At 67.3% G+C, this 115,343-nt stretch carries 100 protein-coding genes, 3 tRNA genes and 15 pseudogenes (1 of these 118 running past the window's edge); 59 read left to right on the top strand and 59 right to left on the bottom strand.

Going from position 1 to position 115,343, the window contains the following annotated elements; translation table 11 throughout:
* The 12 genes and pseudogenes from dnaA to BW737_RS02945 form a co-directional block, all read left to right on the top strand.
* Positions 1-572 (top strand): annotated as a pseudogene (gene dnaA, locus BW737_RS02995) (chromosomal replication initiator protein DnaA); it begins 918 nt to the left of the window's first position.
* Between the two features lie 426 nt (positions 573-998).
* Positions 999-2,132 (top strand): DNA polymerase III subunit beta, encoded by a 1,134-nt coding sequence (dnaN, locus tag BW737_RS02990; protein ID WP_086614551.1) that lies wholly within the window; start codon positions 999-1,001, stop codon positions 2,130-2,132.
* Positions 2,133-2,255: 123 nt separating this feature from the next.
* The gene (gene recF / locus BW737_RS02985; RefSeq protein ID WP_086614552.1) at positions 2,256-3,473 is read left to right on the top strand and encodes a DNA replication/repair protein RecF; all 1,218 of its coding nucleotides are present in this window, start codon (positions 2,256-2,258) and stop codon (positions 3,471-3,473) included.
* Positions 3,470-4,108, top strand: a complete 639-nt coding sequence (locus tag BW737_RS02980) for a DciA family protein (RefSeq protein WP_257210412.1) — start codon at positions 3,470-3,472, stop codon at positions 4,106-4,108. Before recF ends, BW737_RS02980 begins: the two co-directional genes overlap by 4 nt.
* Positions 4,109-4,449: 341 nt before the next feature.
* Positions 4,450-6,430, top strand: a pseudogene (gene gyrB / locus BW737_RS02975) (DNA topoisomerase (ATP-hydrolyzing) subunit B).
* 121 nt (positions 6,431-6,551) lie between these two features.
* Positions 6,552-9,188: pseudogene (gyrA, locus tag BW737_RS02970) on the top strand (DNA gyrase subunit A).
* Positions 9,185-9,686, top strand: a pseudogene (locus BW737_RS02965) (DUF3566 domain-containing protein). The pseudogenes gyrA and BW737_RS02965 overlap by 4 nt, the downstream one beginning before the upstream one ends.
* 50 nt (positions 9,687-9,736) lie before the next feature.
* Positions 9,737-9,810 (top strand) — tRNA-Ile (locus tag BW737_RS02960).
* Positions 9,811-9,839: 29 nt separating this feature from the next.
* Complete coding sequence (locus BW737_RS16625) at positions 9,840-9,974, top strand: DLW-39 family protein (RefSeq protein ID WP_218961759.1); 135 nt, start codon at positions 9,840-9,842, stop codon at positions 9,972-9,974.
* 3 nt (positions 9,975-9,977) lie between these two features.
* Positions 9,978-10,050, top strand: a tRNA-Ala gene (locus tag BW737_RS02955).
* Positions 10,051-10,169: 119 nt separating this feature from the next.
* Positions 10,170-10,550 carry a DUF4342 domain-containing protein gene (locus tag BW737_RS02950; RefSeq protein WP_180272026.1) on the top strand — a complete coding sequence of 127 codons (381 nt, stop codon included), beginning with the start codon at positions 10,170-10,172 and terminating at the stop codon, positions 10,548-10,550.
* A gap of 34 nt (positions 10,551-10,584) precedes the next feature.
* Entirely contained in the window at positions 10,585-10,914 is a 330-nt protein-coding gene (locus BW737_RS02945) for a nucleotidyltransferase family protein (protein ID WP_086614554.1), read from the top strand.
* 520 nt (positions 10,915-11,434) lie between these two features.
* On the opposite strand, the gene BW737_RS02940 is transcribed toward BW737_RS02945, so the two are convergent.
* From BW737_RS02940 to BW737_RS02935, 3 genes are all read right to left on the bottom strand, one after another.
* Positions 11,435-12,001 (bottom strand): rhomboid family intramembrane serine protease, encoded by a 567-nt coding sequence (locus BW737_RS02940; protein WP_338063842.1) that lies wholly within the window; start codon positions 11,999-12,001, stop codon positions 11,435-11,437.
* On the bottom strand, positions 11,998-12,156 hold the full coding sequence (locus BW737_RS19335; protein WP_338063841.1) for a hypothetical protein: 159 nt from the start codon (positions 12,154-12,156) through the stop codon (positions 11,998-12,000). The genes BW737_RS02940 and BW737_RS19335 overlap by 4 nt, the downstream gene beginning before the upstream one ends.
* A gap of 147 nt (positions 12,157-12,303) precedes the next feature.
* Positions 12,304-12,825: a peptidylprolyl isomerase gene (locus BW737_RS02935; RefSeq protein WP_086614611.1), complete on the bottom strand. Its 522-nt coding sequence runs from the start codon at positions 12,823-12,825 to the stop codon at positions 12,304-12,306.
* Between the two features lie 159 nt (positions 12,826-12,984).
* Here BW737_RS02935 and BW737_RS02930 point away from each other — a divergent pair, with 159 nt between their 5' ends.
* From BW737_RS02930 to BW737_RS15945, 6 genes and pseudogenes are all read left to right on the top strand, one after another.
* Positions 12,985-13,488 carry a hypothetical protein gene (locus BW737_RS02930; protein ID WP_257210411.1) on the top strand — a complete coding sequence of 168 codons (504 nt, stop codon included), beginning with the start codon at positions 12,985-12,987 and terminating at the stop codon, positions 13,486-13,488.
* Entirely contained in the window at positions 13,460-13,591 is a 132-nt protein-coding gene (locus BW737_RS17545; protein ID WP_257210410.1) for a hypothetical protein, read from the top strand. The genes BW737_RS02930 and BW737_RS17545 overlap by 29 nt, the downstream gene beginning before the upstream one ends.
* Before the next feature lie 205 nt (positions 13,592-13,796).
* Positions 13,797-14,657 carry an aldo/keto reductase gene (locus tag BW737_RS02925; RefSeq protein WP_086614555.1) on the top strand — a complete coding sequence of 287 codons (861 nt, stop codon included), beginning with the start codon at positions 13,797-13,799 and terminating at the stop codon, positions 14,655-14,657.
* 134 nt (positions 14,658-14,791) lie between these two features.
* Positions 14,792-15,256 (top strand): cell division protein CrgA, encoded by a 465-nt coding sequence (locus tag BW737_RS17540; RefSeq protein WP_257210409.1) that lies wholly within the window; start codon positions 14,792-14,794, stop codon positions 15,254-15,256.
* A pseudogene (locus tag BW737_RS02915) lies at positions 15,253-16,009 on the top strand (class E sortase). The gene BW737_RS17540 and the pseudogene BW737_RS02915 overlap by 4 nt, the downstream one beginning before the upstream one ends.
* Positions 16,009-16,164, top strand: a complete 156-nt coding sequence (locus BW737_RS15945) for a hypothetical protein (protein WP_180272024.1) — start codon at positions 16,009-16,011, stop codon at positions 16,162-16,164. The pseudogene BW737_RS02915 and the gene BW737_RS15945 overlap by 1 nt, the downstream one beginning before the upstream one ends.
* Before the next feature lie 85 nt (positions 16,165-16,249).
* On the opposite strand, the gene pknB is transcribed toward BW737_RS15945, so the two are convergent.
* From pknB to BW737_RS02880, 7 genes and pseudogenes are all read right to left on the bottom strand, one after another.
* On the bottom strand, positions 16,250-18,076 hold the full coding sequence (gene pknB / locus BW737_RS02910; protein ID WP_086614556.1) for a Stk1 family PASTA domain-containing Ser/Thr kinase: 1,827 nt from the start codon (positions 18,074-18,076) through the stop codon (positions 16,250-16,252).
* Entirely contained in the window at positions 18,073-19,344 is a 1,272-nt protein-coding gene (locus BW737_RS02905) for a serine/threonine-protein kinase (RefSeq protein WP_086614557.1), read from the bottom strand. The genes pknB and BW737_RS02905 overlap by 4 nt, the downstream gene beginning before the upstream one ends.
* On the bottom strand, positions 19,341-20,834 hold the full coding sequence (locus BW737_RS19330) for a peptidoglycan D,D-transpeptidase FtsI family protein (protein WP_086614612.1): 1,494 nt from the start codon (positions 20,832-20,834) through the stop codon (positions 19,341-19,343). Before BW737_RS19330 ends, BW737_RS02905 begins: the two co-directional genes overlap by 4 nt.
* A 255-nt stretch (positions 20,835-21,089) precedes the next feature.
* Positions 21,090-22,082 (bottom strand): annotated as a pseudogene (locus tag BW737_RS19325) (FtsW/RodA/SpoVE family cell cycle protein); the annotation flags it as partial.
* A 284-nt stretch (positions 22,083-22,366) separates the two neighbouring features.
* Positions 22,367-23,802 (bottom strand): annotated as a pseudogene (locus tag BW737_RS02890) (PP2C family protein-serine/threonine phosphatase).
* Positions 23,799-24,260 carry an FHA domain-containing protein FhaB/FipA gene (locus BW737_RS02885; protein ID WP_086614558.1) on the bottom strand — a complete coding sequence of 154 codons (462 nt, stop codon included), beginning with the start codon at positions 24,258-24,260 and terminating at the stop codon, positions 23,799-23,801. The pseudogene BW737_RS02890 and the gene BW737_RS02885 overlap by 4 nt, the downstream one beginning before the upstream one ends.
* A pseudogene (locus tag BW737_RS02880) lies at positions 24,257-24,963 on the bottom strand (FhaA domain-containing protein). Before BW737_RS02880 ends, BW737_RS02885 begins: the two are co-directional and overlap by 4 nt.
* A gap of 350 nt (positions 24,964-25,313) precedes the next feature.
* On the opposite strand from BW737_RS02880, the gene BW737_RS02875 reads away from it, so the two are divergent.
* Positions 25,314-25,400 (top strand) — tRNA-Leu (locus BW737_RS02875).
* 675 nt (positions 25,401-26,075) lie between these two features.
* On the opposite strand, the gene BW737_RS19320 is transcribed toward BW737_RS02875, so the two are convergent.
* Positions 26,076-26,297: a hypothetical protein gene (locus BW737_RS19320; protein ID WP_338063840.1), complete on the bottom strand. Its 222-nt coding sequence runs from the start codon at positions 26,295-26,297 to the stop codon at positions 26,076-26,078.
* Between the two features lie 202 nt (positions 26,298-26,499).
* Positions 26,500-27,126 carry a phosphoribosyltransferase gene (locus BW737_RS02865; protein ID WP_086614559.1) on the bottom strand — a complete coding sequence of 209 codons (627 nt, stop codon included), beginning with the start codon at positions 27,124-27,126 and terminating at the stop codon, positions 26,500-26,502.
* A gap of 253 nt (positions 27,127-27,379) precedes the next feature.
* Between BW737_RS02865 and BW737_RS16620 the strand changes: the two genes are divergently transcribed.
* Genes BW737_RS16620 through BW737_RS19795 form a run of 3 tightly spaced genes read left to right on the top strand, consistent with a single transcriptional unit; the run spans position 27,380 to position 29,492 of the window.
* Positions 27,380-27,661, top strand: a complete 282-nt coding sequence (locus BW737_RS16620) for a beta/alpha barrel domain-containing protein (RefSeq protein ID WP_218961758.1) — start codon at positions 27,380-27,382, stop codon at positions 27,659-27,661.
* On the top strand, positions 27,658-28,131 hold the full coding sequence (locus BW737_RS16615) for an oxidoreductase (RefSeq protein WP_338063839.1): 474 nt from the start codon (positions 27,658-27,660) through the stop codon (positions 28,129-28,131). Before BW737_RS16620 ends, BW737_RS16615 begins: the two co-directional genes overlap by 4 nt.
* Complete coding sequence (locus tag BW737_RS19795) at positions 28,077-29,492, top strand: hypothetical protein (protein ID WP_420835696.1); 1,416 nt, start codon at positions 28,077-28,079, stop codon at positions 29,490-29,492. Before BW737_RS16615 ends, BW737_RS19795 begins: the two co-directional genes overlap by 55 nt.
* Here the strand turns inward: BW737_RS19795 and BW737_RS02855 are convergent.
* The 6 genes from BW737_RS02855 to BW737_RS16605 all read right to left on the bottom strand — a co-directional run bounded on the left by BW737_RS02855 (position 29,427) and on the right by BW737_RS16605 (position 36,395).
* Entirely contained in the window at positions 29,427-30,119 is a 693-nt protein-coding gene (locus tag BW737_RS02855) for an aspartate/glutamate racemase family protein (protein WP_086614560.1), read from the bottom strand. The genes BW737_RS19795 and BW737_RS02855 overlap by 66 nt on opposite strands.
* 987 nt (positions 30,120-31,106) lie before the next feature.
* Positions 31,107-32,000 carry a carbohydrate ABC transporter permease gene (locus BW737_RS02850; protein ID WP_086614561.1) on the bottom strand — a complete coding sequence of 298 codons (894 nt, stop codon included), beginning with the start codon at positions 31,998-32,000 and terminating at the stop codon, positions 31,107-31,109.
* Positions 31,997-33,148, bottom strand: a complete 1,152-nt coding sequence (locus BW737_RS02845; protein WP_257210408.1) for a carbohydrate ABC transporter permease — start codon at positions 33,146-33,148, stop codon at positions 31,997-31,999. Before BW737_RS02845 ends, BW737_RS02850 begins: the two co-directional genes overlap by 4 nt.
* Positions 33,145-34,392, bottom strand: a complete 1,248-nt coding sequence (locus BW737_RS02840; protein WP_086614562.1) for a sugar ABC transporter substrate-binding protein — start codon at positions 34,390-34,392, stop codon at positions 33,145-33,147. The genes BW737_RS02845 and BW737_RS02840 overlap by 4 nt, the downstream gene beginning before the upstream one ends.
* Entirely contained in the window at positions 34,301-35,413 is a 1,113-nt protein-coding gene (locus BW737_RS16610; RefSeq protein ID WP_218961757.1) for an amylo-alpha-1,6-glucosidase, read from the bottom strand. The genes BW737_RS02840 and BW737_RS16610 overlap by 92 nt, the downstream gene beginning before the upstream one ends.
* Complete coding sequence (locus tag BW737_RS16605; RefSeq protein ID WP_218961756.1) at positions 35,406-36,395, bottom strand: glycogen debranching N-terminal domain-containing protein; 990 nt, start codon at positions 36,393-36,395, stop codon at positions 35,406-35,408. Before BW737_RS16605 ends, BW737_RS16610 begins: the two co-directional genes overlap by 8 nt.
* A 135-nt stretch (positions 36,396-36,530) precedes the next feature.
* On the opposite strand from BW737_RS16605, the gene BW737_RS02830 reads away from it, so the two are divergent.
* Positions 36,531-37,184 (top strand): LacI family DNA-binding transcriptional regulator, encoded by a 654-nt coding sequence (locus BW737_RS02830; RefSeq protein ID WP_086614563.1) that lies wholly within the window; start codon positions 36,531-36,533, stop codon positions 37,182-37,184.
* Positions 37,166-37,561, top strand: a complete 396-nt coding sequence (locus BW737_RS02825) for a substrate-binding domain-containing protein (protein ID WP_180272023.1) — start codon at positions 37,166-37,168, stop codon at positions 37,559-37,561. The genes BW737_RS02830 and BW737_RS02825 overlap by 19 nt, the downstream gene beginning before the upstream one ends.
* Before the next feature lie 15 nt (positions 37,562-37,576).
* On the opposite strand, the gene BW737_RS02820 is transcribed toward BW737_RS02825, so the two are convergent.
* Both BW737_RS02820 and BW737_RS02815 read right to left on the bottom strand, forming a co-directional pair.
* Positions 37,577-37,840: a YbdD/YjiX family protein gene (locus BW737_RS02820; protein ID WP_086614565.1), complete on the bottom strand. Its 264-nt coding sequence runs from the start codon at positions 37,838-37,840 to the stop codon at positions 37,577-37,579.
* Positions 37,824-40,208 carry a carbon starvation CstA family protein gene (locus BW737_RS02815; RefSeq protein WP_086614566.1) on the bottom strand — a complete coding sequence of 795 codons (2,385 nt, stop codon included), beginning with the start codon at positions 40,206-40,208 and terminating at the stop codon, positions 37,824-37,826. Before BW737_RS02815 ends, BW737_RS02820 begins: the two co-directional genes overlap by 17 nt.
* A 162-nt stretch (positions 40,209-40,370) precedes the next feature.
* On the opposite strand from BW737_RS02815, the gene BW737_RS02810 reads away from it, so the two are divergent.
* Positions 40,371-41,957: an aspartate:alanine exchanger family transporter gene (locus BW737_RS02810; protein ID WP_086614567.1), complete on the top strand. Its 1,587-nt coding sequence runs from the start codon at positions 40,371-40,373 to the stop codon at positions 41,955-41,957.
* Positions 41,958-41,974: 17 nt separating this feature from the next.
* On the opposite strand, the gene mtnN is transcribed toward BW737_RS02810, so the two are convergent.
* The 3 genes from mtnN to BW737_RS02790 all read right to left on the bottom strand — a co-directional run bounded on the left by mtnN (position 41,975) and on the right by BW737_RS02790 (position 44,451).
* Positions 41,975-42,739: a 5'-methylthioadenosine/S-adenosylhomocysteine nucleosidase gene (gene mtnN / locus BW737_RS02805; protein ID WP_257210407.1), complete on the bottom strand. Its 765-nt coding sequence runs from the start codon at positions 42,737-42,739 to the stop codon at positions 41,975-41,977.
* A gap of 9 nt (positions 42,740-42,748) precedes the next feature.
* A complete protein-coding gene (locus BW737_RS02800; protein ID WP_143233240.1) occupies positions 42,749-43,336 on the bottom strand; it encodes a PDDEXK family nuclease in 588 nt (195 codons plus the stop codon).
* A gap of 647 nt (positions 43,337-43,983) precedes the next feature.
* On the bottom strand, positions 43,984-44,451 hold the full coding sequence (locus BW737_RS02790) for an S-ribosylhomocysteine lyase (protein WP_086614570.1): 468 nt from the start codon (positions 44,449-44,451) through the stop codon (positions 43,984-43,986).
* Positions 44,452-44,489: 38 nt separating this feature from the next.
* Between BW737_RS02790 and BW737_RS02785 the strand changes: the two genes are divergently transcribed.
* From BW737_RS02785 to BW737_RS02760, 7 genes and pseudogenes are all read left to right on the top strand, one after another.
* Positions 44,490-45,314: an alpha/beta fold hydrolase gene (locus BW737_RS02785; protein ID WP_086614571.1), complete on the top strand. Its 825-nt coding sequence runs from the start codon at positions 44,490-44,492 to the stop codon at positions 45,312-45,314.
* A 164-nt stretch (positions 45,315-45,478) separates the two neighbouring features.
* Positions 45,479-46,917 (top strand): annotated as a pseudogene (locus BW737_RS19790) (SLC13 family permease).
* Complete coding sequence (locus BW737_RS15940) at positions 46,914-47,180, top strand: hypothetical protein (protein ID WP_180272022.1); 267 nt, start codon at positions 46,914-46,916, stop codon at positions 47,178-47,180. The pseudogene BW737_RS19790 and the gene BW737_RS15940 overlap by 4 nt, the downstream one beginning before the upstream one ends.
* Positions 47,066-47,503, top strand: coding sequence for a hypothetical protein (locus BW737_RS15935; RefSeq protein ID WP_086614572.1), 438 nt, complete (start codon positions 47,066-47,068; stop codon positions 47,501-47,503). Before BW737_RS15940 ends, BW737_RS15935 begins: the two co-directional genes overlap by 115 nt.
* A gap of 50 nt (positions 47,504-47,553) precedes the next feature.
* A complete protein-coding gene (locus tag BW737_RS02770; RefSeq protein WP_086614573.1) occupies positions 47,554-48,987 on the top strand; it encodes an ATP-binding protein in 1,434 nt (477 codons plus the stop codon).
* Positions 48,988-49,072: 85 nt separating this feature from the next.
* Positions 49,073-49,543: a response regulator gene (locus tag BW737_RS02765; protein WP_086614574.1), complete on the top strand. Its 471-nt coding sequence runs from the start codon at positions 49,073-49,075 to the stop codon at positions 49,541-49,543.
* A gap of 102 nt (positions 49,544-49,645) precedes the next feature.
* A complete protein-coding gene (locus BW737_RS02760) occupies positions 49,646-50,824 on the top strand; it encodes an AI-2E family transporter (protein ID WP_086614575.1) in 1,179 nt (392 codons plus the stop codon).
* A 1,078-nt stretch (positions 50,825-51,902) separates the two neighbouring features.
* Here BW737_RS02760 and BW737_RS02755 read toward each other — a convergent pair.
* The 11 genes from BW737_RS02755 to BW737_RS02705 all read right to left on the bottom strand — a co-directional run bounded on the left by BW737_RS02755 (position 51,903) and on the right by BW737_RS02705 (position 62,973).
* Complete coding sequence (locus BW737_RS02755; RefSeq protein WP_180272021.1) at positions 51,903-52,475, bottom strand: class I SAM-dependent methyltransferase; 573 nt, start codon at positions 52,473-52,475, stop codon at positions 51,903-51,905.
* Between the two features lie 24 nt (positions 52,476-52,499).
* Positions 52,500-53,225, bottom strand: coding sequence for an IclR family transcriptional regulator (locus BW737_RS02750; protein WP_180272020.1), 726 nt, complete (start codon positions 53,223-53,225; stop codon positions 52,500-52,502).
* Positions 53,226-53,462: 237 nt separating this feature from the next.
* Positions 53,463-54,260 carry a gluconate 5-dehydrogenase gene (locus BW737_RS02745; protein WP_257210404.1) on the bottom strand — a complete coding sequence of 266 codons (798 nt, stop codon included), beginning with the start codon at positions 54,258-54,260 and terminating at the stop codon, positions 53,463-53,465.
* 29 nt (positions 54,261-54,289) lie between these two features.
* Entirely contained in the window at positions 54,290-55,126 is an 837-nt protein-coding gene (gene kduI, locus BW737_RS02740) for a 5-dehydro-4-deoxy-D-glucuronate isomerase (protein ID WP_086614578.1), read from the bottom strand.
* Between the two features lie 55 nt (positions 55,127-55,181).
* The gene (gene bglB, locus BW737_RS02735; protein ID WP_086614579.1) at positions 55,182-56,330 is read right to left on the bottom strand and encodes a beta-galactosidase BglB; all 1,149 of its coding nucleotides are present in this window, start codon (positions 56,328-56,330) and stop codon (positions 55,182-55,184) included.
* Between the two features lie 120 nt (positions 56,331-56,450).
* The gene (locus BW737_RS02730; RefSeq protein WP_218961755.1) at positions 56,451-57,722 is read right to left on the bottom strand and encodes an MFS transporter; all 1,272 of its coding nucleotides are present in this window, start codon (positions 57,720-57,722) and stop codon (positions 56,451-56,453) included.
* A 201-nt stretch (positions 57,723-57,923) separates the two neighbouring features.
* Positions 57,924-58,853 carry a siderophore-interacting protein gene (locus BW737_RS02725; RefSeq protein ID WP_086614580.1) on the bottom strand — a complete coding sequence of 310 codons (930 nt, stop codon included), beginning with the start codon at positions 58,851-58,853 and terminating at the stop codon, positions 57,924-57,926.
* Positions 58,850-59,704: an ABC transporter ATP-binding protein gene (locus BW737_RS02720; protein ID WP_257210403.1), complete on the bottom strand. Its 855-nt coding sequence runs from the start codon at positions 59,702-59,704 to the stop codon at positions 58,850-58,852. The genes BW737_RS02725 and BW737_RS02720 overlap by 4 nt, the downstream gene beginning before the upstream one ends.
* The gene (locus tag BW737_RS02715; protein WP_257210402.1) at positions 59,701-60,789 is read right to left on the bottom strand and encodes a FecCD family ABC transporter permease; all 1,089 of its coding nucleotides are present in this window, start codon (positions 60,787-60,789) and stop codon (positions 59,701-59,703) included. The genes BW737_RS02720 and BW737_RS02715 overlap by 4 nt, the downstream gene beginning before the upstream one ends.
* Complete coding sequence (locus BW737_RS02710) at positions 60,786-61,886, bottom strand: FecCD family ABC transporter permease (protein ID WP_180272019.1); 1,101 nt, start codon at positions 61,884-61,886, stop codon at positions 60,786-60,788. Before BW737_RS02710 ends, BW737_RS02715 begins: the two co-directional genes overlap by 4 nt.
* Positions 61,887-61,896: 10 nt before the next feature.
* Positions 61,897-62,973: an ABC transporter substrate-binding protein gene (locus BW737_RS02705; protein WP_086614618.1), complete on the bottom strand. Its 1,077-nt coding sequence runs from the start codon at positions 62,971-62,973 to the stop codon at positions 61,897-61,899.
* Positions 62,974-63,172: 199 nt separating this feature from the next.
* Between BW737_RS02705 and BW737_RS02700 the strand changes: the two genes are divergently transcribed.
* Positions 63,173-63,868: a sugar O-acetyltransferase gene (locus BW737_RS02700; protein WP_086614582.1), complete on the top strand. Its 696-nt coding sequence runs from the start codon at positions 63,173-63,175 to the stop codon at positions 63,866-63,868.
* Positions 63,869-64,777: 909 nt separating this feature from the next.
* Here the strand turns inward: BW737_RS02700 and BW737_RS02695 are convergent.
* From BW737_RS02695 to BW737_RS02640, 16 genes and pseudogenes are all read right to left on the bottom strand, one after another.
* Positions 64,778-65,722, bottom strand: a complete 945-nt coding sequence (locus BW737_RS02695) for an ROK family glucokinase (RefSeq protein ID WP_086614583.1) — start codon at positions 65,720-65,722, stop codon at positions 64,778-64,780.
* Positions 65,723-65,957: 235 nt separating this feature from the next.
* A pseudogene (locus BW737_RS19315) lies at positions 65,958-66,439 on the bottom strand (DsbA family protein).
* Between the two features lie 459 nt (positions 66,440-66,898).
* A complete protein-coding gene (locus BW737_RS17515) occupies positions 66,899-67,213 on the bottom strand; it encodes a flotillin domain-containing protein (RefSeq protein ID WP_257210401.1) in 315 nt (104 codons plus the stop codon).
* Positions 67,197-67,691: a flotillin family protein gene (locus tag BW737_RS17510; protein WP_257210400.1), complete on the bottom strand. Its 495-nt coding sequence runs from the start codon at positions 67,689-67,691 to the stop codon at positions 67,197-67,199. The genes BW737_RS17515 and BW737_RS17510 overlap by 17 nt, the downstream gene beginning before the upstream one ends.
* The gene (locus BW737_RS17505) at positions 67,607-67,879 is read right to left on the bottom strand and encodes a flotillin family protein (RefSeq protein ID WP_257210399.1); all 273 of its coding nucleotides are present in this window, start codon (positions 67,877-67,879) and stop codon (positions 67,607-67,609) included. Before BW737_RS17505 ends, BW737_RS17510 begins: the two co-directional genes overlap by 85 nt.
* Before the next feature lie 29 nt (positions 67,880-67,908).
* Positions 67,909-68,289 (bottom strand): SPFH domain-containing protein, encoded by a 381-nt coding sequence (locus BW737_RS17500; protein WP_257210398.1) that lies wholly within the window; start codon positions 68,287-68,289, stop codon positions 67,909-67,911.
* A gap of 48 nt (positions 68,290-68,337) precedes the next feature.
* Complete coding sequence (locus BW737_RS02680; protein WP_086614584.1) at positions 68,338-68,883, bottom strand: nodulation protein NfeD; 546 nt, start codon at positions 68,881-68,883, stop codon at positions 68,338-68,340.
* A 148-nt stretch (positions 68,884-69,031) separates the two neighbouring features.
* Positions 69,032-70,558 carry a DUF2079 domain-containing protein gene (locus BW737_RS02675; RefSeq protein ID WP_086614585.1) on the bottom strand — a complete coding sequence of 509 codons (1,527 nt, stop codon included), beginning with the start codon at positions 70,556-70,558 and terminating at the stop codon, positions 69,032-69,034.
* 356 nt (positions 70,559-70,914) lie between these two features.
* The gene (locus BW737_RS02670) at positions 70,915-71,616 is read right to left on the bottom strand and encodes a response regulator transcription factor (protein ID WP_086614586.1); all 702 of its coding nucleotides are present in this window, start codon (positions 71,614-71,616) and stop codon (positions 70,915-70,917) included.
* Positions 71,613-72,344 (bottom strand): sensor histidine kinase, encoded by a 732-nt coding sequence (locus BW737_RS17495; protein WP_257210397.1) that lies wholly within the window; start codon positions 72,342-72,344, stop codon positions 71,613-71,615. Before BW737_RS17495 ends, BW737_RS02670 begins: the two co-directional genes overlap by 4 nt.
* The gene (locus BW737_RS17490; protein ID WP_257210396.1) at positions 72,344-72,847 is read right to left on the bottom strand and encodes a hypothetical protein; all 504 of its coding nucleotides are present in this window, start codon (positions 72,845-72,847) and stop codon (positions 72,344-72,346) included. The genes BW737_RS17495 and BW737_RS17490 overlap by 1 nt, the downstream gene beginning before the upstream one ends.
* A gap of 184 nt (positions 72,848-73,031) precedes the next feature.
* Positions 73,032-73,220, bottom strand: coding sequence for a hypothetical protein (locus BW737_RS02660; RefSeq protein ID WP_086614587.1), 189 nt, complete (start codon positions 73,218-73,220; stop codon positions 73,032-73,034).
* Between the two features lie 128 nt (positions 73,221-73,348).
* On the bottom strand, positions 73,349-73,747 hold the full coding sequence (locus BW737_RS02655; RefSeq protein WP_086614588.1) for a hypothetical protein: 399 nt from the start codon (positions 73,745-73,747) through the stop codon (positions 73,349-73,351).
* Positions 73,748-73,849: 102 nt separating this feature from the next.
* Positions 73,850-76,562: pseudogene (locus tag BW737_RS02650) on the bottom strand (lysylphosphatidylglycerol synthase domain-containing protein).
* Between the two features lie 551 nt (positions 76,563-77,113).
* Positions 77,114-78,457: a substrate-binding domain-containing protein gene (locus BW737_RS02645; protein ID WP_086614589.1), complete on the bottom strand. Its 1,344-nt coding sequence runs from the start codon at positions 78,455-78,457 to the stop codon at positions 77,114-77,116.
* Positions 78,454-80,292 carry a heparinase II/III domain-containing protein gene (locus BW737_RS02640; RefSeq protein ID WP_180272018.1) on the bottom strand — a complete coding sequence of 613 codons (1,839 nt, stop codon included), beginning with the start codon at positions 80,290-80,292 and terminating at the stop codon, positions 78,454-78,456. The genes BW737_RS02645 and BW737_RS02640 overlap by 4 nt, the downstream gene beginning before the upstream one ends.
* Positions 80,293-80,570: 278 nt before the next feature.
* On the opposite strand from BW737_RS02640, the gene BW737_RS16600 reads away from it, so the two are divergent.
* The 6 genes from BW737_RS16600 to BW737_RS02615 all read left to right on the top strand — a co-directional run bounded on the left by BW737_RS16600 (position 80,571) and on the right by BW737_RS02615 (position 87,009).
* A complete protein-coding gene (locus tag BW737_RS16600) occupies positions 80,571-81,794 on the top strand; it encodes a DUF2264 domain-containing protein (protein WP_218961754.1) in 1,224 nt (407 codons plus the stop codon).
* Positions 81,795-82,009: 215 nt separating this feature from the next.
* Entirely contained in the window at positions 82,010-82,609 is a 600-nt protein-coding gene (locus tag BW737_RS16595; protein ID WP_218961753.1) for a hypothetical protein, read from the top strand.
* Positions 82,610-82,950: 341 nt separating this feature from the next.
* On the top strand, positions 82,951-84,267 hold the full coding sequence (locus BW737_RS02630) for an ABC transporter substrate-binding protein (protein ID WP_086614591.1): 1,317 nt from the start codon (positions 82,951-82,953) through the stop codon (positions 84,265-84,267).
* Between the two features lie 89 nt (positions 84,268-84,356).
* Positions 84,357-85,292 carry a carbohydrate ABC transporter permease gene (locus tag BW737_RS02625; protein WP_086614592.1) on the top strand — a complete coding sequence of 312 codons (936 nt, stop codon included), beginning with the start codon at positions 84,357-84,359 and terminating at the stop codon, positions 85,290-85,292.
* 3 nt (positions 85,293-85,295) lie between these two features.
* Positions 85,296-86,198 carry a carbohydrate ABC transporter permease gene (locus tag BW737_RS02620; protein ID WP_257210395.1) on the top strand — a complete coding sequence of 301 codons (903 nt, stop codon included), beginning with the start codon at positions 85,296-85,298 and terminating at the stop codon, positions 86,196-86,198.
* A gap of 454 nt (positions 86,199-86,652) precedes the next feature.
* On the top strand, positions 86,653-87,009 hold the full coding sequence (locus BW737_RS02615) for a hypothetical protein (RefSeq protein ID WP_143233239.1): 357 nt from the start codon (positions 86,653-86,655) through the stop codon (positions 87,007-87,009).
* A gap of 30 nt (positions 87,010-87,039) precedes the next feature.
* On the opposite strand, the gene BW737_RS02610 is transcribed toward BW737_RS02615, so the two are convergent.
* A complete protein-coding gene (locus BW737_RS02610) occupies positions 87,040-88,047 on the bottom strand; it encodes a hydroxyacid dehydrogenase (protein WP_086614594.1) in 1,008 nt (335 codons plus the stop codon).
* A 168-nt stretch (positions 88,048-88,215) separates the two neighbouring features.
* Here BW737_RS02610 and BW737_RS02605 point away from each other — a divergent pair, with 168 nt between their 5' ends.
* The 8 genes from BW737_RS02605 to BW737_RS02575 all read left to right on the top strand — a co-directional run bounded on the left by BW737_RS02605 (position 88,216) and on the right by BW737_RS02575 (position 96,141).
* Positions 88,216-88,917, top strand: a complete 702-nt coding sequence (locus BW737_RS02605) for a ThuA domain-containing protein (protein ID WP_086614595.1) — start codon at positions 88,216-88,218, stop codon at positions 88,915-88,917.
* Between the two features lie 149 nt (positions 88,918-89,066).
* A complete protein-coding gene (locus BW737_RS02600; protein ID WP_218961752.1) occupies positions 89,067-90,389 on the top strand; it encodes an ABC transporter substrate-binding protein in 1,323 nt (440 codons plus the stop codon).
* Between the two features lie 51 nt (positions 90,390-90,440).
* Positions 90,441-90,911 (top strand): carbohydrate ABC transporter permease, encoded by a 471-nt coding sequence (locus BW737_RS17485; RefSeq protein ID WP_257210394.1) that lies wholly within the window; start codon positions 90,441-90,443, stop codon positions 90,909-90,911.
* Positions 90,872-91,375: a carbohydrate ABC transporter permease gene (locus BW737_RS17480; RefSeq protein ID WP_257210393.1), complete on the top strand. Its 504-nt coding sequence runs from the start codon at positions 90,872-90,874 to the stop codon at positions 91,373-91,375. The genes BW737_RS17485 and BW737_RS17480 overlap by 40 nt, the downstream gene beginning before the upstream one ends.
* 134 nt (positions 91,376-91,509) lie before the next feature.
* Entirely contained in the window at positions 91,510-92,292 is a 783-nt protein-coding gene (locus tag BW737_RS02590) for a carbohydrate ABC transporter permease (protein WP_218961751.1), read from the top strand.
* Between the two features lie 163 nt (positions 92,293-92,455).
* The gene (locus tag BW737_RS02585) at positions 92,456-94,060 is read left to right on the top strand and encodes a hypothetical protein (RefSeq protein WP_086614597.1); all 1,605 of its coding nucleotides are present in this window, start codon (positions 92,456-92,458) and stop codon (positions 94,058-94,060) included.
* Between the two features lie 12 nt (positions 94,061-94,072).
* Positions 94,073-94,981 carry a DUF6807 family protein gene (locus BW737_RS02580; protein ID WP_086614621.1) on the top strand — a complete coding sequence of 303 codons (909 nt, stop codon included), beginning with the start codon at positions 94,073-94,075 and terminating at the stop codon, positions 94,979-94,981.
* Positions 94,978-96,141 carry a Gfo/Idh/MocA family protein gene (locus tag BW737_RS02575; RefSeq protein ID WP_180272017.1) on the top strand — a complete coding sequence of 388 codons (1,164 nt, stop codon included), beginning with the start codon at positions 94,978-94,980 and terminating at the stop codon, positions 96,139-96,141. Before BW737_RS02580 ends, BW737_RS02575 begins: the two co-directional genes overlap by 4 nt.
* On the opposite strand, the gene BW737_RS02570 is transcribed toward BW737_RS02575, so the two are convergent.
* On the bottom strand, positions 96,134-97,033 hold the full coding sequence (locus BW737_RS02570; RefSeq protein ID WP_218961750.1) for a sugar phosphate isomerase/epimerase family protein: 900 nt from the start codon (positions 97,031-97,033) through the stop codon (positions 96,134-96,136). The genes BW737_RS02575 and BW737_RS02570 overlap by 8 nt on opposite strands.
* A gap of 155 nt (positions 97,034-97,188) precedes the next feature.
* Between BW737_RS02570 and BW737_RS02565 the strand changes: the two genes are divergently transcribed.
* Genes BW737_RS02565 through BW737_RS16585 form a run of 3 tightly spaced genes read left to right on the top strand, consistent with a single transcriptional unit; the run spans position 97,189 to position 100,075 of the window.
* Positions 97,189-98,037, top strand: coding sequence for a 3-ketoacyl-ACP reductase (locus BW737_RS02565; RefSeq protein WP_086614599.1), 849 nt, complete (start codon positions 97,189-97,191; stop codon positions 98,035-98,037).
* A gap of 14 nt (positions 98,038-98,051) precedes the next feature.
* Positions 98,052-99,200 (top strand): FAD-dependent oxidoreductase, encoded by a 1,149-nt coding sequence (locus BW737_RS16590; protein ID WP_218961749.1) that lies wholly within the window; start codon positions 98,052-98,054, stop codon positions 99,198-99,200.
* Positions 99,197-100,075: an L-aspartate oxidase gene (locus BW737_RS16585; RefSeq protein WP_218961748.1), complete on the top strand. Its 879-nt coding sequence runs from the start codon at positions 99,197-99,199 to the stop codon at positions 100,073-100,075. The genes BW737_RS16590 and BW737_RS16585 overlap by 4 nt, the downstream gene beginning before the upstream one ends.
* Before the next feature lie 99 nt (positions 100,076-100,174).
* On the opposite strand, the gene BW737_RS02555 is transcribed toward BW737_RS16585, so the two are convergent.
* The 4 genes and pseudogenes from BW737_RS02555 to BW737_RS02540 form a co-directional block, all read right to left on the bottom strand.
* Positions 100,175-101,338, bottom strand: coding sequence for a Gfo/Idh/MocA family protein (locus tag BW737_RS02555; RefSeq protein ID WP_086614600.1), 1,164 nt, complete (start codon positions 101,336-101,338; stop codon positions 100,175-100,177).
* 133 nt (positions 101,339-101,471) lie between these two features.
* Positions 101,472-103,903, bottom strand: a pseudogene (locus tag BW737_RS02550) (heavy metal translocating P-type ATPase).
* Between the two features lie 126 nt (positions 103,904-104,029).
* On the bottom strand, positions 104,030-104,293 hold the full coding sequence (locus BW737_RS02545) for a heavy-metal-associated domain-containing protein (RefSeq protein ID WP_086614601.1): 264 nt from the start codon (positions 104,291-104,293) through the stop codon (positions 104,030-104,032).
* An 88-nt stretch (positions 104,294-104,381) separates the two neighbouring features.
* Positions 104,382-104,662 (bottom strand): annotated as a pseudogene (locus BW737_RS02540) (metal-sensitive transcriptional regulator).
* Positions 104,663-105,350: 688 nt separating this feature from the next.
* Between BW737_RS02540 and BW737_RS15530 the strand changes: the two are divergent.
* Entirely contained in the window at positions 105,351-106,031 is a 681-nt protein-coding gene (locus BW737_RS15530; RefSeq protein WP_143233238.1) for a hypothetical protein, read from the top strand.
* 72 nt (positions 106,032-106,103) lie between these two features.
* Here the strand turns inward: BW737_RS15530 and purB are convergent.
* A pseudogene (purB, locus tag BW737_RS02525) lies at positions 106,104-107,527 on the bottom strand (adenylosuccinate lyase).
* A 335-nt stretch (positions 107,528-107,862) separates the two neighbouring features.
* On the opposite strand from purB, the gene BW737_RS19785 reads away from it, so the two are divergent.
* The 6 genes from BW737_RS19785 to BW737_RS02500 all read left to right on the top strand — a co-directional run bounded on the left by BW737_RS19785 (position 107,863) and on the right by BW737_RS02500 (position 111,377).
* Positions 107,863-107,988: a GNAT family N-acetyltransferase gene (locus tag BW737_RS19785; RefSeq protein WP_420835695.1), complete on the top strand. Its 126-nt coding sequence runs from the start codon at positions 107,863-107,865 to the stop codon at positions 107,986-107,988.
* Between the two features lie 63 nt (positions 107,989-108,051).
* Positions 108,052-108,201: a hypothetical protein gene (locus BW737_RS02520; RefSeq protein ID WP_257210392.1), complete on the top strand. Its 150-nt coding sequence runs from the start codon at positions 108,052-108,054 to the stop codon at positions 108,199-108,201.
* A 28-nt stretch (positions 108,202-108,229) separates the two neighbouring features.
* Complete coding sequence (locus BW737_RS02515; protein ID WP_086614603.1) at positions 108,230-108,925, top strand: hypothetical protein; 696 nt, start codon at positions 108,230-108,232, stop codon at positions 108,923-108,925.
* Positions 108,926-109,111: 186 nt separating this feature from the next.
* Positions 109,112-109,336: a hypothetical protein gene (locus BW737_RS02510; protein ID WP_086614604.1), complete on the top strand. Its 225-nt coding sequence runs from the start codon at positions 109,112-109,114 to the stop codon at positions 109,334-109,336.
* On the top strand, positions 109,336-110,097 hold the full coding sequence (locus tag BW737_RS02505) for a hypothetical protein (protein ID WP_086614605.1): 762 nt from the start codon (positions 109,336-109,338) through the stop codon (positions 110,095-110,097). The genes BW737_RS02510 and BW737_RS02505 overlap by 1 nt, the downstream gene beginning before the upstream one ends.
* Before the next feature lie 23 nt (positions 110,098-110,120).
* Positions 110,121-111,377: a hypothetical protein gene (locus BW737_RS02500; RefSeq protein ID WP_086614606.1), complete on the top strand. Its 1,257-nt coding sequence runs from the start codon at positions 110,121-110,123 to the stop codon at positions 111,375-111,377.
* 37 nt (positions 111,378-111,414) lie between these two features.
* On the opposite strand, the gene BW737_RS02495 is transcribed toward BW737_RS02500, so the two are convergent.
* Positions 111,415-111,822, bottom strand: a complete 408-nt coding sequence (locus tag BW737_RS02495) for a phage holin family protein (RefSeq protein ID WP_086614607.1) — start codon at positions 111,820-111,822, stop codon at positions 111,415-111,417.
* An 80-nt stretch (positions 111,823-111,902) separates the two neighbouring features.
* Here BW737_RS02495 and hisC point away from each other — a divergent pair, with 80 nt between their 5' ends.
* Positions 111,903-112,973 (top strand): histidinol-phosphate transaminase, encoded by a 1,071-nt coding sequence (gene hisC / locus BW737_RS02490; protein ID WP_086614608.1) that lies wholly within the window; start codon positions 111,903-111,905, stop codon positions 112,971-112,973.
* A gap of 19 nt (positions 112,974-112,992) precedes the next feature.
* Here hisC and BW737_RS02485 read toward each other — a convergent pair.
* Positions 112,993-114,121, bottom strand: a pseudogene (locus tag BW737_RS02485) (YwiC-like family protein).
* Between the two features lie 610 nt (positions 114,122-114,731).
* Here BW737_RS02485 and BW737_RS17475 point away from each other — a divergent pair.
* Complete coding sequence (locus tag BW737_RS17475) at positions 114,732-115,301, top strand: hypothetical protein (protein WP_257210391.1); 570 nt, start codon at positions 114,732-114,734, stop codon at positions 115,299-115,301.
* Positions 115,302-115,343 lie beyond the last annotated feature (42 nt).

Below are 115,343 nucleotides of genomic sequence, written 5' to 3'. Positions count from 1 at the left end.
AGTGGGGACTGCTGGCCGACGTGCAGCCGCCGGACTTCGAGACCCGCACCGCGATCCTGTCCCGTAAGGCCAGCGCCGAGAGGCTGGACCTGCCGGCCGACGTGCTGGAGTACATCGCCAGCCGGGTCACCACCAACATTCGTGAGCTGGAGGGCGCCCTCATTAGGGTGACCGCCTTCGCGTCGTTGACCAAGCAGCCGGTGGATCGCACGCTGGCGGAACTGGTGCTCAAGGACATCATCACCGACCCGGCCAGCGAGGAGATCACCTCTGCGCTGATCATGGCGCAGACGGCCGACTACTTCGGCATCAGCATCGACGACCTGTGCTCGGCCAACCGGGCGCGCACCATCGTCCACGCCCGCCACATCGGCATGTACCTGTGCCGTGAGCTGACCGACATGTCCCTGCCGCAGATCGGGCGTGAGTTCGGCGGCCGCGACCACACCACCGTGATGAGTGCGGATAAGAAGATCCGTACCCAGATGCCCGAGCGACGCGAGACCTACAACCACGTGGCCGAGCTGACCGCCCGCATCAAGCAGGCGGCCCAGTCCTCCGCCGGCTCCTGACGCGCCAACGCCCCTGTGGACGGCGCTGCGGAGCGGGAGTGGACAACGCGGGGTCGGTGTGTGGACTTGCTCGACCGCGCTTGGGGACGACAACGCGAGCGAACTACACAATCCACCGCCGTGGGCGCGCGCCCACGGAACCACGAATTTGTAATTCCACATCCGCGTGCCGCACGCCGCCACCGCAAACACCGGTTTTCCCCATCATCCACATCACCTACAACCCCTACCAGACTTGTCATTCACCGCGCTTTAAACTCCGCCCGCACATGGGTCGCGAGCCACCCCGCTCCGTAACCCACGCTGCCGCGCCGACCGCATGCCCGGTGCTCACGGTGCATCGCGGGGGCGGATGCGTCTACACTCAGCGAAACACCACACACAACACATTTACGCCGGGACAACCGGCCGCCGAGGAGGCACTTCATGAAGCTCAGGGTCGACCGCGACGTCCTCGCCGACGCCGTCACCTGGACCGCCCGCTCCGTGCCGGCGCGTCCCCCGGTGCCCGTGCTGGCCGGCGTCCGCCTCGAGGCCACCGCCACCTCCCTGATCCTGGCCTCCTTCGACTATGAGGTTTCCGCACACTGCGAGATTCCGGCCGACGTCGAGGAAGAGGGCGTGGTCCTGGTCTCCGGCCGACTGCTGGCGGACATTGCCAAGTCCCTGCCCTCTAAGCCCGTCGACCTGGAGGTCGAGGGCACCAAGGTAAACGTCACTTGCGGCGCCTCCCGCTTCGCGCTGGCCGCCATGGCCGCGGACGACTACCCGGCGCTGCCGCAGATGCCGGGTGTTGCCGGCACCGTCGACGCCCACGACCTGGCCCAGGCCGTCTCCCAGGTCTCCGTTGCCGCTTCGCGCGACGAGACCCTGCCGCTGCTGACCAGCGTGCAAATGGAGGTCGACGGCACTTCCCTGACCCTCATGGCCACCGACCGCTATCGACTCGCCGTGCGGGAGATGACCTGGCAGCCGCAGGACCCTCAGATGGCCACCCAGGCGCTGCTGAAGGCACGCACCCTGTCCGACGTCGCCAAGTCCCTGACCTCCACCGGCGACGTGACCGTCGCGCTGACCGAGACCGACTCGGCCAGCTCCAGCCTGATTGGCTTCGAGGCCGGCGGACGCCGCACCACCAGCCTGCTGACCGACGGCGACTACCCGCCGGTGCTGCGCCTGTTCCCCGAGACCACCACTATTCATGCCACCGTCGGCCGCGAAGAACTCATGAGCGCCGTGCGCCGCGTCAGCCTGGTGGCGGATCGGGCCGCCCCCATCCACATGTCTTTCACCACCGGGAACCTGGCCCTCGACGCCGGGCAGGGCGACGATGCACAGGCCTCCGAACAGCTGGTCGCGCACCTGGACGGCGAGGACATCGCCACCGCCTTCAACCCCGCCTACCTGCTCGACGGCCTGGGCGCCATCACTCAGCCGTACGTGCGCTTCGACTTCACGCACCCGTCCAAGCCCGCGGTACTGACCGGCATGAGCGCCATCGATGGCGAGGAGGATCCCTCCTTCCGCTACCTGATCATGCCGATCCGCTTCGGCGCCTGAGGGCGGCCCCGGCCCCAATGCTTCCGGCGCTCAGCCGCATCCTCCGCCGGTGCGGGGTGACGGTGCGAGGAATCGGCGGCGACGCCCTCGTAAGCCCGAGTCATCCAGGGGAGGTGAGGCGGCATGTACGTCTCTGACCTGGCCCTGGACGACTTCCGCTCCTTCCATGAACTCGTCCTCGCCCTCGAGCCCGGGCCGACGGCCTTCATCGGTCCCAACGGGCAGGGCAAGACGAACCTGGTGGAGGCGATCGCCTACCTGTCCACCCTGTCCAGTCATCGCGCCGGCACCGACGCCGCCCTGGTGCGCCGCGCCGCACCCGGCAACGCCCAGCCCGCCGGCGCCGTTATCCGCGCGAAGGTGCTCCACGGCGAGCGACCCAGCGTCCTGGAGTTGGAACTGATCGCCGGGCGCGCCAACCGCGCGCGCCTGAACCGGGCCAACGCCCGCCCCCGTGACCTGTTGGGGATCCTGCGCACCGTCGTCTTCGCCCCGGAGGACCTGGCCCTGGTGCGGGAACAGCCGAGCGTGCGCCGCCGCTTCCTGGACGACCTCGCCGTCACCTTGCGACCCACGCTCGCGGGCGTGCGCGCCGAGCACGACAAGATCCTTGCGCAGCGCGCCAGTCTGCTGAAGTCCGCCCGGGCCGCCCGGGCCTCAACCGCCTCCATGCTCTCCACCCTGGAGGTGTGGGACGCCCAACTGGCCGCCGCGGCCGCCCGCCTGATCGCCGCCCGCATCGACGTCGTGCAACGGCTGCGCCCGTGGGTGGCCGACTGCTACAGCCGCGTCAGCGAGGGCCGCACGCATGCCCGTATCGCCTACCGCGCCAGTCTGCTGGCTCACGAGGGTGCCGAAGACCCCGATCCGGCCGACGAGGCCGCCATCCTGGCCGCCGAAGCGTCACTGCACGACGTGCCGGCTACCGCCGCGCGCCTGGAGGCGGCGATGGGCGACCTGCATGCCCGCGAAATCGACCGGGGCGCCAACCTGGTGGGCGCCCACCGCGACGAGTTGGAGCTGTTCCTGGACGTCCTGCCCGCCAAGGGATTCGCCTCCCACGGTGAGCAGTGGTCCTTGGCCCTGGCACTGCGCCTGGCCTCCTACGAGATGCTGCGTCACGACGTGGACGCCTATGCCGGAGATGGCGAGCCCGTACTCATTCTCGACGACGTCTTCGCCTCCCTGGACGATGTCCGCCGCCGCGCCCTGGCCGGGATCGCCGCGGGCGCCGGTCAGGTGCTGCTCACCGCCGCCGTCGACGACGACGTACCGGCCGCCCTGGCCGGAGCCCGCTTCCACGTCACCCGTACCGAATCCGGATCGCAGGTGCAACCGTGACCGAACCCCGCACTCCGGCGCCTCAGGGCGACGCCGACCCGGCCGACGCTCTTGCGGCCCGCGCCCTGGCCCGTGAGCGCGGCCGCGCCTGGGAGGCGGGGCAGACCCGCAGCCGGCTTTCCCGGCAGGCGGCGGATGCCGACGGCGTAGCCGCCTGGGACCAGCGGCGTCGCCGCTCGGGTCGAGACGCCGAGGCGGACGGAGTGGATGCCGCCGATCTGGATCGCGGCCCCGGACTGCCGCCCGGTCGTGACCGCCCCGGCCCAACCCGCTTCGATCCGCGCACCGGCAAGCAAGACTTGCGGCGCTACGCCGAGCGGCACGGCTGGGCCTCGAAGCTGGCAATGGCGTCGGTGGCGGTGCATTGGCGGGAGATCGTGGGCGAACAGATCGCCGAGCACGCCGTCATCGAGCGCTTCGAGCCCGGCCGCCTGACCCTGCGCGCCTCCTCCAGCGCCTGGGCGCAGCAGCTGCGGCTCCTACTGCCCGGAATCGAGCGGCAGGTCAACGAGGCGCTCGGCGAGGACGGCGGCGCCGTTGAAATCCGGATTCTGGGTCCGGCCGGCCCCACCTGGCGGCATGGGCGTTTCGGCGCGGCCCGCGGCGGCCGCGGCCCGCGCGATACCTACGGGTGATCAACCGGGTGACTTTGCCCACGTCGCAATTGGCGTCATGACGCCCGAAACCGGAGCCGAACACGGTAGAATCGGCGCGGAAATGCCCATGGTGCGCCCAAGGACAGGCACCAGGTACCCACCTACACGCGCCGGGTCCCAAGCCCGAATTCCGGCGCCTGGGTGCCCGTATGGGAATCAGCCCGGCGCACATGACGAGGAGCAACTGATACGTGTCTGACCTGGATCAGCCTGTGACCGCGAACAGCAACACCGGCAGCAGTGAATCTTCCGCCGAGCCCGCCCCGGAGGCGGACGCCGTCACCACTACCCACACGGAACACGGTTACGACGCCGGTGACATCACCGTCCTGGAGGGCCTGGAGGCGGTGCGCAAGCGTCCGGGCATGTATATCGGCTCCACCGGTGAACGCGGCCTGCACCACCTGGTCTACGAGGTGGTGGACAACGCCGTGGACGAGGCGCTGGCCGGCTACTGCGACCACATCGAGGTCACCATTCAGGCGGACGGCGGCCTGCGCGTGGTCGACAACGGCCGCGGCATCCCGGTCGACGAGCACCCCACCGAGCACAAGCCCACCGTCGAGGTGGTAATGACCATCCTGCACGCCGGCGGCAAGTTCGGCGGTGGCGGCTACGCCGTCTCCGGCGGCCTGCACGGAGTGGGTATCTCCGTGGTCAACGCCCTGTCCACCCGCGTGGATACCGAGGTGCGTCGGCAGGGCTACGTATGGCGCATGAGCTTCGGCGACGGCGGCCGCCCGCTGACCCCCCTGGTCCGGGGCGAGGAGACCGACGCCACCGGAACCACCCAGACCTTCTACCCGGACCCGGCCATCTTCGAGACGACCGTCTTCGACTACGAGACCCTGCGCCGTCGCTTCCAGCAGATGGCCTTCCTGAACAAGGGCCTGCGCATCACCCTGACCGACGAGCGCGAGGGCGTGACAGACTCCGGGGATGAAATCACCGGCGACGAGCTCGGCACCGCCGACGATCCGGTCAAGGGCCACCGCTCGGTCACCTACTGCTACGAGCACGGGCTGCGCGACTACGTAGAGTTCCTGAACCGCTCCAAGAAGGTCGAGCTGATTCACCCCGAGATCATCGACTTCGAGGCTGAACAGGACCTCGGTGATGGGCGCGCCATCAGCCTGGAGATCGCCATGCAGTGGACCGGCGCGTACTCGGAGTCCGTGCACACCTATGCCAACACCATCAACACCACCGAGGGCGGCACCCACGAGGAGGGCTTCCGCACCGCGCTGACCACCCTGGTCAACAAGTACGGGCGCGAGAAGGGCCTGATCAAGGACAAGGACGACAACCTCACCGGTGACGACATCCGCGAGGGCCTGACCGCCGTCATCTCCGTCAAGCTCACCGAGCCGCAGTTCGAGGGGCAGACCAAGACCAAGCTCGGCAACACCGAGGCCCGCACCTTCGTGCAGCAGACCGTATACGCCCGGCTCGGCGACTGGCTGGACTCCCACCCCGCCGACGCCAAGGCCGTGCTGACCAAGGCCACCCAGCCGCGGCCGCCCGCCTGGCCGCCCGCAAGGCCCGGGAGGCCACCCGCCGCAAGGGGGTGCTGGAGACCGCCTCCATGCCCGGCAAGCTGCGCGACTGCTCCTCCCGCAACGCCGAGGAGTGCGAGATCTTCATCGTCGAGGGCGACTCGGCCGGCGGCTCCGCAGTCGGCGGCCGCGACCCCGAGCACCAGGCGATCATGCCGATCCGCGGCAAGATCCTGAACGTGGAGAAGGCCCGGCTGGACCGCGCCCTGTCCTCCGACACCATCCGCTCGCTGATCACCGCCTTCGGCACCGGCATCGGTGAGGACTTCGACATCTCCAAGCTCCGCTACGGCAAGATCGTCATCATGCCGACGCCGACGTGGACGGCCAGCACATCGCCACCCTGCTGCTGACCCTGCTGTTCCGCTACATGCGGCCGCTGATCGAGCAGGGCCACACCTACATCGCCATGCCGCCGCTGTACCGGCTCAAGTGGGTGGGCGCCGAGCACGAGTTCGCCTACTCCGACGCCGAGCGCGACCAGCTGCTCGCCGCCGGCGCCGAGGCCGGGCGCCGCCTGCCCAAGGAGGGCGGCATCCAGCGCTACAAGGGTCTGGGCGAGATGAACGACCACGAGCTGTGGGAGACCACCATGGACCCGGCCAACCGGATCCTCAAGCGGGTCACCCTGGATGAGGCCGCCGACGCCGACGAGACCTTCTCCATCCTCATGGGGGACGACGTCGAGCAGCGCCGCTCCTTCATCCAGCGCAACGCCGCCGACGTCCGCTTCCTGGACATCTAGGCGGTCGGCGGGCTCCCGACCCCCGACAGCGGCCGGGCCGGCCCCGCCGCCCGTCGGCTCGCCGTCGGCCCGCGCACCGCGCCACCACTGAACTTCAGCACCCCACCAGCAAAGGAAACCCGTGAGCGACGAGACCACCGAGCTCCCCGCCCTGGAGCCGACCGGAGACCGCATCCACCCGGTCGACCTCCAGATGGAGATGCAGCGCTCCTACCTCGACTACGCCATGAGCGTCATCGTCGGACGCGCCCTGCCCGACGTGCGCGACGGGCTCAAGCCGGTTCACCGCCGGGTCCTGTACGCCATGTACGACGGCGGCTACCGCCCCAACGCCTCCTTCTCCAAGTCCTCCCGTGTGGTGGGCGAGGTCATGGGCAACTACCACCCCCACGGCGACGCCGCCATCTACGACGCGCTGGCCCGCCTGGTGCAGTGGTGGTCGCTGCGCTACCCGCTGGTGGCCGGACAGGGCAACTTCGGCACTCCCGGCAACCTGGGACCGGCCGCCCCCCGTTACACCGAGTGCAAGATGGCGCCGCTGGCCATGGAGATGGTCCGCGACATCGACGAGGAGAGCGTCGACTTCCAGGACAACTACGACGGCCGCAACCAGGAACCCGTCATCCTGCCCGCGCGTTTCCCCAACCTGCTGGTCAACGGCTCCGAGGGCATCGCGGTGGGCATGGCCACCCGCATCCCCCCGCACAACCTGCGCGAGGTCGCGGCCGGCGTGCAGTGGTTCCTGGACCACCCCGAGGCCTCCCGTGAGGAGCTGCTGGAGGCGCTCATCGAGCGCATCCCCGGCCCGGACTTCCCCACCGGTGCCACCATTCTGGGCCGGCGCGGCATTGAGGACGCCTACCGCACCGGCCGCGGCTCCATCACCCAGCGGGCGGTGGTCAATGTCGAGGAGATTCAGGGTCGCCAGTGTCTGGTGGTCACCGAGCTGCCCTACCAGGTCAACCCCGACAACCTGGCAGACAAGATCGCTCAACTGGTACGTGACGGCCAGATCGGCGGCATCGCCGACATCCGCGATGAGACCTCCGGCCGCACCGGGCAGCGCCTGGTCATCGTCCTCAAGCGCGACGCGGTGGCCAAGGTCGTCCTCAACAACCTCTACAAGCGCACCCAGCTGCAGGATAACTTCCCCGCCAATATGCTGGCCCTGGTCGACGGCGTGCCCCGCACCCTGTCCCTGGACGGCTTCGTGCGCCACTGGGTGGACCACCAGATCGACGTCATCGTGCGCCGCTCCCAGTACCGGCTGCGCAAGGCCGAGGAGCGCCTGCACATCCTTGAGGGCCTGCTCAAGGCGATCGACGCCCTCGACGCCGTCATCGACCTCATCCGCCACTCGCCCACCACCGATGAGGCGCGCACCGGCCTGATGGAGCTGCTCGGCGTCGACGAGGCGCAGGCCGAGGCCATTCTCTCCCTGCAGCTGCGCCGCCTGGCCGCCCTGGAGCGCCTGAAGATCCAGCAGGAGTCCGACGAGTTGACCGCGCGCGTGGCCGACCTGAAGGACATCATCGCCGATCCGGCCCGCCAGCGCGCCATCGTCTCGGAGGAGCTCGCCGAGATCGTCGACAAGTACGGCGACGACCGCCGCACCAAGATTCTCCTTCGACGGGGAGATGAGCGCCGAGGACCTGATCCCCGAGGAGGAGGTCGTCGTCACCATCACCCGCTCCGGCTACGCCAAGCGCACCCGCACCGATGCCTACCGCTCCCAGCACCGCGGCGGCAAGGGCGTGCGCGGGGCCGCCCTGCGCGAGGACGACGTCGTCGACCACTTCTTCGTCACCTCCACCCACAACTGGCTGCTGTTCTTCACCAACCTGGGCCGCGTCTATCGAGCCAAGGCCTACGAGTTGCCCGAAGGCGGCCGCGACGCCAAGGGACAGCACGTGGCCAACCTGCTCGCCTTCCAGCCGGGTGAGGAGATCGCCCAGGTGATGGAGCTGAGCGACTACCAGCAGGCCGACTACCTGGTGCTGGCCACCCGGCGCGGCCTGGTGAAGAAGACCCGCCTGACCGAGTACGACTCCAACCGGTCGGCCGGGCTGATCGCCATCAACCTGCGCGAGGACGCCGAGGGCAACCCCGACGAACTGGTCTCCGCGGCGCTGCTGTCCGCGGGGCAGAATCTGCTGCTGGTCTCCCGGCACGGTCAGGCGCTGCGCTTCACCGCCGACGACGCCACCCTGCGCCCCACCGGCCGCGCCACCAGCGGCGTGACCGGCATGCGCTTCCGGGAGGGCGACTCGCTGCTGGCCATGGACGTGGTTGACCCCGCTTGGGAGGACGCCGACCTGTTCGTCGTCACCGAGGGCGCTACGCCAAGCGCACACTGGCCACCGACTATCCGGTCAAGGGCCGCGGCGGTCTGGGTGTGAAGGTCGCCGACCTGGTGGAAGAGCGCGGTGACCTCGTGGGCGCACTTACCACGGCCCCCACCGACGAGGTCATGTGCATCATGGCCTCCGGCAAGGTGGTGCGCAGCGCCGTCGCCGAGGTCTCCCGCACCGGTCGCAACACCCGCGGCGTCACCTTCGCCAAGCCCGACGCGGGCGACCGCATCATCGCCGTGGCCCGCAACGCCGAGGATGAGTTCGATGATTCCGAAGAGGAGGCTGCGTCCGCGCCGTCGGCAGGTTCGGCGGATCAGGCGGCAGATGAAGCCGGAGTGGACGCTGCGGGCAATGGCGCCGACGCGGTATCGTCTGAGGACGACGAGAGTGAGGTCCAGGCATGAGTCAGCCGGAGTCCTTCCCGCCCGCCACGGGCGGACCGACCCAGTCCCCCGCGGCCGCGCCCGAGCCGGCCGCCCCCGCTGCGGGTCAGCAGAGCCCCAAACAACCCAAGTCGCCCGCCAAGACCATTGTGGGGCCGCGCCGCGTGCGGCTGGCCCTGACCCGCATCGACCGTGGTCGGTGATGAAGCGTCCTTCCTCCTGAGCGTTGCCGCCGGCATCATGCTGGTGGTGGCGGCGGCCTTCGTGTGGTTCATGCTTGACACCATGCACGTGTTCTCCACCATCCAGGACCTGCTGGACACCATGATGGACTCGAGCTACAACGCCTACTCGGCGCTGCTGGAGTACATGAAGTTCTCCCGGGCCATCTCCATGGCCACCGTCATCGCCGTCGTCAACATCATCCTGACGACCGCGCTGGCCACGATCGGCGCGTTCCTCTACAACATCACGGCTGCGCTCGTCGGTGGGGTTCATCTCACACTCGCAGATGAGTGATCGCATTTGGTTGCCGGCGACTCGGTAGGTTAGTCTCTTCCGCGTCGCAAGGGCCTATAGCTCAGTTGGTTAGAGCGCATCCCTGATAAGGATGAGGTCGCTGGTTCAAGTCCAGCTAGGCCCACCGCCCGCGGTGGAACGTGAGGAGGCTTCATGAAGAGCCGGACGCTCGTACTGGCCGCGTTTTTTTCATGCCTCGGGGTGACCGGCTACGCCGCTTGGCTGAAACTGGCGGCCAACCGTGCGGAGCGGGCCGCCTGGGCGGAGGTCACCGACCCCGTCGCATGACCGGGGGCCATGGCGCAATTGGTAGCGCACCTGCTTTGCAAGCAGGGGGTTACGGGTTCGAGTCCCGTTGGCTCCACTCACGATTCCCGGCACCAAGACCGGGCACTAATGACGCATCGAATTCGGTCGCCGCTCCGGGCCGATTCGGGGCGATCCCCCATGTTGCATGCGGCTGCCATGCGTCAGACTTATCCCATGAGCACACAGACCCCGGGCGCTTCGGGCCCGCGCCATGAACCCGGCGCCGACTCAGCGGGCGCCGGCGCCCGCACCGTGGTCGACTGGATCACCGTCGCCGGTGACCAGCTGATCGCCACCGTCAAGCAACTCGTAGCCGACGGGAACGTGCGCCGTGTCATTCTGCGCGACTCCTCCGGTCGCGAGTTCCTCAGTGTGCCGCTGACGGCGAGCGCGGTGGTCGGCGGCATTACCGTATTGGCAGCGCCGGTGTTGGCAGCCATCGGCGTTGTTGCCGCTATGGTCGCGGAGGTAACCCTCGAGGTGGAGCGCACCGACGTCGACGGGGAGTCTGACGAGGTAACGCCGCCGGCGCCGGACCCCGGGCCGGAGACATAGACACCCGCCGGAGCGATGTCGGTGTGGTTGGATCATGTCTGTGATCACTGCCACGCCGGAGACGGTCGCCTTGCGTCAGCTCGTCTCGGTGCATCGTGACGATTTCCTCGCGCTTCTCGCGCGATACGGGGCGACCAACCCCAGGCTTTTTGGCTCCGTTGCGCGCGGCACGGCGGATGCTGACAGCGACATCGACATTTTGGTCGAGATGGATCCTGCGGATGGCAATCTGCTCATGCGCGCGTCGGGACTCATGGAGGAGACGCGGGCCCTCTTCGGACGAGACGATGTCGACGTGTTCCTAGTGCAGCTGCTCAAACGGCCGATCTCCGCATCGGCGCTTGCCGAAGCGGTGCCACTATGAGTCGCAGCTCAGCCCGAAGACGTCCTCTCGCTTCCAGCCACGACCTCGCGCGTTACTCGCCGCGACCCTAAACGGAAGCGCCGCGTCGATGGTTTCGGGCGTGGCCGGTATGAAGCCATTGCGAGCGGTGATGCCGTACCGCGTGTGAGCGCTGCTCCACAGGCGCCGTGGCCTCGCCTGCACAGGTGGACGACGGAAGTCTCCCCATGCTGTGGGTTACTCCCTTTTCGTTGTGAACGTGCGCATTCAGCCGATTCATCCCCAGCTGTGCGCAACCCTGTGGAGAACCACACCGTTGTGTTTCCCCAGGGGTCTCCACAGGTGTGGAGGAATCACAGAGATGTACTTCCCCAGAATCCACAGCAGGGGGATCGGGTGTGGACACGGTGGGGTGGGCGGGCCTCACGTACGCGTTTGTCTCTTACGTACGCGTTTTGGAGCTGTCCGAGTACCTGGCACGGGGAAAGCTCCAAAACGCGTACGTTCGGCGGGAAGTCGTACGTGTGGTCGGGCGCCGTGACTAAACCAGGAGCATGCGGGTGGCGGCTAGGGCGACCAGTACCACGGCCACAATCACCGTCCCCCACGCGCCCACGGCGCCGCGTCGCTCCCGCGGCGCCCAGGCGTAGATCGCCGCCACAACCAGCCCGGTGAGAAGACCGCCCAGGTGCCCCTGCCAGGAGATGTTGGTTCCCAGCACCGAGATCAACACATTGATCACGAGCAGACCCACGATGGTCGAGGTATCGCGCCCGAAGCGCCGCTGAATGATGAATACAGCCGCGAACAGCCCGAAGATGGCGCCGGAGGCGCCCACGGTCCCGGTGATCCACGCCGGCGTCGTCGGCGCGGCGAGCCAGTAGATCGCCGTTGACCCGCCGAGGGCGCTAAGGGCTGTCAGAGCGATGAATCGCCAGCGCCCCAGCAGCGGTTCGAGCGTATTCCCGAGCACCCACAGCGCCCACATGTTCAGGCCCAGGTGTATTAGGGAGCCGTGCAGCAGGGCCGTGGATAGGAACCGCCACGGCTGGCTCGCGGCGAGCGCCGGCATGAAGTAGAACCAGCCCGTGATGGCCGGGTAGATCATCTGCCCACGTACACCATCACGCAGGCGCCCACCAGGAGCTTGGTCACCAAGGCGTCAGCTACCGGGCGCCCGCCCAGGGCGGTGCGCACGCCGCGGCGACCAGAATTTGCTCGGCGGGCGCAGTCCACGCAATGGATGCCGACGGCGCTGGGCACCTGGCACTCCGGGCAGGTGGGGCGGCCGCAGCGCTGACAGCGCACATAGCGACCCGATCCGGGTGCCGTGGGCAGACGGGCGGGGCGCCGACCTGCGGGTTCGAATCGGTCATGAATCGCTCCCGTCCCGACGACGCTGGTCCCGCCTCACTGCTGAATGGTGACAGAGGTGATGACCACGTCCTGAAGCGGACGGTCGCGCGGGTCGGTAGGAACGGCAGAGATGGCATCCACGACCCGCCGGGAGGCGTCGTCGGTCACGGCTCCGAAGATCGTGTGCTTGCCCTGCAGCCACTCGGTGGGGGCGGTGGTGATGAAGAACTGCGAGCCGTTGGTGCCCTTGCCCAGGCGGCGGCCGGCGTTGGCCATGGCCAGGACGTAGGGAGCGGCGAAGGTCAGCGAGGGGTCGATCTCGTCATCGAAGACGTAGCCGGGGCCGCCCGTGCCGGTGCCCAGCGGGTCGCCACCCTGGATCATGAAGCCGGGAATCACCCGGTGGAAGATGACGCCCTCGTACAGCGGGGCGTTTGACTGTGCACCGGTGCGCGGGTCGGTCCAGGTCTTCTCGCCGGTGGCCAGGCCAACAAAGTTGGAGACGGTCTCCGGTGCCTGCTCGGGGTAGAGCTCGAGTCGGATGTCACCGAGGTTGGTGTGGAGTGTCGCTTCGATGGTCGCTTCCATGTCCGCATCGTCGCACGGGAAGGCAGGCGTATCCCGGGACCCGGTGTTCACCCCAGGCAGAACGGCTCCCAGGTTCATGGGTGCGAGCTGCGTTACAGTGCCACCATTGAGGTGAACCACCTCATCGTTCCGAGCAGGGAGACCGAAATGGCTTACATCCTCGACAAGAAGATCGACCTCGATCAGGCCCGCCAGGAGGCGGCCACGCTCGCGGACAGCCTGGCGGCTCAGGCCGGCCGCGCCGCTGGTTGGGCGGCCCCCCGCGTCAACCGCGCCCGGGAGGAGTTCATCAAGGCCGCCAAGGAGGCACAGTTGCGCGCGCAGCCGGTCGTCGAGGAGGCGCGCACCCGGGTGGTGGAGGAGTACGTTCCTGCCGCCCAGCGCGCCGCTGAGGGCGCTCGCGTGCGGGTGGTGGAGGAGTACGTTCCCGCCGCCCAGCGCGCCGCCCTAGCCGCCCAGGAGGCCGCCAACACCGAGGGCACGCTGACCGAGCGTGCCCAGCGCATCGCAGTCGCCGCCAAGGAGGCGGCGCTGACCCCGGAGGTATCAGTGAAGAAGAAGCATCCCGTCCTCAAGACTTCGGCTGGCTCGCCGTCGCCGGCTGTGCCGCGGGCGCCGCTACGTGATCTGGCGCCGCAGCCAGCCGGTTGAAGACCCCTGGGCCGAGGAGTACTGGGCCGACTCCACCGAGGAGTCGGACTCCGAGCCTAAGGACATGTCGGCCGACACTCCGTCCGCGCCCGCGGCCGAATAACGCATCCGAGGCGGGGCCGGCGGTGTTGAGTCGTCGGCCCCGTGCGGTCGTCGACCGCCTCTTTTCGACGGTGCCCACCGCCAAATCCCGGCGGGCGGGCGCCGTGATGCGTCCCGCCGACTCGCGCCCCCGACCCTGCGTCCCGAGATACAAGTCTGCGCCATGGGTGTAGCCGTGCTCACGTCGTCGTAGCTAGGCTGACAGCATGAGCACCGCCATTCCCGCAAAGGCTCTGACACTCCACCAGGGCACGTCTGGAACCGAGACCGTGGTCATTCCCCAGCTCGGATTCGGCACCTACAAGATCACCGCCTCCGACGCCGAGCGCGCCGTCACCGCGGCCCTCGAGATCGGCTACCGGCATATCGACACGGCGCAGATGTACGGCAACGAGGCCGGCGTCGGTCGGGCGCTGGCAGCCTCCGGCATTCCGCGCGAGCAGCTGTGGGTCACCTCCAAACTCAACAACCCCAACCACCGGCGCGACGACGCCCTGCGCAGCTTCGATACCACCATGGCCGACCTGGGTCTGGAGGTGCTGGACCTGTTCCTGGTGCACTGGCCGCTGGCCGCCTCGCCCGGCATCGACCTGGTGGACACCTGGCGCACCATGATCGAGATCCTGAACTCCGGGCGCGTGCGCGCCATCGGCGTGTCCAACTATCAGCCCGAACACCTGCGCACCATCATCGACGCCACCGGAGTCACTCCCGCCGTCAACCAGATCGAACTGCACCCCTACCTGAATCAGCGGCAGCTGCGCGCCGTCGACGACGAACTCGGCATCCTCACCGAGTCCTGGTCACCGCTGGGCCGTGGCCGGGTGCTGGACGACCCCGAGCTGGCACGTGTGGCCGCCGAACTGGACGTTACCCCCGCCCAGGTCATCATCCGGTGGCACCTGCAGCACGGGCTGGTGGTCATCCCCAAGACCACGCACCCCGAGCGCATGCGCGCCAACGCCGACGTCTTCGGCTTCAAGCTCACCGATGCACAGATGGCCGCCGTCGACGCCCTGGACCGCGACCTGCGCACCGGCTCCCACCCGGACCAGGTGCAGATCTGAGGTGCGCGGCCGATCGGCGTCCGCCCGCCCGGCGGATCAACCGGCGGGCGGCCGGCAATCGCTTAGGCTAGGGCTCAGCAAGCTTTGAAGTCGCGGGCCGCCGTCGTGGCCCGGTGCCCAGTGAGGAGACGCGCGTGGCGCAGACGCAGGACGATACGGACCAGGGAGCCGGGAAGACGGCCGCCGAGACCAGGGCCAAAACCAAAGTAAAGTCCAGGCCGAAGGCCAAGTCGCGGGACAAGGGAGGCGACGCCAGGCAGCCCCGCCCGGAACGTTCCGGCAACCCGGCCAAGCGCGCCGCCGCGGAGCGGGCCCGCATGGAGGAGTCCCGCGCCGCCGCCAACCGGGTCTCCCGCGTGCCCCGGAAGGTAAAGGAGACGGGTTCGCCCCGCTGGTACGCGCCGGTGATGGTCACGTTCCTGGTGGTGGGTCTGCTCTGGGTAGTGATCACCTACCTGTTCAAGGGCGCCTACCCGCTGCCGTACTTCGTGGAGAACCACGCCAGCGACTGGCTGGTGAACGGCAACCTGTACCTCGGCTTCGCATCATGCTGGTCGGCTTCCTCGGCCTGCTGCGCTGGAAGTAACGGAGCATCATGACGGCGAGGCGCAGGCAGCCCGGCCGGGGACGACGGCGCGTGGTCGACTCGGTCCTGTTCGGGCTCGGGGAGTTGCTGATCACGGCCGGCGTGGTGGTCGCCCTGTTCCTGGTGTGGCAGCTGTGGTGGACCGGCCTGGACGCCACCGCGAAGGCCGACGCCGTCGCCGCCGACTTCACCCAGACCCAGGTCGAGTCCCCGAATGTGGAGGGCACCAAGCACTACGACGACCCGCCCGAGGTGTCCCCGGTCGGCTACGGGAGGTGATCGGCATGCTGGTCGTCCCCAAGTGGTACGGCATCACCAACAACAACATGCCGATCCTGGAGGCATCGGTGCCGACGTGCTCGACCAGGCCGCCGCCGGTCACTACCCCGACACCCAGCAGCTGGGCGCCGTCGGCAACTTCGCCATCGCCGGCCATCGCCGTACCAACGGCAATTCCTTCCGCCGCATCGATCTGCTGGAGGAGGGCGACGAGATCATCGTCGCCACCAAGGACACCTGGTACGTATACACGGTCACCAGCCACGAGATCGTCGAGCCTACCGATGTGGACGTCATCGCACCGGTGCCCGGACATCCGGGTGAGACCCCCACCGAGCGCATGTTGACCATGACCACCTGCCACTCCCTGACCGTCGGTGAGTGGGGTAACGATCACCGCTGGATCACCCATGCCAAATTCGAGTATTGGATGGAACGCTCCGAGGGCCGCCCGGCCTCCGTGCTGAACGACGAGGGGGTCAACTGATGTACGGATGGATTTGGCGCCACCTGCCCGGACCCGCGTGGCTGCGCGCATTCGAGGCGCTCATTCTCGCGGCGGCCGTGGTGCTGTTCCTGTTCGAGATCGTCTTCCCCTGGGCCAACGAGGTCTGGAACCTGTCGGGCGAGGCGACCGTCTAGGCCATCGGCGCAGGCGAGCCGGTGTGGCGTCGCGTACTTGCACCAGTGGGCGCTGCCTACCGACCCTCAAACCGGGAGCGGTCCTTTATTCCTCGCCTTCACCATCGCCGTCGCCGATCGGTCCCAGGCTCTGCGCCGAGGTGGGCTGCGATGTGGGCTCGGTGGTGGCTGGTGCCTCATAGGTGTAGTGCGTGATGGTCAGCGTCACCGACTCGCCGGTGTCTATGGATGATTCCTCACTCGGGTCCACGGCGGTGACCAGGTACTGGCCGTCCTTGCTCTCGTCGTCAGTGGTCGCCTCCACCGTGGAGCTGTTGTAGTTCAGGCCCGCCGCCGTGATCGCGGACTGCGCCTCCTCCTGGGTCATGCCGATAACGTTGGGTACCGTGGTCTTTCCGGACGAGATCACCAGGGAAACCGTTGAGCCGCGCTCCACCGAGGTGCCGGCCAGCGGGTCGGTGCGGATGACCGAGCCCGAGGCGACGTCGGTGGAGTCCTCGGTGGTCACGTCGCCGACGCTCAGGCCGGCATCGGTGATGGCGGTGCGGGCGTCGGCCTGGGACTTGCCGGTCACGTCGGGTACGTCCACCATGGCCGATCCGGAGGAGAAGTGCACGGTGACCGTCGACCCCAGCAGCACGGAGGTGCCTTCGCCCGGGTCAGTGGAAACCGCCAGGCCCGCGTCAATCGTGTCGGAGTTGACGTCATCGCCCTTGGCATAGACCAGGCCCAGGCCCTCCAGGGCGGATCGCGCCTCGGCCTCGCTCATCCCGGACACCTCCGGCACGGCCACCGCGGTCGGCGACGGCGTCGACGTCGGCGTGGAGTCGCCGTTACCCAGAACCCCGGCGGCGTACAGGCCCAGCAGCGTGCCCAGGGTGATCAGGGCCACCAGCACCAGCGCCCACACCCACCAGCGGCGGCGCGGCTGCTCCTCTGCTTCCGCGGGCGGCTGCTCCTGCGGGGAGGGGGACGCCGCGGCGGACTCGGCCTCCGGGGCGAGCACGGTGGTGGCCGCCCAGGTGTCGGTGGCGGGTGCGGCGACATCCAAGCCGCGCGCCGCCGCCAGCAGGTCCGCCCGCATGTGGGCGGCGTCCTGATAGCGGTCGTCCCGGTTCTTGGCCAGCGCCTTGAGCACCACCCGATCCAGGGAGTCGGGGATGTCCGCCGCGATCGACGACGGCGGCTTGGGGATCTCCCGCACATGCTGGTAGGCGATGGCTACCGCGGAGTCGCCGGTGAAGGGCGGCTGGCCGGTCAGCAGTTCATACAGCAGGCAGCCGGTGGAGTACAGGTCGCTGCGGGCGTCGACTACCTCGCCGCGCGCCTGCTCGGGGGACAGGTATTGGGCGGTGCCGACCACGGCGTGCGTCTGGGTGACGGTGGCGGCGGAGTCCTCCACCGCGCGCGCAATGCCGAAGTCCATGACCTTCACGGCGCCGGCCTGGGTCAGCATGATGTTGCCGGGCTTGATGTCGCGGTGCACGATGCCGGCCCGGTGGGAGTACTCCAGGGCGTCCAGCACGCCGGTGGTGATCTCCACGGCCTCGGAGATGGGGACGGCCTCGCCCTCGCCCAGCAATTCGCGCACCGTGTGTCCCTCGACGTACTCCATGACGATGAAGGGGACGATGCGGCGGGTGCCGTCCGGCTGGGTCAGCTCTTCCTCGCCGGAGTCGTACACCGCCACGATCGACGGGTGGTTCAGTGCGGCCGCCGACGTCGCCTCTCGGCGGAACCGCGCCTGGAAGGTCGGGTCGCCGGCAATGTCCGAGCGCAGCAGCTTGATGGCGACGATTCGGCTCAGGCGTGTGTCATAGCCGAGGTGGACCTCGGCCATGCCGCCGCGGCCAATGAGCTCACGTAACTCATAGCGGCCGGCAAGCATCTGCTGAGGGGACTGAATCGTCACATTGCCTCCTTCGAAGAGGTGGGGGACACGACCGCATGATCGCGGGAGACGCCCGAGTGCGCTGAAGCAAGGGTACCCGCCGCCGCCAGCAGCATGAGCAGGATCAGGATGGTGACCACGATACGGATCGTGCCGGCCGGCAGCCCGAAGCGCTCGCGGCCCGAGGCGTGCCGGGTCGACGGCGTCGCCGGACTTGAGGCGCCGACAACGGCGGTGCGGGTGTGGTCCACGGCCGGGATGGTGCGGGTGTCGGCGGTGTGGGGTGGGGTGGATGCGGTGGCGCCCGGCGGTGCCGCCGGGTGGGTGCGGGCGGCAACCGTGGCAGCTCCCGCTGAGGTGGTCTCGGCGGCTCCCGGCGCCCGGGAATCACGGTTCGTCGCAACCGTTGCGGGCGTGCGGCCGGTGGCGGTCCAGGCGGGTGCCTCGCGCGGGTCCCAGGACTCCTTGGGGAGGTTGACCACGATCCGGTCCAGGCGGCGGGCTAGTTCACGGGCCGAACGGGGGCGATCCGCCGGCTTCTTGGCCAGCAGCTCCATCACCACCGCGCGCACCTCTGCCGGCAGGTGGTCGGGCAGGGGTGGCACCGGCTGGTTTACGTGGGCGAAGGCGATGTCCACCTGGGTGGAACCGGTGAAGGGGCGGTGTCCGGCCAGGGCCTCGTAGGCGATCACCCCCAGCGCGTACAGGTCCCCGGAGGGGGTGGCCATATTGCCCATGGCCTGCTCGGGTGCCAGGTACTGGGCGGTGCCCATCACCATGCCGGTGGCCGTCATGGGGCGCTGGTTAACACCCATGGAGATGCCGAAGTCGGTGAGCTTGGCCAGCCCCTCCCGGTTGATCAGGATGTTGGAGGGCTTGACGTCGCGGTGCACCACGCCGGAGTCGTGCACCACCTGTAGGGCGCGGGCGACCTGCGCCAGGATCGGCAGAATCTCCCCCGGCTCCATGGTGCGTCGCTCGGCGAGAATGTCCGACAGCGCGCGCCCCTGCACCAGCTCCATGACAATCCAGCCGGAACCGTGCCGCTCCCCGGAGTCCAGCACCATCGCCAGGTTCGGGTGGCGCAGGCCGCGGGAGTTGGTCGCCTCGGCGCGCAGGCGGGACAGGAAGATCTCATCCCCGGCCAACTCCGGGCGCAGGATCTTCGCGGCCACCGCCCGGCCGGACCGTAGGTCGGTGGCGCGCCACACCTCGCCCATGCCGCCCAGGGCGATGCGCTCAACCAACTGGTAGCGGCCCTGCAGTTCTAGGCCGGGCTCAGGTTTCACTGGTCCACCGCCGCGTCGATCACGGAGGCGGCGATCGGGCCGGCGACCGAACCGCCGGTGCCGGTGGTGGCGGTCTGCTCACCGCCGTCGAGCACGACGGCGACGGCGATGGTGGGCTTGGCGATGTCCGTGCCGGCGAAGCCGACGAACCAGGTGACCGGGCCGCCCTCGGCCGAGCCCGTCTCGGCGGTGCCGGTCTTGCCGGCCACCGTCACCCCGGCGACCTGCGCGGTGGTGCCGGTGCCGTCGGTGACCGCCTGCTGCATCAGCTCGGACAAGGCCTGGGCCGTGGAGGAGTCGATCGGCGTACGGGCCACCTTCGGGGTGGCGGTAGACACGACCGACAGGTCGGAGTCGAGTGTTTGGGCGATCAGGTAGGGGGTCATCTGCTCGCCGTCGTTGGCGATGGTGGCGGCGACCATCGCCATCATCAGCGGCGTGACCCGCACGGAGGCCTGCCCGATGCCGGCCATGGCGGTCTGTGCCTGTGAGTCATTGGCCGGGTAGGTGGACGGGGTGACCGTCAGGGGGATCTCCAGGTCCTCCTCGAAGCCCCAGTTGGCGGCCTCGGTGGCGAGTTCGTCGTCGCCCACATCCATGGCCAACTGGGCGAAGGGCGTGTTGCAGGACTCGGCGAAGGCATAGGCGAGCGTCACCGTGCCATTGCCGCAGGACTCGCCGGCGTAGTTGGACAGCGCGTGGTTGGTGCCCGGCAGGGTGAGCGTATCCGGGGCGGACACCTCGGTGGACGCGTCGGCCGTACCGGTGCGCAGGGCGGCGGCCATGGTCAGGATTTTGAAGGTGGAGCCCGGCGGGTACAGGTCCCCGCCAATGGCCCGGTTGACCAGAGGTTTGGTGGCATCCTCACTGAGTGTGTCCCAAGCGGACTGCGCGGTGGCGGCGTCGTGGGAGGCGAGCAGGTTGGGGTCGTAGGAGGGGGAGGAGACCATCGCCAGGATCGCACCGGTGGACGGGTCCAGGGCGACGACACTGCCGCTGCGGCCGCCGAGCGCGTCCCAAGCGGCCTGCTGCACCTGCGGATCGATGGTCAGCTTGATGGCGCCGCCCTTCTGGGTTTCTCCGGTGACCAGGGACTTGATGCGGCTGGAGAACAGGGAGGGGTCCTCCCCGTTGAGCACGGAGTTCGCGGCCAGCTCCAGACCGGTCATGGAGGAGAAGGCGGTGGAGAAATAGCCGGTGACGGGGGCGTACAGCTCCCCACCCGGGTAGGTGCGTTGGTAGGTGTAGGCGTCGTCGGAGGCCTCGGAGTCGGCGATCACGGTGTTGCCGGCCAGGATTTGGCCCCGGTCGGTGCCGAATTGGGCGTAGACCATGCGGGAGTTGCGCGAGTCCGTGGTCAGGGTGCCCTGCTGGGAGGAGGACTCCCACAGAGCCGGCCGGTTCAACCCCTGCACGCTGGTCAGGGAGGCTGCTAGGGCCAGCACCATGATGAGCACCAGTGCGGTGACTTGGCGGATCTGCCGGTTCATGCGTCTCCCTCTGCGTGTGTGGGAGGGCGGGGGCGAAGGCGGGCGGGTCGCGTCGGTCCGCTGCGGGGCCGGGGCGGCCGTCGGCTCGGGGGATGCCGGGGCAGGCGCGTCGTCGGCGTCCTGTACCTGCTTGCGCAGGGAGGTGGGCAGGTCGGCGGTGTCGATGATGCGGGGAGCGGCCGCGGCGGGGCGGCGGGCGGCATCGGACAGGCGCACCAATAGCGCCAGGATGATCCAGTTGGCGATAAGCGAGGAGCCGCCGTAGGCGAGGAATGGGGTGGTCAGGCCCGTCAGCGGGATCAGCCGGGTGACCCCGCCGACCACCACAAACACCTGCAGGGCGATGGTGAAGGACAGGGCGGTAGCCAGCAGCTTGCCGAAGCCGTCTCGCAGGGCCAGGGCGGTGCGCAGCCCCCGCTGCACCAGGATCAGGTAGAGCATGAGGACGGCGAGCGTGCCCGTCAGGCCCAGTTCCTCGCCGAGGGAGGCGACGATGAAGTCGGAATTGGCGAAGGTGGTCAGGTTCGGATAGCCCTCGCCCCAGCCGGTGCCCATTAGCCCGCCGTAGGCCATGCCGAACAGGCCGGTCACCAGCTGCCAGGAGCCTCCCGGCATCTCGTACACGGACGGGTCCATGGCGTGCAGCCAGGCGGTGATGCGCTGCTGCACGTGGGCCAGGTGGGTGGCGGCGAACCAGGCGGCGGGCAGGAACAGGGCGGCACCGATCACCAGCCAGCTGGGCCGGTCGGTGGCCACGTACAGGGTGACCACGAACAGCCCGAACAGCAGTACCGAGGAGCCCAGGTCCCGCTGCAGCACCAGCACCAGGATGCTCACGCCCCACACCACCAGCAGGGGCGCCAGGTGCCGGGCGCGCGGCAGGTTCAGTCCCAGCACCCGCCGGCCCGCCAGGGCCAGGTTGTCCCGGTTGGAAACCAGGTAGGAGGCAAAGAAGATCGCCAGCAGCACCTTGGTCAGCTCCGCCGGCTGGAAGGACATCGGCCCCAGGTGGATCCAGATGCGGGCGCCATTGACCTCGGTGCCCAGCCCGGGCACGAACGGCAGCACCAGGAAGCCCAGGCCGCCCCACATGGCCCAGTGGTCCCAGCGGCGCAGCAGCCGGTGGTCGCGGATCAGCAGCACCAGGCAGAACAGGACCACGCCCAAGGCGGTCCACACCGCCTGCTTGGTGCCGTAGTCGTGGACCTGCCCGGTGCGCTCATAGGACAGGTCCAGCCGGTGAATCATGGCCAGGCCGATGCCGTTGAGGGCGACCGCCGTCGGCAGCAGCACCGGGTCTGCCCAAGGCGCGGTGCGCCGCACCCACAGGTGCACCACCAGGCACACCGCGGCCAGGGCCGCCGCCAGCCGCAGTGACTGGGCGGGTGATGCGCCGGTGCGATTGAGGGCCGTCAGCACGAAGGCCGCCAGGCCGATGACCAGCGCGATCAGCAGCAGGCCGGCCTCGGCCCAACGACCCGTGCGGCGTGGCGGCGCCGAGGCCGGAACCGATGCGGGGCGGGCGGGGGAGGTCATGTGGTCGACTCCCATGGCCCCGGTGTGGCGGGGCCTCGGGCGCGGGTGGAGGAGGAGCCGGCGCTCCGGCTGGGGGCGGCGGTGGGCGCCGGCGTGGCCGACGGTGTCGGGGTCGGCGTCGGGGTGGGGGTGACCGCCGGCTCCTGAACCAGGTTATTCATCACCGTGGTGCGTACGTACTGGCGGGCGGCGGCCAGCGAGGGCTGCTGCACGGTACGCTCAAGGATGGCCAGAATCTGCGAATTCAGTTCGTCAACGGTGGGCTCGTCATAGGTCTGGACCACGTGGCTGAGGGAGATCGGCCCGATCTCCTGCGGGATGCCTGGTAGATGACGACCCGGTCGTCCAGCGTGGTCACGTAGTACTGGGACTGAGTCCATTGGTAGCCGAGCGCGCCCGCACCGAGCAGGGCCAGCACCAGGATCAGGGAGGCGATGGTCGAGCGGAGCCGGCGTTTGCGGCGCTGGGCAAGCTGGGTACGTGCCTGGGCAGCGACAGCCTCTTCCTCGGTGGTATTGCTGGGTGCCGGGTCGGAGTCCAAGCCCGCCAGTAGGGCGGCGGCCTTCGCGGCCGGCGTCGTCGCCTGGGTCGTCTCGGTCGGCTCGGCGGAGATGGGGGGCTGCTCCCCGGTGGCGGCCTGCCGCAGGCGGGCGCGGCGGTTAGCGGCGGAGCCGACGATCTGCGTGTCGGTCTGCGGCTGGGGGTCGTTCTCGACGACGTCGAACACCACCACGGTGACGTTGTCGGGGCCGCCGGCGCGTAGAGCCAGGTCGATGAGCTGGTCGCTCGCCTGGCCGGGGTCATCGACCGTGTCCAGCACCTCGCCGATGGTCTCGGCGGATACCGGGCCGCTCAGTCCATCGGAACACAGCAGCCAGCGGTCGCCGGCCACCGCCTCGCGGATGGACTCGTCCAGTTGGACGTCGCCCTCGGCGTCGCCGAGCACGCGCAGCAACACGGAGCGCTGTGGGTGACGGCGTGCCTGCTCGCGCGTCAGGCGGCCGGTTTCCACCAGGTACTCCACGAAGGTGTGGTCGGTGGTGACCTGGGTGAGTTCGCCGTTGCGCAGCAGGTAGGCGCGCGAGTCACCCACATGCACCATGGCGAGCTTGTTGCCGCTGCGCATGATCGCGATGCAGGTGGTGCCCAGTCCCGCCAGGTCGGGGTTGTCGGCGGACAGGGAGACCAGGTCGGCGTGCGCCTCTTGGACGGCGCCGCGCAGCAGGTCGAGCAGCTCACCGGCCTGGTGGGAGTCGGCGTCCAGCGGCACCAGGTGTTCCACCGCGACGGCGGAGGCGATGTCTCCGCCGGCGGGGCCGCCCATGCCGTCGCACAGGAGCATCAAGTGCGGGCCGGCGTAGCCGGAGTCCTGATTGGAGGCGCGGACCAGCCCGACGTCACTCCTGGCGGCATAGCGCAGGGAGATGGTCATGGGCGCAGCTCCAAGGTGGTTTGGCCGATTCGTACCGGCACTCCGACGGGCAGTTCAACGGCACCGTACACGGGCCGCCCCGCCAGCGTGGTGCCGTTGGTGGAGGACAGGTCCTCCAGCCACCAGGCGCCGTCCTTGGGGAACACGCGGGCGTGTCGGGAGGACGCGTAGGAGTCGTTGAGCACCAGCGTGCAGTTCTGGTCGCGTCCAATAGTGATGGAGGTGGGCGTCAGGGGCACCATGGAGCCGGCCAGCGGCCCCTCGGTGATAACCAGGCGCGTGGGGCCGCGGTTGCGGCCGGATGCGGCGCCGGCGTCCCGACGCAGACCCCGCCGACGGGCCGGCGTGGCAGACAGGTCGGCGACGTCGCGGCGCAGCACGCGTACGACGAAGAACACGAACACCCACAGCAGGACCAGGTAACCCAGCCGGGCGACGGTGAACGCGAGCTCACTCACCCGTTGGCCCCTGTGCCCTGGGTGCCGTCCCAGAACATGATCCGGGTGCGACCGATGGTGAGTGTGTTGCCGTCCAGGAGGGTGGCGGCGTCGACCCGATGGCCCTCCACGAAGGTGCCGTTGGTGGAGCCCAGGTCGGTGGCGATCGCATGCCCCTGGGTGAGGCGGATCTCTAAGTGACGGCGGGAGACACCGGAGTCGTCGACGATGATGTCTGCCTCGCTGCCGCGGCCGATCACAGTGACCGGGCCGGTGAGCAGGTAACGCTGCCCGTCGATGTCCAAGATGGGATGAGTGGGGGAGGCGGTGGCGGCGGCCGCGGGTGCGGCGGCACCACGGCGGGTAGAGGAGTCGATCTCGATGTTGGGGGCGTGAGGCCCTCGTCGGGGATGAAGGAGACGTCGACCGGTCCCACGAACGAGTAGCCCTGTTCGCCGGCGTGGGTGGTGGCGACCTCTTCCATTTGCCGCACCATCTCGTCCATGCCCCAGGTGTTCAGGCGCTCTACGTCGCTTGGGGCCAGGTGGATGCGGAAGACGTTGGGCACCACGGAACGGTCGCGCGCAAAGGACGCGGCGCGCTTGTCCATCGTCTCGCGCAGCTTCGAGGCGATCTCGATGGGTTCGACGTCATCGGAGAACCGGGACATCGCCCGATTGGCGACGCTGCCGACGCCCTTCTCGAACTTGTCCAGGAGACCCATGGACTACCTCCCCGTGTGTTTCACAGCGGCCGCGGCGCCTCCGCTGCCGTCCGCGAGGCGGGCGGGCGCCCGGCACGCGGCCTGATTCGGCCACGATACTGGGACTGCCCGTGGTGTGTGTGCGCCTGGGCGGAATCCAGAGGTGACCTGCCCCAATCGTAACGGGTAAGGCGCTTACACCGGGAAGGTGGACGCGATGGCCGTGTTGCGATCGGGGCGTGACGGGGGGCGGGGTGCGCATCGGACGCCGCCTGTCGAGGCGTGGCGTGGGTGAGCGGTCTCACGGTCGGCAGTGGCGGTCTGGATTGGACGCGGGCGCCCACGAGCCGATACCATCAACCCACGGCAACGCGCGAGTGGCGGAATTGGTAGACGCGCACGGTTCAGGTCCGTGTGATCTTGCGATCATGGGGGTTCGAGTCCCCCCCCGCGCACCAGGGAAGGCCCGGAGCTGGTTCACCAGCCCGGGCCTTCGTCGTGCTCGGTGAGACCGGTCCGAGTTATCGGCGCGATCGTGTGTGGTTCGGGTGTGTCGGGGGGCGTGCCGGTGAGTTCTCCGGTTTGGACCGCTGCCCCCTTTTTGGACCGCCGTTGTGTGCCGCGTGGGCGGTCCAAACCGACGCTTGGGGCCCAAACCGGGGGCAGTTCGGCGCCGACAACCACCTGGGAGCGCGCCTCGTCGGCCAGGCGGGCGGATCCGGTAGGCGGTGCCCGCTGGATGAGGGGCGGCGCGTCTGGACTCTTCCTTCATCGGCGTCTGGCAGATCGGGGTGAGTCTTGCTCGCGGGGACTGTGGTTTGTTTTCACGGCTCGCAGCTTTACCCGTGGACGACAAGCACCATGCCGGACTCACCCACCAGACCGTGAACGCCTCGACTTCACCGTACCGCACCAGCCAAATCCCCGAGATTGCGCACCGCGTCCATGCCGACGATTCTCGAAGGCTCCGTCGTCATGAACACGCCTTTGGTCCAGATACACGAGTTTTGGAGGTTTGCACGTGACTGGCGCATGCAAAGCTCCAAAACGCGTGTATTCGCGGGGAACTCGTGTACGAGACGCGGCCCTGGGGCGGGCTCGCGCGGGTGGACGTGTGTCGGCGCTGGCCGATCCTAGACACGGCGAGAACCTGCGCCGCTGGACCGACGGCGGTGCGACAGCAGCCCGGCCAGCGCGGCGCCCAACCAGGCGCCGACGCCGTTTTGGACGACGTTGTACAGCGAGGGGCGGCGGTCGAGCTCTGGCAGGGCCCATTGCATCAGTTCGGCGCCCAGGCCGAGGGCGCAACCCACGAGCGCCCACGCCCACCAGGCACACGTGGCCAGCCCAGGCAAGCCAGGAAGGTCAGCGGCGCCAGCATTGCGAGGTTCAAGGCGATGTCTTTTCCGGCCGACGTGAGGAACCAGGGGCCTAACCCGGCTTTGACGGCAGCGACGTCCCCTCCCGATGGCCACAGCACCGCGAACAGAACCACCAGCAGATAACCGGCGGCCAACACACGGGTCGAGCGGTATCCGGTCCGCATACCGCGCGCCTTCAGCGCCCCATTCGCGCGTCCAACTGGTCGGTGCCCTCCTGGTCCAGCGATGAAGGTGTGATGACCGGTAGCACCGACCAGGGGAAGTTGATCCACTTGTCGGTCACCCGCCAGCAGTAGTCCGGCTCGAAGATGCTGCGCGGCTTGCGGTAGATCACCGCGCTGCGAGCATCCACGGTCACCGTCTCGCCGCCCAGGTCCAGTCCCTGGTGCTGCAGCAGTTCCATGACCATCTTCAGGGTCTTGCCGGAGTCGGCGACGTCGTCGACAACGAGCACCTTCTTGCCGGGCAGGTCTGAGGCATCCATGAGCGGCGGGAGGACCACCGGTTCCTCCAGGGTCTGGCCGACCCCGGTGTAGAACTCGACGTTGACGGCCCCCATGGCCTTGATGCCAATCGCATAGCCGATGGCGCCGGCGGGGATCAGGCCGCCGCGGGCAATGGCGATGATCAAGTCCGGCACCCAGCCGGAGGCCACGATCTGTGCGGCCAGTTCGCGTTCGGCGCGGCCGAACAGCTCCCAGGTCAGTTCCTCGCGGTCGGGAGCGGCGTCCGAGGTGGCGCCGTCGTCAAAGGGGATCGAGGGGGACTGGGCAGTGGTGCGCGCGTCGGTCACCCTCCGCATGGTAGCGGCCTATTGCGCCGTCACCCATGAGTGTCGCGCGGCCAACGGACGGTGCCGGCGCTGCTCAGGGGGTAAGGCCGAGCAGAACACGGGAGCATCCCGAGGCGGGCTCGGGCCGGGGCATGGGCACTGCGACGTGACCGGATAGACGGTCGCCAACGGGATATGACGGGGCGTCTTTTGGGTTGTGGGAGGCAAGCCCGGTCTGCACCGGCCGGGGCCATCCCATAGAGGGGCATCCACGATGAGTGAGATGAACCCGAAGTACGCGCCGCTGACCATCTACGACTCGGGCGCCGACGGCGAGCTGACCGATGCGGCGCGCCGCTTCTGGAACGATCGCTTCAAGAGATTCTCCCTGTTCATCGTGCCGTTCACGAATGTGGTGCCGGGCGGCATCGGCTTCGAGTCCCCCAACGCCTTCGAGTCCCGGCACCTGGCCACGCTCAAGGAGTATGCGGACATCGCTCACGCCAGGGGGCGCTCGCCGTCGTCCAGCTCGCCCACTCGGGGCTGCACGCCCGCAGGGAGATGACCCAGGGGCACGACGTCATCTCCCCCACCACGGCTCCCTTCGCCGGCTCGCGTGGCATGACCGACGACGAGGTGCGCGGCCTGGTAGACGCCTACGCCTGTGCCACCGAGTTGAGCCTTGAGGCCGGCCTGGACGGCGTGGAGATCCACGGCGCCAACGGCTGGCTGGTGCAGCAGTTCTTCTCCAGCAACACCAACCTGCGCACCGACGACTGGGGTGGTTCGCGCGAGAAGCGGATGGCGCTACCGCTGGTGGTCGTGGACGCCGTCGACGCCGTGCGTCGTCGGCACGACCGGCCCGACTTCATCGTGGGTTACCGCTTCTCCTCGGAGGAGCCCGGCGAGCGCGGCCTGACCATTGCGGCACCTTCGCCCTGGTCGACGCCCTGCTGGACAAGCCGTGGCGGTATCTGCACGTGTCCCTGTGGGACTTCCACAAGAAGGCGCGTCGGGGTGCGGACACCTCCCTGACCCGCATGCAGCTGCTGCACGAGCACATCGGCGGGCGGCTGCCGCTGATCGGCGTCGGCAACCTGTACACGGCCGACGACATAATCCGCGCCTGGGACACTAGCTGGACCGAACTGCTGGCCATCGGCAAGAACGTCCTGCTCAACCCGCACCTGATCGAGCTGATCCGCACCGGCCACGAGGAATTCGCCGACACCGATGAGGATCCGGGAGCCTGGCTGGAGTGCGCCGCGGTCGCCGGCTGTCGGCGAATCATCCTGGCCGGGTACTCCCCAGGCGCCAACAAGGTGATCTACTACCTGGCCCGCCACCACGATGAGCGGGTGGAGCAATTCCTCCTGCTTAGCCCCTCCAACCTGCGTCACCTAACCAACCAGGTCACGGTGCAGGAGCGGGCTGTGGTGCGCGACTACGTCGACCGCGGCCTGGGGGAGCAGCGGCTGCCATTCCCGCTCATGGGGTGGGTGTCCTGCCGCGCCGAGACCGCCCGCCAGTGGCTGTGCGACAACATCCTGGACAACGTCCACGTGGAGGCAGACGCCGACTTCAGTCAGGTAGCCGCCATGCGGCACACGGGCGCCATGCGCATCGGTACCTACGGCCGGTTCACCTACGGCGACCCGGCCGGGTTCCTCGCGACGATCAACGACCACACCGCTTTTCCGGACGCCAATGAGCTGGTGCTGATCCTGCGCGCCGGCCACACCTACCAGGCAAGGACCAGGAGGTCGCCGACGCGATCGTGCGCCTGGTGCGTGCCTGGGCCTGAGCGGTGCGAACCGGTGCGTAGGTACGGGTGCTCCATACTGAAATCGACTGAAGTATCCAGATTCGGGACAAACGAGCCGACGGCTACCGTGACGGCGTTGAAGATCGTTGAAATCATGCGGTTTTTTCATGTCCCCATTGCGCTGGTCGCGGCGCCCGGCGCACGAGGAGTCGCCGGCCGTCCATCGCCTGTTCGCCCTGCTGGATCACTTCCTGGCCGGCGCCTACCGCGGCTCAGCGTCCAGGGAGCACCTGGACTCCTACCTGGACGAGTTCGTCTTTCGCTTCAACCGCCGCAGCTCCCACCACCGCGGGCTGGTCTTCCTCAGACTGCTCCAGCGGGCCGTGAGCGCGCCACCCACGCGCTACCAGGACCTCACCGCAGCCGCGAGGCCGGGCAACCCCACCGCCGCGCCGCACCGGACCCCGCTCACGCCCCGGCACCCTCGAAGGCACCATCACCAACTACCCCTGGCGCCAACCCCACTAACCAACCCACTGGCACCAAGATGGATACGCCTTTTGATTTAATCGTCGACGGAAGAAAGCGCTGCTTTTTCAGCATGAATCAATGTGGTGTCGAAAACAGGTAAGTCGGCATCCTCTTGCTGAACAAGCAGTCCTATTTCCGTGCAGCCGAGAATTACGCCCTGCGCACCTTTATCTGCCAACTGTTCGATGATAGCAAGATACTTGGTTTTTGACTCCTGACGGATATCTCCTAAACAAAGCTCATTGTAAATGACGGAGTTGACAGTTTCCACATCGTCTTCATTCGGAATTAGCACATGAATTCCCGCTTCTATTAGCTTTGCTTTATAGAAGTCTTGTGTCATTGTATATTTCGTTCCCAACAGCCCAACGGTCGTAATTCCTTGCTCTTTTAACTTATCCGCTGTTGCTTCCGCAATATGAATGATCGGGATGGAAATGTGCTCGCTCATTTGTGGGGCAACCTTGTGCATGGTATTCGTGCAAATAACGATAAAATCGGCTCCTGCCTTCTCCAGCCGTACCGCCGCATCAGACAATATCTCGGCGCTCTTATCCCACTCACCACTTGCCTGATGCTTTTCAATTTCATCAAAGTCTACGCTGTACAGCAGGATTTTCGCAGAATGAAGTCCACCAAGCTCCCTCCTAATCGTTTCGTTAATTACTTGGTAATACGTAACAGTGCTCTCCCAACTCATTCCGCCAATCAGCCCTATGGTTTTCATGTTAACCTCCTACAAACCCCAGTGCATTTATAGTACGCTTCATATAAATGCCTCTTTGCTTCGGCGTTTGTTTTGCTCAGGCGACTAAAAACAACTACATCGCGAACGTACAACCCGCCTACCGACGCAACTTGTGAGCAGTAAAATATCGAGACATGCGCTCTTAATTGAGCATTATAACACAGATGTCAATATCTTAGCATAGAAATATGAGTAATTCCATGCCTCCAGCCTTTCATATAGAGAAATAGCCATTGCTATGAATCTATATAGCAACGAGACATTCTACATTCTTACATCCTTCCTGTCTTAATGCACCTGAAGGTGCGAGGTGCTTCCTGAGCCGCTACAGGCAGCTCAAGAAGGTACGCGATGAGGTCTTAATGCACCTTGAGGTGCGAGGTGCTTCCTGACTGGGCTACATGGTCTCCGACGCGAACAACTCCGCGTCTTAATGCACCTTGAGGTGCGAGGTGCTTCCTGACCTTACCCCTGGAAACCGCGCCATACCGCCGCTTCCAGGCTCGAGATCGCCACCGGCCCCGCAAGCACCCCACGAGACCGACTGGCACCACCCCAAAACTACCATTTTTCGTTGAAAACAAGCCAAGCGCCACCGACACCCCTCCAGGCCCCTCCAGCCACCAGCTTTCAACGAGGCCATGCGAAAAAGCCGGGGTCAAAACGTACCAAACTTTGTACCGTATATCCGACCGTGACTTTTCGGCGAACGCCATACCGGCCCCACACACCACACCCGCAACCGCCACCTTCGCCACCCCAGACACCCCCGGTGGCCCCGGGGCCGGCCACCACAACCACCACCCCGCCGGGCGTCTACAACGCCACTTCGCCGTTAACAACGCCGGTTAACGGTCTGCTGAAGGGCGCAGCGGTATACAGCAGACCGCTAAGTGGCGTAACAGACCGCGAGCCGGCGCAGCAGACGCATTCGGGTCCCGCAGCGAGCCCCCAACCTCCAGGGATTCACTCCTTGACCGCGCCCGAGGTCGTGTCCATGATCCGCCGTTGGAAGATGAAGAACAGTACGGCCACCGGCACCGTCATAATGAGGGCGGCTCCCAGTTTCAGCGGGTACTGATTGCCCTGCCCCAGGCTGCCGGCGCTCAATTGCGCTACGCCCTTGGTCAGGGTGACCAGCCCGAAGGATCGCGAAGCCACGATGAAATGGCTCAACTCGTTCCACGATCCTTGGAAGGACAGGATCGTGATGGTCACCAGGCTGGGCACGCTCATGGGCAGCACAATCGAGAAGAAGATCCTCCAGGTTCCCGCCCCGTCCACACGCGCCTGCTCCTCCACCGAGGCGGGTATCGATTCGAAGAATCCCTTCATGATGAACACCCCCGCGGCGTCGCACAGCAGGGGCACGATCAGGCCCGCCCAGGAGTCGTACATCGACAGCTGATTAATGACGAGGAACTTTGGAATCAGCAGCACCACACCCGGCACCGACATGACCGCCACCAGCAGCGCGTAGACGACTCCACGCCCCCGGAAGGGGATGCGGGCAAGCGCATACCCGGCCATCGAGTCGAACAGCACGCGCCCCGCAGTCACCACGACCGTGACGACCACCGAGTTGCGCATCCACAGTGGGAAGTCCGATGCCCCGAAGAGCTTGGCGTATGCAGCCGTGGAGAAGGTGCGCGGGATCAGGCCCAGCGGGTCGGCCGTCGCCTCGGACTCCGTCTTGAAGGAGGTGGCGATATTGATCAGGAACGGGAATACGTAGCCCAGCGCCAGGACCACGAGGACCAGGTACAGCCCCACCCTGCTCACCCGCAGTCGGGCCCGCCGCCCGGCGGTGCGGCCGCGGCCGTGGTCCACGTGGCGCCCGGATGCTTCGGAGGTGTTCATTTACCTGCCCCCTCGACGACGTCGTTGACGGTGACCGCCTGCCCGGCACCCCGCCGTCGGTGCCGGGACTGCCGCAGCCGACGGCGCTCGATCCGCCTCGCCCGGGCCTCGTCCTTGTCGCGCAGCACCCAGCGTTGCAGCAGTGTGAACAGAATGATGATGGCGAACAGCACGAAGGCGATCGCGGAGCCGCGGCCCCATTTCTGGTTGGCGAAGGCGGCCTGATAGGACAGGTACGCGGGTGTGAGCGTGGTCTTGCCGGGGTCGCCCTGCGTGCCCGTGTAGATCTGGTCGAATACCTGCCAGCAGCCGATGAGGCCGAGCGTGATGACGGTGAAGAAGGTCGGCTTGAGCTGAGGGACCGTCACCCTCCAGAACCGGGTCCAGGTACCCGCGCCGTCGATCATGGCCGCCTCATCCACCGACGGGCTCAGCGACTGGAGGGCGGACAGGAAGATCAGCATGAAGGTGCCCGAGGTGGTGAACACCGCCATGATGATGAACGCCGTCATCGCGAAGGACGGCCCGGACAGCCACTCCCACGCCGTCACCCCGAGGAACCTGCCTGTCAGAGTGCGCGACCCGTCGATGCCGAACAGGCTCAGGAAGGCGGCGACGATGCCGGTGGGGTCGTGGAACCAATTCGGTCCGTGTACGCCGAGGTAGGACAGGATCTTGTTGACGGCGCCGGAGGCGCTGAACAGGAAGAGCCACAGCACGGTGATGGCCACCGAGCTCGTCACCGAGGGGAAGTAGAAGGCGGTGCGGAAGACCCCGCGGGCCATGACCTTCTGGTTCACGAGTACGGCCAGGAACAGGGACAGGAGGGTCTGCGTCGGCACCACCAGCAGCACGTACCAGAGGTTGTTGCGCAGCGCGACGCCGAAGTCGCGGGTCGCCAGCCCGCCGGCAACCAGCTCGGTGTAATTGTCGGCGCCGACGAAGTTGACGGAGCCGGATAGCGGGTTGCCGATCCCGCTCCAGTCGGACACGCTCACCCACGCCGCCATCAGGACGGGGAAGAGCAAGAAGACGGCGAGGACGATCACGGCCGGACCAACGAACAGCCAACCGGTCAGGTCACCTCCTCTGCGACGACGGCGTGCCCCCACGGCCTCCGCCCCGGAGCGGGATCGGCGGGCACTCACGCGATCACGGCCTCAAGGTTGGTCTGGACGGAGCCCAGGATCGTCTGCGGATCGGAGCTCGCCAGCGTGGCGATCTGGGAGTTGAAGTCCGCGACGACGTCGGCCGCCCCGGCGGCGGTCGGGACGCTGATGGCGTAGTCGGCGCCGGCGATGAAGGCGGTCATGGTCGGGTTCTCCGACTCCCACTGCTCGCGGGCGGAGGATACCGAGGGCATCACCCCGAAGGCCTGGGCGAAGGCCAGTTGCTGCTCGGTGGAGGTCAGGAACTCCACCAGCCTGACGGCGTCCTCCTTGTGCGCCGACGCCTCGGCGATGCCGTAGCCGTTGGTGAACTGCATGGTGCCCTTCCCGGCGGGACCCGCGGGAAGCTCGACGGCCACGTATTCGACGTCGGGGTAGTCGGCGGACAAGGAGCCGACCAGCCAGTTGCCCTCGATGGCCATGGCCGCTAGGCCGGAACCGAAGGCCTCCCCGCCCCAGCCGGCGCCGAGGTCGGAGGAGAAGACGAGAGCTTCGGATTCGAGCAGGTTCTTCACCTCGGTCAAGCCCGCGATCGAGCCCTCGGAGTCGGCCGTCGCCTCGGTGCCGTCGGCGTTGGTGAGTCCGCCGCCCGCCTGGGCCATGAAGGCGCCAATGCGGGCATATTCGGGGCTGCATGTGAGTGGTGTGACGCCGGCACCGGCGAGCTTTTCGGCGACAGATTCAAGTGAGGCCCAGTCGGTCGGGTAGTCGGACTCGGTCAGCCCGGCCTCCTCCCACATGGCCGTGTTGATGAACAGGGCCAGGGTGGAGAAGTCCTTCGGGGCGCCGTACAGGACGCCGTCGTAGGTGAGGCTGGAGACCAGGGACGGGTAGAAGTCCTCGGCGTTGCTCAGTTGGTCGCCGTAGGCGTAGAGAGACCCGTTGCCCGCGTATGCGGCGAGGTAGTCGGGGGCCAGGTAGAAGACGTCGGCCGGCGAGTTCGCCGCGAATCCCTGGGCGAGTTCCTGCTGGAGGTCGGTGGCCAGCTGGAGCTCGACCGCGATACCGGTCTCGGCTGTGAAGGACTCCAGGGCGGCGGTGTAGGCCGCGGTCTCGGCGTCACCCGAGGAGCCAATCAGGAGGGTGAGGCCGGCGTCCGACCCTGACGTCGAGGTGCCGCCGGAGTCGGACTCATTCATGGAGTTGGAGCCGCAGGCGGCCAGGGCCGCCGTGATTGCGGCGGCGAGGGCGGAGGTGCTGAAGGCGCGGCGGGTGATCTTCATGTTCGTTCTCTCCTTTGAGGTGCCCCGGATGGGGCTGCGGGTTGGTGTGGGCTTGGCTTGCGGGGGTGTCGGACTCAGACCGCGCGGGCGACGACGGCGCTGGCGGCTGCCGCCCACGCCTGTGGTCGGCAGGAGGCCGGGTAGGGAACCGGCGCGCCGCCGTCGGCGGGCGCTCCGGAGAACAATTCGGGCATGCGGTAATCGAAGTGGGGCGCCGCGTCCAGCAGGGCCTCGGCGAGCACGCGCGCCTGGGCGGCGAAGCATCGCGCAGCAGTCCATCGACGGCGATGGCGGTGTCATGGGTCCAGACGGATCCGCCGTGATAGCTCAGGGGCCAGTAACCGCCCATGGTGGATGCCAGGGTGCGTAGCCCGTAGCCGGAGTTGAGCTCGGGGGAGACCAGCAGCTCGGCGACCCGGCGCGACTGCGCCGGGCCGAGAATGCCCGTGCCCAGCAGGTGGCCGATGTTGCTCGTCAGTGAGTCGACCTGTCGCTTGTGGGCATCCAGGGCGATGACGGGGTATCCGGTCGCGGTGTCGCCGCGCCAGAAAGCGGGTGTGAAGCGCTCACGTAGGACCGCTGCCCAGGAGGTCAGCTCCCTCACCATGGCGGCATCGGTGGCGTCACCGAGCTCATCCAGCAGAGCCGCCCCGGCGAGGGCGGCGGCGTAGGCGTAGGCCTGCACCTCCACGAGCGCGATCGGCCCCTGGGCGAGGCGGCCGTCGGAGAATTGGATGGAGTCGCCGGAGTCCTTCCACCCCTGATTGGTCAGCCCGGAATCGAGGCCGCCGTCGTATTCGATGAATCCGTCGCCGTCCATGTCGGCGCAGTGGGTCAACCAGATCAGCGCACTCCGCAAGGCTGGAAGCAGGTTGCGCACGACGTGCTCGGGCAGGCCCGCGCGACGGGCGTCGGCGAGTGTGAGGATCCACAGCGCGGTGGCGTCTATCGTGCCGTAGTAGAGCGGTGGCAGAACCGTGGTGGAGTCGAGCGTGTTGGCGGCGCGGCGCAGCTCATGCATGATCTTGCCGGGCTGCTCGGCGGTGCCGACGTTGTGCCGACGGCCTGAAGATCGGCCAGGGTGCGCAGGGTTCCCTCCGCCAGGGCCAGGGACCAGGGGTCGTCGGCCTCCAGCAGCAGCCGCGCAGTCCACAGGGAGTCCCGGCCGAACAGGGTGAGGAACCAGGGCGCGCCTGCGGCTGCGAAAGGACGATCCGGGGTCGCCCGGCGGGCCAGCAGCAGGTGGTCGAGGTCGTCGAATGCCACCTCCAGCCAGGCCTGGGCCTGCGCGTCATGTACTGGCTGCGCCGGCGAGTCGGCAGGACGGATGCCGCCTGGACCACGGCGTCGGCGTCGGAGGCGGTCAGGGACCAGGAGGCGGTGAAGGGGTGTGCCGCGTCGGCCTCGGCGTCCCACTGCAGGAGCAGGGTTGTGCCTTTGGTGGCCAGCCTCGCGCCCGGTGCGCTGACGGCGGTGCGGACCGCCCCGCGCTGTAACGAGGCGGTGGTGGTGTCTATCAGTGACCAGGAGAGGTCATCCATCCGGTCGCCAGCCTTGACCATATCCATCGGGGACAGATCGGCGGCCAGTTCGATCGTGAGCACCGTTGAGGTGGGCCGGCGTCGAGCGGTTTGCACGGTGAGCGTCTCGGTGAAGCCGGCTTGTTCGGCATCGCACGACAGTGAGCGGTCGGTGATGAGGACGGTGCGGGGATCGGCGCCATGGCGGTCGAGGCCGCGGGCGAGCGCGAGATGGCGTACTGCCGAGGCACTGCGCTGATCGGTGCTCAGGTGTTCGACGACGGAGCCGGTGACGGTGGCCGCATACCGGCGCAGCACGCGTACATCCGAGTGGTATACGCCCTGAATGGGTGCCGCACCCATGGAGCCGTCCGGCGCCACCAGCGCCTGTGCCGGGGCGCAGACGAGTATGACCTGCTCGTGGAGTAGGGGTTGGAGAGAGTGCACGGCGGCCTCGGATTCATCGACATGACGTGAACGCATCTACCATAGGGGAACGTATTTTAACGATCAAGCACGCAGAACGACTGTCTTTGATCGTTATAAACGGAGAGGTTCGCTAGCGGTGTCGTAGGCTGTGCTCGGACGAAGAGCGCGACGCATGACAGGGGGAGACGCATGGCAGCCAGGGCCGTGACCATTCAGGATGTCGCACGGCGCGCCGGCGTTTCCACCCAGACTGTTTCCAATGTCCTTAACAACCCCGAGCGGGTCCGGCCAGCAACCGCCCGCAGGGTGCACTCCGCCATCGACGCACTCGGCTACCGCGCCCACGCCGCAGCTCGACGGCTGCGCACCCGCCGCTCCGACACCATCGGCCTACGCCTGGCGCCCCTGCCGGCAGGCATCTCCGGCACGATCCTCGACGTCTTTCTCCACGAGGTCACGGTGCGCGCCGCTGAACTGGGCCTGCGCATACTGCTGTACACCGCCGCCGACCGCGAGGAGGAGATCGTCCGGCTGCGCGAATTGGTCGCATCCGGGGACGTGGACGGCTTCATCCTCACCGACACGCAGGCCGGGGACCCGCGGCCGGCCTGGCTGAATGAGCAGCAGGTGCCCTATGTATCCTTCGGCAGGCCCTGGGGTGCGGAGGAGACCGCAACCCACCCCTGGGTGGACGTCGACGGCGCCGCTGGCACCCGGGCCGCGGCCGAGTATCTGATCGACTCCGGGGCCAGGCGGGTGGCTTCCTCGGCTGGCCCGACTCCGCCGGCCAGGGTGCCTCTCGATGCGCGGGGTGGCGCGCCGCCGTGGTGGATCGCGGCGTAGTAGATGAGCAGGACGCTGACGAACTCGTGGCGACCTGCCCCGACCGTGTCGCGGATGCCATGCACGCCGCAGCCGAGCTCTTCGAGCGTCATCCCGACATCGACGGCCTGGTCTGTGCCTCAGACTCGCTCGCATTCGGGGCCCTACTCGCCGCCGGGCCGGGCGTAAGCGTCATCGGCTTCGACGACACACCCGTCGCACGTGCCGTCGGCCTATCCAGTGTGGACCAGCGCATTGACCTCGTAGCGCAGGCGGTCCTCGAGCTGCTCGTGCAGGACGGCCAGGTCACCACGCGCGGTGCCACCACGCGAATCATCACCCCCGAGCTGCGCGTTCGCCGCGCCGTCATCCAGGATCCGAGCATGCGAGTGGCTTGACCTGGTCCAACCGGATCAGCAGCAGCCGGCGCTCACGTTGCGCTCGTCGAACTCGGCCCGGGCTCGCCACCACTGGCGCGCCGTCAGCGGGGCGTGATCGGGGTGCTCGCGCCGATGCCGTTCGACATAGCGGTCGTACGCGGACTCACCGGTGAAGTCGCGCCACAGCCCACGCGCCCGCGCCAGGCCCGCGCGAATCCGGCGCGCCCGCCGCGCCGGGGTGGTGCTCCCCGGCGCGGCGGGCCTCGACGTCCGGGCCACCTCAGCGGTCCCGGGCATCGGCGTCGCCTGCCTCGGCGGAGCGTCCCGGAATGAGCGCCGGGTCGCCAACGAGCGCATACTCGTTGACGAGCTTCTTCTCCAGCGGGCTGGCGAACAGGTGTTCGGGGGCGTAGAAGTTCGACTCCTGGTACGGATCCTCGGACGTGGTGGTGTCACCTGTGCGCACGGCCCGGATCATGGTGATGGCAGCGCACACCATGACGAAGGCGACGAGCACGAGGAACACCACCGACAGGGTGCCCTGGATCATGGTGTTGCGAATGATGGCTCGCTGCACGCTGATCGCCTCGGGGTCGGTGAGCGTGGGTAGCAGTGCTCGCGCGTCACGCCACTGCTGGAAGTAGCCCACCTGCGGATCGGTGGAGAAGATCTTCTGCCACGATGCCGTGAAGGTGACGGCCGTATCGAAGGCCAGCGGAATCGCGGGAATCCACGCATGCTTCAGCCGCCCCTTGCGCACCGTCATCACCAGGCACAGCAGCAGCGCGATGGCCGCGATGAGTTGGTTGGCGATGCCGAAGAGCGGGTAGAGCGTCTGGATGCCGCCGCGCGGATCGGTCACGCCCATCAGCAGCAGCGAGCCCCAGGCCGCCACCACGACGCCGGTGGTCGCCCACGCCCCCACGTGCCAGGACGGGTCGCGGAACTTCGGCCAGATGTTGCCCAGGGCGTCGCCGAGCTGGAAGCGGGCCACGCGGGTGACGGCGTCGACGGCGGAGAGAATGAACAGCGCCTCGAACATGATGGCGAAGTGGTACCAGAAGCCCATCATGGTCCGGCCGCCGCCAATCTGGTGGAGGATGTGCGACATGCCCACGCTCAGGGTGGGGGCGCCGCCGGTGCGGGAGATGATGCTCGGCTCGCCGACGTCGGAGGCCACCTGCTCCAGCGCCTCCGCACCCGTGTAGGTCTTGGGGTTGCCGTCCTCGTCCCAGGAGTCCCACACCGGGACCAGTGACTCCCCGTGGGCGTCGGTTACCCCTAGGTTGGAGACGGCGGCTGCCGCGACCTCCTCGCGGTTGGAGGCCGTGGCGACGACGTCGTCGCCGGCGAGTGTGTTCATGGTGGCGGCGGAGGTGTTCATGGAGAAGTAGATGCCCGGGCTCAGCGAGACCGCGGCCGCCAGGGCCATGATCGCGACGAAGGACTCCATGAGCATGCCGGCGTAGCCGATCATGCGCACCTGGTTCTCCTTCTGAATCATCTTCGGGCTGGTGCCGGAGGACACGGTGGCGTGCATGCCGGACAGGGCGCCGCAGGCGATGGTGATGAACAGGAAGGGGAAGAGCTTGCCGGCAAACACGGGGCCGTCGGTGTTCAGGGCAAACTCGGAGACGGCGGCCATCTCGACCACGGGCCGCACGATGATGATGCCGGCGGCCAGGACCGCGATGGTGCCGACCTTCATGAAGGTGGACAGGTAGTCGCGCGGGGTGAGCAGCACCCACACGGGCAGAACGGCGGCGAGGAAGCCGTAGACGATCATGCACCACACCAGCGTGGTGGGTGACAGGTGCAGGTACTGGCCGAAGGAGGACTCCGCGACCCAGCGGCCGGAGATGATGACGACGATGAGGACGGCGAAGCCGACAACGGATACCTGGGTGATGCGGCCGGGCTGGACGAAGCGCAGCCACAGGCCCATGCAGATGGCGATCGGAATGGTGCAGCCGACGGAGAAGACACCCCAGGGGGACTCGGCGAGCGCGTTGACGCACACCATGGCCAGCACCGCCAGCACGATCATGAGCATGACCAGGACCACCACGGTGGCCACGGTGCCGCCGACCCGGCCGATCTCGTCGGTCGCCATCTGCCCCAGCGAGCGGCCGCCGCGGCGCATGGAGAAGAACAGGACCAGCATGTCCTGAACCGCGCCGGCGACGACGACGCCGAGGATGATCCACAGCGTACCCGGCAGGTAGCCCATCTGGGCGGCCAGCACGGGGCCGACCAGCGGGCCCGCGCCGGCGATGGCGGCGAAGTGGTGCCCGTACAGGACGACGCGGTGGGTGGGGTCGAAGTCGCGGCCGTTGTTGATGCGCTCGGCCGGGGTGGCGTTGGTGTCGTCCGGGCGCATGATGGTGCGCTGGATGTACAGGGCGTAGAAGCGGTAGCCGATGGCGTAGGTGCAGATCGCGGTGACAACGAACCAGATGGTGTTGACGCTCTCGCCGCGTACGACGGCCAGCATCCACCAGCCGAGCACGCCCAGGGCCGTGATGGCTACCCACAGGACAATCTTCTTGGGGGTCCACTTGGTGTGGGGTTTTATGCCAACGGGCACACCCTGGCGGTTGCGGATGATCAGACGCTCTTCATCGGGTGTGTAAGTGGGGAGGGCAGGGGCTATGTCGGTTTCCATGCGGTCTCTCATCATCGAGGCGGGATAAACGAACGGCGGGCCGGGGAGGGCCAGCACGCGGGCAGTTTAGTTCTCCCATATGTAGCCGGACAATTACTGTCATGATATCTGTCGCCGTCGGCGTGTCGGGATTCGTTATAGCGCTCCGGCTAGCCTGGCCCCGTGTCAGCTGTACTCGCGTCCGTCGTCGACGTGCTCGCCTCTGCGCCGATCTTGACCGTGTTTCTAGTCATCGGCGTGGGTACCGCCGTGGGGCAGATCCCCTTCGGCCCCATCCGCTTCGGGGCCGCCGGTGCCCTGTTCGTCGGCCTCGCCGTCGGCGCCCTCGATCCGAGCCTGGGGGAGAACCTCACCCTGCTGCGCAGCCTCGGCCTGGGGCTGTTCTGCTATACCGTCGGCATCGGCGCCGGTAACACCTTCTTCCGCAACCTGCGGCGCCAGTTGCCGCTCATGGCCCTGTGCGTGCTGGCGCTCGTGCTCGCCGGGTGCGCCGGGGCCGCATACTCCCGCCTGACCGGCATCAGCCCGGCCATGGACGCCGGCGCTTACGCGGGGGCGCTGACCAGCCCCGTCCTGGACTCCGCCATCGAGGCCGCCGGCAACCAGGAGCCGGCCGTCGGCTATGCCCTGGCCTACCCCGTGGGTGTGGCCGTGGCCATCCTCATCGTGGCCCTAGTCATTGGCCGCGACTGGCCGGGACGGCGGGACCCTCGGCCGGCGTCGGCCGATGGTCTGGCCGCCACCAGCGTGTTCCTGCTGCGCCGCGTTGCCCTGAGCGACCTGGAGGCCTTCCAGCGCAACCGCATTCGCATCTCCTACCTGGAGCGTGAGGGGGTCACCCGGGTGGTCTCCCCAGACGAGGAGCTGCTGCCGGGGGACAAGGTGGTCATTGTGGGCGCCCCGAACGCGCTGGAGGACGCCGTCCACGAGCTCGGCACCGGCTACGACCGCTGCCTGGCCAAGGACCGTACCGTCGTCGACTACCGGCGCCTGACCGTCTCCTCCACGCGCGTGGCCGGACGCACCATCGGCGAGCTCGACATGCACGGCCGCTTCCGGGGCGTGATCACCCGGGTGCGCCGCGGTGACCTCGACCTGCTCGCTAACGACGACCTGGTGCTCGAACTCGGCGACCGGGTGCTGGCCGTGGTGCCGTCCGGAGACTTGGAGCGGGCCGCCGACTACTTCGGCGACTCGGAGAAGTCCATCGCCCAGATCGATGCCTTCTCCGTTGGGGTCGGCATGGCGCTGGGCGTGCTCGCCGGGCTCGTCGCCATCCCACTGCCCGGCGGCATCACGCTGCGGCTCGGCGTGGCGGCGGGGCCGCTCGTGGTCGGCATGGTGCTGGGGCGCCTGGGGCGCACCGGCCCCTTCATCTGGCAGTTGCCGCACGCCGCCAACGCCACCATCCGCCAGCTCGGGCTGCTGTTCTTCCTGGCCGCCATCGGGCTGGCCTCCGGCCCGGACTTCGCCGCCTCCGCGTTCTCGACCACGGGCCTGGCGGTGGGCGGGCTGGCCGCCCTCATCGTGGTGGTAAACGCGGTGGTGCTGCTGGCCGGTGCCCGCCGGGTGGGCTTGAGCGCGCCGCGGGCCGCCGGTGGCCTGGCGGGGCTCGTGGGTCAGCCCGCCATTCTCGCCTTCGCCCTGTCCAAGCGCGACGATGAGCGGGTGGAGGCCGGTTACGCCACGCTGTTCGCCCTGGCGATCGTGGTCAAGATCGTCATGGTGCAGGTGCTGGTGGCGGTGTAACGGGCGGGGCCGGCGCCTCAGGCCAGCGCCGCCAGCACTACGGCGGCCGAGCGGGCGGCGGCCTCGTCGGCACCGATGTGGAAGTCCTGACCCGCCTCGGGGCCGCACAGGTCCGAGACGCCGCGGATCGAGGCGAAGGGAATCTCGGCGGCGTGGGCGACCTGCGCGAGCGCGGTCGACTCCATGTCGGTGCTTACCGCCCGCGGGAAGCGCTCGCGGGTGTCCTTCACATTCGCGGCGGTGACGAAGGAGCCGCCCGCGAGCATCTGGCCCACATGGATGCGGGCCGCACCCGCCGCGGGGGTAGCGGCGTGCAGGGCGTCGCGGGCCGCGCTCGCCCGCGCGACCAGGTCCGGGTCCCCGGCGAAGGTCGCGGGCTGCCCCGGGGTCTGCCCGAATGCGTAGCCGAAGGCGGTGGCGTCCACGTCCGTATAGGCCAGATCGGCAGATACGCACACATCCCCGACCTCCACTTCGCGGCCCAGGCCCCCGGTGGTGCCCGCGGAGACGATGCGCTCCGGTTTCACGTGCGTCAGTGCGGTTGCCAGTGCGCTCGCGGAGGCCACCAGTCCGATGCCCGAACGCACCAGAAGCAGTTCCCTGCCCCCGCCCAGGTCCAGCGGCCAGGCCTCGGCGCCGCCGGGAAGGCTCGGTGCGGTCGCGTCCGCAAGTCGAGGCAGACGAGCCAGGAAGGGTTGCGCCTCCTCCGCCATCGCTACCACGACCACGGCCGCCACCCGGCGGCGGGTCGATTGCGGCACCTGACTCGATTTCGCGCTCATACCCTGAGTTTAGGCGGCCTGATCGGGCCAGCAGCCCAGGCGCTGCGCCACAGGCCGCACCAGTTCCACGGTCTGATGCGTGAGCACCTGGCGTGAGGTCAGTCGTAGCGGGGTGTAGCCGTGCGCGATGAGCCATTGGTCGCGACGGCGGTCGTGCTCCCAGTCGGCCCACTGACTATGGAACTCGTGTCCGTCGGTCTCGATATCGAGCTTGCCTAGGAGCAGGTCCAGCTCTCCGATGGGCAGTTCAACTCCTACCTCGGGGATGGCACCGGCCTCCTCAAGCTCGTAGCGCGCAATGGTCTCCAGCAGCGAACGTGCCTTGGGATTGGCCCGGTCCAGCAGCGTGTGTAGCTTGCCGTTGCGTCGACCCGGCAGCCTGGCCCGCAGCTGCTCCTTGGTGACGAGCCCGCCGCGCAGGGCCGCGTCCAGGGCGATGAGGGCGTCCAGCGGTTCCGCGCACCGCATGAAGGTGATCAGCATGGTCTCCGCATCGGCATAGGGCGAGCCGAGTGGGTCCACATACAGGCCGGGGATGTGATGGCAGGTAGTGCGTACAGGGGTGACTTCTGGGGTGGCGGGCACAAGCACGTGCACGTGGGGGCTGGGATCATCCTGTGTGGGGAGCCCGCACGCAACCACGGCATGAGCGCAGCCGATGAGCCACCCACCTGCCGGGCGACAATGACTTCCCGCCGCGTCCCGGGCAGGGCGATGACGCGCCCCGGATGCTCCTGGACCACGCCCTCCTCCACCATGCGCGCGATCGCTCTCCGCTGGGTGCGGTCGGTGGCGAGGTAGCGCGCCCGGGCAGCGCCGCCCGCCGCCGCCAGCACTCGCAGGATCTGGTCCCGCCTGTTCGCGTACCCCATGGAGTGAGCATCGACTGGGCAGGCGCTGCCGACAATGCCAAAAACCCAGCCTGTGGACAACTCGCGATCAGCTTCGTAATTGTCCACAGGCTGGCGACGCTGGTCCTTCTCCTGCTGCTGGGCCAACCAGCGGTGCGCGCGGCACCAGTCCGCGCTGCCTCCCGTGGCTTCGGCATCTACAAACCGCCCGGTCACCTTGAAGATCGGGCTGTGGCGCGAACATGGGATACACATCTGTCCATCTGCCGCCACTTTTAAGGAGACAGACCGCTGGCGTCTAGTAGAAATCGGCTCCAATCCAGGCAATTGCCGAGGATGTGGTGTGTTCGCTGTCGTAAAAGTGGCGGCGGATGGACACTTCTCCGCCGAAACCTAACTGGCGAACACGTTCTCCCACTCCTCGCGCTGGGTCAGGAAGCCTCGCACCGCCTCCTGGGCCGCCTCCAAGGAGTGGTTGGCGCCCCAACCGCACTGCACCTCATTGGCGGCCGGAACCTCGGTGGCCTCCAGGATGTCCCGGAAGGTCTGCTCCAACAGTGGCAGGAACTCCTCCGGCTCCAGGCCCAGGGTCAGCGCATAGAAGCCCGTCTGGCAGCCCATGGGTCCCCAGTCGATCAGCCGGTCGGTGTGATTGCGCATGAGCTCGGCGGTCAGGTGCTCGATGGAGTGCACGGCCCGCATCTCCAGGTGGTCCCGGTTGGGCTGGCAGAAGCGCACGTCGTATTTGACTAGCTCATCGCCGCCCGGCAGCCGCTTGCGGTCCGCGATGCGCACGAACGGCGCCGCCACCTTGGTGTGGTCGAGGTTGAAGGACTCCACGTTCATACGGTGCTGGCCCATACCTTCACCCTAGCCGGAATCGACGCAAGAATGACGGCATGAGTACCCCTCTGGCCCGCATCGTCGCCGGCCCTACCACCGCCCCGACCCTCATCCTGCTGCACGGCATCACCGGCTCCGCCGTCTCCCAGGCCGAGGCCATCGATCACTGGGTAGCCCGTGGCTACCGTGTCATCGCCGCCGACGCCCGCGGCCACGGCCTGTCCCCACGTTGGACGCCGCAGCAGTTGGCCCGGGCCGGGGAGGTACTGGTTGACGATGTGGTCGAACTCCTCGAGGCGCTCTCCGCTGCCGAGGCCCGCCCCCGCCCGGTCTTGATTGGTCACTCCATGGGAGCGGCCACCGCCATGGTCGTGGCCGTCCGCCGCCCGGAGCTGGTCGCCGGGGCCGTGTTGTTGGACCCGGCCCGCTACGGCTCCCGCACCCCGCAGGAGCTGCGGGAGCGTGTCGCCGCCCGCAAACGAGCCCGCGCGGCCGAGCTGGCCGACCTGCCCGGCGCCGTGGCCCGCGCCCTGGCCGACCCGGAGATGCCCGCCGCCGAGGCCATCGCCGGCGTGTGGGCAAGCCAGCGGGTCGATCCGACACTGCTGGACACCGGCGTGGTCGCCCCACCGGTGCCATGGGAGGAGGCGATGGCGGCACTGAGCGTGCCTACGCTGCTGGTCACCGGAGACCGCCCCGGCTCGGCCCGCGTAGGCCCCGCGGGCCTGGACCTGCTGGCCCGGATCGCCAACCCGCACGTCGCCACCGCGCTCGTACCCGGTGCGGGCCATGATGTGCGGCGCACCCGTCCCGAGGGGTTCTGGGCGGCCGTGGACCCCTGGCTGGACCGGCTGCTGGACAGACAGGACGCAACGGCCTAGGCCCTCGCCGCCGGAACTCGACGCTCGCTTGCGGTCCGGTCACCAATGCCATGGCCGGGTGGCCGCCTCGGGCATTTGCGCCGCGCATCGCATAGGCTTTCTCTACCCGGCAAAGACGTCGGGGATACCCCGGACACCGGCACCGGGTGCCACGAGGAGGAGCCATGCCAGCGCGCACGCGTCCCGCCGTCAACCGACCGCGTCCCGGCGCGCCGGATCGCCTCGAGCCGCTCAACCGCAGACAGATCATAGGAATAGTCATCGGCGTCGCCGTGTTCGTGGCGCCGTTACTCGTCGACGTCCCCGACCTGGACCCCCTGGGCGAGCGGATGCTGTCCATCTTCCTGCTCGCTATCGTCTTCTGGGTCAGTGAGGCGATCCCGCTGGTGGCTACCGCCGTCCTAGTGATCGGCCTGGAGGTGCTGCTCATCTCCGACCAGGCGGTCCTGCCCGTCCCCGAGGACGCCACCGCCTACTCCTCCTTCTTAGCCGCCCTGGCCAACCCGGTGATCGTGCTGTTCCTGGGGGGCTTCCTCATTGCCGACGGCGCCGAGAAGTTCCACCTGGACAAGAACCTGGCCGCCGTCCTGATCAAACCCTTCACCGGCTCCGCGCGCCGTACCGTGCTGGGGCTGATGGTGATCACCGCGGTGCTGAGCATGTTCATGTCCAACACGGCCACTACCGCCACCATGTTCGCCGTCGTCATCCCCGTACTCGGCGCCCTCCCGGAGGCCGGCCCCGCACCGGATTGGCACTGTCCATTCCGGTGGCGGCGAACGTGGGCGGCATGGGCACGCCCGTGGGCACACCCCCCAACGCCATCGCCCTGGGCGCCCTGGCCGAGGCCGGCCACACCGTCAGCTTCCTGGACTGGATGCTCATGGCCATCCCGCTGATGCTTGTCATCCTGCTGGGCGCCTGGCTGCTGATCTGCGCGCTGTTCCTTCCGGGCGGCCTGAGCGTCGAGCTGGACATGCGGGCGGAGTGGTACACCGACCGCCGTGCCGTCATGTTCTACGTGATCGCCGCCGTCACCATCCTGGCGTGGATGACCGAGTCCCTGCACGGGCTGAGCGCCAACGTCATCGGCTTCATGGCGATCGTCGCCATGCTGGTGACCCGGGTGATGACCGGCAAGGACCTGGCCGGGCTGTCCTGGGACGTGCTGTGGCTGGTGGCCGGCGGCATCGCCCTGGGCGACGGCGTGGGCGCCACCGGCCTGGACCAGTGGATCCTCAACCTGTTCAACTGGACTTCCATGCCGGCCCTGGCGGTGGTGGTGCTCATGGGGGCGCTCGGCCTGGCCCTGTCCAACGTCATCTCCAACTCCGCCGCCTGCAACCTGCTGGTTCCCCTGGCCATGGGCCTGGCCACGAGCGTCGGCGGTCTGGAGCCGGTCACCATCGCCGTGGTGCTGGCGCTGGCCTGCTCGCTCGGCATGAGCCTGCCGATCTCCACCCCGCCCAACGCGATCGCCTACGCCACCGGGGAGATCGCCACCGGCGACATGGCCAAGATCGGTCTGATCGTCGGCATCGCCGGCACGGCCGTGCTGGTGCTGCTGATGCCGATGCTGTGGTCGGCGATGGGAATGCTATGAGTACCGCACCCCCGCCCGACGCCGATCGGCTGGTCGTGGTCGTGGTGTCCCCGACGTCGTTGGGCACTCAGGCCGCCCACGAGGTCACTCCAGCGGTGCGGACGCTGGCCGACGTCGTGCGTGTACGCACCCTGGCGGAGCTGTTCCGGTGGGCGAGCGCCGGCCAGACCTCGCCCCCGCCCGCGGACGCCGACTCCGCTCCCGGCACGCCCAACTCCTCGGAGTTCGCGGCACCGGTTGGAGGGCCGGCCCCGGTGGCCTGATTATCGCCACCGACGAGGTTGGCAGCCTCGACGACGTCGCCGCCGCCGTCGCCCACTATCCCGCCCTGGCCACGGCCCGGTTGGTGCTACTGACAGAGCGCGCCGAGCTGCACGACCTGGGCCGCGCCATCGACGAGGATCTGGTGCGCGAGGTCATCGCCGTGCCCTGGACGCCGGGCGCCATCGGTGAGCGCGCCCGCGCACAGATCCGCCGCTGGATGCGCGACCACCTGCCCGACGACGATCCCCGCCGCCGGCGTGACAGCAACGGGCGGGACCACTCCGCGCTGCTGGAGCGCTCACCCACCACTCCGACACCCTGACCGCCGACTTCATCGCCGCCTGCGAGCAGGTACTCGGTCCCCGTCCGCGCTTGCAGCTGCCGGCCGGGGTGCGGTTGACCCACCAGGGGCAGGCTGTTGACGGGGTCTATGTGGTGGTCCACGGATCGGTGGCGCTGACCCGGCACACCCGGGTCGGCGAGGTCACGCTGCACCATGCCACCACCGGCCGCATCATCGGCCTGGTGTCCCTGGCCAGCCATGGGCGCGCCTTCGTCACCGCCACGACCACCACGGATGTGGAGCTCATCCTGCTGTCCATCGAGCAGTTGGACCGGGCGCTGCGGGAGAATCCGGTCACCGAGCAGGTGCTCGCGGCGCTGATCATCCGCTCCTTGACCAAGCGGCTGGAGCGCTCGGAGGTCTTGCAGGTGGAGAAGATCGAGCTGGCGGCGGCGCTGGACGCCGAGCGGATCCAGGTGCAGGAGGCGCTCACCGCCTTGGAACAGGCCCGCCTGGAGTTGCTGGCGCAGGAGCGCTTCGCCACCCTGGGGGAGCTGGCGGCGGGCGTCGCCCACGAGTTGAACAACCCCGTGGCCGCGCTCCAGCGCGCCGGCGACCACCTGAGCGCGGACCTGGCCGCCGTGCTGGCCACCCACCCCGACGGCGAGCTGATCGCTGCCGTCGCCGCCGACGCACGCACTCGGCCGGCTGCCTCCACACGCACCGAACGCGCCGAGCGCAAACGATTGGAGCAGGTGGTCGGGGATCGGGAACTGGCCCGCCGGCTGGTGGCGGCCGGCATGGACGCCGACGGCGATCCGCACACCGCCCGCGCGCTGGCAGCCGACCCCGCGCGCCTGGCCACCGTTGAGGCGGCCGCCGCCATTGGTCGTGCCGAACGAAACATGCGCCTGGCCACCGACCGCATCAGCGGGCTGGTCGCCAGCCTGTCCACCTATGTGCGCCCCGACGGGGAGGACATGCTCGACGTGGACCTGCGGGAAGTGGTTGAAGACGCCCTGCGGCTGACCGCGCATCGGCTGGAGGGAGTGGAGATTGAACGGGACTACCCGGCCGATCCGAGTGCGCTGCCGGTGGTCCCCGGACACGCGGGTGAGTTGGTGCAGGTGTGGACCAACATTCTCGCCAATGCCGCCGACGCCCTGGCCGCCCAGGCGAGGGCGGATGCCGAGGCCGGCCGGAAGGCGCGCCCGGGCCGAGTGAAGGTGCGCATCGCGCCGGTGACGGGCGGGGTACGGGTACAGGTGCAGGACAACGGACCGGGCATCGACCCGGACGTCCTGCCGCGCATCTTCGAACCCCGCTTCACCACTAAGCACGGTCAGGTGCGCTTCGGACTGGGGCTCGGCATGGGGCTGGCCAAGAGCGTGGTGGACGCCCACCGCGGCTCGATCAAGGTCGACTCCGAACCCGGCCGCACCCGCGTCACCGTGGTGCTGCCCGCCCACCCGGCGGTGACGGCGGCGGGCCCCCCGCCCGAGAGCCACCGGACCCGGCAGTGAGACCGCGCCAGACCCACCGGCGCGCGGATCGAAAGAAGCCGCGCAAACAGGCGCGTAAGCAGTCACGTTCCCCGAAGGAGAAGCCATGAAACTCGTCATCCTGGTGGTTGAGGATGAGCCGGAGGTCCGCGACGCCGTCGTCGGGGATCTGACCCCCTTCGCCGCCACGGTCCGCATCGAACCGGCCGAGGACGTCACGGATGCCTGGGAGGCGGTCGACGACATCGACGACGACGGCGACCTGCTCGCCCTGGTCCTCGCCGACCATCGCATGCCCGGCCGCAGCGGCGTCGACATGCTGGTGGAGATGAACACCGACGCGCGCACTGCCGCTGCCCGCAAGGTGCTGGTGACCGGTCAGGCCGACCAGGCCGACACCGTCCGCGCGGTCAACGATGCCGGCCTGGACCACTACATTGCCAAGCCCTGGGATCCAGCCCGGCTGCAGCAGGTGGTGCGCGACCAGCTCACCGACTTCGTGCTGGAGACCGGCATCGACCCGCTTCCGCACCTGCGTGCTCTTGACCGGGTGCGAGCCCTCGAGGCATTGCGTTGACTCGGCCTGGGTAACAGCTGTGATGTTTCCGTGACTGGGAGCTGCCTGAGTGGCCGTCGCGTCGAGGACGTCGGGGGGATCGCCCCGTGTCAGGATGGGCGCATGCGTGAGGTAAGCCGAGCCGTATCGGGCCGCACCCAGGGCGAGTCCATCGCCGTCGTTTTGGCCGTACTCGTCGTCGTCTGCGCGGGCATGTACTACATCGGGTCGCTGTTCGGCCCGGCCTTCTTCGCGCTGACCCTGGTCATCACCGTGCGCCCCCTGGTCACCTGGGCCACGCTGCATCGTGTGCCGCGCCCGGTGTCGGCCGTGGTCGCCATCCTGATCATCTTCGCGTTCGTCATCGGTCTATTCGCGGCCCTGGCCGTCGCCATCCTGCAGCTGATCGACACGTTGCCGGACTACTCGGCGCAGTTCACCGCGATCTGGGACAACATACGTGCCCTGCTGGCGCGTGTGGGCGTGGACGAGACAACCTTGATCGATCAGGTGTCGGCGTCCATGGATACCAACCGGATCGTCTCCGTGGCGCAGAGCCTGCTGGGGCAGGTCACCAACGTGGGTTCCGTGCTCAGCGTCATGGGGCTGACAGTCGTCTTCCTGATGTTCGACACCGCCCGCATCGAGGTGCGCTCCCGGGCGCTGAGCCGCCTGCGCCCCGGCATCGCGGACGCGCTCAATGGCTTCGCGAGCTCGGTGCGCTCCTACTGGCTGGTGTCCACCGTCTTCGGCCTGATCGTGGCGGTGTTCGATGTAGTTGCGCTGTGGATACTGAACGTGCCCATGGCCGTCACCTGGGGCGTGGTCTCCTTCATCACCAACTACATCCCCAACATCGGCTTTCTGCTGGGTGTGATTCCGCCGGCCCTGATCGCGCTGGTCGCCTCCGGGCCGTGGACGGCGCTGTGGGTGGTGGTGGCTTACTGCGTGCTGAACTTCGTCATCCAGTCGCTGATCCAACCGAAGTTCACCGGCGATGCAGTCGGCCTGAACACAACGACGACGTTCCTGTCGCTGTTGTTCTGGAGCCAGGTCATCGGGGCGCTCGGTACGATCCTGGCGGTGCCGCTGACTCTGTTCGCTAAGGCGCTGCTGGTGGATTCCGACCCGCGCTCGCGGTGGATTAACGTGTTCTTGGCGGCCGGGGACGCCGATGTGGACGATGACGGCGACGAGCCGCGGGCCGTCCGAGACGACGATGAGTTATCGGATTCGGGCGCTAAGGGGCGGGAGCCGGAGGCGAGCACCGCGGGCGACGCCGCGGCGAAACCGGCCCGCTAGCGGTTCCCATGGTTTTCACAGCTTCGGCGGAGCGGCTTTTCAGATGCGGCGGGTTATATGGGCTTTGCCGCCGGACGAGGCGGGCCGCGAGGGTTGGGGAACCCGATGACCGGTCCGGTTCGAGACCGCCCCGGGTACTAGGGAGCCCGGGCCGGGCGCTCCGGCGAAGGAGGGAGCTCCCCCGGATGTGGGAACCCGGGCGCGGAGCCCCTCACTGACGAAGGCCCTCGGGCCGGGTACGAACCCGGGCCCGGGGGCCTCGCCATATCCGGGTTATCGGCGCGAGCGTGGCGCTTTAGTGCGGCGTGTCGCGGGGGACGCGTCGCCGGCCTCGGCGATTTGGGCCGCGTTCCTTCAGTTGGGGGTTATCGGCGCGAGCGTGGCGCTTTAGTGCGGCGTGTCGCGGGGTGGCCCGCTGCCGACCTTCGCTGTTTGGACCGCTTGCCCCTGTTTGGACCGCGAAAGTCTATTTGGACCGCTATCCCCTGTTTGGACCGCCGTGGTGTGCCGCGTGGGCGGTCCAAACCGACGTAAGGGGTCCAAACCGACGTAAGGGGTCCAAACCGACGTAAGGGGTCCAAACCGACGTAAGGGGTCCAAACCGACGTAAGGGGTCCAAACTCGGGGAGCAGCGTCTATGCGCAGTCGAAGCAGGCCTGGAAGCAGGCCTGGCCGGGAGGGGAGGCAGGAGCAGGCGGCCCGGCATCAGACCACGCGGCGACCGAGGTTCGGCGAGCCGATGTTCGTCAGGTCAGGTGGTGTGTATCCGCCGCCGGGCGTGTAGTGGTGGTGGAGCCGGGCTTCCCTCTGATCAGGACCCGACAGATTGAGCAGAGCCCCGCCCACAGGGAACGTGTTCTTACGGCCTGCGCGTTCACCCGCGGACGTCAAGCACCGCCCCGGATTATCCCGCCAGACCACAACCACCCCGACCCTCCCACACCACACCAACCAAAACCCCGATCTAAAGCAACACGCTCACGCCGATAACTCTGAGAGTGCGTTTGAGGTGGTCCAACCGCACGCAGGGGCCAAACTCGGGACTAGTCAGCGATTCGATCACGCCAGCAGCCGGGACTCACCGCTCTGCGTAGCCGTGGATGACCGGTGCAAGTCGGCCCAACACATTGTTGATGCGCAGTGTTTCCAAATGCACGCTGGAGAATCCCGCTCGGTTGATCATGTCCGCCGTGTCCCGGCACGGATCGCATCCGTGATCGAGGAGGCGGGTGAGTGGGCTCGCAAGCCTCTGGATGCGGTGGGCAGTCGACCCGGGCGCGGCGGCAACATGCTCGTAGAACACCAACACGCCCCCGGGGCGAAGCACCCTGATGGTCTCGGTCAGTGTGAGTGCGGGGTCGGCCACCGAGCACAGCACGGTGGAACAAATGACGGCGTCGATGCTCGCATCCTCCAGCGGAATCCGCTCTGCGGGCGCTGTCAGCAACTGGGAGCCGGGCCTGGAGCGTACTGCGGCCGCCAGCCGACGTCCGGGAGAAGGCTCAAGCGCCAGCCAAGCAACTCCCGGATGCAGCAGTGCGGCGGACACTCCGCTGCCCGCACCGATGTCCAGGATCGTGCCCCTGAGTGTCGGCAGAACCTGCCGCCGCCATTGCTGCTGACCTGTCACAGGAGTGGAGGAGCGCTGCATACAGGGCATGCTATGTGCATACGCTCAATCCGCCAGGGTTACGGGCACGCTGATGCCTTCGACGTCGGCGGCGGCGATGCACTCGTGGATCGTATGTGCGATCTTGCGCAAGTGCGGAAGGGTGGCGCGCTCAACAGGCATGGTTACCGAGATCGCCAGCACCGGCTCCCCGGCCACGGCGATAGGAACCCCGACGCAGGCCAGGCTTGGACGGTCCTCCCCGATCTCGATGGCATAACCGTGGGAGCGCACCCGTTGCATCTCCTCGACCAACCGCCCGGGCAGCTGTTCGGCTGCCTCGGCGACCAGGCTAAGCCACATCTTCACCTCTGCCTCAGAGGGTTGGCGGGCCCCGAGAATGGCGCGTCCCATGGCCGTTGTTGCCACCGGGGCGCTCTGACCGATGCGCGACCAGACCCGCACCGGGCGATCCGGCTCCACCTTGTCCAGGTAGACGACGTCTCGCTCGAACAGGCGGCCCAGGTGGACCAGTTCGTGGGTCTTGTCGCAGATGGCCAGGAGTATTGGGTGCAACTTGGCGGCAGCCTGGTTCGTGCTTGTCCACCAGGTGGCCATGCGGCCGGTCATAGGCCCTAACCGGTAGCGGCCTGTTTCGTCCTGCTCCACCCAGCTGCGCTGCCGCAGCGTGACCAGGATGTGGTGCAGACTAGACTTGTTAATGCCTGTTTCATCTGCGAGCTGGCTAAGGGACACGCCGTCGGAATCCACGGTGAGCAGGTGCTCCACCACCCGAGCGCCTTGTCCACCGACGCAATCGTGGTGGTCCTGGCGGTTCTCCGGTTGCTTGACCGGGATGACGTCCGATCGGGAGAGGGCATGTGACTCCTTGCATGGCCGTGGACTAGTCGAGTGCCCGACCATTTGACGCGATGAAACGTAATGCCAGCTTACCGGCCCTCTGCTACTCGCGCGGGGCATTGCCGCACCGCGGTTCATTCCGAGGCGGTGAAGTCACCGAATGCTGTCTCAGGGTTGCTTGCCGATGTAGGCGAGGATGCCGCCATCGACGTACAGGATGTGTCCGTTGACGAAGTCGGAGGCGTGGGAAGCGAGGAAGACGGCGGGGCCGACCAGATCGCCTGGATTTCCCCATCGGGCGGCCGGCGTGCGGGTGACGATGAACTGGTCGAAGGGGTGCCGTGATCCATCGGCCTGGAGTTCGCGCAGCGGGGCGGTCTGCGGTGTGGCAATGTAGCCCGGCCCGATGCCGTTGCACTGGATGTTGTACTGACCGTACTCGGAGGCGATGTTGCGAGTAAGCATCTTTAACCCGCCCTTCGCGGCAGCATAGGCGGATACCGTCTCGCGGCCGAGTTCGGACATCATTGAGCAGATGTTGATGATTTTGCCGCCGCCTCGCTCGATCATCGATGGGATTACCGCTTTGGAGATGATGAATGGCCCATTCAGGTCAATATCTACCACTTGGCGGAACTCTGCGGCAGTCATGTGGGTCATGGGGATGCGTTTGATGATGCCAGCGTTGTTCACCAAGATGTCGATGGAGGCAACCTCGTCGGAGATACTCGCTACGGCCTCGGTTACGGCGTCCTCGTCAGTGACGTCGAAAACGTAGCCGTGCGCGTCGATCCCCTCCGCGGCATACGCCGCCAGGCCCCGGTCCACTGACTCTTGGGAGCGAGCGTTGAAGACGATGGTTGCGCCAGCGTCGGCGAGTGCCTTGGCGATGGCGAAACCGATGCCATAGACCGCGCCGGTTACGAGCGCCGTGCGCCCCTCGAGACTGAAAATCGAACCAGGCACAATAATACCGTCCTTCCTGTCTGCGGCTGTCAGCGGATCTCGGTGACGGGGTGTGTGTCCATGTCGTCGAAGAACTGGTTTTCCCCAGCCATTGCCCACACGAATGTATAGGCTGCGGTGCCGACTCCGCAATGCAGCGACCAAGACGGCGATATCACAGCCTGCCGGTCGGCGACAACCAGATGACGGGTTCGCTCAGGTTCACCCATGATGTGGAAGACACGCGCATCCTCGGGGATGTCAAAGTACAGGTAGCACTCGGTGCGCCGGTCGTGGGTATGGGCGGGCATGGTGTTCCACATAGATCCCTCATGTAGACGGGTGAATCCCATGACCACCTGGCAGGAGCGAATGCCACCCTCGTGGATATACTGGGTGAGTGTACGGCGGTTAGATGTCTTCTGATCGCCGAGCTCACGCACCGTGCCCTCGCCGGGAAGCACTAGCATGGTCGGGTAGTCCGCATGGGCGGGGGCGGAAAACAGGTAGAACTGCGCTCCGCGTTCCTGTTCGGCAGTGGCATCGGAGAAGACGACCTCGCGGGCGCCGCGCCCGATGTATAGGCAGGCGGTGGACGGCATCTGGTAGGTGGTCCCGTCGACGGTGACGACGCCGTCGCCCCCGATGTTGAGTACACCCATCTCGCGGCGCTGTAGAAAGAAGTCTGAACGCAACTCGTCAAAGGTGGGCAGCACCAGTTCGCCGCCCGCCGGTTCGGCACCGCCCAGAACGATCCGATCCTGGTGGGTGTAGATGGCCGTCACCTCACCGGGGATGAAGACCTTTTCGACCAGATATCGGTCGCGCAGGTCCTGAGTGTCAAAGCCGGGGATCTGCTCGGGATTGGTGGCGTAACGCTGTTCCATCGTGGATCTCTTCTCTGTGAGTAATAGCTGCCGGTCGGGTGAGTGCGGTCAATCTTCAGTAGTAGGTACGCAGGTACTCGGCCAGGCACAGTATGGCCATGGCCTGACCATAGGGCATAGAGGTGCGTGGGATGTCCCGGTAGAATTGAAGGTCGGGACCCATGCCGGTCCCGAATGACACCTGCATGAGTTCGCCGTCGTCGTTGATGTTGTCGACGATTGCGTGGATGGCACGTTCGGCGATCGGTGCGTAAGCAGTCTTGTCGAGGTAGCCGAGCCGTACGGCCTTGAGGATGCCGTAGGCGAAGCCGGCCGTGGCCGAGGCCTCCAGGTAGGAACCGGGGTCGTCCAGCAGCGTGTGCCACAGCCCGGACTCATCCTGCAGCGGGGCCAGGGCGGTGACCTGCGCCTGGAGTGTCTCGATCAGGAACCGGCGGACGGGATCGTCGGCGGGCCAGTCAACGAGTTGGAGGAAGTCCGGGATCACCATGGTGATCCACGAGTTACCCCGGGCCCAGCGGGCTTCGGCGAAGTTGTGGGCGCCGTCGAAGGTCCAGCCGTGGAACCACAACCCGGAACGTCGGTCGGTGAGGTAGTTGATGTGGGTGAGGAACTGGAAGGTCGCCTCTTTGACGTACTGTGGGCGGTTCAGGAGAAGACCTATACGGGTCAGGGGCATCACCGTCATCATGAGGGTGTCGTCCCACATCTGATGGTGATTCTCCTCAGCCAGTGTCATGTGCTGCATGCCTCCGCGCGGGGTTCGGGGCATCTCGCGCATGGCCCATTCGGCCCATGTCTCCAGCCACGGCAGGTAGGAGCGTCTGCCCGTCATGTCGTAGAGGTTGGCGAGCGTGAGAAAGGGTGCCATGGTGTTGACGTTCTTGGTGGTGCCCTCCGCCAGCCGGCTGTCGAACCACTTGGTGATGATGTCGAGCATGCGGGTCTCGCCCGTCTGCTCGTAATACTGCCACATGCCGTACAGCCCGATGCCGTGGGTCCATTCCCAGCCGGTGGCCCAACCCTTGGTGTCGATGACACGGCCATCATCAAGACGGAGCAGGAATTCGCCGGTCGGGTCTTCAATGTTGATGAGGTTATCGGTCAGGCGACCGATGAGTTCATGTAGTTGGGGACGGGAGATAAATCGCTCCGGCGCTCGCAGCAGTTCGGAGTGCTTGACCGGCCAGATCTTCTGTGCCATGGGTTATGCGCCTCCTTCAGTTCGTGGTTTCGAGCTCGGCTAACGTGCGCCCCCGGGTCTCGGCGGTCAGTGCCGTGGCCACGGCTGAGATCAGGCAGATGCCGAAGGTGGTGGCGCCGATCACCAGCGGGACGTTGGCGGTACCCGGAGGGGCGATTGAGGTGAATAGGGTGGGGAAGAAGGAGGCCAGCATGAGCCGATGTTCTGGGTGACGGCGAAACCAGTCACTCGGATGCGCATGGGGAACTGCTCCTGGAAGAAGGTGGCGAAGGTGGCGTTCCACATCTGGAAGCAGATGCCCTGCACGATGATCACCATGACGAAGACCATCACCAGGTGGTGAGACTGGACCGCCATGAGATATAGGCCGGACAGGGCGCCCCCGGCCAGTGTGCCCACGATCATGAATGTCTTGCGGCCGATCCGGTCCGATAGGGCGCCGAAGACCGGGATGGTGCACACGGCCACGATGTTCGCGATCAGGGTCACCCACAGCATGTCCGAGCTGGTGAAGCCGATGCCGTAGCCATCATTGGTGCCGTAGGAGACGCCAAAAACGAGCGTGGTCATGCCGATGACATTGGTGAAGATGATCAGAATGCAGCGCAGCGTCAGCAGCGGGTAACGGGTGACTAGCTCAATGACGGGGAAGCGGTCACGCACCGAGCGTTTCTCGTCGCGGCTTTGCAGGTAGGCAGGTGGCTCCTGGACGTGGCGGCGGATGAGGTAGCCGGCGAGGATCACTACCGCGCTGAGCAGGAATGGGATGCGCCAGCCCCAGGCGGCGAAGGTTTCATCGCCCAGGAACGCCGCCAGGGGTAACATGACGCCGGTGGCGAGGATGGAGCCGAACTGGGTGCCCTGAAGGCTGAAGGAGGCGAAGAAGCCGCGCTTCTCGTCCGGGGCGTGCTCGACAATCATTGCGCTGGCTCCACCCAGCTCACCGGCGACGGCGAATCCCTGCACCAGGCGCAAGCACACCAGCAGCAGCGGGGACAAGATGCCCACCTGCTGATAGGTGGGTAGCAGCCCCACTGCGAGGGTGGAGAAGCCCATGAGCAGCATTGCCCATACGAGCACCCGTTTGCGGCCGTGGCGGTCCCCCAGTGCTCCAAGGACGATCGCGCCCACGGGACGGGCTACGTAACCGACCGCATAGGTTGCGAGTGAAGCGATCAGTGCGGCGCTCGCATTGCCCTCGGGGAAGAAGACCGTTGGGAAGACCAGCGCCGCCGCCTGGGAGTACAGGGCGAAGTCGTAGTACTCCAATGCGCTTCCGATCCAGCCGCTCATTGCGGCCCGACGGGTGTTTATGCGGACTTCCTCGTCGTGCGCGGAGGACATGTCGACCGCGGTTTTCTTGGGGGCGTCCTGCCCCTGTGCAAGCCCCATTGCTCGCCTTTCGTCATCCAGATATGTTTCACATGGTGAACCATGCGTCTCACCATGCTAACTGTACTCTTGGGGCATGAGTCGGTCAATAGCGCCCCACCCTGTGTATTCGGCTTGGTGACGGGTAGATGGCCTAATTGTCTCTCCCAAGGTTTCCCATCTCGACTGTCAGGTTTCGTAGCATGAACAGGGTTGTGCGGCTCAGCCCTCCGCGCGGCCCTGGCGCCAGTAGCCCATGAAGGCCACCGTCCGCCGGTCCAGGCCCCGCTCGGCCACCAGGTGGTGGCGCAGCGCGCACACGGCTCCCGCCTCGCCGGCCAGCCATGCGTATACGTCGGCCCGCTTGAGCGCCGCGCCGCCGCGGGCGGTGCGTGGCACCTCCCACAGCAATTCGCGGTCGACGTCGACCTCTTCGATCTGCTGCGGGACACCCTCCGGAATGAGCTCGGCCGCCGCCCGCCTCACGCCCGCCACGAGCCGCTCGCCGTATGGGCGCTCCGCGCGTGCCAGCGCCCGTACCTCAATGCCCGGGTGCGCGGGTAGGTAGGCGGCATCGGCTGCGGTGGGCAACTCGACCACCGCAATGCCCCGCGCGGATGTGGGCAGCTGCTCCAGAATCCTGGCGATCGCCGGGGCCGCCGTCTCATCCCCACCGATCAGGAACCGGCCGGTGACGGCCGGTGGCACGAAGTCCACCCCTCCCGGCCTCATCCCGGTCGGCTGCTTGCTCAGCCAGGTGCGCGAGGGCCCCAGCAGTACCGCGGACGCACCCGGGCGGGCGCTCTCCAGCCAGCGGGAGGCCGGGCCCAGCGGGGCGTGCACCACCATGTCCACATCGACCTCCGAGCCGGCTCTTACGGCGCGCGTGGTGTAGGTGCGCAGCACCGGGCGCCGGCCCGCAGGCAGGGCGCGCCACCGCTCGTACCAGTCCGCCCCTGTGGGCAGGTGCGCATAGCCCCCGTCCGCGGCCGGCAGCACCAGCTTGATCCGCTGGTCCCAGCCCGGATCGGCGAAGTCGTCCAGCTCATCCCCGATGAAGGTCACCCGCCGCAGATGCGGGGTGACGTCCTCCACCCGCTCCACGCGCACCGGAAAGAACCGGAACGGGGCCGGAGCCTCCGCAGTGCTCACGGCGTCGTCCCCGCGGTCGACCCGACCACGTGGTGGCGCCCCTTGGGCAGCACCAGCGGAGTACCGGAGACCGGATCGGTGATCACCTCGGCCTGCAGGTCGAACACCTCCCGCATCAGTCCCGGGCTGACCACCTGCCCCGGTGCCCCCGCGGCCACCACCTGTCCGTCGCGCATGGCGATGATGTGATCGGCGTAGCGGGCGGCCAGGTTGATGTCGTGCAGCACCATGACGATGGTGGTGCCGCGCTCCCGGTTCAGGTCGGTGAGCAGGTCCAGCACCTCCACCTGGTGGGTCAGGTCCAGGAAGGTGGTCGGCTCATCCAGCAGCAGCACATCGGTGCGCTGCGCCAGCGCCATGGCGATCCACACCCGCTGCCGCTGCCCGCCCGACAGCTCGTCCACGCTCCGGTCGGCCAGCTGGGCGGTGCGAGTGGCCACGAGTGCCTCCTCCACAATGCGCCGGTCTGCGGCGGAGGTGGCGCGGAACAGGCCCTGGTGCGGGTGCCGGGCCCTGCCCACCAGGTCGGCGACCACGATCCCCTCCGGCGCGACCGGCTGTTGCGGCAGCAGCCCGAGCCGGGTGGCCAGGCGCTTGGTGGGCAGGGCGGACACCTCCTCGCCGTCGAGTAGGACCGATCCGGACATCGGCGCCAGAATCCGCGCCATGGTCTTCAGCAGCGTCGACTTCCCGCAGGCATTCGCCCCCACGATCACCGTGATGGCGCCCGTGGGGAGGTTCAGGTCGACGCCGTCGACGACGGTGCGGCGCCCGTACCCGGAGCGCAGTTCCCGCGTGGCCAGGGCGCGCGGCACCGCCCGGTCCATTGCTTCCGCATCCGCTGTACTCATGCGGAGACCCCTTCCCGGTTGAGACGGACCAGTTGTGCCAGCAGATACGGGGCGCCGACGATCCCGGTGACCACCCCGACCGGCAGCGCCGTCGGGAACAGGTGCTGGCCGGCCAGGTCCGCGCCGAGCACGATCGCGGCACCCATCAGCGCCGACGGCGCCAGCAGGGACCGGTCGCTGCGCCCCACCAGGCGGGCTGTGATCGGCCCAGCCAGGAAGGCCACGAAGGCGATCGGCCCGGTCGCCGCCGTCGCGAATGCCGCCAGTGCCACCATCGCCAGCAGGAGCAGCAGGCGGGTGCGGTCGACGGCGACCCCCAGGCCGGCGGCCGCCTCCTCGCCCAGCGACAGGGTGGTCAGGTCCCGGCCCAGGGCCAGCAGCACCCCGCCCAGGACGACGACGGCGCCGCCCAGCAGCGGCACCTGCCCCCAGCTTGCGTCCGCCAGCGACCCCGACAGCCAGCGCATGGCGTCGGCGACGTTGTAGATGGAGGCCTTCAGCTGCAGGTAGGAGATCAGTGAGGAGAACATGGCGGAGATGCCGATGCCGATCAGGATCAGGCGCCCGCCCTGCATGCGGCCCGCCCCCGACAGCAGGTAGATGACCAGCGCCGTGCCCAGGCCGCACCCCAGCGCCAGCAGGTTCACGCGCATGCCGGACCAGCCGAGCACCAGGATCGCGAACACCGCGGCCGTCGAGGCGCCGGAGGTGATGCCGATGATGTCCGGGCTGGCCAGCTGATTGCGCAGCATCGTCTGGCAGGTGCGTCCCGCCATGCCGAAGGCCAGGCCCGCCAGCAGGCCCACCAGGGCGCGCGGGAGCCGCAGCTGCCCGACGGCGAAGGAGGCGCCCGGCACGTCGTGTCCCGCGATCACGGCAAGCACCTCGGCGGGGGAGTACCAGGTCGATCCGGACAGCACCAGCGCCCACCACAGCGTCATCACCAGCAGCGCCAGTGCCGCCGTGACGGTGAGGTAGCGGCGGCGACGACGTCGTCGGCCCGGTTCGGTAAAGCCCGGCCGCGGTTCGGCCGAGGCGGAGCCGGGGGCGGACGGGTGCGGAAGACGCGCGGCCACGGTGCTCACAGCTCACGCACCTTCGCGCCACGGGCAATCGCAATGAGCACCGGGGCGCCCACGAAGGCGGTGACCACTCCGACGCCGACTTCCCCGGGGCGGGCGATCACTCGTCCGAGCACATCCGCGAAGGTCAGCAGCGCCGCCCCTCCAAGCGCCGACAGCGGCAGCAGCCAGCGGTTGTCCGGGCCCACCAGCATGCGCACGGCGTGCGGCACCATCAACCCGACGAAGCCGATGGGGCCGGCCAGCGCCGTCGTCGTCGCGCAGGCGATCACCCCGGCGGCCGCGGCCAGCAGGCGGGTGCGGCCCACCCTGACCCCCAGGCCCACGGCCATCTCCTCGCCCAGTGCCAGGGAGTTCAGCGGCCGGGCGACGGCGGCGGCCAGGGCGGCGGCGGCCAGCAGGAATGGGGCGGTGGTGGACAGCGATGCCCAGGTGCCCCGGCCCAGTGACCCTACCTGCCAGAAGCGGAAGTCGGTCAGCCCCTCGGCGCGCGGCAGCATGATCGCGCTGATCAGGGAGGACAGGGCCGCGCTCGTGGCCACCCCCGCCAGCGCCAGCTTCACCGGCGTCGCGCCGCCGGGACCGAGCGAGCCGATCGCGTACACGGCCACGGCGGTGACGGCCGCACCGGCCATGGCCACCCACAGGTACTCCCACAGGGAGGAGATGTGCGCGAAGGCAATCGCGCTGACGATCGCCAGCGACGCCCCGGTGTTGATGCCGAGGATGCCCGGGTCCGCGATCGGGTTGCGGGTGACGGCCTGCATGAGGGCCCCCGAGACGCCCAGGGCCGCCCCCGCGATCAGGGCGGTGGCGGTGCGTGGGATCCGCTCGGCCACCGCCAGCGCGCCGAGGGTGTCGCCGTGTCCGGCCAGCCCGTCCAGGATCTCCTCTACGCCGACCGTCCGGGCGCCGAAGGCGATCGAGCAGCCGACGGCGAGTGCCAGCAGGCCGAGGACGACGACAAGCGCGAGCAGCGGACGACGCGGGCGCGCGCCCGGGCGGGCCGCCGTCGTCCCGCACGGCCTGGAGGGCTCGGGTGGCGCGAGTGCGGGTCCGCCGGAGCTGGTCGGCGGGGCCGGGGAGGAGCGAACGGTCACGGGTGGCTGCTCAGGCGGAGGCAGCGTCCGCCTTGTCGGCGGCGGTGGCGATGAGGGAGACGTACCGGTCGATGCCCCACGGGATGGACAGCGGGCCGGGGTTGGTGGAGGCCGACAGCGGCGTGCCGTTGCCGACGAATGCCACCGCGCCGTTCTTGATGGCCGGGATGGTGCCCACCAGCGGGTCGGCCTGAAGGGCGGCCAGGTCGGACTCCTCCCCATACATGACCATTACGTCCACGTCGTCCACCTGGTCGGCGTTCTCACTGGAGAGGTCGCTGTAGAAGATCTCCGGGTCGGCGTCGGAGACGGCCTGCACGGAGGCGGGGATGGTCATGCCCAGGTCGGTCATGAAGGCGGTGCGCGGATCGGCGGTGGTGTAGAAACCAATCGTGGAGGTGTCGGACTCGCTCATGTAGAAGAAGGCGGCCGACTTGCCTGCAAGCTGCGGGTACTGGGCGACGGCGTCGGCGATCTGGCGCTCCAGGTCGGTAATGAGGTCCTCACCCTGCGCGGCCAGGCCCATCGCCTGGGAGTCCAGGCGGATCATGTCCCGCCACTGGGTTCCCCAGGGGACCCCGGGGTAGGCGATGGTGGGGGCGATCTTCGTGAGCGTGTCGTAGTCCTCCTGGCTGAGCCCGGAGTAGGCGGCCAGGATTACGTCCGGCGCGGTCTCGGCAATGGCCTCGAAGTCGTAGCCGTCGGTGTCGTCGAACAGGACCGGCTGGGCGGCGCCTGCGGCCACCAGCTCGTCGACCTTCTGCTTGGTCCACTCCAGCATGCCGGAGTCGTCCGCGACGCCCCAGGTCTGTCGGGACAGGCCGGCGGGCATGACGTCCAGGGCCAGGGCGACGTCGTGATTGCCCCAGGCGATTGCGGTGAAGCGGGCGGCGCCAGCGGGAATGGTGGTGGTGCCGAAGGCGTGCTCGACGGTGATCTCCTCCGTCGTGGTCTGCGCGGCGACGCTTGCGCTCGCGGCGTCGGAGGCGCCGGTCTTGGCGGAGGAGCCGGCGCCACAGGCGGCCAGCAGCGCGCCGGCGGGGACGGCCAGGCCGGCCAGCAGGAAGGACTTGCGGGAGACGGTCACGGCGGTTTCGCTCTCGGTAGCAGTTGAGTGAACGGCCAACACATTAGTTGAGGTGAGGCTGACCTCATAGGTCAGGGTGCGTGTAATGCCCCACTCCGAGTCCTGCCGGTCGAGTCGCCCAGTTCGCGGGCGTGATCACCTAGGTTTGTTCCAGGGGCGGATACCGCCGCCACTCAATCTGTGACGCGAAGGAGCGCATATGAGCCAGCAGAACTGCAACGCCCCCGACGCGAACGCCGCAATCGACCCCCGCGAGGCGGAGGTGCGCCGTCGCATGGCCGCCCAGGAGCTGTACCTGGACGAGGGGCCGGGCTTGGAGGGGCTGACCGAGCAACGCATCCGCGGCAAGGAGCTCGCCGCCGAGTACAACGCCACCTCCCCGCGGGACGCCGCCGGGCGCCGCCGCCTGCTGGAGGAGATCTTCGGCGAGGTCGGCGATGGCGTGTGGGTGGAGCCGCCGCTGCACGTCGCCTACGGCATCCACACGCGCATCGGCTCCCCCTTCTATGCCAACGCTGGACTCCAACTCATCGATGACTCTCCGGTGAGCATCGGCAACCGGGTGATGTTCGGCCCGCGCGTCATGATCTCCACCGCCGGGCACCCCATCCACCCTGAGGCCCGCGACCACGGCCAGCAGTTCTCCGCGCCGGTGGTGATCGAGGATGACGTGTGGATCGGTGGGAACGTGACGATCCTGCCTGGCGTGACCATCGGCCGCGGCTCGGTTATTGCCGCTGGCGCCGTCGTCAACGCCAATGTTCCGCCGATGGTGGTGGTGGGCGGAGTGCCGGCACGAGTGCTGCGCGAGATCACCGACGCCGACCGCGACTGGTCCTACCGGGCTCCGCGCACCCTGCCCGTGCCCGGGAGACAGGCCGACGACGGCGCCTGAGTAGGCGCGCTACGAGGCGCCGCCGTGCTGCCTGCTCCCCTCGCCAACCGGTCAACGTGGCTTCCGTGTCGGCCGGGCCTGGTTGGACCGTGTTGTGCGTGCGCTTGGGCTGCCTTAGACGCACTCTCAGGCGGTCCAACCGCCGGAACGCGGTCCAAGTGAGGGAACGCGGTCCAAGTAGGGGCCGACCCCGTCCCGGTTCGAGCGTTCCATCCACCGAGGCCCGTCGAGGTCCGTCGACGTCTGGCATCGGTCCACACAAGACACCCCTGCCCCCATCACGTCCACGCCGCCATCGGGCAACTTGCCCGCTCACCCCTTGGGGGAGAACCACTTCTTCCGGCACGGGGTGTGGCGCGAGGGGCGGTTAGCGTGCCGGTGTTGGAGCCGACCGTCGGTGTGATCGGCGCACCCACTCCGCGGCCGGGGCGGCGGCCTGCCCAGTGGTGTTGTTCGGGCTCTTGTGGTGGGTCTGCACACTTGAGAAGTGGGCGCTGTGGTGGATTCCGCGGAATTGTGCGGATTCGGGCCGCGAAAGCACTTCCGCATACTTCCAGGGGAAAACGAGGATCAGCTGAGCCTGCTCGGAGACCCTTGGGTGCAGACCGCCGCTAGTGCCCAGACACGCAGCGCCGATTGCGCCGGCACCACTGCCATCGCTGGCTGATGCCAGGCACACGCGTTTTGCTCTCACGTACGACTTCTGCTCTCACGTACGGGTTTTGGAGCTATCCGATTGCCAGACCCGGGGAAACCTCTAAAACGCGTACGTGTGGCGGGAACGCGTCCGTCAGAGACGAGCTCGTACGCCTGAGGGCCGGACGCCCGCCTACGCACCCGCCGCGAACAGGCGGGTCGGCGTAGGGCAGGTCGCTAGAGCGGTTCGGGACCGAGGTAGCCGGTTCCGCGTCAGTCCTGGCGGGCGAGGTCGGCGGCGCCGATCAGCCCGGCCTCCTGACCCGAGGTGGAGATGACGATCGGGATCTCGGGACGGTGGGCGCGGGCGGTCAGGTGCTCGGCGAAGCTGGCGCGCACCGGGTCCAGCAGGATGTCGCCGGCCTCGGTCAGGCCGCCGGTGAGCACGATGACCTCGGGGTCGAGGACGGCGCACAGGTCCGCCAGCCCCAGGCCGAGTGCGCTGCCCAGGCGGGCGTAGCACTCCAGGGCGGCCGGATCGCCCTCGCGGGCGGCGGCGGTGACGGCCTTGCCGGAGATCTTGTTCTGGTCACCTCCGGACAGCTCGATGATGCGGGCGGCGTAGTCGGGCTGGAACTTCGCCAGCTCCCAGCCATTGACGCCCAGCGCCGTGCCGGACCCGTAGCGCTCCAAGCAGCCGCGCTGGCCGCAGCCGCAGGGGCGACCGTCCGGGACGACGTTGATGTGGCCGATCTCGGCGGCGAAGCCGGCGGCGCCACGCACGAGGTGACCGTCGATGATGACGGCGCCCCCGACACCGGTTCCGAGCGTCACCACGAGGACGTTCCGAGCGCCCTTGCCGCCGCCGAAGCGGGCCTCGGCCCAGCCGGCCGCATTGGCGTCGTTCTCAACCACGACCTTCTTGCCGGTGCGCGCGGCGATCTCGTCGGCGATGCGGGCGCCGGTCCAGTCGAGGTTGGTGCCGTAGACCATGGTGTTGCGGTCGGAGGAGGTGAATCCGGCCGCGCCCACGCCGATGGACTCGACGTCGTACTGCGCGGCGAGCTCGTTCGCGAGGTCGGCGATGGTGGCGAAGATGGACTCGCGGTTGGTGGCGGGGGAGTCGCGCCTGGCGGTGGCCAGCACGTTGCCCTCCTCATCGACCACGCCCGCAGCGATCTTCGTTCCACCCACATCGACGCCGATGCTCAGTGCCATGGCTGTTCTCCTGGTTCCCTCAGATTCCTGTATGTCTTCAAATCACCCGCCGCACGAGGCGTCGGCGCCCCTGCTCCTTACCGGCTCATGCCGGTACGCGGAGATCTATGGGCCTATTGTGGCAGGCGCCATGGGGCTGGCCAACCGCCTTCCGTGGCAACATCGGCCCGCCCCGGGCGCAAGCCTTACGCCGAGGTCCGTCGAAAAGGTGGGACGTCTGCGGGCAGGCAGGTCCTCACTCTGCGATGGCGGCTTGTTCGAGGATGGTGTTGCGCATGTAGTCCACGGGCGTGTAGCCGGAGACGTAGGCATCGTTGATGATGAAGAAGGGCGTACCGGTGATGCCGAGGTCGTAGGCGTGCTGCTTGGCGTCCTGAACCGCCTGCACGGTGTCGGCGGCGGTCATGTCGGCGCGGAACTGATCGAGATCGGGCACGCCCGCCTGCTTTGCCAGGGCGACCAGGGAGTCCTCGGTGTACTCGGGGTGTTCGGTCGGGTCGGTGGCGGCGTACACGGCGTCGTGGAACTCCCAGAACTTGCCCTGATTACTGGCGGCGATTCCAGCCTGTGCCGCCAGGGGGGACGTCTCGGTGATCTGGCGAGGTCGCGCCACTCCACGCGCAGGGTGCCGTTCTCAACCAGGTCCTCCAGCGCCGGGTCCACCTCCTGCGCGAACTTGGTGCAGTACGGGCAGGCGAAGTCGGAGTAGATGACCATCACCACCGGGGCGTCAACGTCGCCCTTGGCCTGGGCGTCGTTGGGGTCACGCTTGACTTCGCCGTGCAGAACCTCCAGCAGCCCGGCATCGGTTTGTGAGGGCGCGGAGGTCTGAGCCGTCGTCGGCTGTGACGTTTCGGTCGTCGGAGCCGCTGCGGTCGTCGGCGCATCGCTGCCGGACTGACCGGGTCGCACCGCCAGGATGATCGCAATCACTGCGAGCAGGATGGCAATCACTGCGAGCAGGACGACGACGATCGGATTGCTGCGGGAAGCGTTCCGCTGGCCTGGTGCGGTGCTACCGGTGGGTGAGGTCATGGGGACAGTCTCTCAGAGCCGCCGCCGACGCTGCTCGCGGCTGGGTCCTTCAGCCGGCCGCGTTAGGCGGCATCTCGGTAAAGGGTACGGCCGGCTCGGCGTCGTCGGCCGCCACCATATCGGCCGGCCTCGGCGGGATGGTCAGGAACCGGAGCTGTCAGCGGAGTCGTCGGAGGCGAAGCGTCGCATCATGTCGGTCAGGCTGGTGCCGGTCAGCGAGCGCATGACGGCGTCGAGCTGCTCCACATTGCCGGCCACCGCCTTGGGCAGTGCGGAGGCGCCCTCGGTGGAGATGATCGACATGTCCTTGACGCTGCCCAGTGGTTCGGCCAGAGCGCGGGCGATCTCCGGCGCCTTGTCCAGGATCATCTGCTGGGTGGCGGCGCGCCCGTACTTGGCCAGGGCATCGGCCTTGTCACTCATGGCCTTAGCCTCGGCCTCACCGGCGGCGCGCACGGCCTCGGCCTCGGCGCGACCGCGGGCGGCGATGCCTCGGCCTCCGCCTGCGCCTGGCGGCGGTGGCGCGGGCCTGCGCCTCGGCGCGGGCGACGGTGGCCTGCGCCTGTGCCTCGGCGTCCAGGCGGGTGCGCTCGGCCTCGGCCTCGGCACGGCGGATCGACTCGGCCTTGGCGGCCTCGGCCTCTTGCTCACGCTGGTAGCGGGCGGCGTCGGCGGGCTTGCGGACCGTGGAGTCCAACTCGCGCTCGGTCAGGGCTGCCTTGGCCTCGGCGGCCTCCTGCTCGATGACGGCGATCTCCCGCTTCTTGGCGGCGCGGGCCAGCGGTCCGGCGGAGTCGGCCTCCGCCTGCGCCTTGTCGGTCTCGGCCTTCAGCTGGGCCTGCCGCAGCGCTAGGTCGCGCTCGCGCTCGGCGATCTGCTGACGGGAGGACACTTCGGCGTCCTTGGCCTCCCGCTCGGCGTTGGCGCGAGCCACGCGGCGTCCTTCTCAACCCGCTGCTGTTCGGGCACACCCAGGGAGTCGATGTAGCCGGAGGCGTCGGTGATCTCGGAGATCTGCAGCACGTCGATCTCCAGGCCCATGTTGGCCATGACCGACTTGGCGTCGTCGAACACGTTCTGCTGGAGGGCGTCGCGGTCGGAGATGAGGTCGGTGACCGTCATGTGGCCGATGATGGAGCGCAGCGAGCCGATCAGGCGTCACGGGAGGAGTCGGCGATCGCCCGGTCCGTGTTCGGCTTGCCGAGGAACCGCTTGGCAGCGGCCCGCACCTGCTGGTCGGAGTCGCCGACCTTCACGGCGGCGACGGCGGAGACGGAGACGTTGATCTTGTTCTGATCCTCGGCGGTCACCTGGAAGCCGATGGTGTTCTGGGTGAAGGGCAGGTACTGGATCGACTGGATGATCGGCAGAACGAAGTCGCGCCCACCGGGGCGGATGATCTTGACCTCACCGTTGCGCGTGGATCCGGAGACCAGGCCGGTCAGGTTGGAGGGCACGACTACGACCCGGGAGAGCATGTAGGCGCCCAGCAAGAGCGCCAGGACGACGACGGCGATGATGGCGTAGAGCATTCGCGTTCCTTGCGAGGTAGTGGGATTAACGGAGTATTGCCGGCCGGGCTAATCGGCTGGTGCGGGCGGTTGTTCTGGGTGCTGCATGGGAGCCTCGGATGAATCGATGCGGCCGACGATGAGCGTGTCATCCGCGGTCGCGTCCACCACCCAGGCGACGGCGCCTCCTCGCAGGAGGTCGTCGGAGCGGGCGGGCAGGGTGAGCTGGTGCCCGCGGGAGGTAGCCATAACCTCGCCGCGGCCGTTCTTCCACCACAGCACCCGCACCTCGCTGCCGACCAGTTCCCCGGCGGTCAGCGGGATGGCGTTGCGCGGCATGGAGCGGCGCAGTCGTACCCACACGGCGCGGGTAACCACCCCGGCGACGACGGCGAAACCCAGTGGTACTCCGACCAGCACCGGCGTCGTCAGCCGCTCGCCGGCCAGCGCCTGCACCCCCATTCCGACGGCGCCGAACACGCCCAGTGCGCAGGCCAGTACCGGCAGGGAGCCGTCGAACAGCAGATCGTCCAGACCGTCGAACAGGCCGTCGAGCAGGAGCGAGAGCGCCAGGGCGCCGCAGCCGAGAACGGCGCACCACATGAATAGGGACATGTTCTCCTCTCCGGGCCGGACCGGCCGCTCGATTGCCGCATTGCTTGCACCCAGATTGTTACATGCTGGGCGACCGCGGGGAATGGTCGTCCCACGAGCCGGGCGGTTCGGAGATGGGGACTTCTGCCCATCATGCCGCGCCGGGCTCTCAGGAGATCCGCCTCGCCACCTGGTAGCCGCCGGTGTCCAGCACCAGTTCGTATACGGCTCCGGTGTGCGACTGACTGGTCGCCCAGGAGGCCGCGTCAGTAGGCGGGTTCCCGCCCCAGGCGGAGGACTGGGAGTCCACGACTACGTAGTCGGTGTCGACCTGGGAGGTGCCCACCCAATAGACGGTGTGGTCCGGGACCAGGTAGGCGAGCAGTCCCAGGTCGGTCTCCACGCTGGCCCCGTCCGGGATCGCGTCGATGACTGCGGCGGCGGCCGGTGCGCGTTCCGAGGCGGTACCGAAGCCGGGCTGGGTCAGGCTCCACAGCGGTAAGTCGCGGACCGTGCCCACTCCGGCGGCCAGCGGGACGACGACGCCGAGCGCCACCGTCCAGCGCGCCCACACGGGCACGGCCAGCCAGCCCGACGCCGAGGCCGGATCCGCCGAGGTGCGGCGCGTCTTGAGCCGGGCGACGACGTCGAGCAGCGCTCCCAGCGCAATCGGCATTAACACCGCGTTGTAATGCCAGTTCTGCCAGCCCCAGTAGAACTCGTTGCCGGACAGGAAGCGCCAGGCGAGGGTCGGCAGTACCAGGGCCATCCAGGGGGAGGCCAGGCCGATCCCACCGGCGGTGTACACCAGCATGCCCAGGGTGGCGATCTTGACCTCGGGCGAGAATAGGCGGCTCAGCAGGCCGGCGGAGGTGCCGTCGTCGGACAGGCCGTACTCCCAGGTGCCCGAGGGGCTCAGCGCCGGCAGGAACACCAGCACGGTGAGCAGGAAGGCCAGCAGGCCGAACAGGGCGACGACCAGGCCGAGGCGGGTGGTGCTCAGGCGGCGCCACCAGCCCGGGCCGTGGCGGGCCGGCTGCTGCGGTGCCCCCTGCTGGCCGCGCAGGGCAATGGCCAGACCCGCCATGAATACGGTCAGGCCCAGATCCTCCTTGACCAGCACGAGCGGCGCCAGCCACCATGCGCAGCTGCGCCAGCGTTGCTCGACGAAGGCAGCCGAAGCCCACGCCAGCAGCGGCACGGCGAAGGCGATCTCGTGGAACTGGGCGGCTACCGCCCCCTGAAAGCCCCAAGACAGCACGTAGAACAGTCCGAGCAGGGCGGCCACCGGGCGGGACAGCAGGCGGGTCGCCAGCCGGGTGAGCGGCCAGGCGGAGACGGCGAGCAGCAAGTCCTGCACCACCAGCAGGGCCAGCGGGGTGGGGAAGAGTCGCCACACCGGGCCCAGCAGCACCAGCAGCGGGTGGAAGTGGTCCCCCAGCAGGTTGTAGCCCTCACCCTTGATGGGGACGATCGGTGCCTGCAGGCGTGAATATGCCTTGGCCAGCTCGGAGAAGATCGCCAGGTCCCAACTGGGCACCTGCATGGATCGCCACTGGCCGACCGAGTAGACGATCATGGCGGTGGCGCCGACGGTCACGGCCAGCGCCGCCGGCAGCCGGTCGAACAGCCACGGGGAGGAGCGGTGGAACCTGTGCGCCGGAGCGCGGTCAGGGCGGGTGTCGGCGGAGGTCATCAGTGGGAGCCTACCGAGCGACAGGCCGGGTGCGGCGCGATCAACCGGCCGTAGGGGGAGTCGACCGGGGTTTGGGGTCGCCTACCGGCCGGCTTGCTATGGCGAGAGATGACGACGCGCGGCACCGGGTCAGATCCGGTCCGCGCCGTCGTCGAGAGTGGAAACTGGGGTCACCTCCAGCGTCCCCACCCCAGGAAGTAGACGAGGGGGTTGAACAGAGCGTGTCCGGTGAAGATGCTCACGACTATATCCTTCTGCTAGCTGGATCGTTGCGAGTCTCGCAACGCACAAACCCATACTCGTCTGGTTTTTGGGTGACGGTATCGTCCAACTGGCTAGGCCGATCGGCGGATATCTCAGATCAGGCCGGCGCGCAGGGCGTAGACGACCGCGCCGACGCGATCCTGTACCCCGAGTTTCGCGATCAGGGTGGACACATGCGTCTTTATGGTCGCATCGCTTACGCCCAGGGCGCGCGCAATCTGCCTATTGGTCTTCGCCTCGGCCATGAGGGTGAGTACCTCTAGTTCCCGGGGTGACAGCGTGACCCCCGAGGGCAGTGCCTGCGCGGTGCTTTGTGCACTCTGTGGTGCCTGCGCGGGCGGATTTGGAGTGGTGCTCTCCCGCGTGGGCTTGCCCGTGACCATGGTGGAGGAGGTGGGCGACAGCACCATATTGCCGGCGGCCACGTGCCTGATGGTGGCGGCCAGAGTCTCGACGGGGTCTTCCTTGGCGATGAATCCGCGCACTCCGGCGGCGAGGGCCCGATCCACCACGGAGTCGGCCACGAAGGTGGTGAGCACGAGGGTGGCGATTTCGGGGCGTTCGCGTTGCAGCACCTTGGCCAGGGCGATGCCGTCCAGGCGCGGCATTTGCACGTCCAGTAGCAGCACCTGTACGTCCGCGTCGGGCCCGTCGGAACGCAGAATATCGAGGGCCTCCTGCCCGTCGCGGGCGGCCCAGTTCACCTGTATGTCGCCAATGCTTTCGGTGGTAAGCAGGTCAGTGAGCGTGCGCCGCACGAGCGCGTCGTCGTCGACGATACCGACGTGAATCATGGTTGCTCCTCCGGTGGCAGGAGAATACCGCTGCGGTACTCGGCGACGGGAACAATCGCGGTGATCATCCAGGAGCCATTGTCGGACAGGGTGGTCAGCGTTCCGCCGATGGCGGCGAGTCGCTCGCGCATGCCCAGGATGCCGGTGCCCGATCGGGGGAGGTGTGCTCCGGTGTCGCGCACGCGGTTGGTGGATACGAGGCGGATCAGTTCGGGGCCCAGTGAGAGCGTGATGGTGACCGGGGCGCCGGAGTCGGCGTGGCGGATGATATTGGCGCCCATCTCCCGAGCCACTCGGGACAGGGTGCTGGCCTGGATGCGGGTGGGTACGGCGTCGCCCAGGTGGCGGTAGGTGACTGCGAAGCCGGCGGCGGATACATCGGCACTGACGGCACCCACGGCGGTGCTGAGGTCGGTGACCACGCTGCCCAGGCCCGTGGCCGTGGAGACGGGCTGCTCCCGGATGGAGGACGGCTGGCGCAGGGTGCGCAGGAGCAAACGTAACTCGTGAAGCGCATCGGAGGCGGTGGCTTCCAGGGCAGCGAATTCGTCGCGGGCCTGTTGCGGGTAGGAGGTGTCGGCGGCCGCCCGCTGGGCCCGCAGGGCGGTCTGGGACATGGAGTAGGCCACCAGGTCGTGCATCTCCCGGGCGATCTCCAGCCGCATCTCCTCCGACTGCGCATCGGCCTGTTTGGCGTCGGCCAGGCGCGAGGCCTCAATGAAGCGCACTAGGGCTCCGAGTGGGACCAGGAGGCGCCCATGAGCATCGTGTACCACAGCGTGCCCAGATCGGCTGCCGCGTCAGTGGCGGTGGCGCCCGGGCTGGTTAACAGGATGGTGTTGGTGAGAACCGTCACGAGCAGCAGCAGGAGCGATGGCCCCGGCCGCAGAAACCTGCCCAGGAAGAAGAGGAACGCTAGATGGCTGATGCTCATGTCGGTGGCGTACGGCCCGGGAAGAATCAGCAGGCTGCACCAGCACATGAGGTAGGCGATGATTCCCGGCATCGGTCGCAGGGGGATGAGAATGATCAGTGCGAGGGCCGCCAGCATGAAGACGATGTCGATCGGCTCTAGTGCGCCGCGGTTCGTCGCCACATTGCCGACGAGGTTCCCGAGCCCGACGATCGCCCCGATGACCACGTATACGCGGCGGTTGGGCAGGGGTTCAGCGGGGCGCAGGAGGGTCTCGCGCGCGCGTGCGGCCAGCGAGGCGAAGACATCGCTCGGCACCGGCAGGCACTCCTTTCGGTATGACCCTGTTTCTCGGGTCACTCCGGTCATGGAGGGAGTGACTCATCGGAAGCCAGGAATAGTGATCTCGACGTTAGCCGTCGGTGACGTGTGCTGCTGGCGATTCCGAAGTGAGACTAACGTGGGATTAAGCACGTAGGTTGTACCGGGACGCCGGTCATGTTCAGTGGCGCCGGCCATTCCTGGAGTCGTCGGAGTCGTTGGCAAAAGAGACGGCCAGCCTACCGATGGATGCCACCAGAACCACGATGGCGATGAGCCACAGCCAGGGCGTTTGCGCACAGGCGGCAAGGGCGCTCAGCGTGATGCCCACGAGCAGAAGGGACCAACCGGTGGCGCGGGCAGTGGACATATGGACTCCTGGGGATACGGGGTGGGTGGGAGGGAAGTACCGCGTACGGGCCGGTGGGACCGACACGTACGGTCAGCGGGGACGATAGTTCGCCGCGGGCGGCCAGGCGAGTGGACCGATTCCTTGGGTCAGAGATGGCCGTTAGCCAGGAGCGCTCCCCACGGGCCGTAGGGGAGCTCCAGATGGCGGATGCGGGCCAGCTCGGCCAGTACCGCGTATCGGCCGTATACCCATGCGAGCGCGGTGGCCAATACTGCGATGACACCGCAGGTGATGGCAACCTGCAGGGGGTTCAGGAGTTGGTTCTCGATGACGAGCAGTAAGGCTCCCACGACTGCGCAAGCGCCGGCGGCGGTGATGGTTTGGATGATCGCCCTGAGGGTGTCCAGCAGCCCGGCGTCGGTGATGGTGCCACCCATCGCGGCTCGGGCCATCAGGAAGTTCCGGTAGCGATGGCGGGACACCAGGGATACGACGAAGCCGGTGATAAGGCTGCCGGCGATGGCAGTAAGAATCTCTATGGTCATCAGGGGCTCCTTCGGCATGCCATTGACGCAAGCATTGTCGCGTCGTAACTCGGGTGCATCCCCCGAAAGGCGGATCCAATCGGGGGATAGTGTCGCCGTCAGTTACAGGTCGCCGTGCTTCTGCAGGCGCTGCAGGCTCAGCCAGCCGACGGGGATCGGGATCCAGAAGGTGACCAGGCGGTAGACGATCGCCGTCGACAGGGCCACCCCGCTGGGCACGCTCGCCGTGACCAGACCGGCGGTCAGTGCCAACTCCACGGGACCGATGCCGCCGGGGGAGGGGACCACCGAGCCGACCGTGTTGGCCGCCAGGTAGGTAATCGCCAGTACCGAGAAGGGCAGGGTGTGCCCGAAGGCCCACAGGCTCGCCCCGAAGGACAGGATGTAGCTCAAGCTCAGCAACAGCGTGCCGCCCACGCCCAGCGCCAGCCGCCCCGGGTTGGACATGACCCACACCAACCGCGGCCACACCTGCCGGTAGGTCGGTTCAATCTTCTCCCACAACCAGGTGCGCACCTTGGGAATGAATAGAGCGATGGCGACGACGGCGACCAGGCTGACGGCGATCACCAGCACCCAACCGCTGGGCAGGGTCAGGCTGGTGGACTGGCCGGTGGTGGCGGCCACGATAATGAGCAGGACCACGGTGACGACGAACTGGACCACCTGCACCAGAGCCACGGTGGCCACGCCGACCGCCGTCGGCACGCCCTTGCGGGACAGGAAACGCAGGTTGATGGCGGCCCCTCCCACACCCGCGGGTGCGACCAGGGAGACCACGGAGGAGGCCAGGTGCACCTCGGTGGACTTCCACAGCGGTAGCTTCACCGGGCTGAACGCCACCAGGGCCAGCCCCGCACCGACGTAGGTGGCCAGTGAGAACACCAGCGCCCCGAGGATCCACCAGACATTCGCCCCCGTAACCGCGTCGGTGATCTGCTCGATGTTCATGCGGGCCAGCAGCGTCCACAGGGCCACCAGGCCGACAATCGCCATGATGACAGTGCGCGGGGAGAAGCGGTTCAGCTTGGCCGGCTCCGCGTGCGCCGTGGGGGTCAGGTCCACCAAGGCGTCGCGCAACTCCTGCAGCACCTTGCCGCGTCGTCCCATGGCCTCCCGGGTGGCGGCCGGCAGCACTACCCGTTGCAACATGGGGGCTATGGAGGCCAGTTGCTGGGTGCTCAGCGAACCGGAGGCGGTGACGATGGCCCGATCGACGTCGGTGAGCGATGCGGTCAGTGCCAGTGCCTGGGCCAGGTCGACTCGCCGCGACAGCTCCGAGGAGATCGTCTCTCCGGAGTCCCAGCCGAGCAGCCACACGGCACCGGCGTCGTCGACGACGACGGTGGCCGAGTCGATCTCTCGGTGCGCCAGCCCGGCCATGTGAGCGCGGCTGATCTGGTCCCACAGGTCGGTCAGTACGTCGTCGTCGACCTCCTCCAGGTCGGCAAGGGCGCGTGCGCCGGAGATGTGATCGGTGACCAGCAGCACGGACTCGTCGGCCTCGGCCATGCCCACCAGGGCGGGCGTGCGCACGCCCGCGCGGCCGGCCTCCAGGGTCATTAGGGCGGCGTGCTCGGCGGCCGAGCGCACCGACAGGTCCCGCTCTGGCGACAGCCCCTTGACGCGCACCCGGTCCCAGAGGGTGGACAGAAAGCCCGCCACCTGGCGGTCGGCGTCCAGGACGGTGACGTCGCGACGCACGCCCGCGGCGTCCCAGACCGCGTACAGGCGGTGAGCGGACAGGCGTCCCTCGGTGAGTGCAGCGGAGGACGCCTCGGCCAGGACGGCCGCCAGGTCGACGTCGTCGGCGGGCGTGATGGTGGAGGTGTCCTCCGACGGGACCGGGGCCGGCGGTTCGGGAGTGTGCGGCTCCGTGGCCGCGGCGTCCGAGGCGGGGGCGTCGTCGACGGGGGTGTCGGCGGCCTCGTCCAGGGCGGTGGGGGTGGTCAGGGGGGTCTCGCGGACGCGCTCGGTGTAGCCCAGTGGCGCCTCGGTCTCGACCATCCAGGCGCGGGCGTCGGGGGCGCGGTCCATGCGCACCACCCGGACGGCGTCGATGCCGGCGCGGCGCAGCGCACGCACCAGGCGACGCCGTGGGCGCGGGTGTCGTCGACGCCAAAGGCATAGCGCACGGCCAGCCCCGGCAGGCGTCCCAGCAGGATGGAGATGACGGCGCCCGGTAGCGTGATGGCGCCACGCAGGACGGCCAGGCCCACCACGATCCACACGGCGGTCCAGCTGTAGCGGATCACCGTGGAGGAGCGGCGCTCGCCGGCGCCCGTGAGCAGTCCCGCCAGGGTGGCAAAGACGGTGGAGATGCCGACCCGGGCCGTCCCGGAGGCGGTCACGGTCAGGCCGGAGCTAGGATCGCCGGTCCCCACGCGTCCAGCGCGTGCAGGCTCAGCCACGCCAGGGCGAAGCCGCCTGCTCCCGCCAGCAGAGCCTGGCCCGCGGCATGCCAGGAACGGCGCAGCAGGTTGTGCATGATCACGGCTACCGGCACGGTGAAGGTGATCAGACCCTCAATGGCCTGCAGCGGGAAGACCAGGATGCGTCGCAGCACGACCGCTAGCGCGTTCTGCACGTCTTGAGTAACGCCGGTGGTGGTGGCGTGAGCGTAGGCCGCCAGGATGATCATGAAGACCAGTCCAAGTGCGACCACCACCAGGTCGAGCAGGTCTTCGGCTCGGCGCAGGCGGCGTTCGGGGGCATCAACCAGCAGCGTCCTGGAACGGGGGACGGCCGGCGTGGCGGCCTCGTGGGCGGTCTGCGCGGACTTGTCGGCCACGGGAGCGAGGCCGATGCGCGGAATACCTACCGGCGACGTCGCTGGGCGCGTTCCGGGTTCTCCGGGGGCGGGACATCAGTCATGTCGGTGTCAACCTGTAGGCCTGCTGGTGCGAACATGCCCCGATCGGGGCGCCACGAGCGTACCAGGCGAACCCTGAAATACTGCGGAATGCCCCTTGGGAGCCGGCCGGGAAATGGCTGGTCGGGAGCCAGTTGCGAGCTCTGGTGGGCGGGCTACCGCGGACGCAGATGCCGGTTGGCTAGCTGAATTGCCTACCGATCGGCCGATGGCGGGCGGTTCGGTTGCTGGCAGAGTTATGGATGTCGGCAGGGAACGCCGGTCCCTGAAAGCAAATCCCTGGTCGGTTCGGGTCCGGACTCTAACACGGAGTCCGGACCCGAACTGCGTCGTGGGGCCGCGGCGCGGTGTGCATCGGTGGATGCGGGTTGTCGGCGCGGGTTATCGGCGCGAACGTGGTGCTCCAGACCGGCGTGTTGGGGGGATGCCTGCCGGCGACCTTTTCGGTTTGGACCCCTGTTCCCTGTTTGGACCGCGTAAGTCCATTTGGACCGCTATCCCCTGTTTGGACCGCCGTTGTGTGCCGCGTGGGCGGTCCAAACCGACGCAAGGGGTCCAAACCGACGCAAGGGGTCCAAACCGGCGCGAGGGGTCCAAACTCGGGGCGGTTCAGCGTCTATGCACAGTCGATGCGCACCCGGAAACACGCCTTGCCGGCCAGGGACGGGGACGCCCGAGTACCGGGTGAGGCAGTGGTGGAACGCCTGTCGTTGCCGCCCGACAGGTCGACCCGCTCGCGCCCCGACGGTCCTAATTACGCGATGGCGCGGCTCCGGTGGAGTCGCGGACGACCAGGGTTGGGGCGAGTACCGTTTGACGAATAGCTCGTTCTGGCTGCTCAGCCGCTCGAGCAGCAGTTGCATGGCGACTTCGCCGATTTCCGCCTTGGGTGGGCAAACCGCGGTGAGTGCTGGGCGCGCGAGTTTGGCGATTTCGTCATCGTAGGCGATGACGGAGATATCTCCCGGGACGGACAGTCCGCGTTGAACGAGCAGCTCGATGACAACCAGGGCCGCCTCGTCGGAATGGGCGATGATTGCCGTTGTCTCTCCGGATACGCAGTTGTCGACGAAGGCCTTGATGCCTTCTGTCCGAGCGTCGTCGACCAGCTCAGTGGTGTCTCCCCGAGGTGACTCGGTGTCTAGATGCAGGTCGGAAAGAGCTTCTTCCCAACCCCGGACGATCAGATGACGCGAGGGGATTCGCTTGTCGGTGAGCAGTCCGATACGCGAGTGCCCCAAAGCGGCCAGGTGACGGACGGCGAGCGAGGCGCCACTCGCGTGGTCGGTGATGACGGACTCGAACAGTCGGGAGTACGGTCCGTGAGGCCTCAATGTGCGTTCGATGAGCACGGTTGGCTTGGTGACGGTTTCGAGGAACTCAACGAGCTCGCCGCTCCCGGGCCCTTCGAGATCGGGGACCAGAAGCAGACCACTGATCGACTCGTCATCCGTCATCCGGCGGATTTCGACCAGGTTGTCCTTCGCTGCGAAGGTGGATCCCTGTAACTGGAGATGTGCACCCACGCGATCCGCGACGACGTTCGCCCCCTCGATGATGGTCGGCCAGAAGAAGTCGAGTGAGGGGGTGATCAGACCGACGGTGATGTCGGATCGCAGCGGTAATGCCTGGTTCCCCGGGGTGGAGATGCGACGGGCTCCGCCGCGCACTTGCTCGAGCAGCCCCTCCTCGTCCAGAAGGGCGATGTCGCGCCGGATGGTAATGGGCGACAGCCCGAGTCCCGCAGCCAGTTCTGAGACTCTTACTGCGCCCTTGGCGTTGACGGTTGACACGATGTACTCGCGTCGGCTGGCAGGTAGGGCGCGGTGAGGACTCATGACTCGACTCCGATCGATAGGCAGAACACCCCTTGCACGGTAGCTTCGGGCAGCGCCCAGGATATGCGGTTGATGTGATCTCCCCACGATTCGCGCAACAGCGGGTCTTCGATGTCACGCCTCTCAATGTTCGGAGCCTGGGCACCACTCCACATGAGCGCAACGCGTCGCCCGCCGTCTGCGGGCGTCAGCAGCAGCGCGTCAGGACGCTCCTCAATATCCCCGACCACGAGAAGACGCTCGAGACTTTGCGCTTGGAACTCGGGGGTGGATGGCAGATCCCATGCATCTTCGAGGGTGACTACACCGTCGCCATCTGGCTGGAGGCGTAAGCTGCGGTGCCAAGTCGCGTCAGAGGGAAGTGCATAAGCTCCGGCGAGGTCCATGTCCAGGCCGCGCGTTTCGCCTCGGCTGATCTGGCCGGTTTCGGGGATTCGCTTGACGCGGCGCGCCTTGAATCTTGCTCCCGCACTCTGCTCGTGGCACGCGATGACTGGCACCGAGTGCCAACCGGACCGGTTAGTCCATATTTCGTATCGCCTGGGTGAGAATGACAGAGCGGTGTAGGTCGGTTGACCGAGGTCGATGACTACGGGGATGCCGTCCAGCGCAACCAGGAAGGAGCCAACGTCGTTGTGGTTGTGGTGTTCGTTGTTGGTTCCGGCTTTCGCAGCGAGCGCCAGTCCCCGCACGTCGCCCGCACGGGGGCGGTCAACGCTCACCTGGATACTTGGCAGCCAGACCTGTGAGGGGAGGAAGGAACCCTCGGAAGTGACTGAGTCAACTGCTGGTTCAGAGCCGGCCGCACACCAATCCTCGTCGGCGAGTGCAACTAGGACCCGGCCAAGTCCTGCTTCTACGGGGCAGGGCAGGGCGCTTGAACCCCGATGGCTCGTGGCCAGGGCAACCGCTCCGGGGCTTCCAACGATGCGACCCCAGTGAAACAAGGTACGCCATGACTTGTCGGCCGTGTGACGGGCGCGAGCATCCGCGAAGGAGATGCTCCAGTCCGAACTGAAGCTCATCGCCACTGGGAAGTCGACGAGTGCAGCAAGTGGTTTGATGCGACTGGGATCCAGTACGCCTTCGGTCGCCACGCGAAGTCTTTCGAGCACTTCCAGTAGCCTTGCCGCCCCGTTCCACCAATATGTGCTGCCCTCGTCGATGGCACCGTCGTCCGGAAGCGATGCGACGTAGCGATCGAGACCCGCGATGGCCAAGGAGACGACCTCCGCGCGTAGATCGACGTCATCCATGAGACGCAGCGCGGCCACGATGATGTTGCCCTGGATCCAGGGACTCCAGTTGTGCACATCGCCGTCCAGACCCAGCCAGTGCCAATCGCGGCGTGCGAGAAAGGGGTCGATGATGCGAGCCCGTACCTCATGACGGACTCGCGCACCGAGTCCGGGGTAGGTCTGCTCAAGGCGTTCGCCCAGAACCGCGTCGATCCAGGCGAGTTGTGCCGCAACCTCTCCAGCTCCGAGGTCAACGAAGGGGTCGGTAACGGTCGGTAGGACCGCGCCGTGGCGGACGTAGGTATCGTCGTGTGCAGCCCAGCACCAGGTCGACTGTTCGCACAGGGCCAGGATGCCGTCGGCTACTTCGGCGACGAGTCGCTTCATGACGGTATCCGATCCCTCCGGCTGCTGGTCGTGGCCGGTGTCTGGTGGAGCAAGCGCGAGCAGGGCGAGGACGGCCCGAGACAGGCGCCGTTGGCGTGCAGCGACCATGTCCTCGTAATCCGTGCGATCGCCGTCGATGAAGTAGCGTGCGTAGTCGCTCGGACGTGGCCAGGGCCAGGGCTGCTTGATCGCAGCGAGAGCCGGGGCCACGATTCCCTTCAGGGCTATTCGTTGCTCAGTTCTCAGGCATCCGGGTCTCAGTCCGAGGTCCAGTGCCGCAGACGGCGGCAACAGGCTCATTCGGAGCGCCGCGGGGCTGATACGTGATCCCCAGGCCGCGCGTAGAGGACCGATGGTACTGAGCGGGGCGGCCTGCCTGATCATGAGTTCCCCTTGAGGTCTCGCTACTTTGCGGTGGTACGGGTGCAGTCGGGTTGGGTAGTCGAGTCAAAGATATCAAGAACGATCAGAAATGAACGTGTATGGTCATGTCGGCGATACTCTCGGGCCGCGGTGACCTGAGCGGTTGGCACGCGATTCGCATGGAGGCGATCATGGGTACGGCGATGAGCGACGGTGTCGATGCGGAGTGGACGCGAGAGCAATGGGAGCGTTGGGCCGACGCCCTGCTGCTAGCTGTGCGACCGTACTTCACCCCCGGACACGCACGCCTCGAGCTTCCCGGTCCAACAAGTTCGTATGGGCCGGACTCGGACGGCTTGGAGGGCTTTGCGCGCACCTTTCTGCTTGCGGGGTTTCGTCTGGCGGGATCGGGCGGCGCCGCCGCTGATGTCGATTGCCGGGACCCGCACAGTTTCGCGGATTGGTATCGGGTAGGTCTGGTGTCTGGGACGACTCCGGGGGGCCCGGAGGCCTGGCCCACGTTGCGTGACTGTGCGCAGGCCAAGGTTGAGGCTGCGTCAGTTGCGCTCATCCTGGACATGACGCGGCCACTGATTTGGGAGCGGTTGGCGCCGACCGAGCAGGAGAACGTCATCGCATGGTTGGCGCCCGTCGTGGGAGACGACAGCTATCCGCGATGCAACTGGCTGTGGTTCAGGATAATCGTCGAGACCTTCTTGCGATCGGTCGGCGGGCCGTGGTCGGAAGTGGACATTCGCGCGGATCTCGCTGAGCACGACTCATACTACCGGGGGCGCGGCTGGTTCTCCGATGGCCCCGAGCGCAGCTTTGACTACTACGGCGGCTGGGCCATGCACTTGTACCCGGTCATGTGGGCGCGGATGTCGGGGGCATCCGACTTCTGTGCGGAACGAGGCCAGACCGACGTGAAACGGCTCGAACGCTACTTGGAAGACTTCGTCACCCTCATCGGCGGCGACGGCGCCCCCTTGTTTCAGGGGCGCAGTCTCATCTATCGCTTCGCTGCTGCGGCACCGCTGTGGGCGGGGGCCATAGCCGGAGTAGACAACATCGAGATGGGGCTCCTGCGGCATGGTGCGAGTGCGATTGTTGATTACTTCCGCCGACACGGTGTGCCAGATGAACGTGGCCTGTTGACGCTCGGCTGGTTCGCTCCCTGGGAGCCGATGCGCCAGTCATACTCCGGAGCCGGCTCTCCATACTGGGCGTCTAAAGGTGCCCTCGGCCTTGCCTTACCCCGAGAGCATCCGGTGTGGAGCTCCTCGGCGTGCCCATTGCCTGTGGAGGCTGGGAACGTGCTGCGCGTGATCGAGGCGCCGGGTGGATAGTCTCTGGGACGAGCGGCGACGGCGTTGTGCGTGTCATCAACCACGGCACGGACCACGCCTGCGAGGGCGATTCGGTGGCGGACGCCCCTTTGTATGCCCGGATCGGCTATTCCACTGTGACAACGCCATGCCTGGATGTGGAGGCGGAAACGAATCCGTTGGAGATGTCGACGGCACTTCTCAACGCAGCGGGAGACGGCAGCCATCGTGCGGGCATGGTGCGCCTCGCCCTGGACGTAGCGGACGACGTCGGATATGCGGCCTCTCGCTCCCGCAGCCACTGGGTGGAGCCGGACACGCACCAACAGGGACACGGCTCCGGAGCCGTCGGACATGCGCGTTATGCAGGAATGATCACCGTCGTCTCGCTTGTGCACGCCGAGTGGGAACTGCGTCTCGTCCGTGTGGATCGGCCGTCCGAACAGGCCATCGCGCTGCGAGTGGGCGGCTGGGCACTTACCGGTGAAGGCCCCGAGGTTCGCACCGATGAGCGTGAGACCTCGGTCTGTCTGCCGGGACTGAGCTGCCGTGTAATTGCTGTGGATGGTGGTCCCTGCGATCCCGTGATCTACCAGCGTGCCGAGGCCTCTCCATTGCCCGGCTTAACCGCCGTACCGGCCATGACTGTGGCCGTTTCAGCCGGCAAATGGCGCGCATTCGCCATCAGCCTCGCGGGAGGTGAGGGGGCGGTTGCCGGACGAGTCCCCACTCTTCATTCGCTGGTGGAGGACGGTGAGGATGTGGTGGCCGTCGTGACCTGGCCGAGCCACGGACTGGTAACCACGCGGTGTCCGGGCGTTGTCCTCCGATCATAAGCATATGAATCAAAAACGAACATGCTCGAACGCGACAGGTCTTGACAGAACAAGAGTGATCGGCTTGACTGAGTCCTGTCGCCGGTCGGCGGCGCACCTTCAACGAGGAAGACATGTGCAGTGATGCTGGGAACGGAAGGCCGTCGGGCTCATCGGTCAGACGTGACAGCTGCACCCCGTGTGTTCCGGAGTGGCGGGACATGCATACCGCCTTCGAGCAGCCTCGCGTACGCCGCCGACGGTGGGACACCCGACTGCGGCTCGTTGAAGAGGCGCGCGGGCGCTGTACAGAACCTCACCGCGGTCCGACAAGACGACGCCTGCTCATAAGGAGGAAACCCATGTCCCATCTCATCACACGACGTGCCGCCCTTGGCGCCGGGTCTGTCGCCATATTGGCGACGCTTGGCGCATGCGGAAGCTCAAACACCGACGGTTCGTCCGGGAGCAAGGCCACAGTCGGCACCGATGCCAAGGTGGAGCTCACCTTCGCGGGGTGGAGCCTGGACACGACACCAGAGTTCCAGGCGCTGGCTGACGCGTTCACCGCAGCGAACCCCAACATCACTATCACCGTGAAGGAGTACTCTGCACAGGACTACGACACCCAGCTCACTACCGACCTGTCGGCGGGATCTGCGCCTGATGTGTTCCCGATCAAGAACCTACTCCGCTATTACTATTACATGTCTAACGGGCAGCTGATGGACCTGTCCGACATGGCGACGAGATTCGACGGGGACGAAGCCATCGACTTGACGTACCTTGGGTATGATGGCAAGTACTTTGCTCTACCCTACCGGCAGGACTCGTGGCTTTTGTTCTACAACAAGGACGCATTCGCGAACGCTGGTGTGGAAGAGCCCGACGGCTCCTGGACCTGGGAGGACTATAAGCGGGCAGCCTCGGAGATCACCGCGGCCGGAGAGATGAAGGGCGCGTATCACCACACCTGGCAGTCGGTGGTGCAGGGATTCGCGCTTGCCCAATATCCGGACGCCGATCTGACGTCGGGCGATTATAGCTATCTTAAACCATTCTACGAGACGGCCCTGGAGATGCAGGACGCAGGCGACGTCGAGACCTTTGCCACCGCGCAGGCTCAGTCCCTTACCTACCAGGCGCAGTTCGGAACCCAGAAGGCCGCCATGATGCCCATGGGGTCGTGGTTCATAGCCACCTTGCTCGAGCAGCAGTCCACGGGGGACGCAGACGACTTCGAGTGGGGTCTGGCACCGATTCCTCAGTACGAAAGCGGTCACGAGGATGAGCCGATCACCTTTGGCGATCCCACATCATTGGCGGTCAATGCCTCGCTGGAGGGAGACAAGGCATCCGCCGCGAAGGCATTCGTCGCGTTTGCAACCGGTGAAGAGGGTGCGCGGGCAATGGCTGCCATCGGTATTACTCCCGCGTACTTCTCCGAAGCAATCGAGTCGACCTTCTTCGATCTCGAAGGCATGCCGCAGGACGAACTCTCGAAATATGCATTCTCAACGCACGACACTCGACCCGAGAATCCCGTATCGGAGACCGTCAATGACATCCAGACAATACTCAACGACACCCACTCGGAGATCATGACCGAGACCACCGCGGTCGACGAGGCCCTATCAAAGGCCGGTGAGGAGATCAAGGCGCAGGGCCTGACTGCTTGAATTGAGGTCCGGCACGTCGGGGTCACCCCTGGGACGGCCGGGCAGGCGATGCCTGCCAGGCCTCAGTGGTTAAGTGGAAGGAGATGCAAATGAGTGGCGCCGCAGCGACCGAGCCGCGGTTGAGTGGACGCCGGGGAGGCAGTGTCGCGTCCAAGGCGCTGAGACGGCGCAATACGATTGCCGGGTGGTCATTCATATTGCCGAACTTCCTTGGGTTCGGGTTGCTGACGCTCATACCTGTGATCGCGCTGTTCTACATCGCGTTCACCAAGTGGAGCGCGTTCGGCAATCCTGAGATCACAGGTCTGGACAACTTCATAAGACTTGCGAAAGACCCGACGTTCTGGACGGCTCTCTGGAACACCTTGTATTACGCGGTCGTGCACATACCCCTCACCTTGGCCCTGTCGCTGGGTCTCGCGATCCTCCTCAACCAGAAGTTGCGTGGACTCGCCTTCTTCCGCTCGGCGGCCTTCTTTCCCTACTTCACGTCGATTGTCGCGGTGGCGCAGGTATGGAACATGCTACTAGCGCCGGAGAACGGACCGATCAACCAGTTCTTAAACTTCGTGGGGATAAGCGATGCGCCCGGGTGGACTTCCTCCGCCACGTGGGCGATGCCGGCGGTCATCATCGTCGGTACGTGGCGCGAAATGGGCTATTACATGCTGTTGTTCCTGGCTGGCCTGCAAGCGGTGCCGCAAGAACTCTACGAGGCCGCGCGTGTGGACGGCGCTAATGCGTGGCAGCGCTTCACCAATGTGACCCTGCCGTGCCTGCGTCCGACGACCTTCTTCGTGACTGTCATGCTGACGATCGGGTCGTTCAAGGTCCTGGACCTCATTCTGGTGATGACCAACGGCGGGCCTGGAACTAGTACGCTGGTGCTCTCGCAGTACATCTATCGGATGGGTTTCGAGCGAAACGACTTTGGGTATGCGTCGGCAATCTCGCTGGTGCTCTTCCTGATCTGCCTGCTGGTCACAGTTGTACAGTTCGTACACAACCGTCGGCGGGAGGCCTGAATCATGTCCACCGAGGCAACGGCGATGCCTTTAGGGCATGGTACATCTGCATCCGCGGCGAGGCGGCATCGAGCCCGGCGCTCGGCGAAACACCACCTGGGACGGTTCGTCCGAGACGTTTTCCTCCTCGCACTGTCGGCATTCGTGCTCCTGCCCTTCGCGTGGATGGTGCTGTCTTCATTCAAGAGGAACAACGAGATATTCACGACTCCGATTACCTGGTTCCCGGAAGAATGGCAGTGGCACAACTATGCGGACATCTGGGTGAAGTCCGACATGACCACCTGGTTAGGAAACACGGTACTACTGGCCGTTGTCGTTACCTTTCTCCAGGTGTTCACAGGATCGTTTGCGGCGTACGGCTTCTCCCGGATCCGCTTTCCTGGAAGGGACTTCCTGTTCATCGTGTACATTGGAACCATCTCGGTTCCGTGGCAGGCGTACATGATCCCGCAGTTCAAGATGTTGTCGGCTGTCGGACTGAGCGATACGAGGCTGTCGATCATCCTGCTGCAGGCCTTTGGGGCCTTCGGCGTGTTCCTCATGAAGCAGTTCTATGACTCTATTCCGGAGGAGTTGAGCGAGGCGGCGCGAATCGATGGCCTCAGTGAGTACAAGATTTACTACAGAATCATGCTCCCGCTATCTATTCCCTCAATCGCGTCACTCGCAATCATCACTTTCACCAACACTTGGAACGACTACATGGGGCCGCTCATTTACCTGCGCAGTCCGGACTTGTGGACGATCCAGCTCGGGTTGAAGACGTTCATTGGTCAGTACAACGCCGATTACGCTGCCATTATGACCGGCTCGGTGCTTTCAGTTCTGCCGATCGCGGTCGTGTTCGTGTTCGGCCAGCGGTACTTCGTGCAAGGCATAGCGACGACAGGTATGAAGGGATGAACCCCCGGGCGCGCGTTGGCTCGAGGAGGAGTCGACAGCGATATGGCGCGACGTCGGCGACTTCCTGTTTGGGACGCTGCGGCTCAATGTGGTGGTAGCGGTGCTCGTAGCACCGTTGATTGGGCTGTGTCTAGGAGCGGTTTCTCCACTGCGTAGCTTTCCCACTCTGATAGGGGCGCTTTGGTTGGCGTCACCGGGCTTAGCGGTTGCGTTCGCCGCGTTTCGGGATTGCCCGGCATTCGGCCGTTCGATCCTGCGCCGGCAGCCGGGGGCCGGGGCGGACACGGCAGCGACAGACTTGTTGTATTGGCAGCCAGATGAAGACCGCTCGGTCATTCGTCCGTGCATGCGAGCACTGCGAAGGCTGTGGTGGCGCGTTCTATTGGCGGCTGCACCATTGGCCGGCGCAGGACTGGTCCTGTGCGTTGACATCGTCTGGGCAGCGAACACAGCGGTGGGTGTCTATGTTGTCCCCGCGCTGGCGATGACGGTAGTACTGGTGCTCGCGGCGTGGCCGGCTGCCATAGTGATGGTCACGGAGGTGCGGCATGCCCATGTAGTCTCTGTGGTGCGGCTCGCACTGGTTGTGGTTGCTAGGAAGTGGTATCTCTCCCTGCTGAACCTACTGGTGATGGTCGGCACGCTCCTTGGGTTGATTGCTCAACCGTTTCTGGTGGCCGCGCTCGGCAGCGGGTTTCTGCTTCACCTGGTGTGGGCGAACGCCCGCTGGATGGTCTTACCCTCAATCACTTCGAAGGCGGTCGATGCGGAGCGGCGGCCCGTAGCCGACCGTGCGTCGTACCGGCGTTGACGTAGGCACGCGGGCGCACACCGATGAGTCTCAAGCGCGGGTTTCGTACTGCTCTGCGGTGAATTCGCCGGCCACAGGCGCACCTTTGAGATAGTTAGCAACGTCGTCGACGGCGCCGTCACCCAGCCGGTGCAGCTCTCGACCCATGGACCCAGCGGCGTGCGGCGTGAGAAACACATTCGGCAACGTCCACAGCGGTGAGTCGGGGACGTTCACCTCCGGATCTGTGACGTCGATTATCGCGCGGATGCGGTCCTTCTGGAGTTCCGCAATCAACGCCTCCTGGTCGCAGATCGCGCCCCGCGCGGTATTTATGAATGTGGCGCCGTCCTTCATCATCGCGAATTGCTTGGCGCCAAGCATGCGATATGTGCGCGGTGTTGATGCGGAGTGCAGCGATACGACGTCGCTGGTACGCAACAGGTCTTCTAGCGTGGTGGGCTCAACGCCGAGTGACTTCGCCTCCGCACCAGTTAAATGGTTGGAGTGGACCTTGATGACGCAGTGGAATGGGCGAAGGTGTTCAATGACTAGTCGTGAGATGCGCGACAGCCCGATCAGCCCGATGGTCGAGCCGTACAGTCCGATGTTTGGGAAGGCGTCCCAGAATCCATCCGGCTTGTCCCGGAGCTCCGTGTAAGCACGTCGAGTGGCAAAGACGTCCTTCGCCGCCAGTATGATCATGGCTAGCGTGTACTCGGCTACCGGCTCGGCGTTGAGTCGAGTCTGAGATGACATGCGTATGCCGCGGTCGAACAGTTGGGGTCCGACGACGTCGCGCACGGATCCACCGGAGTGGACCAGCAGCTTTAGGTCGGGCATGGTATCCAATAGACCGTCAAGCCGTCCGGTCTCCCAGCCCGTGATGAGGACTTCGGCGTCGGCAAGCGCCGCGCGTGACCGCGGTGTGGCGTGGTTTCTGGGGTCGGGATCGAGGCAGAGCCGACCGAGCGAACCCAAGCGGGCGATCGCATCGGGTGTGAAGAAGTTCTTGCGATGCTCGTCCACGACGGATAACACGATCTTGGGTGTTGGCACGTGAACCCCTCTGGCAGCGTTGAAGTGTGGGCACCTGCTGTTCAGCGGCGACCGGGTAGAGCATAGCTCCAAACAGCACGGTAGCGCACCAATCAGAGTACTTGTGTTTGAAACTGATCGGACTAGGGTTAGGTGTGCTGGAGCCTATCGGAGGAGGCCTGACAAATCATGGCACAGAATGCGTCGACCGGCAGCGCGGCGCGTGGGCGTACGGCGCTCGTCCTTGCAGGGCGTGGTCGCTATGAGGATCCCTGGCACGATCATGCGGCAATGAGCCATGAAATCGCTTTGCTGTTGGGTGAGTTGGGCATGCGCAGCGAGGTTCGGTCGATGTTCCGCGATTCGTTGTCCGACTTGGACGACTTCGATTTGCTGGTCGTCAACGGCGGTACCGGTCGCATTGATCCGGATTTCGACGGCGACGACGACTCGTGGCTTCCGGCGCATGCGGCCGTCAACGCCTACGCCGGCTCGGGCAAGCCGGTTTTCGTGCACCACCAGGGAATCAACGCGTTCCTGGACAACCCGCGCTGGCGGTACATTGTTGGAGGACGATGGATCCGCGGTACTACGTACCATCCTGAGAACTCCGAGGGGGTCTGGACCCCGGTACGCGGTTCTCATCCGATCGTTGCCGGCCTTGGCGAACTTCGCGTCTACGATGAACGCTACACGTTGCTTGACGTCGATCCGGGCTCAACCGTGACGCTCACGCAGTATGAGGCCGGCGCCGACCACCCGGCGGCCTGGGTCAACACGGCGGACGGCATGCGCGTCGTCTATGACTCGCTCGGCCACGACTTACGATCCATGCGGAACCCGGATCGTCGCGAACTCATGCGCCGGGAGGTCGCCTGGCTTCTTGGATGACGAGACCGCCGCCTCGACGGCATGCATGAACGATCGAACATGATGTGTTGACATGAAAACGATCGCACAAGATCGGAACTCGACATATTAGAACATCCCCGCTAGACTGTTGCCAGGTCTCGTTTGCAACGAAGGAAGGAGATCTGCTCATGTCTGCCACGACGGCTCATCCGCACCAGTCCCCCCGCACCCCCATGTCGACCGCCATCACCCGCCGCGCGTTCACCGGGGGCGCTCTGCTTGCCATACCGACGTTCGCGCTGGCCGGCTGCGCCTCCGGCGGATCTTCATCCGGAGAGGAGAAGACCGACACCCTCACCTTCTGGCTCTCGGGCGATGCGAACGAGGGAGGCGGATACGCCGCGCTCGCTGCCGACTACGAGGCGGAGACCGGTGTCCATGTCGAGATCGTCGACGTCGCTTACGACGACTTCGTTACCAAGCTCGTCAATGCCGCGCTCGCCAATGATCTTCCCGACATTGGCCGTATCCCGTCGGTTGACCCAAGCTTCTCCGAGGATCTGGTGGACCTGGCGGACGTCGCCACCGAGCGCAACATCATGAGCAGCCTCCTGGTTCCCGATGAGGAGGGGCGGGTCACCACCCTGCCCGCGGCACTCACAGCTGTTGGTCTTTTCATAAACAAATCACTGTTCGATGAAGCCGGTGTTGCATATCCCACCTCGGAGGACGACATCTGGACCTGGGATGAGTTCGTGGAGGCGGTTACCCGGGTCCGGGAGAATACCGGCGCCACATACGGCCTGGTTATGGACCGCACGTCACACCGGTTGCGCTCCTTCATGTATCAATTCGGCTCCGAGGGGTTCGTCAAGGGGGACGACGGCCGCTACACCTCCGACGCCGCCGCCCGCACCGCCCTGGAGTTCTTCGGCGACATAAACGACGACGCCACCATGCCCAGGTCCGTGTGGTTGTCGGAGGATGACCCCTCGGCGCTGTTCAAATCGGGCCAAGTGGCCGCTTACTACTCGGGTGTCTGGCAGTTGGCCGACTTCAACGCCAACATCACGGATTTCGAGTGGGCGTCGGTGTACATGCCGGCTCAGCCCACCCGAGCGACCAACTTGGGTACGAACCTCATGGTCGCCTTTGATGCCAATGGCCATGGCCAGGCGGCGAAGGACTTTATTTCCTGGACCTATCAAGACGAGCATTACGCGAAGTACTGCAAGCTCGCCGGCGCATTGCCCTCGATCGAAGGTGTCGCGGTGGATTACGAATTCGCGCAAGAGGCCTTCGATGTTTACAATAACGAGATCGCGGCTGCGCCCGACATCTCAGGCTATCAAATTACTTCGCAACTTGAGTGGCAAAATGCTGGTAAAACGTTGGAGGGTGATCCGGTGCGTGACGAAGTGATCAAGTACCTCAGTGGTGAACAAGACCTCGATACCACGATTACAGCCATCGAGACTGAGATGACTGAACAAGTTGGAGGGGTATTCTGACCGTTTCCGAGCGATGAGTCGGGCTAAGGAAGCTCCAGGGGGATTGCGAATATGGCTGTCGAGTCGATAAAGCAGGCGCCATCGGGGCGAACGCCCGGGCTCGTTCGGAGGCGAAAGTCACCAGGGACCTATCGATGGCAGCCGATTGCTTTTACCGCCGTCATCATCGCCCTGTATGCGGTCTTCTTCGTCTGGCCCGCGGCGACGGGGCTGTTCTACTCCTTCACCGACTATCGCGGCCGGGGGAGCTATGAAATCGTAGGCGTGGCGAACTACGTAGACCTATTCGCTGATGGGGACTTCTACGGTGCGTTGCTGCGCACCTTCGAGTACGCAATCATCGCGGTGCCGTTGACCTACGTGCTGTCTCTGCTCACGGCCGTGTTCCTGACCAGTGAGCGAGTGGTCGGCAAGTCCGTGGCCCGACTGGTGTTCTTCATGCCCTGGCTGATATCACCCATAGTGGTCGGGGTCATCTGGCGTTGGCTGTTCGGGAGAGTTTCGGCCTGGTCAACTACGTGATCTCCCAGTTGGGTGGAACCGGACCGAAATGGCAGACTGACGCCGATCTGTCGCTCATGGTGGTGGTTTTCGCGGGGGCCTGGGCCGGCACCGCTTTCTCCATGCTGCTGTTCATCTCCGCCCTGCGCAATGTTCCCCGTAGCCTTAAGGAGGCCGCGGCCCTTGATGGAGCCACTGCGTGGCAAACCTTCCGGCACGTGACCATGCCGTCAATACGTCCGACGTCGTTCATGGTGATCCTTCTGGCTACGCTCGGAGCGATGAAGGAGTTCGCCATGGTTCAGGCGGTCAACGGGGGCGGCCCGGGCACGGCTAACAACCTGATCGTGCAGTACATCTACACCACGGGTTTCTCCCGGGCGAAGATCGGCTATGCATCTGCCGCGTCAATGATTCTCCTGGTTATCCTCCTGGTGCTGTCTCTGGCCCAGTTGTATGTGAACAACCGCCGGGAGGCGCAATGACAACGGTCACGCGGCCGACGCGAGCTAAGCCGGGTGCGTCCAGGCGGTGGGACTCGTGGACCTGCAGGCCTGGCGGGCGGCATTCGAAGCAGGAGATCGCCCGTGTCCGTAAGTCTCCCCTGCTCACCGCCGCGATGTGGCTGGTCGCCGTGGTCTACGGCTTTCCCGTGCTGTGGTTCCTGCTCTCGTCGTTCAAGCCGGGCGGGGAGTTGTTCTCCTTCCCGCTGTCCTTTCTCCCGCGGCGTTGGACGCTGGACGGGTATGTACAGGCATGGACCCGCTTCGACTTCGCCACCTACTTCAAGAACACCCTCATAGTTGCATCCACCACCACGGTACTGACGGTGATCGTCTCCGCCGCAACCGGGTATGCGCTGGCCAAGTACTCCAACCGCTGGCTCAAGGTGTTGTTCATTGCCCTGCTCATGACTACCATGTTGCCGACGGAGGTTATACTGTCGCCGACGTTCTTGGTCATTCGCGACCTGGGCCTGTACAACCAGCTTGCCGGTCTGGTAATGCCGTCGATCATGACGGCCACGGGCGTATTCATGTTTCGCCAATTCTTCATCACGGTACCCGACGAGCTTCTCGAGGCCGCACGCCTGGACGGTTCAGGGGAGTTCTCCACCTTCTTCCGCATCATGCTGCCGCTGTCCCGCCCGACCATGCTTACGCTGGCGATATTCTCATTCCAGTGGCGTTGGAACGATTACATCTGGCCGCTGATCGTCATCTCCGATAAGGACAAGTTCACGCTCCAGGTGGCGCTACGCTCGATCGTCGGCGCAGAGAATATCAACTGGACGGTGCTTTTGGGGGCGTCGGTCATTTCTATACTGCCGTTGTTGATCATTTATCTGGTTTTCCAACGCAATATCATGAGTGCCGATCTAAGCACAGGGATAAAGGACTGATCCGGCGATGGCTTATCTCGCCGAAGTCACCGCCTTGGCGGAACGACAGGCCGCGGGCATGGTGACGGAGCAGGACGGTTTTCTACGCTCGAACCCGTCTGATCGCGCACTTGCCCGCCGGATCAAGGTGATGGTGGCGTGTTATCGCGCGCCAGGAGCGTGGATGCACGCCGACAACAGGTTGCTTCGTGCGGCATGCTCGTTGGCCGAGCTGCTGAGGTCCCGGCAGCGTCACAGTGGGCTCTTCGACGGAGACAACCTGCAATCGCCGCCCGACACGGCCTTCACCGCCAACGACATGCTCGATACCCTGCGACTCCTCGAGCCGCTCTCTATTGCCGAAGGCACGGCCGAATGCCCCGACTGCGGCGGCAGTTCGGATGCGCGACTGACTGCCCGTCTCAGGCACGCACTCGATGCCTGTGTGGACAGGGTTGATGCGCCGCTGCGCATCGGCGGTGTGCACACGCCGAACCACCGTTGGGAACTGTGCCAGGCTCTAGCCAAGCTCGACGCACGCTGTCCGGACCCGGCCCGACGCGCACGTATCGACCAGTGGCTGGGCGAGGGCATCGACGTCGACCCCGACGGGCAGTACTCCGAACGCTCGGCCAACTATGCCGCCCATGTGACCAACAGGAGTCTGCTTGTACTGGCGCGAGAACTCGGCCGACCCGAACTGGAGGATGTGGTCGTGCGCAATCTTGAGGCGATTGTGGCCATGACCGATCCGGGCGGAAACGTTGAGACCGTCCACTCCCGTCGTCAGGACCAGTTCTTCACCGTGCCGCTCAGCCTGTTCCACCACCAGCTGCGGCTGGTCAGCATCACCAGGGGCCGGGGCGACCTGGCCTGGTGGTGCACTCGGGCCTGGTCCATGGGAGTGCCGGACCCGGGCGACGAGCTCAGCAATGCGCTGCTCGACATGCGCTGCACCGAGCCTCTACCTGAACCGGTCGCCCCGGAACCGGGCGAACGCCTGTTCGGCTCGGGACTCGCGGTGAATCGGCACCGCGACCGGTACCTGTGTGTCAACGGCGGCTCGGATCGGCATACGTGCGGGCGCACGGCGTCGGGGCTAGCCCGTAATCCGACCTTCCTGCACGCTTGGGTAGGCGGCGTTGAGATCAGGTCCCTGCGGCTGTCACGCGAGTTCTTCGCTCTGGGGCCCTTCCGTGCGGAGGGCATCCGGCGTGTCGGCTCGGGCGATGCGGCCGCATACCAACTCAGTGAGCGGGTCGCGGCGAACTACTACCACCCGCTTCCGGATGGATCGCGCAGTGCGGACGGCCACTACCCCCTGGAGTACGAGGGCCGGTTCGCCGCGGCCATGGCGTTCTCCCATCGAGAGCGGGACGCGCTGACATTGAGCACCGAAGTAACCGTGGTGCCTCGGCCTAACGGTTTCGACCTGACGGTCAAGACTTGGGGCCCTTGTACTCGCGTGTGCCTGGAGGTGGCGTTGCCGGACCTTCCCGCCGGGGGAGTCACGCGGTTTGAAGAAGGCATGTGGATACCCGACGCCGAAGAGGTGACCTGGGGAGAGGGCGATGGCGCTCTGCGGATCACCATAGCGGGGGACACGTGTCAGGCACCGCCCCTCTATGAGCCGGTGAGGAGCTCCGTCATGTGGGAGGCACGGATGCGCTCGGCGGACAGCGCCTGTACATATCCGCGCATGTACCGGCGAGATGCGCTTGCGCTTCCGCTCGTGTTTGGAGCCCGAGGCCGGCGGCGAGAACATAAGCGAGGCGCGGGACTGCGATGAGGAGATCCGGCCATGACCATTGACTTGACCGGCGCCGACCGATCGATGTTGCTCTTCGAAGCGGGAGATACGCTTGTGGAGACCACGTCGCCGCGGCCCTATCTGCACCCGATCCGTTCGCCTGGGGGTACCCTGCTAACGGAGATTGCGCCCGCTGATCACCCCCACCACATGGGGCTCTCGCTGGCGCTGCCCGACGTTAACGGTAACCACTTCTGGGGTGGCAAGACCTATGTTCCGGGGCGTGGATACCTCTGGGAGAACAGACATGGCCGTCAGCAGGTAATCGACGTACGACTGGGACGGCTTGGTGAGAAGCATAGCTCGGGAAACGTGTTTAGTGGGCGAAGTCTTGACTGCACGATTGACTGGATCGGTGCCGACGGGGTGACTCAGCTCATCGAGGACCGGTCGATTACCTGGTCGGGGTCACCGCCCGGAGCGTCCACCACGATGGCTGTGCTGAGTTGGAGCAGTGCCATCACGCCGCGGCACGATGCGGTTATCTCAACTCCCGGCGCCAGGGGACGCGTGGGCGCCGGCTACGGGGGAATTTTCTGGCGGTTCCCGCGGTGGTTCACGTGGGAGGTGTTCTCGCCCGAGGCACTCGGGGAGGAGCGCGTAAACGGGTCCTGCGGCGAGTGGATCACTATGCACGCCGCGCCGCTCTGCGCCTCCCAAGCTGCGACCGGACGACCGGGAGTCTCGGTGGTGCTGCGCCAGCGCGGTCCATACGTGCCCTGGTTCGTGCGGACCTCTGAGTATCCGGGTGCCGGCCCGGCCCTGGCATGGCAGGAATCGCTACGGCTCCCCGGCGGGCGTCCCTTCATGTTTGGGATGGACGCGCTGATACTGGACGCCGACCTGAGTACCGCGGCGCAGGTCGAGCGCGTCCTGGCCGAGGTCGGGTGGGGTCAGTGAAGCGGGCCCCGGCAATCGTCGTCGTCGGGATCCACGGGCATGGAGCCGGCCACCTGCGCCACGTACTGGAGTTGCAGGACCACGGACGGACCCGCCTGGCGGCAACGGTCGACCTTCAGCCGCCCGAGGTGGAGACTGGGGCCCCTCACTGGGAGACGTTGCGGCGCTGCCTGGAGGCGGTGGATGCGGACGTCGTCATCATTGCCACCCCCATCGCCACCCATTTGGAGCTCGCCACAACGGCGCTGAGCGGCGGCTGCGATGTGCTGCTGGAAAAGCCTCCCACCGCATCGATGGAGGACTATCACAGACTTCAAATGACTGCGGACCGCAGCGGGCGCCTCGTACAGGTCGGCTTTCAGGCGCTCGGCTCGACGGCAGTTCCCTGGCTCCGGCGCGCGCTCGCGGCGGAGATGATCGGCTCCGTACGTGCGGTGGGAATAGAGGGCTGCTGGAGCCGGCCGATCTCCTACTGGCGGCGTGCGCGGTGGGCGGGCAGACGCAGCCTCGACGGGCGCGACGTCGTCGACGGGGTGCTGACCAACCCATTCGCGCACGCCTTCGCCTCGGCACTGACGATCCTGGGATGCGGGCGCTCCGACGCCGTCGGGCCGATCACGCTCGACCAGTACCGGGTCAACGACATCCAGGCGGATGACACCTCGACGGCGCGAATCCAGAACCGGGCCGGGGTTCCGATAACCGCCGCCCTGACACTGTGCGCGGGGAGCGAGGCACCGCCGTTAATCACCTTCTATGGGGACCAAGGCGCGGTTGTACTGGCATATACGGAGGACCGTGCCCGGCAACTGGATGCGCACGGGAACACGGTGGCAGCCATCGAATACGGCCGCCGTGATCTGTTGTGCAATCTCCTGTCGGCGCGGCGGGGGGAGGAGGAGCTGCTGGTCCCGCTCGAATCCGTGAGCGGCTTCATGGTGCTGCTGGAAACCGTGCGACTTGCGCCGGACCCGCGCCCAATCGCGCCCGAGTTGGTTACTTGGAGGGATGAGCCGACGGCGGATGGGCTGGACCGGGCCCCGGTACTGCGTGATGCTGCCGAGTGGGTGCACCGATGTGCCTCCACTGGCCAAACCTTCCGCGAGGCGGGAGCGCCGTGGGCCACCGCCGGGGGATCTTCGCTGCGCTGTTTTAGCTAAGGAACGGCAGCACCCGCTCTGCGTAGTCGGCGGCTACGCGCTCGGCCACCTCACCGAAGGGCCGCTCCCAGATGTCGGTATTGAAGATCTCGGTCTCCACCGCTCCGGTGTAGCCGGCGTCGCGAACCCAGCCGGTGATCGCCTCGAAGTCGATGTAGCCGTCACCCACATACCCGCGCGAGTTGAGCGTGTCCTCCTTAAACGGGAGTACCCAGTCGCACACCTGGTAGGCGGCCAGCCGCCCCTGCGCGCCCGCACGCGCGATTGACGCGGCGAGCTGCGGGTCCCACCACACGTGGTAGGTGTCTACAACCACGCCCACCTCTGTGGCTGCGAAGGGGGCGGCAATGTCCAGCGCCTGTCCGAGCGTGGAAACGACGCCGCGATCGGCGCAGAAGATCGGATGCATTGGCTCCAATACCAGGCGCACACCACGTTCCCGGGCGTAGGGGACGAGTTCGGCCAACCGTAGTCCGACGCGTTCCCGCGCGGCGCCGAGGTCGCGCTCCGGTTGCCCGGCGTCGGGGGAGACGCCCATTCCCGGTTCCGGGTTGGCGGGCAACCCCCCGACCACCAGGATCAGTTCGCCGGTGCCCACGGCGGCAGCCTCATCGATGGCGCGGCGGTTGTCGTCAACGGCTGCCCGGGTCCGTTCGACATCAAGGTCGGTGAAGAAGCCTCCCCGGCACAGCGAGGAGACTCGCAGTCCTGCGTCCCGCACGATGCGACCCGCCTCCTCGGCCCCGACCTCCTGCACCCGATCCCGCCACAGCCCGACGGCCCCATAACCCGCCGCCGCCGCGGTCGTCACGGCCTCCGTGAGGGTGGCGTGCTTGATGGTCGCGGTATTGAGAGAGCACCGTGAAAGATCGAAACTGTTTGAAATCGCCACGACACTGACCTCGTCGTCACTTGGAAGGATCGTTAACGATCAGTATAGTAACTCTTAGAACATTTGCGTGGTTGTCGTGGGATCCCGCTCCAGATGCGCCTACCGACCTGCGGCGCCCGCGCCTTCACGAGATCCGCACGATCACAGGAGATCCCATGCAGGATGCCGTTGCCTACCCTCGTCCCGAGACCGCCGTCGCTATGGTGACCGGCGGCAACCGCGGCATCGGTCGAGGCATTACCGAGGAGCTGTTGCGTCACGGCTATGCGGTATCGCTCCTGGCCACGCGCCCGGAACCCACTGAGACTCTGCAGGAGTTGCGCTCGCTGCCGGACGGTTCCGGTCAGGTTGCCTACACCCAGGGAAGCGTCGACGACCTAGACGTCGGCTCCCGCTACCTCGCCGCCACGCTCGAGGCCTTCGGCCGCGTCGACTTGCTGGTGAATAACGCTGGCGTCGCCCCGCAGGTGCGCGCTGATTTGCTCCAGGCCGATCCCGCCTCCTTCGATCGCGTTCTGGCGATCAACCTGCGCGGCCCGTACTTCCTCACCCAGCTGGTCGCCCGCGAGATGATTGCCCAGCGCGACCGTGACCTCGCCTCCGCCGGCGTTGACCTTTCCGGCGGCCTGCCCGCATTGGACCGACCGGCGGCCGCCATCATCAATATCTCCTCCATCTCCGCGGATACGGTTTCGACCAACCGTGGCGAGTACTGCGTGTCCAAGGCCGGCGTCCACATGGCCACCCTCCTGTACGCCGCCCGCCTCGCCAACGAGGGCATCGTCGTCTACGAGGTGCGCCCCGGCGTAATCGCCACCGACATGACCGCCGGTGTCAAAGACCGCTATGACGCTCTCTTCGCTGCGGGTATCTCGCCAATGCCCCGCTGGGGCCGGCCCGACGACGTCGGCCGCACGGTGGCCATGCTCGCCTCCGGCAGCGCCCCCTATTCCACTGGCGATGTCATCCACGTCGATGGCGGCATGCACATTCCCCGTCTGTGAACCAGGAGCCGACTATGCCCGTTCAGTCATCCCTGCACATCGACGGCGTCGACGTGCCTGTCCTGTCCGCCAACACGGTCGTCGTCGGCACCGGGGCCGCCGGCTACTGCGCCGCGGACCGGCTGGTGCAGTATGGGCAGGAGGACGTGCTGATCATTTCCGATCGGGTCACCACCGGTTCCTCCCGCAATGCCGGCTCCGACAAACAGACCTACTACAAACTCACCCTCGGCGGCCCGGCCGGTGACTCGGTTGCCGAGATGGCGCAGACCCTCTTCGACGGCGGCGCCATGGATGGGGACCACGCCCTGGTTGAGGCGGCTCTTTCAAGCCAGGCGTTCTTGCACCTGGTCGATCTGGGCGTTGCCTTCCCCCGTAACCGTTACGGCGAGTTCGTCGGATACAAGACCGATCATGACCCGCGCCAACGGGCTACTAGCGTAGGCCCCTACACCTCGCGGACCATGGTCGAGCATCTGGAGGCCAAAGTCGGACGCGACGGCACGCGCGTTGTCGAGAACCTGCGCGTCATCGACGTGCTCGTCTCCGACGACCAGGCGGTGGGACTGCTGTGCCTGCGCCGCCGAGTCACGCAGGCGGAAGCGGCCACCGGCACCTCCCGCTTCCTGCTGGTGCGCGCCCGCTCAATCATCTATGCCACGGGCGGCCCGGCCGGCATGTACGCGCGCAGCGTCTTTCCGCACGGACAGTGGGGTGCCACGGGCGCCGCCTTCCGGGCCGGAGCCACCGGCAAGAACCTCACCGAGTGGCAGTTCGGTCTGGCCTCCATCGCGCCGCGCTGGAACGTCTCCGGCAGCTACATGCAGGTGCTTCCTGCTTTCGTCTCCACCGACGTCGACGGCGGTGATGAGCGTGAGTTCCTGTTCGAGGCAATCCCCGACCTGCGCCGTCTGTTAAGCCTGACCTTCCTCAAGGGATATCAGTGGCCCTTCGACATCCGCAAGGCTCGTGGTGGTTCCTCGCTCATAGACCTACTCGTTTACCGCGAGACCGTATTGCGGGGCCGCCGTGTATTCCTCGATTTCACCCGCAATTCCGGCGGTGTACAGCTCGATCCCGCTGCCCTGGATCCGGTGGCGCGCGAATACCTGGGCAGTGCGGGCGCGCTGTTCGGTACCCCGGTTGAGCGGCTGATCGCATGAACCCTCCCGCCTACGACCTCTACCGAGAGAAGAACCCGTCGCTCGACCTGGCGCGGGATCGCCTGGAGATCGACGTGTGCGTGCAGCACAACAACGGCGGACTAGCCGTCGACTGCTGGTGGCAGTCGACGGCGCTGACCGGATTCTTCCCCGTCGGCGAGGCGGCGGGTGCGCATGGCGTATACCGGCCCGGCGGTGCCGCACTCAACTCCACCCAGGTGGGATCCATGCGTGCAGCGCAGTGGATCGCCGCCCGCCGTCAGGGCGAACCGCTGGACATGACGGCATTCGCGGCTGTTGCCACCCCGGCCGTGGAAAACGCCGGTGCGTTCCTGGCCCACGCCGGGGCGCGAATTGCAGATGGCGACCCCGATAACACCGGCGTGTTGCTCGCACGTGCACAGCGACTCATGAGTGAACGCGCGGGCCTGGTCCGCTCAGCGCAGGGCGTGCGCGATGCCTTGAGGCGAGTGCGTGCGATGCTGACCGGCCTGTCCGACCGGATGGTGGTGGACCTGTCATCTCGGCGCAGCGTGGATCGACTCTTCCTGCTGCGGGACATTCTGACCAGCCAGTTCGTCTATCTTTCGGCCATTGACGACTACCTCCGGCGCGGTGGAGTTTCGCGCGGCTCGGTGCTCTATACCGATGCCGCGGGCCTGCTGCCGGAGGAGGGGTTGCCCGAGTCCATGCGCTACGTGCTCGACGATGGGGCGCTGGATGAGCAGGTGCAGGAGGTCGCGTTGCGGTACGGGGCCGACGGGGAGGTGGCCGTGGAGGCGGCCTGGCGACCTCGGCGCCCGATTCCGGACACGGGCGACGACTTCTTCGAAAACGTCTGGCGCGACTTCCGTGAGGACGGCGGGGTGCGCTGATAGGCCGGCAGTCCGCAGCGCCGTAGGGCGACATGGAGGCGATGGGGCGGCGCGCCAGTAGAACGGGCGCTATGGAGCGAGGTGTCCAGGGCGGCTGGTTCAAAAGGCGAGCTGCGGGACCGATAGCTTGCGGCCGGTGTCGGTAGATTCCTGACCCAGGGCCGCCAGTTGCACGCCGCGTGCTGCCGAAGCCAGCCCGTAGCGGTGCGGTCTGTCGGCGGCCACGTCGCGCAGGAACTCCTCCCATTGGGCGCGGAATCCGTTTGCCGGAGCGCCGTCGTCGGGCACCTCGGTCCACTGGCTCAGGAAGTCGATGTCGGCGGGGACGTCGGGATCCCAGTTCGCCCGCGGCGTGTTGGCGCGTTGCTGGGACTCGCAGTGGAATAGCCCGGCAACGGCCGAGCCGTGGGTTCCGTCCACCTGGAACTCTACGAGCTCCCGACGGTGCACGCGCACGGCCCAGGAGGAGTTGAGCTGAGCGATCACGGTCTTGCCGGCAGGTGTCTCGACCTCGAAGATCGCGTAGGCGGCGTCGTCGGCGGTGGCCGGATACGCTTCGCTCTGCTCATCCCAGCGGGTGGGGATGTGAGTGATGGCCTGGGAGTAGACGCTCTTGACGGAGCCGAGGATGCCCTCCAGAACGTAGTTCCAATGGCAGAACATGTCCACCATCATTCCGCCGCCGTCCTGCTTGCGGTAGTTCCAGGAGGGACGCTGACTGGGGCGAACATCGCCTTCGAACACCCAGTAGCCGAACTCGCCGCGCAGGGAGAGGATGCGACCGAAGAATCCCTCATCCACCAGGCGGCGCAGTTTGATCAGGCCGGGCAGGTAGAGCTTGTCGTGCACCACGCCAATGGTGAGATTCGTGGGTGCGGCGCGGCGGGCCAGGTCGACGGCCTGCTCGAGGGTTTCTGCGGTCGGCTTCTCGGTGTAGATGTGCTTACCGGCCTCGATTGCGGCCGTCAGGGCGGCGTACCGGCGCGAAGTGGTCTGGGCGTCGAAGTAGATGTCAACGTCGGGATCGGAGATGATCGCGTCCTGGTCGGTGGTCCAGCGGCTGAGGTCGTGACGGGCGGCGATCTCCTTGAGCTTGTTCTCATTGCGACCGACCAGGATCGGCTCAACTTGGAGGCGGGAGCCGTCTTCGAGGAGCAGCCCGCCGTCGGCGCGAATCGGCAGGATCGACCGGACCAGGTGCTGGCGATAGCCCATGCGGCCGGTGATGCCGTTCATGGCGATGGTGAGGGTCCGGGACGTCATTGTCGCTCCTGCCTGGTAGCGCTCGCGGGCAGGACTCCTGCTGAACGTTCCTGTCCTAAACTGAACGATAGCGAACTGTTCAAACAGAATCAATCAGACGGTGTGCGTACGGGGCAGCGCGCCCCGTATCGGCTTACTTCCCGGCGTTGCGCAGGCGCAGAGAGTTGGTGACCACGATGACGCTGGAGGCAGCCATGGCGGCGCCGGCGATCATGGGGTTGAGCATCCCCGCCGCGGCCAGCGGGATCGCGGCCACGTTGTAGGCGAAGGCCCAGAACAGGTTCTGCTTGATGATCCGCAGCGTGTCCCGGCTAACGCGGATCGCTGTCACCACCGCGTCCAGGTCGGCGCGCACCAGGGTGATGTCCGCGGCCTCGATGGCCACGTCCGTGCCCGAACCCATGGCGAAACCCAGCCCGCGGGTACCGGCCTGGGCCAGGGCAGCGGCGTCGTTCACGCCGTCGCCGACCATGCCCACCACATGTCCCTCCTCCTGCAGGGCCGCAATCACGTCGCGCTTGTCGCCCGGCAGCACCTCGGCGCGGACATCATCTGCGGTGATGCCGACCTCCCGGGCCACCCGGTCGGCGGTGCGGCGGTTGTCGCCGGTCAGCAGCACCGGGCGCACCCCCAGCTCGCGCAGCGCAGCAACCGCCTCCCGGGAGGAGGGACGCACCGTGTCGCGCACGGCCAGCACCGCGCGGGCGGCGTCGTCCACGGTGAGCACGACGGCGGTCGCGCCGGACTCCTGTGCGGCGGCGACGGCGTCTGTGGCTTGTTCGGGCAGGGCCACCCCCTGCTCGGCCAGCCAGGCCGGCCGACCCACCCGGACCTGGTAGGTGGTGCCATCCAGCGTCACCGAGCCGGAAACGCCTCGCCCCTCATGGTTGGAGAACTCCTGCACCGCCGGCACCTGCCCCAGCTGCGCCTTGGCGGCCTCCGCGATGGCGCGGGCCACCGGGTGCTCGCTGGCGGCCTCAACGCTCCCGGCCAGGGCGAGGGCGCGCGATCGCATGCCCTCGGCGCCGTCCCAGGTGACGATCCCGTCGGCGTCCAGGCGCATGCGGCCCTCGGTGACGGTGCCGGTCTTGTCCAAAACGATCGTGTCCAGGGTGCGGGTGGACTCCAGCACCTCCGGACCCTTGATGACCACGCCGAGCTGGGCGGCGCGCCCGGAGCCGACCAGCAGCGCCGTCGGCGTCGCCAGACCCAGGGCGCAGGGGCAGGCGATTACCAGCACGGATACGGCTGCCATGAATGCGGGCTGAGCCGGGTGCCCCAGCAGCAGCCACACCGCCAGCGTGGCCAGAGCCAGCACGATCACCGCGGGCACGAACACCCCGGAGATGCGGTCGGCCAGGCGCTGCACCGGCGCCTTGCCGGCCTGGGCCTCGGTGACCATCGCACCGATGCGCGCCAGCGTGGTCCCCTCGCCCACCGCCGTCGCTCGCACCAGCAGCACGCCGGAGGTGTTCACGCAGCCGCCGGTGACGGCATCGCCGGGTCCGGCCTCCACCGGAACCGACTCGCCGGTCAGCATGGAGCGTCTACGGCGGAACGGCCCTCGATAACCACCCCGTCGGTGGCGATCTTCTCGCCCGGGCGTACCGCGAACAGGTCGCCCGCGGCCAGGGCGTCGATCGGGACCGTCTCCTCGGTGCGGGTGGCGTCGGCGCGGGGGGCGCCGTCGTCGTCGAGCACGTCGACGGCGTCGGTGGAGCCGGAGGGGGCGGTCAGCGTGACCCGGGTGGCCTGGGTGGCGCCGAGCTCCAGCAGGGCGCGCAGGGCGTCGCCGGAGCGGTAGCGGGCGCGGGCCTCCGCGTAGCGGCCCGCCAGCAGGAAGGTGGTCACCCAGGCGGCGGATTCGAAGTACATGTGCACCTGGTGGCCCTGGGCGCGGGGGAGCAGCTCCATGCTCATGTGCGCCCCCAGTTGGCCGGCGCCGCCGAAGATCAGCGCCCACAGGCTCCAACCGGTCGCGGCGATCACGCCGAGGGACACCAGTGTGTCCATGGTGGAGGCGCCGTGGCGCAGCGCTCGGAACGCGGAGCGGTGGAAGGGCCAGGCGCCCCAGGTCGCCACCGGCAGCGCCAGTGCCGCCACCACCCACTGCCAGCCGGTGAACTGCAGCGCGGGAAGCATCGACAGTGCCATCACCGGGATCGACAGCACCAGGCAGACGATCAGGCGGATGCGCAGGTAGGCGGCCCGGTCGGCCTGGGACTGGCCGAACATGGGGGCCGGTGTCGTCTGCCCGGGGGCCGCTGGTGCGGCCGCGTCGGTGGTGGAGGTGGTGTCGGGCTCGGTGTCTGCCTCCCCGGACTCCGCGCCGGGCTCCGGGGAGGGCTCGGCGGCCCGAGCGCCGTCGTGGTCGCCAAGCTCGGTGCGGCCGGTGACGGTGGCGGTGTAGCCGGCGCGCGCTACCGCATTGATCAGCTCCTCATTAGTCACCGGTGCGTTCAGTGTGACTCTGGCGGACTCGGTCGCAAGGTTCACGGAGGCCTGCACGCCGTCGAGCTTGCCCAGCTTCTTCTCCACCCGCGCCACGCAGGAGGCGCAGGTCATCCCCCCGACCGCAAGATCGACGGTGGCGACCGGCGCCGGGCTGGACACGGCGTCGGGGGCGGTGCCCGCCGTGGTGCCGGTGGGCTGAATCGGCTCAGACATGTGCGTCAGGCTCCTATCGTGAGCTCAGGCGACGTCGCGCTCGACGGCCTCGAGGGTGTAGTCCCCGGCCTCGTCGATGGCCTCGGCCAGGGCGGCATCGGAAAGAACAATGTCGGAGACGACCGTCGCCACGGACTGCCCGCCCTTGTTGAGGATCACGGAGACGTTCTTGACGCCGTCGAGGGCCTCCAGCTCCTCGGTCACGTGAGCGACGCAGTGCTCGCAGGTCATCCCGGAGATCCTCAGGGTGGTGGTGCGGTCGACGCCGTCGGCGGTGAACTCGGACATGATGGGCTCCTTAACTGAGGTGTGGTTTTGAATCTGGTTCGTGAGCGGCGAGAGCCGGACTGGAAGGGTGCCGCCGCGCACCGTGCGGTCAGGACCTGACCAGGCGGGCGATCGCGTCGGAGGCCTCGCGGATCTTGGCGCGGCCCTCCTCGTCGGAGGACTGTGCCGCGTGCAGCACGCAGTGTTCATGTGGTCCTCGAGCAGGCCGAGGCTGACCGCCTGGAGTGCCTTGGTGACCGCGGAGACCTGGGTGAGCACGTCGATGCAGTAGGCGTCCTCCTGGACCATGCGTGAGATGCCGCGCACCTGTCCCTCAATGCGGCTCAGCCGCTTGAGGTAGTCCTCCTTGGTTCCCGTGTAACCGGCCACCGTTCCTCCTGTCTGTCGCGCCGCGGTCGCATGCCTCAGCCCTGTGCGGATGCGGTATCAACTGCATCCACGCGGTGCGGGCCACACCGTGCACCACCTGCGACAATACCCCTAGGGGGTAGGGGTTGCAATAGGGTCGAGGCGCGCGGTGGATGAGGCGCCGCACTCGCCCGGTCCCTGCTCCGAGTTGTTGCCGCCTCCTCCGCCCTTTGCCGTCTGGTACGAGCCTTTGTCTCCTGGTGTACGGGAGTTTGCCGCGCACCAGAGAGCAAAGCCTCGGAGCAGGGTGCAAAGTGTCGGGGAAGATGGTGCAGCGGTTCTCACGCTGTGGGCTGACTGACTTGTCCGCGTGCAGCGGACCTCGTCGACGGGCAACTCGGCCACTGCATTAGTGGCGCCAGCGACATCAGCGCGGAGCGCGGCACGGCCAAGGCCGTCGTAATGCCGGGATGTCACAAATCGCACCACTTTCACCGGTCTCGGCGCAGGCTTGTCGCCGTGATCCGCGCAATCTCGCGGTTTGGCTGGGTGTCCACTCGTGGTATGCGCGGAAAGTGGTGCATTCCGTGACAGTGATGCGGGTTGCGTTGGGTTCGGGGAATCTGGCTGAGCGGATCTCCCGACAGAGGTTGCAGGGAAAGGGATGTTGGCGGGGTTCCCGACGCGTCGGTTGTGGGATGCTGGTCACATGAGTGAGCAGCGCGCGCCCGCGGACATGGACGCCTCCTGGGCCCCGATCGGCTGGGAGCCCAGCGACATCGGTCTTGACGACGCCCCCTTCGGCACCGTCCTGGGCGACCCGCTCATGGGCTCGCCCATCTTCGACGTCTCGGTGCTCGACGCCGCGCCCACCTCCGACGCAGAAGAGACCCAACCGCGCCCCGCACAGGCACCCAGCACGTCGCGGCCCACCGCCGCAGCTCCCCCCAGCAGTCGCAGCCAGCACCAGCAGGTGACGCAGCGAGCCAGCCACCGTCAGTCCACCACTCGTCCTCAGGCGCGGCCCTCCTCCCGGCCCGTTTCCGCAACTTCCGGCTATGGGCTTGTGTCCACGGCCGTCGGCACCGCGCCCGATGGGCCGGCCGCCATGACGGCGGTGCAGCAGGCTCCCGGCACCCCAGGCGGGACCCTGTACGCCCGCGCGTGCAGCTGCCATCGCACCCGGCGCCAACTGCCGCGGCCAACCGGTCGCCAAGCGGCGCGCAGGTGCAGCGGACAGGTCCGCCGGCGCAGGATCCCTACGGACGTCCTCCGGCTTCCGCGCCAACCGGTTCACGCTCAGCGCCCCAGCCGCGCAACCAGAACCAAGACACCAGCAACATCGAGAAGGTGGTGGCCACCGGGATCGGGTGGGTGGTGTTCATCCTGATGATGATCATCTTCGCCAGCATGTGAATCCCGCCGGCGCGCGTTGCCGGGACTATGCGGGCGGTTGCCGGACTCAGCCTTCCAGGTGGTCGACCAGGTGGGCGGCCAGGCCCGTGTAGGTGGCGGGCGTCAGGGCGAGCAACCTGGCCTCGACGTCGGCGGGCATGCCCAGGGAGGCGATGAAGTCCCGCATGGACTCGGCCGTGACCCGCTTGCCGCGGGTGAGTTCCTTGAGCCGCTCGTAGGGGTCGGCCATGCCGGTGGCCCCGGCCACCGACGCCGCCCGCATGGCCTGCTGCACCGGCTCTCCCAGGACCTCCCAGGCGGCGTCGAGGTCCTCCGCCAGGCGGGCGTGGTCGACGTCTAGTCCGGCCAGGCCGCGGCGAATGTTGTCGATCGCCAGCAGCGAGTGCCCCAGCGCCACCCCCACATTGCGCTGCGTGGTGGAGTCCGTCAGGTCGCGCTGCAGGCGGGAGGTAACCAGGGTGGCGGCGAGCGTGTCCAGCAGCGAACAGGAGATCTCCAGGTTCGCCTCCCCGTTCTCGAAGCGGATCGGGTTGACCTTGTGCGGCATGGTGGAGGAGCCGGTCGACCCCTGCGCGCTTAGGCGCTGGCGGAAGTAGCCCAGGGAGATGTAGGTCCAGGTGTCGGTGGCCAGGTTGTGGGCCACTCGGTTGAAGCGGGCGACGTCGGCGTACAACTCCGCCTGCCAGTCGTGGGACTCGATCTGGGTGGTCAGCGGGTTCCAAGTCAGCCCCAGGGACTCCACGAAGGCGCGGGCGATCTGCTCCCAGTCGGCGCCCGGCACCGCGACCACGTGCGCGCCGAAGGTGCCGGTGGCTCCGTTGATCTTGCCCAGGTACTCGGTGGCCTCCACCCGACTCACCTGACGGCGCAGGCGGTGGGCCAGGACCGCCAGCTCCTTGCCCAGGGTGGTGGGGGTGGCCGGCTGGCCGTGGGTGCGGGCGAGCATGGCGGCGTCGGCGTGCGCGCGGGCCATGGCGGAAAGGTCGTCCACCAGGCCGCGGGCCGCCGGCAGCCAGACGGCGGCGACGGCGTCGCGAATGGTCAGCGCGTAGGCGAGGTTGTTGATGTCCTCGCTGGTGCAGAAGATGTGCACGATCTCGTGCACCTCGGGCAGCACCGTGGTGCCCAGGGCGTCGGGGGCGGCGTCCAGGCGCCGCTTGAGCAGGTACTCCACCGCCTTGACGTCGTGGCGGGTGACCGCCTCGATCTCGGCCAGCTCGGCGATCTGCGCGGCGCCGAAGGAGTCGACGATGCCGCGCAGGTAGGCCTTCTCGGCGTCGGACAGCACGGGGGCGCCGGGTAGTACGCGGTGGTCGGTGAGGTGGATGAGCACTCCACCTCCACGCGCAGGCGCGCCCGGTTCAGGGCGGCCTCGGACAGGTAGTTGACCAGGGGCGCCACGACGGCGCGGTAGCGGCCGTCGAGCGGGCCGAGGGCGATGGCGGGGGAGACGGTGGCAAGGTCGACCATGACGCCGATTCTGCCAGGTGCTGCCGGTGGTGGATGCCTGCATCTCAGCCGGGTCGAGTCAAGTGCGACGGTAGGGGCGTGTAGGCGTTCGGGGTGGTTTTGTCCGAGATCGGCAGTAACGCCGAATCTGACGTTCCGGAGTCAGTCCGCAACCGCATGATTCCAACAATCTTCGAGACGCCCTATGGCGCTGGAAGCTCGTTCGTGCCGATTTGGGACATTCCGGGTCTCAGCCTCGAGCCGGCTACGGCGTCTTAGCATGGGCGCCGTAGCCGAAGAAGTACGGCGGTTGACCGCCGGCGACCTGGCGAGCAGCGAGATGCACGCATTGATGCGTGCTGCTGAAGTACCTCGCCGTGTCCGCTGCTTACCGCGGGCGCGGGATTGGAGGCCGGTTGGTGCGCCAGGCTGCCCGGCTGGGATCCCCGGTGGTTGCGGAGACCGACGACAACGCCGGGTAGCTGTCGGGCGCGCCGCAAGGATGATCCGGTGCGCCCAAGGACTGGCTGGCCCTGGCCGCGCTCGTGGCCGACGCCGTCCTGGCTGCCGCCTCCGGCACCTGGGAGGTGGAGGCGGCCGAGGAGCGCTGGCGCGACGTCGTCTCACCCGCAGGTGAGCCGGGAAGGCGCTCTGACGCCGTCGTCTGCCTGCGCCGCGGCGTGGTGCGGGTGTGAGCGGCCGGAGGGCGGAGAGGATGGCGCCATGAGCGAGCCCTCCAGCCGCTACCAGCACGCGCCCGAGCCGGGCTCCGACGACGTGCCCCAGTGGGTCAACGACCTGGTGCCGATCGCCGAATACGCCCGCGCCCTGCTGCGGGTGGACGCACCGGCACTCGCGCTCGCCGTGACCGCGGTTCTGGTATTGCCGCAGCTGATGCCGCTGCCGGCTCCCTGGGTGACGACGGCGTGCATGGCGCTGGGGGCATTCCTGGCGCTGCGTCACGGCGGGCCGGCGCGCATCAGTCGCCGCGCGGGCTCCGCCGCGGCGGATAGTCCCACCGTCGCCCTGCGCCCCGGCGGGCGCACGGGCGCGCTACTGGTGGTGCTCGACCTGTTGCTGTCAGCCACCGGCCTGGCCGCATGGGCCGGCCTGGCCCTGGCCGGAACCGAGCGGGCACTGCTGGTCGCAGCCACCGGTGCCACCGCGGGCCTGGCGGTGGGCGTCGGCCTGGTTGCCGTCAGGGAGCTGGTCGGACGGTGCAGCGCGGCGGTGCGCGCGGCGTTCGCGGCTGTTGCGCTGGCCGCCGTCACCGCAGTCGTCTACGGCCCCGTGCTGGTAGCTCCCTCTTGGTGGTGGATGCTGGGCCTGGCCCTGCTCGTGGACGCAGTCGGCGCCATCTCCCTGCGTGTGGGCGCACGCAATGACCGCCGCTTCTCGCGGCCTGCCGACGCCACATAAACCCAGCCTCCCCCGCGCCGCTGCACTCTGCGACTTCCAGCCCAGCCGTGTTGCCCGCCCGACGTGCATAGCTCCGCGGCCCGCCCGGACGGTCACCAAAACCCACAGGGAGCGTTCGTGCAGCCCTGCGGCTACCGCATTCACAGGCCCCCTGCGCGGCGTGTTCCGCGTTCTTAGCGTTGAGGCATGTCTTCCTTCCTCCTCAGCCTCGCCGCTGATAAGACCGCCACCGGCACCGCCATGGTTCCGGCCTCGGTGCCGGCCGGATGGACCGGCGCCGCGGCCACCGCCTGCCAGACCAGTCTCGACGAAGTCGTCGCCCTGATCGCCGGCCTGGACACGCTCATGACCGACGCCCAGGACGCCATGACCGTCTACGAGAACGCCAAGAGCCAAGCGGGGGACGACTAATGACCGCCGCCACCTCTACCGGTCCCTCCACCGAGGACCTCGACGCCCTCAATGCGCTGGACCTGCGCACTCCGCTGGCCAGCTATGCCACGCCGAGCGGTGTCCAGGCCGGATCCACCCCGTTCGGGCAGTTCGCAGCCGGACAAGTCAGCACTCCCGCCGGCGCGGGTCCCTACACCCCGGACGCGTCGCTGCCCTACAGTCTGACCTGGCCCGGCATGGCGAGCGGCACCAGCGTCGTCGTCAGCGGCGGTGCCTACGGGGTCAACACCGACGACCTCACCGATTTGGCTGCCACCCTCAATGGCGCGGCCGACTGGCTGGAGGACGCCCGCGACCTGGCGCTGACTTCTCTCACGGATCTGCGCTGCAACGGTTTCGGATTCACCATGTACCGCCGGCCCATGACCGCCTCCGACCAGCACAACTTCAGATTCGGCATGCCCAGCCAGTCCTCGACCGCCTCCGACCAGAGCAGTTCCGGTTTCATCTCCAAAAGCGACGCCCTCACATCGGGCGGCGGGCAGTGCTACATCTGGCAGCTCGACCCCTGCGCCACCGAGTGCGCCAACGCCATTTCCGCCCTGGAGGCCCTAACCAGCGGGGTCGGCTCGCTCGACGACGCCGCCACCAGCCTGCGCACGCTCGCCACCGACATCACTGCCTGCGGCACCGCCTACACCGATGCCGACACGGAGATCGACGGTAAGTGGCTCCTCATGCTGCAGGGGCTCGCCTGGGATCGAACATTCCCGGCGTGACAAGCACCGCCCCGGGTGTTCAGATGGCCGTAGCAATCCTGGCCCTGCTCAGCGTCGACGGCGCCACCCTGCCCGCCGGCGTCGACGATGCGCTCCAGGGACTAGAAACCGTACTGGACGACCCCTTGCTTGCGGGGTGGGCGACCACCGACCTGATGATCATCGTGGGCCTCGCCGCGTGGGCGCAGCAGGCGAACAGCGGACACGAGGCCGCCGTCATCGAGACCTACATCGGACGCGTTGCCGAGGAGCTGGACCCAGCCATCACCGCAGCGCTCCCCGAGCAGGTACACGTCGGCAGCCGCACGGTGGACACCTCATCGCTTACGCCTATGCAGCGTGTGGCCTATTACCTGGCGCTGCGAGCAGAGGCAGACGGCGCATACCGCTACGGGGAACCCACCGGCGTGACCGTGACCCCGCGCGGCGGGCAGTCAGTCACGGTCCCGACCGGCGTGCAAGACCCCTTCGGCCTCGGGACCGCTGTGCCCGCCGTCGCAGCCGGCTTACCGCAGGTGTACACGTGTGCGCCGCAGCCCGGCACGGCGGCCGAAGTCATCCGGTACTCCGCCGACATGAAGAGCCGTGACGAGGATATCTCCTCCGGCATCGTCTCCATCCTGCGCACCGACCACGCCGACGGAAGCACCTCTTGGCTCGTCGTCGTCCCGGGTACGACCGACTGGGGCAGTGGCAACACCAACCCGCAGGACCTGCTAACCAATCTCCAGGCCGTCTCCGGTCGCCCCACGGACATGGAGAGCGCCGTGGTCACCGCCATGCGCGAGGCCGGCATCGCCCCGGGCGACAGGGTCGGCCTCTACGGTCACTCCCAGGGTGCCATCACCGCATCCAACGTGGCCGCGGACCCGGCCGTCAACGCCCAGTTCAACATCACCAACCTGCTGACCGCCGGCGGCCCCACCGCGGGGGCAGACCTGCCGGACAACGTCAACGCCCTCCATATCGAGAATACGGGCGACGCCGTGCCCGCACTCGACGGCGCCGCCACCCCGCGCACGCCCACCCGCACCGTGGTTACCGTGGACACCAGCGCCGCTGACGTGGACGGTTACCCGCATGGGGCACCGATCTACGCCGACGCCGTCGACGGCATCAGCGGAGACCCCCAGATCGACCAGTGGACCGAAGAACTCGCCGGCCTGACCGGGGCGGGTGAGTTCGGCGCCGACACCACCGAGATCATCTTCGACATCACCCGCGACAGCCCCGACACGGTTTGGGAGCGGGCCGCACGGAAATTCGGCAAGCAGGGGTGAGGCACGGATGCGCCGACTCGGCTCCGAAAGGTCCCGGTCAGCGGTCGCTCGGTCCCAGAATGCCGACGATGATCGCAGAGGCAACCGACACGATCAGCGAGCCCACAATCGCGGTGCCGAAGGAGGCCACATGCAGTCCCAGCGTCATTCCCGCCCCGGTGCTCACTCCGGCTAGCAAGTCCGTGATTCGGCTGGTCAGCATGAGCATCGCCCCGTTGACCACCAGCGCGAACAGCCCGAAGGTCACCACGTACAGCGGAAAGGCCAGCACGTGCGCCACCGGTTTGATCAGCGAGTTCACCAGTGCCAGCACCAGGCCCACCACCAGCAGGTTGACCACGGTCAGCGTCAGGCTCGGCGTGCCCGGAACGGACATGCCGTCCAACAGCGCCACCGCCAGCCACAGGCCGGCCGCGTTCCCGAGCGTGCGCACAATCAAGTCCATGCAGCCATCCTCCCAGAAGCTGGCTGCGGCGGGAACGGGATGCGGGTCACTAAGCCCGGCACTGCGTGCAGGATGAGGGCATGACCTCCGTGCACATCCGCTCCGCCGTCCAGACCCTGCCCGCCTATGTTCCCGGCGCCCGCTCCACTGGGGAGGACGTCGCCAAACTCTCCAGCAACGAGCTGCCCTACCCGCCGCAGCAGAGCGTGCTCGCCGCCTTGACCGATGCCGCCGGAGGCGTCAACCGCTACCCGGAGATGACCGGGGATGCACTCGTGGAGGCGCTTGCGCGGCGGTACTCGGTCACCCCCGCGCAGGTGGTGGTGGGCAACGGGTCGGTCGCCCTGATCCAGCACATCCTGGACGCCGTCTGCGACGAGGGCGACGACGTCGTCCTGCCGTGGCGCTCCTTCGAGGCCTACCCGATCTGCATTGCCGTGGCAGGGGCGCGTGCCGTCAAGGTGCCGCTGACGGCTGACGGTCGCCACGACGTGCCCGCCATGATCGACGCCATTACTCCGCGTACCCGTGCCCTGCTCGCCTGCACCCCGAACAACCCCACCGGCCCGGCCCTGACCAGCGCCGAGCTGGCCGCACTGGTGGAGGGCGTTCCCGAGCGGGTGCTCGTGGTGGTGGACGAGGCCTACCTCGACTTCGTCACCGACCCGGAGGTTGGTGATGCGCTGACCCTGTTGGAGGAGCACCCGAACCTGCTGGTCAGCCGCACCTTCTCCAAGGCGCACGCCCTGGCCGGCCTGCGCGTGGGCTACCTCGTGGGGGAGTCCGGCATCATCTCCGCCATTCGAAGCGTGGCCACTCCCTTCGGCGTCAACCTGCCGGCGCAGGCCGCTGCCATCGCCGCCCTGGAGCCGGAGGCGCTGGCCAAGACCGCCCGGCGCGCCGCCGCCGTCGCGACCGAGCGCGACCGGGTGCTGGCCGGGCTGCGTGAGCAGGGCTGGCAGCTGCCCGATGCGGAGGGCAACTTCTACTGGCTGGCCGTGGGGGAGCAGACGGCCGCGCTCGCCGAGCACCTGCGGGCGGCCGGCATTCTGGCCCGCCCGTTCGCCGGCGAGGGTGTGCGTATCTCCGTGGGCACCCCAGCCGAGAATGACCGTGTGCTCGCCGCCACCGCCGCCTGGCGCGCCCGCTGAACGGCGTGGTGGCTTTCCGTCAGTGAATGGCGATGGTGAGCAGGAATAGCAGGCAGAAGACGATTTCAGTGATGCCCAGTGTCCGCGGGCGCAGCGGCGTGCTGCGGGCGCGCACCAGGTGCCATTGCCACAGCGGAACCACCAGGCGCGCACCGCCAGCACCACCCACAGTGCGGCGTGCGCCCACGGCAACCAGCCGCCGCGGGCGAGCCACACCGCGCCCGAGGCAACGAGTGCATGCCAGGCGGCTCCACCGGCCAGGAGCGGCCGGTTGAAGCGCTCGCGGATCATTGACTTGATGTAGGGAACCGTGCCGCAGAAGTAGGCGGCGGTCAGCGCGGTGACCAGCCACATCCACGCCCAGCCGGTCAACTCCCCGTTGGGGGAGGCACCGGGCAGAGCGGTCGCGTCCGCTCCGGTGCCCAGGAAGCCGCCCCGGCCGCCGACTCCGAGCGAGTAGGTGATGGCCGAGACGAGTGAGGCGGCGGCGGTGGCGGCCAAGCCCGAGAGGAGTGAGCGGTCCCGGCCGCGCCAGGCCTCCCACAGGGCGATGCCGAACAGCGGCGCCAGTGGTACCGCCCACTGCAGCAGGTAAGGTGCGACGGCCAGCGTCACCACGACGAGCAGCGCCGTCCAGGTGGTGTAGACCGCCAGCGGCGGCAGTGCGAGTGCGCGGCGGCGCGGAGAGTGGGCACGGGCCCACTGCGACCAGGCCCAGTAGGTCAGGTAGGTGCCCAGCCAGGCGGGGACGAACAACAGGTTCACCCAGCTGAACCGCCCACGACCCAGCCCACGATCGGAGGCAGCAGCAGCATGTAATGCGCGCCGTGCTGGTTCGGCAGCCAGGCGCGGTGATTGGGACGCGTATGCGGACGCGCCGCAGCGCCCGTTGTGGCGGAGCCCGATCGAGCAGGCGGCGTCTCTGTGCGGCTGGCCCGTGTGGACGAGGGACGCACCGGTTCGCCGGTGGCCAGCAGGAGGTCGTCCTCGGGGCCGGGGCGGGACTGTTGGTGCGGGATGGCGCCGAGCGGCCCACGCGCGCCGGAACCGGTGGAGGCCGAGTCCGCTCCGGGGGCGTCCGCGTCTGACAGCCCGGAGACGTACTCAATGTGGCGGTCGGAGGGATCGGAGGGGCGCTGCTGAGTCACGCCAACCAGCCTAATTGGCGCGGTTCTGTCAGGGAATGCACCACTTTCAGGTCTCACCCATCCTCATTGCCGTACCGATCCGCACGATGGTGCGCACGGGTTTCTGATTCGTGGGCGGGACAACACGAATGTGGTGCATCCAGTGACACCGATGCCGGTTTCTGCGGATGGTGTGGATGGGGGGAACGCCCTTGTGGGCGGCCCGCTGCACCGAAGAGGCGTCGGGAGGTGCCTGTTTTCCACAGGCCGTAGTTGCTCGTTGAGCATCTGTTGTGATGTTTGACAGCATTTGATCGTGGATCGTGTTAATAGAGAAACCCGTCTCCTGGCTGACCTCAGTCGTTGCGGCGCAGCGAGGCGTGCAACTCTGTGCCATGACCGCTCCGACTGGCGCACCCTCTCGGCGCTGGTCGAGGGAGGCAAGGTCAGTTCCTATCCTCAGGGGGTCGTTGCGCTGCCGGGGGCAGACCGGGCAAAGGTTGTGGCCAGGCGTGTCGGCGGCCTGCTCACTTGCGGGCACGCTCTTGCCCACTACGGGATTCCCCTCCGCCGGCAGCCGACTGTTGTTCACGTCGCTGTTCGGCGCGGACGCAGCCATACTCCGTCCGGAGTGGGACGGGTCGTCATCCACCGGGTTGAGGGGCTGGCACTGCGGGATCCGCTGGAGCCGCCGGTCGCCGATCCCGAATCCGTCGTGCTGACGGTCATGCGGTGTGCCGACGAACTCGATGCCTTGATCGCGCTGGATGCCGCGCTGCGAATCGGGCTGGTTGACAAGACCATGCTTTTGACCAGGTTGGTGGGCCCGCGTAATGGTCGCCTGAGGTCCCTGTTGGGGTGGGCTGATCCTCGGGCTCGATCCCTCCTGGAGACGATTGCTCGGTACGACCTGCAGGAGGCTGGACAGGAGCCGGAAGTCGCCGCCGATCTCGGCTTCGAGGTGGACCTGCTCATGGGGCGCCTGGTCATCGAGACGGACGGATACGCCTACCACGGCGACCGGGACTCCTGGGAGAACGACCGCCGGCGCGACCAGTCGCTGCTGCGGCGCGGTTATGTGCCGCTCAGGCTGACCAGTGCCAGGTGCTCTCACGGCAGACGGTGCAACTCGTTGAGCCAGTGGCCCGCCGCCTGGGCTGCTGGCGTGAGAGCTGACCAAACGAGGAGCGCATGGGAGTAGCGATACAGCCGGGGTCCGGCGACGGGGTTGCTCCCCGTCGCC

The organism is Actinomyces ruminis, from assembly GCF_002154335.2.
In the GTDB taxonomy this organism is placed as follows: Bacteria; Actinomycetota; Actinomycetes; order Actinomycetales; family Actinomycetaceae; genus Actinomyces; species Actinomyces ruminis.
This window is presented reverse-complemented; position numbering and strand designations above follow the sequence as displayed.

Coding starts and splice junctions, on each gene's coding strand:
- dnaN (WP_086614551.1), top strand. CDS start 999: ATGAAGCTCAGGGTCGACCGCGACGTCCTCGCCGACGCCGTCACCTGG.
- recF (WP_086614552.1), top strand. CDS start 2,256: ATGTACGTCTCTGACCTGGCCCTGGACGACTTCCGCTCCTTCCATGAA.
- BW737_RS16625 (WP_218961759.1), top strand. CDS start 9,840: ATGAAGAGCCGGACGCTCGTACTGGCCGCGTTTTTTTCATGCCTCGGG.
- BW737_RS02950 (WP_180272026.1), top strand. CDS start 10,170: ATGAGCACACAGACCCCGGGCGCTTCGGGCCCGCGCCATGAACCCGGC.
- BW737_RS02945 (WP_086614554.1), top strand. CDS start 10,585: ATGTCTGTGATCACTGCCACGCCGGAGACGGTCGCCTTGCGTCAGCTC.
- BW737_RS02940 (WP_338063842.1), bottom strand. CDS start 12,001: ATGATCTACCCGGCCATCACGGGCTGGTTCTACTTCATGCCGGCGCTC.
- BW737_RS02930 (WP_257210411.1), top strand. CDS start 12,985: ATGGCTTACATCCTCGACAAGAAGATCGACCTCGATCAGGCCCGCCAG.
- BW737_RS02925 (WP_086614555.1), top strand. CDS start 13,797: ATGAGCACCGCCATTCCCGCAAAGGCTCTGACACTCCACCAGGGCACG.
- BW737_RS15945 (WP_180272024.1), top strand. CDS start 16,009: ATGTACGGATGGATTTGGCGCCACCTGCCCGGACCCGCGTGGCTGCGC.
- BW737_RS19330 (WP_086614612.1), bottom strand. CDS start 20,834: ATGAACCGGCAGATCCGCCAAGTCACCGCACTGGTGCTCATCATGGTG.
- BW737_RS02865 (WP_086614559.1), bottom strand. CDS start 27,126: ATGCGGAGGGTGACCGACGCGCGCACCACTGCCCAGTCCCCCTCGATC.
- BW737_RS16620 (WP_218961758.1), top strand. CDS start 27,380: ATGAACCCGAAGTACGCGCCGCTGACCATCTACGACTCGGGCGCCGAC.
- BW737_RS16615 (WP_338063839.1), top strand. CDS start 27,658: ATGACCCAGGGGCACGACGTCATCTCCCCCACCACGGCTCCCTTCGCC.
- BW737_RS02855 (WP_086614560.1), bottom strand. CDS start 30,119: ATGAAAACCATAGGGCTGATTGGCGGAATGAGTTGGGAGAGCACTGTT.
- BW737_RS02850 (WP_086614561.1), bottom strand. CDS start 32,000: ATGAACACCTCCGAAGCATCCGGGCGCCACGTGGACCACGGCCGCGGC.
- BW737_RS02840 (WP_086614562.1), bottom strand. CDS start 34,392: ATGAAGATCACCCGCCGCGCCTTCAGCACCTCCGCCCTCGCCGCCGCA.
- BW737_RS16610 (WP_218961757.1), bottom strand. CDS start 35,413: ATGCATGAGCTGCGCCGCGCCGCCAACACGCTCGACTCCACCACGGTT.
- BW737_RS16605 (WP_218961756.1), bottom strand. CDS start 36,395: ATGCGTTCACGTCATGTCGATGAATCCGAGGCCGCCGTGCACTCTCTC.
- BW737_RS02830 (WP_086614563.1), top strand. CDS start 36,531: ATGGCAGCCAGGGCCGTGACCATTCAGGATGTCGCACGGCGCGCCGGC.
- BW737_RS02820 (WP_086614565.1), bottom strand. CDS start 37,840: ATGCCCGGGACCGCTGAGGTGGCCCGGACGTCGAGGCCCGCCGCGCCG.
- BW737_RS02815 (WP_086614566.1), bottom strand. CDS start 40,208: ATGGAAACCGACATAGCCCCTGCCCTCCCCACTTACACACCCGATGAA.
- mtnN (WP_257210407.1), bottom strand. CDS start 42,739: ATGAGCGCGAAATCGAGTCAGGTGCCGCAATCGACCCGCCGCCGGGTG.
- BW737_RS02790 (WP_086614570.1), bottom strand. CDS start 44,451: ATGGGCCAGCACCGTATGAACGTGGAGTCCTTCAACCTCGACCACACC.
- BW737_RS02785 (WP_086614571.1), top strand. CDS start 44,490: ATGAGTACCCCTCTGGCCCGCATCGTCGCCGGCCCTACCACCGCCCCG.
- BW737_RS15940 (WP_180272022.1), top strand. CDS start 46,914: ATGAGTACCGCACCCCCGCCCGACGCCGATCGGCTGGTCGTGGTCGTG.
- BW737_RS02765 (WP_086614574.1), top strand. CDS start 49,073: ATGAAACTCGTCATCCTGGTGGTTGAGGATGAGCCGGAGGTCCGCGAC.
- BW737_RS02760 (WP_086614575.1), top strand. CDS start 49,646: ATGCGTGAGGTAAGCCGAGCCGTATCGGGCCGCACCCAGGGCGAGTCC.
- BW737_RS02755 (WP_180272021.1), bottom strand. CDS start 52,475: ATGCAGCGCTCCTCCACTCCTGTGACAGGTCAGCAGCAATGGCGGCGG.
- kduI (WP_086614578.1), bottom strand. CDS start 55,126: ATGGAACAGCGTTACGCCACCAATCCCGAGCAGATCCCCGGCTTTGAC.
- bglB (WP_086614579.1), bottom strand. CDS start 56,330: ATGGCACAGAAGATCTGGCCGGTCAAGCACTCCGAACTGCTGCGAGCG.
- BW737_RS02730 (WP_218961755.1), bottom strand. CDS start 57,722: ATGGGGCTTGCACAGGGGCAGGACGCCCCCAAGAAAACCGCGGTCGAC.
- BW737_RS02720 (WP_257210403.1), bottom strand. CDS start 59,704: ATGAGTACAGCGGATGCGGAAGCAATGGACCGGGCGGTGCCGCGCGCC.
- BW737_RS02700 (WP_086614582.1), top strand. CDS start 63,173: ATGAGCCAGCAGAACTGCAACGCCCCCGACGCGAACGCCGCAATCGAC.
- BW737_RS02695 (WP_086614583.1), bottom strand. CDS start 65,722: ATGGCACTGAGCATCGGCGTCGATGTGGGTGGAACGAAGATCGCTGCG.
- BW737_RS17505 (WP_257210399.1), bottom strand. CDS start 67,879: ATGACGGTCACCGACCTCATCTCCGACCGCGACGCCCTCCAGCAGAAC.
- BW737_RS17500 (WP_257210398.1), bottom strand. CDS start 68,289: ATGCTCTACGCCATCATCGCCGTCGTCGTCCTGGCGCTCTTGCTGGGC.
- BW737_RS02680 (WP_086614584.1), bottom strand. CDS start 68,883: ATGTCCCTATTCATGTGGTGCGCCGTTCTCGGCTGCGGCGCCCTGGCG.
- BW737_RS02675 (WP_086614585.1), bottom strand. CDS start 70,558: ATGACCTCCGCCGACACCCGCCCTGACCGCGCTCCGGCGCACAGGTTC.
- BW737_RS02670 (WP_086614586.1), bottom strand. CDS start 71,616: ATGATTCACGTCGGTATCGTCGACGACGACGCGCTCGTGCGGCGCACG.
- BW737_RS02660 (WP_086614587.1), bottom strand. CDS start 73,220: ATGTCCACTGCCCGCGCCACCGGTTGGTCCCTTCTGCTCGTGGGCATC.
- BW737_RS02655 (WP_086614588.1), bottom strand. CDS start 73,747: ATGACCATAGAGATTCTTACTGCCATCGCCGGCAGCCTTATCACCGGC.
- BW737_RS02645 (WP_086614589.1), bottom strand. CDS start 78,457: ATGAGTCCTCACCGCGCCCTACCTGCCAGCCGACGCGAGTACATCGTG.
- BW737_RS16600 (WP_218961754.1), top strand. CDS start 80,571: ATGTCGGCGATACTCTCGGGCCGCGGTGACCTGAGCGGTTGGCACGCG.
- BW737_RS16595 (WP_218961753.1), top strand. CDS start 82,010: ATGGTGCGCCTCGCCCTGGACGTAGCGGACGACGTCGGATATGCGGCC.
- BW737_RS02630 (WP_086614591.1), top strand. CDS start 82,951: ATGTCCCATCTCATCACACGACGTGCCGCCCTTGGCGCCGGGTCTGTC.
- BW737_RS02625 (WP_086614592.1), top strand. CDS start 84,357: ATGAGTGGCGCCGCAGCGACCGAGCCGCGGTTGAGTGGACGCCGGGGA.
- BW737_RS02620 (WP_257210395.1), top strand. CDS start 85,296: ATGTCCACCGAGGCAACGGCGATGCCTTTAGGGCATGGTACATCTGCA.
- BW737_RS02605 (WP_086614595.1), top strand. CDS start 88,216: ATGGCACAGAATGCGTCGACCGGCAGCGCGGCGCGTGGGCGTACGGCG.
- BW737_RS02600 (WP_218961752.1), top strand. CDS start 89,067: ATGTCTGCCACGACGGCTCATCCGCACCAGTCCCCCCGCACCCCCATG.
- BW737_RS17485 (WP_257210394.1), top strand. CDS start 90,441: ATGGCTGTCGAGTCGATAAAGCAGGCGCCATCGGGGCGAACGCCCGGG.
- BW737_RS02590 (WP_218961751.1), top strand. CDS start 91,510: ATGTGGCTGGTCGCCGTGGTCTACGGCTTTCCCGTGCTGTGGTTCCTG.
- BW737_RS02585 (WP_086614597.1), top strand. CDS start 92,456: ATGCACGCCGACAACAGGTTGCTTCGTGCGGCATGCTCGTTGGCCGAG.
- BW737_RS02580 (WP_086614621.1), top strand. CDS start 94,073: ATGACCATTGACTTGACCGGCGCCGACCGATCGATGTTGCTCTTCGAA.
- BW737_RS02565 (WP_086614599.1), top strand. CDS start 97,189: ATGCAGGATGCCGTTGCCTACCCTCGTCCCGAGACCGCCGTCGCTATG.
- BW737_RS16590 (WP_218961749.1), top strand. CDS start 98,052: ATGCCCGTTCAGTCATCCCTGCACATCGACGGCGTCGACGTGCCTGTC.
- BW737_RS16585 (WP_218961748.1), top strand. CDS start 99,197: ATGAACCCTCCCGCCTACGACCTCTACCGAGAGAAGAACCCGTCGCTC.
- BW737_RS02555 (WP_086614600.1), bottom strand. CDS start 101,338: ATGACGTCCCGGACCCTCACCATCGCCATGAACGGCATCACCGGCCGC.
- BW737_RS02545 (WP_086614601.1), bottom strand. CDS start 104,293: ATGTCCGAGTTCACCGCCGACGGCGTCGACCGCACCACCACCCTGAGG.
- BW737_RS15530 (WP_143233238.1), top strand. CDS start 105,351: ATGAGTGAGCAGCGCGCGCCCGCGGACATGGACGCCTCCTGGGCCCCG.
- BW737_RS02515 (WP_086614603.1), top strand. CDS start 108,230: ATGAGCGAGCCCTCCAGCCGCTACCAGCACGCGCCCGAGCCGGGCTCC.
- BW737_RS02510 (WP_086614604.1), top strand. CDS start 109,112: ATGTCTTCCTTCCTCCTCAGCCTCGCCGCTGATAAGACCGCCACCGGC.
- BW737_RS02505 (WP_086614605.1), top strand. CDS start 109,336: ATGACCGCCGCCACCTCTACCGGTCCCTCCACCGAGGACCTCGACGCC.
- BW737_RS02500 (WP_086614606.1), top strand. CDS start 110,121: ATGGCCGTAGCAATCCTGGCCCTGCTCAGCGTCGACGGCGCCACCCTG.
- BW737_RS02495 (WP_086614607.1), bottom strand. CDS start 111,822: ATGGACTTGATTGTGCGCACGCTCGGGAACGCGGCCGGCCTGTGGCTG.
- hisC (WP_086614608.1), top strand. CDS start 111,903: ATGACCTCCGTGCACATCCGCTCCGCCGTCCAGACCCTGCCCGCCTAT.